This window comes from Nostoc sp. (assembly GCF_036917435.1).
Classification (GTDB): Bacteria; Cyanobacteriota; Cyanobacteriia; order Cyanobacteriales; family Nostocaceae; genus Nostoc.
Genome location: NZ_JBALDM010000034.1, coordinates 1 through 115,343, shown reverse-complemented (window position 1 = coordinate 115,343; position 115,343 = coordinate 1). Strand labels below are relative to the sequence as shown.

103 protein-coding genes and 3 pseudogenes are annotated in these 115,343 nt (G+C 40.5%); 68 read left to right on the top strand and 38 right to left on the bottom strand.

The genetic code is table 11. The annotated features are described in order from the left end of the window. Positions 1-175: 175 nt before the first annotated feature. Positions 176-1,558, bottom strand: coding sequence for a cytochrome P450 (locus tag V7K98_RS16565; RefSeq protein WP_335023676.1), 1,383 nt, complete (start codon positions 1,556-1,558; stop codon positions 176-178). Between the two features lie 253 nt (positions 1,559-1,811). Between V7K98_RS16565 and V7K98_RS16560 the strand changes: the two genes are divergently transcribed. Both V7K98_RS16560 and V7K98_RS16555 read left to right on the top strand, forming a co-directional pair. After that, positions 1,812-2,444, top strand: coding sequence for a ParA family protein (locus V7K98_RS16560; RefSeq protein WP_335023633.1), 633 nt, complete (start codon positions 1,812-1,814; stop codon positions 2,442-2,444). 2 nt (positions 2,445-2,446) lie between these two features. Beyond that, the gene (locus tag V7K98_RS16555; RefSeq protein WP_335023632.1) at positions 2,447-3,067 is read left to right on the top strand and encodes a hypothetical protein; all 621 of its coding nucleotides are present in this window, start codon (positions 2,447-2,449) and stop codon (positions 3,065-3,067) included. Positions 3,068-3,407: 340 nt separating this feature from the next. Here the strand turns inward: V7K98_RS16555 and V7K98_RS16550 are convergent, their stop codons facing one another. After that, entirely contained in the window at positions 3,408-4,301 is an 894-nt protein-coding gene (locus tag V7K98_RS16550; protein ID WP_335023630.1) for an alpha/beta fold hydrolase, read from the bottom strand. Positions 4,302-4,543: 242 nt separating this feature from the next. Further along, the gene (locus V7K98_RS16545; protein ID WP_335023628.1) at positions 4,544-4,708 is read right to left on the bottom strand and encodes a hypothetical protein; all 165 of its coding nucleotides are present in this window, start codon (positions 4,706-4,708) and stop codon (positions 4,544-4,546) included. On the opposite strand from V7K98_RS16545, the gene V7K98_RS16540 reads away from it, so the two are divergent. The 8 genes from V7K98_RS16540 (at position 4,707) to V7K98_RS16505 (ending at position 15,412) form a co-directional block, all read left to right on the top strand. Continuing rightward, positions 4,707-5,018 (top strand): BMC domain-containing protein, encoded by a 312-nt coding sequence (locus V7K98_RS16540; protein WP_334806564.1) that lies wholly within the window; start codon positions 4,707-4,709, stop codon positions 5,016-5,018. The genes V7K98_RS16545 and V7K98_RS16540 overlap by 2 nt on opposite strands. Positions 5,019-5,102: 84 nt before the next feature. After that, positions 5,103-5,453, top strand: a complete 351-nt coding sequence (locus tag V7K98_RS16535; protein ID WP_335023626.1) for a carbon dioxide-concentrating mechanism protein CcmK — start codon at positions 5,103-5,105, stop codon at positions 5,451-5,453. Between the two features lie 914 nt (positions 5,454-6,367). Further along, positions 6,368-7,555, top strand: a complete 1,188-nt coding sequence (locus V7K98_RS16530) for a HetZ-related protein 2 (RefSeq protein WP_335023624.1) — start codon at positions 6,368-6,370, stop codon at positions 7,553-7,555. Between the two features lie 273 nt (positions 7,556-7,828). Next, complete coding sequence (locus V7K98_RS16525) at positions 7,829-9,061, top strand: pilus assembly protein PilB (RefSeq protein ID WP_335023622.1); 1,233 nt, start codon at positions 7,829-7,831, stop codon at positions 9,059-9,061. 377 nt (positions 9,062-9,438) lie between these two features. After that, on the top strand, positions 9,439-10,122 hold the full coding sequence (locus tag V7K98_RS16520) for a Crp/Fnr family transcriptional regulator (RefSeq protein ID WP_335023620.1): 684 nt from the start codon (positions 9,439-9,441) through the stop codon (positions 10,120-10,122). Positions 10,123-10,232: 110 nt separating this feature from the next. Then, positions 10,233-11,450 (top strand): lipid-A-disaccharide synthase-related protein, encoded by a 1,218-nt coding sequence (locus tag V7K98_RS16515; protein WP_335023618.1) that lies wholly within the window; start codon positions 10,233-10,235, stop codon positions 11,448-11,450. A gap of 104 nt (positions 11,451-11,554) precedes the next feature. Beyond that, the gene (locus V7K98_RS16510) at positions 11,555-13,306 is read left to right on the top strand and encodes an ABC transporter ATP-binding protein (protein ID WP_335023616.1); all 1,752 of its coding nucleotides are present in this window, start codon (positions 11,555-11,557) and stop codon (positions 13,304-13,306) included. 324 nt (positions 13,307-13,630) lie between these two features. After that, positions 13,631-15,412 (top strand): M61 family metallopeptidase, encoded by a 1,782-nt coding sequence (locus V7K98_RS16505; RefSeq protein WP_335023614.1) that lies wholly within the window; start codon positions 13,631-13,633, stop codon positions 15,410-15,412. A 1-nt stretch (position 15,413) separates the two neighbouring features. Here the strand turns inward: V7K98_RS16505 and V7K98_RS16500 are convergent, their stop codons facing one another. Then, positions 15,414-15,536, bottom strand: coding sequence for a hypothetical protein (locus V7K98_RS16500; RefSeq protein WP_335023612.1), 123 nt, complete (start codon positions 15,534-15,536; stop codon positions 15,414-15,416). A 9-nt stretch (positions 15,537-15,545) separates the two neighbouring features. Beyond that, positions 15,546-17,315: a pyruvate kinase gene (gene pyk / locus V7K98_RS16495; RefSeq protein ID WP_335023610.1), complete on the bottom strand. Its 1,770-nt coding sequence runs from the start codon at positions 17,313-17,315 to the stop codon at positions 15,546-15,548. Positions 17,316-17,784: 469 nt separating this feature from the next. Between pyk and crtR the strand changes: the two genes are divergently transcribed. Next, positions 17,785-18,684, top strand: coding sequence for a beta-carotene hydroxylase (gene crtR, locus V7K98_RS16490; RefSeq protein ID WP_335023608.1), 900 nt, complete (start codon positions 17,785-17,787; stop codon positions 18,682-18,684). 82 nt (positions 18,685-18,766) lie between these two features. Here crtR and V7K98_RS16485 read toward each other — a convergent pair whose 3' ends face one another. After that, on the bottom strand, positions 18,767-19,744 hold the full coding sequence (locus V7K98_RS16485; protein ID WP_335023606.1) for a carbohydrate kinase family protein: 978 nt from the start codon (positions 19,742-19,744) through the stop codon (positions 18,767-18,769). 363 nt (positions 19,745-20,107) lie between these two features. Here V7K98_RS16485 and V7K98_RS16480 point away from each other — a divergent pair, with 363 nt between their 5' ends. From V7K98_RS16480 to rfbB, 4 genes are all read left to right on the top strand, one after another. Continuing rightward, positions 20,108-20,371: a helix-turn-helix domain-containing protein gene (locus V7K98_RS16480; protein WP_012410583.1), complete on the top strand. Its 264-nt coding sequence runs from the start codon at positions 20,108-20,110 to the stop codon at positions 20,369-20,371. 296 nt (positions 20,372-20,667) lie between these two features. Further along, entirely contained in the window at positions 20,668-21,354 is a 687-nt protein-coding gene (locus V7K98_RS16475; protein ID WP_335023604.1) for a DUF6391 domain-containing protein, read from the top strand. Positions 21,355-21,426: 72 nt separating this feature from the next. Further along, complete coding sequence (locus V7K98_RS16470) at positions 21,427-22,422, top strand: glycosyltransferase (RefSeq protein WP_335023674.1); 996 nt, start codon at positions 21,427-21,429, stop codon at positions 22,420-22,422. 56 nt (positions 22,423-22,478) lie between these two features. Further along, on the top strand, positions 22,479-23,540 hold the full coding sequence (rfbB, locus tag V7K98_RS16465; RefSeq protein ID WP_335023602.1) for a dTDP-glucose 4,6-dehydratase: 1,062 nt from the start codon (positions 22,479-22,481) through the stop codon (positions 23,538-23,540). Between the two features lie 54 nt (positions 23,541-23,594). Here the strand turns inward: rfbB and V7K98_RS16460 are convergent, their stop codons facing one another. Beyond that, on the bottom strand, positions 23,595-23,915 hold the full coding sequence (locus tag V7K98_RS16460; protein WP_334862657.1) for an addiction module antidote protein: 321 nt from the start codon (positions 23,913-23,915) through the stop codon (positions 23,595-23,597). Positions 23,916-24,143: 228 nt separating this feature from the next. Here V7K98_RS16460 and V7K98_RS16455 point away from each other — a divergent pair, with 228 nt between their 5' ends. Beyond that, complete coding sequence (locus V7K98_RS16455) at positions 24,144-25,337, top strand: serine/threonine protein kinase (RefSeq protein ID WP_335023600.1); 1,194 nt, start codon at positions 24,144-24,146, stop codon at positions 25,335-25,337. 64 nt (positions 25,338-25,401) lie between these two features. Continuing rightward, positions 25,402-26,028 carry a type I restriction endonuclease gene (locus V7K98_RS16450; protein WP_335023598.1) on the top strand — a complete coding sequence of 209 codons (627 nt, stop codon included), beginning with the start codon at positions 25,402-25,404 and terminating at the stop codon, positions 26,026-26,028. A gap of 330 nt (positions 26,029-26,358) precedes the next feature. On the opposite strand, the gene msrA is transcribed toward V7K98_RS16450, so the two are convergent. Next, on the bottom strand, positions 26,359-27,027 hold the full coding sequence (msrA, locus tag V7K98_RS16445; protein ID WP_335023596.1) for a peptide-methionine (S)-S-oxide reductase MsrA: 669 nt from the start codon (positions 27,025-27,027) through the stop codon (positions 26,359-26,361). Between the two features lie 159 nt (positions 27,028-27,186). Between msrA and V7K98_RS16440 the strand changes: the two genes are divergently transcribed. Next, positions 27,187-27,654 carry a YidH family protein gene (locus V7K98_RS16440; protein ID WP_335023594.1) on the top strand — a complete coding sequence of 156 codons (468 nt, stop codon included), beginning with the start codon at positions 27,187-27,189 and terminating at the stop codon, positions 27,652-27,654. Here V7K98_RS16440 and V7K98_RS16435 read toward each other — a convergent pair. After that, entirely contained in the window at positions 27,635-29,830 is a 2,196-nt protein-coding gene (locus tag V7K98_RS16435) for a recombinase family protein (RefSeq protein WP_335023592.1), read from the bottom strand. The two genes, V7K98_RS16440 and V7K98_RS16435, sit on opposite strands and share 20 nt — an antisense overlap. A 78-nt stretch (positions 29,831-29,908) precedes the next feature. Between V7K98_RS16435 and V7K98_RS16430 the strand changes: the two genes are divergently transcribed. Both V7K98_RS16430 and mltA read left to right on the top strand, forming a co-directional pair. Next, positions 29,909-31,264, top strand: coding sequence for a proton extrusion protein PcxA (locus tag V7K98_RS16430; RefSeq protein WP_335023590.1), 1,356 nt, complete (start codon positions 29,909-29,911; stop codon positions 31,262-31,264). Positions 31,265-31,365: 101 nt separating this feature from the next. After that, a complete protein-coding gene (mltA, locus tag V7K98_RS16425) occupies positions 31,366-32,658 on the top strand; it encodes a murein transglycosylase A (protein WP_335023588.1) in 1,293 nt (430 codons plus the stop codon). A gap of 190 nt (positions 32,659-32,848) precedes the next feature. Here mltA and V7K98_RS16420 read toward each other — a convergent pair whose 3' ends face one another. Next, positions 32,849-33,082 (bottom strand): DUF3134 domain-containing protein, encoded by a 234-nt coding sequence (locus V7K98_RS16420; RefSeq protein WP_335023586.1) that lies wholly within the window; start codon positions 33,080-33,082, stop codon positions 32,849-32,851. A gap of 203 nt (positions 33,083-33,285) precedes the next feature. Then, positions 33,286-33,714: a hypothetical protein gene (locus V7K98_RS16415; protein ID WP_323233319.1), complete on the bottom strand. Its 429-nt coding sequence runs from the start codon at positions 33,712-33,714 to the stop codon at positions 33,286-33,288. A 903-nt stretch (positions 33,715-34,617) separates the two neighbouring features. On the opposite strand from V7K98_RS16415, the gene V7K98_RS16410 reads away from it, so the two are divergent. The 11 genes from V7K98_RS16410 (at position 34,618) to V7K98_RS16360 (ending at position 45,518) form a co-directional block, all read left to right on the top strand. Beyond that, complete coding sequence (locus V7K98_RS16410; protein WP_335023583.1) at positions 34,618-35,235, top strand: hypothetical protein; 618 nt, start codon at positions 34,618-34,620, stop codon at positions 35,233-35,235. Positions 35,236-35,253: 18 nt separating this feature from the next. Beyond that, positions 35,254-35,631: a hypothetical protein gene (locus V7K98_RS16405; protein WP_335023581.1), complete on the top strand. Its 378-nt coding sequence runs from the start codon at positions 35,254-35,256 to the stop codon at positions 35,629-35,631. After that, a complete protein-coding gene (locus V7K98_RS16400; protein ID WP_335023579.1) occupies positions 35,579-38,326 on the top strand; it encodes a hypothetical protein in 2,748 nt (915 codons plus the stop codon). The genes V7K98_RS16405 and V7K98_RS16400 overlap by 53 nt, the downstream gene beginning before the upstream one ends. Positions 38,327-38,406: 80 nt before the next feature. After that, positions 38,407-39,204: a hypothetical protein gene (locus tag V7K98_RS16395; RefSeq protein WP_335023577.1), complete on the top strand. Its 798-nt coding sequence runs from the start codon at positions 38,407-38,409 to the stop codon at positions 39,202-39,204. Positions 39,205-39,596: 392 nt separating this feature from the next. Beyond that, the gene (locus V7K98_RS16390; RefSeq protein ID WP_335023575.1) at positions 39,597-40,646 is read left to right on the top strand and encodes a hypothetical protein; all 1,050 of its coding nucleotides are present in this window, start codon (positions 39,597-39,599) and stop codon (positions 40,644-40,646) included. Positions 40,647-40,901: 255 nt separating this feature from the next. Further along, positions 40,902-41,720, top strand: coding sequence for a hypothetical protein (locus tag V7K98_RS16385; RefSeq protein ID WP_335023573.1), 819 nt, complete (start codon positions 40,902-40,904; stop codon positions 41,718-41,720). Between the two features lie 56 nt (positions 41,721-41,776). Continuing rightward, positions 41,777-42,469: a hypothetical protein gene (locus V7K98_RS16380; protein ID WP_335023571.1), complete on the top strand. Its 693-nt coding sequence runs from the start codon at positions 41,777-41,779 to the stop codon at positions 42,467-42,469. Positions 42,470-42,477: 8 nt separating this feature from the next. Further along, positions 42,478-44,085, top strand: coding sequence for a hypothetical protein (locus V7K98_RS16375; RefSeq protein ID WP_335023569.1), 1,608 nt, complete (start codon positions 42,478-42,480; stop codon positions 44,083-44,085). Positions 44,086-44,202: 117 nt separating this feature from the next. Beyond that, positions 44,203-44,778: a hypothetical protein gene (locus tag V7K98_RS16370; RefSeq protein WP_335023567.1), complete on the top strand. Its 576-nt coding sequence runs from the start codon at positions 44,203-44,205 to the stop codon at positions 44,776-44,778. 183 nt (positions 44,779-44,961) lie between these two features. Next, positions 44,962-45,201 (top strand): hypothetical protein, encoded by a 240-nt coding sequence (locus V7K98_RS16365; protein WP_334862696.1) that lies wholly within the window; start codon positions 44,962-44,964, stop codon positions 45,199-45,201. A gap of 59 nt (positions 45,202-45,260) precedes the next feature. After that, positions 45,261-45,518, top strand: coding sequence for a hypothetical protein (locus tag V7K98_RS16360; RefSeq protein ID WP_335023565.1), 258 nt, complete (start codon positions 45,261-45,263; stop codon positions 45,516-45,518). Between the two features lie 52 nt (positions 45,519-45,570). On the opposite strand, the gene plsY is transcribed toward V7K98_RS16360, so the two are convergent. The 5 genes from plsY to V7K98_RS16335 form a co-directional block, all read right to left on the bottom strand. Further along, on the bottom strand, positions 45,571-46,251 hold the full coding sequence (gene plsY / locus V7K98_RS16355; RefSeq protein ID WP_335023563.1) for a glycerol-3-phosphate 1-O-acyltransferase PlsY: 681 nt from the start codon (positions 46,249-46,251) through the stop codon (positions 45,571-45,573). 23 nt (positions 46,252-46,274) lie between these two features. After that, positions 46,275-46,430 carry a hypothetical protein gene (locus tag V7K98_RS16350; RefSeq protein WP_335023561.1) on the bottom strand — a complete coding sequence of 52 codons (156 nt, stop codon included), beginning with the start codon at positions 46,428-46,430 and terminating at the stop codon, positions 46,275-46,277. Continuing rightward, complete coding sequence (locus tag V7K98_RS16345; protein ID WP_335023559.1) at positions 46,431-47,696, bottom strand: DUF3086 domain-containing protein; 1,266 nt, start codon at positions 47,694-47,696, stop codon at positions 46,431-46,433. It lies immediately after the preceding gene. Positions 47,697-47,913: 217 nt separating this feature from the next. Further along, a complete protein-coding gene (locus tag V7K98_RS16340; RefSeq protein WP_335023558.1) occupies positions 47,914-48,300 on the bottom strand; it encodes a DUF3119 family protein in 387 nt (128 codons plus the stop codon). 408 nt (positions 48,301-48,708) lie between these two features. Further along, entirely contained in the window at positions 48,709-49,503 is a 795-nt protein-coding gene (locus V7K98_RS16335) for an MlaE family lipid ABC transporter permease subunit (protein WP_335023557.1), read from the bottom strand. Positions 49,504-49,913: 410 nt separating this feature from the next. On the opposite strand from V7K98_RS16335, the gene V7K98_RS16330 reads away from it, so the two are divergent. The 3 genes from V7K98_RS16330 (at position 49,914) to aroH (ending at position 52,085) form a co-directional block, all read left to right on the top strand. Beyond that, a complete protein-coding gene (locus V7K98_RS16330) occupies positions 49,914-50,210 on the top strand; it encodes a hypothetical protein (protein ID WP_335023555.1) in 297 nt (98 codons plus the stop codon). Positions 50,211-50,745: 535 nt separating this feature from the next. Continuing rightward, on the top strand, positions 50,746-51,567 hold the full coding sequence (sppA, locus tag V7K98_RS16325) for a signal peptide peptidase SppA (RefSeq protein WP_335023553.1): 822 nt from the start codon (positions 50,746-50,748) through the stop codon (positions 51,565-51,567). Between the two features lie 104 nt (positions 51,568-51,671). Beyond that, a complete protein-coding gene (gene aroH, locus V7K98_RS16320) occupies positions 51,672-52,085 on the top strand; it encodes a chorismate mutase (RefSeq protein WP_335023551.1) in 414 nt (137 codons plus the stop codon). 277 nt (positions 52,086-52,362) lie between these two features. Here aroH and V7K98_RS16315 read toward each other — a convergent pair whose 3' ends face one another. Next, positions 52,363-53,040 carry a polysaccharide deacetylase family protein gene (locus V7K98_RS16315; RefSeq protein ID WP_335023549.1) on the bottom strand — a complete coding sequence of 226 codons (678 nt, stop codon included), beginning with the start codon at positions 53,038-53,040 and terminating at the stop codon, positions 52,363-52,365. 258 nt (positions 53,041-53,298) lie between these two features. On the opposite strand from V7K98_RS16315, the gene V7K98_RS16310 reads away from it, so the two are divergent. Both V7K98_RS16310 and V7K98_RS16305 read left to right on the top strand, forming a co-directional pair. After that, complete coding sequence (locus tag V7K98_RS16310) at positions 53,299-54,123, top strand: Rpn family recombination-promoting nuclease/putative transposase (protein WP_335023547.1); 825 nt, start codon at positions 53,299-53,301, stop codon at positions 54,121-54,123. A gap of 380 nt (positions 54,124-54,503) precedes the next feature. Then, positions 54,504-54,728: a hypothetical protein gene (locus V7K98_RS16305; RefSeq protein ID WP_335023545.1), complete on the top strand. Its 225-nt coding sequence runs from the start codon at positions 54,504-54,506 to the stop codon at positions 54,726-54,728. 205 nt (positions 54,729-54,933) lie between these two features. Here V7K98_RS16305 and V7K98_RS16300 read toward each other — a convergent pair whose 3' ends face one another. From V7K98_RS16300 to V7K98_RS16290, 3 genes are read right to left on the bottom strand one after another with little or no spacing between them, the layout of a single operon-like run. Beyond that, complete coding sequence (locus V7K98_RS16300; RefSeq protein ID WP_335023543.1) at positions 54,934-57,207, bottom strand: dynamin family protein; 2,274 nt, start codon at positions 57,205-57,207, stop codon at positions 54,934-54,936. Between the two features lie 11 nt (positions 57,208-57,218). Continuing rightward, on the bottom strand, positions 57,219-57,971 hold the full coding sequence (locus V7K98_RS16295; protein ID WP_335023541.1) for a hypothetical protein: 753 nt from the start codon (positions 57,969-57,971) through the stop codon (positions 57,219-57,221). 6 nt (positions 57,972-57,977) lie between these two features. Next, positions 57,978-60,386, bottom strand: a complete 2,409-nt coding sequence (locus V7K98_RS16290) for a dynamin family protein (RefSeq protein WP_335023539.1) — start codon at positions 60,384-60,386, stop codon at positions 57,978-57,980. 210 nt (positions 60,387-60,596) lie between these two features. Here V7K98_RS16290 and V7K98_RS16285 point away from each other — a divergent pair, with 210 nt between their 5' ends. After that, positions 60,597-61,544 carry an aldo/keto reductase gene (locus V7K98_RS16285; protein WP_335023537.1) on the top strand — a complete coding sequence of 316 codons (948 nt, stop codon included), beginning with the start codon at positions 60,597-60,599 and terminating at the stop codon, positions 61,542-61,544. Between the two features lie 10 nt (positions 61,545-61,554). Here V7K98_RS16285 and V7K98_RS16280 read toward each other — a convergent pair whose 3' ends face one another. The 3 genes from V7K98_RS16280 to rimO form a co-directional block, all read right to left on the bottom strand. Further along, positions 61,555-62,133, bottom strand: coding sequence for a Uma2 family endonuclease (locus V7K98_RS16280; RefSeq protein ID WP_335023535.1), 579 nt, complete (start codon positions 62,131-62,133; stop codon positions 61,555-61,557). A gap of 177 nt (positions 62,134-62,310) precedes the next feature. Further along, entirely contained in the window at positions 62,311-63,837 is a 1,527-nt protein-coding gene (locus V7K98_RS16275; RefSeq protein ID WP_335023533.1) for a DEAD/DEAH box helicase, read from the bottom strand. A gap of 267 nt (positions 63,838-64,104) precedes the next feature. Then, positions 64,105-65,424 (bottom strand): 30S ribosomal protein S12 methylthiotransferase RimO, encoded by a 1,320-nt coding sequence (gene rimO, locus V7K98_RS16270; protein WP_335023531.1) that lies wholly within the window; start codon positions 65,422-65,424, stop codon positions 64,105-64,107. Positions 65,425-66,100: 676 nt separating this feature from the next. On the opposite strand from rimO, the gene btpA reads away from it, so the two are divergent. From btpA to V7K98_RS16225, 9 genes are all read left to right on the top strand, one after another. Then, positions 66,101-66,949 (top strand): photosystem I biogenesis protein BtpA, encoded by an 849-nt coding sequence (gene btpA / locus V7K98_RS16265; protein WP_335023529.1) that lies wholly within the window; start codon positions 66,101-66,103, stop codon positions 66,947-66,949. 21 nt (positions 66,950-66,970) lie between these two features. Continuing rightward, positions 66,971-67,141 carry a hypothetical protein gene (locus tag V7K98_RS16260; protein WP_335023527.1) on the top strand — a complete coding sequence of 57 codons (171 nt, stop codon included), beginning with the start codon at positions 66,971-66,973 and terminating at the stop codon, positions 67,139-67,141. A 13-nt stretch (positions 67,142-67,154) separates the two neighbouring features. Continuing rightward, positions 67,155-68,138 (top strand): vitamin K epoxide reductase family protein, encoded by a 984-nt coding sequence (locus tag V7K98_RS16255; RefSeq protein ID WP_335023525.1) that lies wholly within the window; start codon positions 67,155-67,157, stop codon positions 68,136-68,138. 569 nt (positions 68,139-68,707) lie between these two features. Beyond that, entirely contained in the window at positions 68,708-70,099 is a 1,392-nt protein-coding gene (locus V7K98_RS16250) for a malic enzyme-like NAD(P)-binding protein (protein WP_335023523.1), read from the top strand. Positions 70,100-70,296: 197 nt separating this feature from the next. After that, the gene (locus V7K98_RS16245) at positions 70,297-72,591 is read left to right on the top strand and encodes a PhoD-like phosphatase (RefSeq protein WP_335023520.1); all 2,295 of its coding nucleotides are present in this window, start codon (positions 70,297-70,299) and stop codon (positions 72,589-72,591) included. 310 nt (positions 72,592-72,901) lie between these two features. Then, positions 72,902-74,335 carry a BCD family MFS transporter gene (locus tag V7K98_RS16240; protein WP_335023518.1) on the top strand — a complete coding sequence of 478 codons (1,434 nt, stop codon included), beginning with the start codon at positions 72,902-72,904 and terminating at the stop codon, positions 74,333-74,335. Between the two features lie 49 nt (positions 74,336-74,384). Next, positions 74,385-75,191, top strand: a complete 807-nt coding sequence (locus V7K98_RS16235) for an inositol monophosphatase family protein (RefSeq protein WP_335023516.1) — start codon at positions 74,385-74,387, stop codon at positions 75,189-75,191. 217 nt (positions 75,192-75,408) lie between these two features. Beyond that, positions 75,409-75,981: a hypothetical protein gene (locus V7K98_RS16230; protein ID WP_335023514.1), complete on the top strand. Its 573-nt coding sequence runs from the start codon at positions 75,409-75,411 to the stop codon at positions 75,979-75,981. Positions 75,982-76,081: 100 nt separating this feature from the next. After that, complete coding sequence (locus V7K98_RS16225) at positions 76,082-77,035, top strand: MDR/zinc-dependent alcohol dehydrogenase-like family protein (protein ID WP_335023512.1); 954 nt, start codon at positions 76,082-76,084, stop codon at positions 77,033-77,035. 130 nt (positions 77,036-77,165) lie between these two features. Here V7K98_RS16225 and V7K98_RS16220 read toward each other — a convergent pair whose 3' ends face one another. The 5 genes from V7K98_RS16220 to petP all read right to left on the bottom strand — a co-directional run bounded on the left by V7K98_RS16220 (position 77,166) and on the right by petP (position 80,257). Next, positions 77,166-77,453: a hypothetical protein gene (locus V7K98_RS16220; protein WP_335023510.1), complete on the bottom strand. Its 288-nt coding sequence runs from the start codon at positions 77,451-77,453 to the stop codon at positions 77,166-77,168. Positions 77,454-77,658: 205 nt separating this feature from the next. Continuing rightward, a complete protein-coding gene (gene chlG / locus V7K98_RS16215) occupies positions 77,659-78,705 on the bottom strand; it encodes a chlorophyll synthase ChlG (RefSeq protein ID WP_335023508.1) in 1,047 nt (348 codons plus the stop codon). Then, positions 78,662-78,814 (bottom strand): hypothetical protein, encoded by a 153-nt coding sequence (locus V7K98_RS16210; protein ID WP_335023506.1) that lies wholly within the window; start codon positions 78,812-78,814, stop codon positions 78,662-78,664. The genes chlG and V7K98_RS16210 overlap by 44 nt, the downstream gene beginning before the upstream one ends. 30 nt (positions 78,815-78,844) lie before the next feature. Next, positions 78,845-79,945 carry a Get3/ArsA fold putative tail anchor-mediating ATPase NosAFP gene (locus tag V7K98_RS16205; RefSeq protein ID WP_335023504.1) on the bottom strand — a complete coding sequence of 367 codons (1,101 nt, stop codon included), beginning with the start codon at positions 79,943-79,945 and terminating at the stop codon, positions 78,845-78,847. Positions 79,946-80,065: 120 nt separating this feature from the next. Continuing rightward, positions 80,066-80,257 (bottom strand): cytochrome b6f subunit PetP, encoded by a 192-nt coding sequence (gene petP / locus V7K98_RS16200; RefSeq protein ID WP_335023502.1) that lies wholly within the window; start codon positions 80,255-80,257, stop codon positions 80,066-80,068. A 171-nt stretch (positions 80,258-80,428) separates the two neighbouring features. On the opposite strand from petP, the gene V7K98_RS16195 reads away from it, so the two are divergent. The 14 genes and pseudogenes from V7K98_RS16195 to V7K98_RS16130 all read left to right on the top strand — a co-directional run bounded on the left by V7K98_RS16195 (position 80,429) and on the right by V7K98_RS16130 (position 98,221). Continuing rightward, positions 80,429-81,262: a Uma2 family endonuclease gene (locus V7K98_RS16195; RefSeq protein WP_335023672.1), complete on the top strand. Its 834-nt coding sequence runs from the start codon at positions 80,429-80,431 to the stop codon at positions 81,260-81,262. Positions 81,263-81,280: 18 nt separating this feature from the next. Further along, positions 81,281-82,036 (top strand): annotated as a pseudogene (locus V7K98_RS16190) (Uma2 family endonuclease). 426 nt (positions 82,037-82,462) lie between these two features. Further along, positions 82,463-83,269: an ABC transporter permease gene (locus tag V7K98_RS16185; protein WP_335023500.1), complete on the top strand. Its 807-nt coding sequence runs from the start codon at positions 82,463-82,465 to the stop codon at positions 83,267-83,269. Further along, positions 83,270-84,040 carry an ABC transporter ATP-binding protein gene (locus V7K98_RS16180; protein ID WP_335023498.1) on the top strand — a complete coding sequence of 257 codons (771 nt, stop codon included), beginning with the start codon at positions 83,270-83,272 and terminating at the stop codon, positions 84,038-84,040. 291 nt (positions 84,041-84,331) lie between these two features. Further along, positions 84,332-87,523, top strand: coding sequence for a glycosyltransferase (locus V7K98_RS16175; RefSeq protein WP_335023496.1), 3,192 nt, complete (start codon positions 84,332-84,334; stop codon positions 87,521-87,523). Between the two features lie 53 nt (positions 87,524-87,576). Next, positions 87,577-88,353, top strand: a complete 777-nt coding sequence (locus V7K98_RS16170) for a class I SAM-dependent methyltransferase (protein WP_335023494.1) — start codon at positions 87,577-87,579, stop codon at positions 88,351-88,353. 140 nt (positions 88,354-88,493) lie between these two features. Then, complete coding sequence (locus tag V7K98_RS16165; protein WP_335023492.1) at positions 88,494-90,245, top strand: hypothetical protein; 1,752 nt, start codon at positions 88,494-88,496, stop codon at positions 90,243-90,245. A 70-nt stretch (positions 90,246-90,315) separates the two neighbouring features. Continuing rightward, a complete protein-coding gene (locus tag V7K98_RS16160; protein ID WP_335023490.1) occupies positions 90,316-91,638 on the top strand; it encodes a glycosyltransferase in 1,323 nt (440 codons plus the stop codon). Then, positions 91,631-92,698: an NAD-dependent epimerase/dehydratase family protein gene (locus V7K98_RS16155; RefSeq protein ID WP_335023488.1), complete on the top strand. Its 1,068-nt coding sequence runs from the start codon at positions 91,631-91,633 to the stop codon at positions 92,696-92,698. Before V7K98_RS16160 ends, V7K98_RS16155 begins: the two co-directional genes overlap by 8 nt. A gap of 35 nt (positions 92,699-92,733) precedes the next feature. After that, the gene (locus V7K98_RS16150; protein ID WP_335023486.1) at positions 92,734-93,804 is read left to right on the top strand and encodes an NAD-dependent epimerase/dehydratase family protein; all 1,071 of its coding nucleotides are present in this window, start codon (positions 92,734-92,736) and stop codon (positions 93,802-93,804) included. Between the two features lie 124 nt (positions 93,805-93,928). Then, positions 93,929-94,849 (top strand): glycosyltransferase, encoded by a 921-nt coding sequence (locus tag V7K98_RS16145; protein WP_335023484.1) that lies wholly within the window; start codon positions 93,929-93,931, stop codon positions 94,847-94,849. Positions 94,850-94,986: 137 nt separating this feature from the next. Then, entirely contained in the window at positions 94,987-95,832 is an 846-nt protein-coding gene (locus V7K98_RS16140; RefSeq protein ID WP_335023482.1) for a glycosyltransferase, read from the top strand. 92 nt (positions 95,833-95,924) lie between these two features. Beyond that, positions 95,925-96,992, top strand: a complete 1,068-nt coding sequence (locus tag V7K98_RS16135; RefSeq protein WP_335023480.1) for a glycosyltransferase family 4 protein — start codon at positions 95,925-95,927, stop codon at positions 96,990-96,992. Positions 96,993-97,144: 152 nt separating this feature from the next. Further along, positions 97,145-98,221: a glucose-1-phosphate thymidylyltransferase gene (locus V7K98_RS16130; protein WP_335023478.1), complete on the top strand. Its 1,077-nt coding sequence runs from the start codon at positions 97,145-97,147 to the stop codon at positions 98,219-98,221. Here the strand turns inward: V7K98_RS16130 and V7K98_RS16125 are convergent. After that, positions 98,213-99,565 (bottom strand): RNA-guided endonuclease InsQ/TnpB family protein, encoded by a 1,353-nt coding sequence (locus V7K98_RS16125; protein ID WP_335023477.1) that lies wholly within the window; start codon positions 99,563-99,565, stop codon positions 98,213-98,215. The two genes, V7K98_RS16130 and V7K98_RS16125, sit on opposite strands and share 9 nt — an antisense overlap. A 309-nt stretch (positions 99,566-99,874) precedes the next feature. Between V7K98_RS16125 and rfbC the strand changes: the two genes are divergently transcribed. Then, complete coding sequence (rfbC, locus tag V7K98_RS16120; RefSeq protein WP_335023475.1) at positions 99,875-100,420, top strand: dTDP-4-dehydrorhamnose 3,5-epimerase; 546 nt, start codon at positions 99,875-99,877, stop codon at positions 100,418-100,420. A gap of 36 nt (positions 100,421-100,456) precedes the next feature. Next, positions 100,457-101,332 (top strand): dTDP-4-dehydrorhamnose reductase, encoded by an 876-nt coding sequence (gene rfbD / locus V7K98_RS16115; protein ID WP_335023473.1) that lies wholly within the window; start codon positions 100,457-100,459, stop codon positions 101,330-101,332. A 51-nt stretch (positions 101,333-101,383) separates the two neighbouring features. Here the strand turns inward: rfbD and V7K98_RS16110 are convergent, their stop codons facing one another. Further along, on the bottom strand, positions 101,384-102,124 hold the full coding sequence (locus V7K98_RS16110; RefSeq protein ID WP_335023471.1) for a 2-phosphosulfolactate phosphatase family protein: 741 nt from the start codon (positions 102,122-102,124) through the stop codon (positions 101,384-101,386). A gap of 111 nt (positions 102,125-102,235) precedes the next feature. Continuing rightward, positions 102,236-102,457, bottom strand: coding sequence for a hypothetical protein (locus V7K98_RS16105; protein WP_335023469.1), 222 nt, complete (start codon positions 102,455-102,457; stop codon positions 102,236-102,238). A gap of 16 nt (positions 102,458-102,473) precedes the next feature. Between V7K98_RS16105 and V7K98_RS16100 the strand changes: the two genes are divergently transcribed. From V7K98_RS16100 to V7K98_RS16090, 3 genes are all read left to right on the top strand, one after another. After that, positions 102,474-102,893, top strand: a complete 420-nt coding sequence (locus V7K98_RS16100; RefSeq protein ID WP_094329782.1) for a BlaI/MecI/CopY family transcriptional regulator — start codon at positions 102,474-102,476, stop codon at positions 102,891-102,893. After that, positions 102,893-103,732 (top strand): M56 family metallopeptidase, encoded by an 840-nt coding sequence (locus V7K98_RS16095; RefSeq protein WP_335023670.1) that lies wholly within the window; start codon positions 102,893-102,895, stop codon positions 103,730-103,732. The genes V7K98_RS16100 and V7K98_RS16095 overlap by 1 nt, the downstream gene beginning before the upstream one ends. A 1,229-nt stretch (positions 103,733-104,961) precedes the next feature. Continuing rightward, positions 104,962-108,228 (top strand): choice-of-anchor D domain-containing protein, encoded by a 3,267-nt coding sequence (locus tag V7K98_RS16090; protein ID WP_335023467.1) that lies wholly within the window; start codon positions 104,962-104,964, stop codon positions 108,226-108,228. A gap of 155 nt (positions 108,229-108,383) precedes the next feature. Here V7K98_RS16090 and V7K98_RS16085 read toward each other — a convergent pair whose 3' ends face one another. Beyond that, positions 108,384-108,818, bottom strand: a complete 435-nt coding sequence (locus V7K98_RS16085) for a hypothetical protein (protein WP_335023465.1) — start codon at positions 108,816-108,818, stop codon at positions 108,384-108,386. A 119-nt stretch (positions 108,819-108,937) separates the two neighbouring features. Between V7K98_RS16085 and V7K98_RS16080 the strand changes: the two genes are divergently transcribed. Both V7K98_RS16080 and V7K98_RS16075 read left to right on the top strand, forming a co-directional pair. Then, on the top strand, positions 108,938-110,791 hold the full coding sequence (locus tag V7K98_RS16080) for a S8 family peptidase (RefSeq protein WP_335023463.1): 1,854 nt from the start codon (positions 108,938-108,940) through the stop codon (positions 110,789-110,791). A gap of 130 nt (positions 110,792-110,921) precedes the next feature. After that, positions 110,922-111,146 carry a hypothetical protein gene (locus V7K98_RS16075; protein WP_335023461.1) on the top strand — a complete coding sequence of 75 codons (225 nt, stop codon included), beginning with the start codon at positions 110,922-110,924 and terminating at the stop codon, positions 111,144-111,146. On the opposite strand, the gene V7K98_RS16070 is transcribed toward V7K98_RS16075, so the two are convergent. Together V7K98_RS16070 and V7K98_RS16065 are read right to left on the bottom strand one after the other, a co-directional pair. After that, positions 111,143-111,466, bottom strand: coding sequence for a thioredoxin family protein (locus V7K98_RS16070; RefSeq protein ID WP_185580382.1), 324 nt, complete (start codon positions 111,464-111,466; stop codon positions 111,143-111,145). The two genes, V7K98_RS16075 and V7K98_RS16070, sit on opposite strands and share 4 nt — an antisense overlap. A 408-nt stretch (positions 111,467-111,874) precedes the next feature. Beyond that, positions 111,875-112,246, bottom strand: a complete 372-nt coding sequence (locus tag V7K98_RS16065) for a hypothetical protein (protein ID WP_335023459.1) — start codon at positions 112,244-112,246, stop codon at positions 111,875-111,877. Between the two features lie 638 nt (positions 112,247-112,884). On the opposite strand from V7K98_RS16065, the gene V7K98_RS16060 reads away from it, so the two are divergent. Beyond that, positions 112,885-113,169: a DUF427 domain-containing protein gene (locus V7K98_RS16060; RefSeq protein WP_094327278.1), complete on the top strand. Its 285-nt coding sequence runs from the start codon at positions 112,885-112,887 to the stop codon at positions 113,167-113,169. Positions 113,170-113,386: 217 nt separating this feature from the next. Here the strand turns inward: V7K98_RS16060 and V7K98_RS16055 are convergent, their stop codons facing one another. The 4 genes and pseudogenes from V7K98_RS16055 to V7K98_RS16045 all read right to left on the bottom strand — a co-directional run. Further along, the gene (locus V7K98_RS16055; protein ID WP_335023457.1) at positions 113,387-113,767 is read right to left on the bottom strand and encodes a PEP-CTERM sorting domain-containing protein; all 381 of its coding nucleotides are present in this window, start codon (positions 113,765-113,767) and stop codon (positions 113,387-113,389) included. A 120-nt stretch (positions 113,768-113,887) separates the two neighbouring features. Further along, positions 113,888-113,980: pseudogene (locus tag V7K98_RS28920) on the bottom strand (Uma2 family endonuclease); the annotation flags it as partial. Positions 113,981-113,994: 14 nt separating this feature from the next. After that, positions 113,995-114,213: pseudogene (locus V7K98_RS16050) on the bottom strand (type II toxin-antitoxin system RelN family antitoxin); the annotation flags it as partial. 440 nt (positions 114,214-114,653) lie between these two features. After that, positions 114,654-115,343, bottom strand: a 690-nt coding sequence (locus V7K98_RS16045; RefSeq protein WP_335023453.1) for a HEAT repeat domain-containing protein, incomplete at its 5' end; no start/stop codon positions are given.

The following is a 115,343-nucleotide window of genomic DNA, read 5'->3' as shown; positions in this document are numbered from 1 at the left end:
ACTTTGGCTATTAGCTCAGAATGAATTATGAGGCAATAGAGTTCAGATAAGCCCAAAATCCTGATGTAGAGACGCGATTTATCGCGTCTTCAAAGATCAATTTGCTACACCAATAACCCTTAACTGAACCGTATTGAATTATAAGGCGGTTGTTAACAATAGATTTAGATGCCAGTTAAAGTGTGGCTCGTGTATTGGCAGGCTTAACTTGAGGTTTTGCAATCATCCCCATTCCGGCTGGTGCAGCTAAAGTTAACCCACGGCGCACAGGACTTACAGGGCGCTTGTTCACCAACGACAATTGAAATTCAGACAGAACAGTTGCCAAGACGATTTTCATTTCATACTGGGCAAATGCCATCCCAATACAGCGACGATTACCGCCACCAAAGGGTAAATATTCGTAAGGAGAATATTGTCTTTCTAAAAAGCGTTCTGGCTTGAACTGTTTGGATTGTGGATAGACTTCTTCTCGATGATGCGCTAAATAAATACTAGGGACTATTGCTGTTCCCTGTGGCAGTTCGTAGTCCATAACTTTAAGTGGAGTTTTCAAAAGCCGCACGAAAGCAGTCATAGCAATTGGGTAAATTCGCAATGTCTCTTGGCAAACTGCTGTCAAATAGGGCAACTTAGCGAGACTACTCAAATCGGGGTTAACTCCAATGGTGTTGAGTTCCTGTTGTAACTTCTCACGCACCTCTGGTAAACGATCGATCCAGTACAAACCCCATGTCAATGCAGAAGCGGTAGTTTCGTGTCCCGCTACTAGCAGCGTCATTAACTCATCGTGTAATTCTTCATCTGACATCCCTTGACCATCATCGTAACGAGCAGCCATCATCAAACTCAGGATATCTTGACGATTTTGATCTGGTTCATCTCGACGTTCTCGGAGCAGAGTATAAATAAGTCGATCAACTTTTTGCCGTTGTTGCAGAATTCTACCCCAAGGACTCCACGCACCGAAATCTTTTTGGATAAACCGAAAAAAGAAGGCGCTAGACATTACTGGTGAAGTGATGAAGTCTAGTAAGTCACTTAGCGATCGCCTCAGTTCTTCAAAAAGCTTTCCTTCTTCCAAACCAAATACAACCCGTAGAATAACACGCAATGTAATTTCTTGCATCGACTCACGAATCTTGAAAGGCTTGCCAATTTGCCATTCATTACTCACCTGTCGGGTTATTTTACAAATATCCTCACCATAAGCCCGCATTCTTTCGCCATGAAAAGGCGGAGCTAATAGTTGTCGTTGACGCTGGTGGCGATCGCCATCCGCTAACATAAAGGAGCGATCGCCAAGCAAAAATTTTAGTCCTATGTTCCCCCTCCCAACCTCAAAATGGCTGGAATCAGCAGTAAAAATCTGCTCCAGTGCTTGGGGTTGACTAAAGTACACAATATGGTTATTACTACGACTACTCCTAATTGTGAAAGTATCACCATAGATTTTGGCAAAATCATCTACATATTTCACTGGCTGACTAATAAACTTGATCATCCTCAACCAGCGCGGCATTTGCGGCCCATCAGGCAGATTGTAAGTTGCTGTCATAGAATTTTGTGGATTTGATGGCTTCTGAATTTTATTGTTACGAGTTTTCATGTTACTTAGGGTTACATAAAGCGCTATATTCATCATTAGGGACTGGACACTGGGGACTGAGAACTGAAAAGAGAATAATAATAATTCTTGTACAGATGCGATTAATTGCGTCTTTACTCCTAACTCAGCACTCAACACTCCTAACTCAGCACGGGCTAAACGCCCCGCTAGCGCTAACAAGAGGCAGCATCGGAAGCAAGCAGTGCCAAAAATCATCGCTATTCTCAACGGTAAAGGAGGAGTCGGTAAAACGACTACCGCAGTCAATCTGGCTGCAAACTTTGCGAAGAAAAAAAAGGTGTTGCTGATTGATGCAGATATTCAAGGTTCTGCCAGTTGGTGGTTTGGGCGCAGTCAGCAGGGAATGGGATTTGATTTATCTCAAGAAACAGATCCCACACTTTTAGGTAATTTAGGAAAGATAACAGGTTACGATTTAGTAGTGGTGGATACGCCTCCCGCGCTGCGCTCTGAAGCATTAGTGGCGGTAGTTGCGATCGCAGATTATCTAGTTTTGCCTACACCCCCAGCCGCAATGGATTTAGCTATCCTCGTGGAAACAGTCAAGGAAGCCGTTATCCCTGTGGGAACTCCCCATCGGGTACTGCTTACCAAAGTCGATACGCGCAGTATTGGGGAAGCACTAGAAGCAAAAAACACTCTCACTAGATTAGGTATTCCTGCTTGTAATACCTTTATCCGTGCTTATAAGGCTCATGAACGAGCAGCACTTGAGGGTGTAGCGATCGCTCAATGGCGAGGAAGTAATGCACGAGAGGCGGAGTCAGACTACTGCCGTGCGGCTGATGAATTACAGCGTGATTGGAGAAAATAATAATGGCTAGGAAACAAAGTCTCTCTGATTTATTACAAGAAGAGGCACAAAAATTTACACCCCCAGAAGGCGAATCTGCGATCGAAGTCACAGCAGAAGCAATTGCCGAAGAACAGGCTTCATCTGATGAGGAATCCTCAGCAGAAATACTCGATCCAACTTCTACTAAGCGCACAAGTCCCACTAAAGCTGATTTAGAAGCAAATGTCAAAGAATTGACAACTAATCTAGAAAAAAGCCATAAAAAGGAAGCATCTTTAGGGCAAGAAATTGCTGATTTGCAATCAAAATTATCTAAACAACAAACATTGGCATCCGAACATAAATTATTAGCACAACAGGTATCAAAAGAACTTGAAGAAACCAAAAAAACAGCGCTGCAACTTGCAGAAGCGAATTCCCAACTTATAGAAGAAATTAATGCTTTAAAACAAACAGCAGAAGATAATTCTAAAAAACTTGTTGTCAAAGAAACTACTGCTATCAAACCAGTCAAAGACCATTACAATCCACTTAACTACAAAAAATCACATCGGTCATCGGAAACATTAGCTCAAAATCAACCACAAAATCAACCAAATGACTATCCTGATAGTTCTAATGAGATGTGGTTACTTGACTAGAGTCAGTTAATCTATGACGCTATAGGAATACTATTTAATTTTTGAAAAGATATGTAGGGGAGCCAGTTGTGTGGGCGGGTTTCCCGCGCCACTTGCCAACAAACTCCTCCACCCCCGCAAGGCAGTGGCTTGAATTGAGCGAACTGGCGTTGCGTTAGCGACAGCGTAACGACCAAACCCTTGATAATGGTGCGTTACGAACTTCGTTCTAACACACCCTACATACCTAATTTTGTTCAAAAATCAAATATAATTCCTATATATATGTTCGTAGTGAGCGATTCATCGCTCAAAACAAAGATTATCAGGACTAAAGTGCTGACAACAAACTTTAATTTATTTACGCTTCAGTACAAAAGTTTAAAATATGCTGCGCGGTGATTTGTGGTTGTTCCAAATGAGGGAGATGACCACAATCTTCAATCCAGGTGAGACGACTATGGGGAATTTCCCTTTTAAACTTTGTGGCATCTTTAGTACCTAAAATCTTATCACAATCACCCCACAAAATTAGTGTTGGTTGCACAATTTTTGATAATATATTTAATTTAAAAGCACTGTAACCACCACTTTTAGTAAAAGCAATCAAAGCTTGATTCCAACTCGGCATTTGTAGGTGTAATGCGCCACAACATAGAGCATCAACAGAAGCAAGACTTTGATTTTTATATCCAATACGAGAAACGCGATCGCGCACCTTCAAACTACTCAAAAATTGAGTTGCTAAATAATCTAAAGGGGGAAACATAAATTTACTTAACGGTGAACCACTCGCCAAGCCTGCACTGTCAATTAACACCAGTTTTTTTACTACTTCCGGGTAAGTTAGGGTAAAATCAATCGCCGTTGCACCCCCCATCGAAGCGCCAACTAAAATTACAGGTTGGTTAATCAGGCTTTTCCAGAAATAATAAAGATGAGTTTTAATAGCAGTTGGACTGTAAGCAATCCCTGAGAGTCTATCTGTAAATCCAAAACCCAACAAATCAACAGCCCAAGTTTCATTATCTCCAGAAAGTAGTGGCAAAAGCCGCCGAAATTCTAACACAGAACTGTCAAAGCCGTGAATTAATAATATAGGAGTTCCACCACTCCCTTGCTTGACATAAGTTGTGGTAACTGGTTGATTAATTAAAGGAGTAGCGATCGCAGCAGTTTGAATACTCTGAGCTAGTGCGATCGAGGTAGATTCAGTCAGTTGCCCCACTGCTTTAGGAAGAAAATTCGGAAACATAAATTTCAGTTTATCGTACTAGCTTGCTTTGACTTCTCGCTGATTTCGTTAAACAACAAAATTACACAAACGAATAATATGCTCAAGCATTATTTATTTGTAATACCTAAAAATAGTCTAAGTAGGTAGGCGTAATTAAATATAAAACCTCACCCTGCCTCCGGCTTCCCTCTCCGATACTTTGGAGAGGGATTGAGGGTGAGGTTTGATCTTATATTTAATTACGCCCACTTACTTACTGGCTAATCAAAACATTCTAACTCTTGTACAGACAAAGATTTTTCGCGTCTCTCACCACTCCCATAGAATTTGGTGGCATCAAAGAAAGTTTTGCCAAATGTCAAAATTGGGACTAAAGCCACGTACAATTGATATCGCCTATCCCTTAATCCAGGAGCTAATGCCATGCCAATGGCGGTTGGCGTAATTGAAACTTTAGGTTTTCCTAGTGTCTTAGCAGCAGCAGATGCAATGGTCAAAGCTGCCGCAGTCACAATTGTGTACTATGGCCAAGCTGAAAGCGCTCGTTTGTTAGTTGCCGTTCGGGGACACGTTGCTGAGGTAAAAAAAGCTGTTGAAGCCGGAATCGAAGCTGGAGAGCAAGTCAAGGTTGGTACAGTAATTACTCACTACATCGTTCCTAATCCCCCGGAAAATGTTGAAACCATATTACCAATCCATTTCACTGAAGAATCAGAACCTTTCCGTATGTTCTAAGCAATTTCGCAATCAATATATGTAGCGAAGCTTCGTACAATTAACTTGTAGCCCTCATATCGTTTTTCATACAGGAGATTAATAATGTCATTACAGGCAGTTGGAGCACTTGAAACGAAAGGTTTCCCTGCGGTGCTAGCAGCAGCAGATGCTATGGTAAAAGCTGGTCGAGTCACCCTCGTTGGATATATCAGAGTGGGTAGTGCCCGTTTTACAGTTAATATTCGTGGCGATGTTTCTGAGGTAAAAGCGGCTATGGCTGCTGGTATTGAAGCCGCAGAAAATGTTTTTGGCGGTACTCTAGAATCCTGGGTGATTATTGCTCGTCCCCATGAAAACGTTGAAGCTGTTCTACCAATTGCTTACACAGAAGAAGTGCAACAGTATCGAGAATCTCTAGAAAATCCCATTATTAGATCGTCGAACAATCGATAAATTCAATCCTTTATGGTAAAATTCTAAACTAAGAATCCCCATAAATGAATTTAAAGATAAGTCTCATTTAAGGCTTCTGAGCATTAAAGCTTTTGAGGGTTGCATTCTTTCTGTTTTTAGATTTTGCATAAGTTTAATTTTGAAGCAGAGGGAAAGCAAGAGTCAGAGTCAATAGTCAAAATCAATATTGACTGTTGACTGTTCATTTTTATAAGTGTAAAAGTTTTTTAGAATAAATTCCCAATGTTAAAAGCACAGTTTTAACAACTTCCCACCACTAGAAGTCTGATAGTTTTTAGGTAATTTTAGATATTAAGATTTTAGATAACGGCTTACCAAATATCCTCTTAAACGCCAAATTAAGTATATTTACTTAAATAAAATAAAAATAGATTGAGTTTAGGTTTAATTCTCCCTAACCCTCCTAAGAAGGGAGCGAATTAAGCCATTTTAAGAGAGCTTGGGGGAATATTCTGGCGCAAAATATCACTAACAGCAAGTGTATTGAGATTTCACTAAGTATTTTACTACGTAAGGTGTAGTAGAGTGTTAAAACTTATACGGGTGAAAGAACGTATGATATTAAGTTAAATTAGATTCGTTCCTCAGCTTGGTTACAAAATGTCAGATTTTTCCAACCCTGTCTTGGAAAGCTTTATTATTGCCACTCTAAGGAGATTTTTGTTCTCGGTTAAAAATATAACTTTACAAAAAGTTTAAAATAACAGAATTGCTCCAAACATCTTATATGTAAGGATTTGGGGGCATTTTAAAATTGAGAGCAAAACCCTAATGTGAAAGTTTTTGCATAATTCTCTTGAATTAAGACGTAATAAAAATGGAATCACTGAGATATTTTCGTGAAACTCATGAAATCTGGGACAGCTGCCAGTTAAACAATTAGGTAGGGACAAATGGGGGTTGTGATGCAAACTTCAAAATTAAGTTTCGAGGAACGCAATCTCGCTATGACAAAGGATATGGAAAAACTGGCTCTAGATTGGCAAAACCGTTTGGTTGCAGAATGTCCAGACCAAAATGAACCTACTAGACAAAGTATTATTCTCTGGCTTTTGGGATCTGACTCAAAACGTTTTGATCTGTTGAACCCGAAGGAACTAGATATCGCCAAACAAGCGATGGAATATCGTTGGAGGATTTTACGTCAACGCTATTTAGGGTTTGGACGGGAACGTGCTTATCGGAACTTGATAACGCGACTAGGAAGTTTAGTGACATTACGGAATAAGATTCAGACTTGGGTTTCCCTTAGTCGCGATCGCCAGCGCAGTGTTATGGATGTATTGCAAGAGGTACTCCAAGAATTACTGCAAACTGATGCCTATATGCAACAACAAATGGCTGATCTTGCCAAATATACAACCGATAGACGACTGGGAGATGCTCTACTATTTGCCAGTATAGAAGAATATTGTCTGCGACCAGTACGTAATCAACCCCTATTAGCTTATCGGTTTGTAAATTACTTGCGTCGTACTCAGCGCGGTGGTTTAACCCAAGTGCCAGGCCGTGACTTGATTAGACTAGTGTCAGAAGAAGTTCTCACAGACGACAGTGAGAATCGAATTAACTTAGTTGATAGTCAGGCGATCGCAGAATATCAAGAAGCACAACATCTAGAAGAACAACAAGTTTCACGGCAATCAGTACAAAAAGAACTGGAAAATTATTTACAAGAAAATCTGGGTACAGATGCAGTGGAATGGCTAAGACTGTATCTACAAGGTAAGTCCCAAGAAGAGATTGCCCACAAATTAAATAAGCAGGCTAGGGAAGTATACCGTTTGCGAGAAAAAATTAGTTACCATGCAGTACGTGTTTTTGCTCTCAAAGGTAAACCAGAACTCGTAGATAGTTGGCTCTCAATTTCCTTACAAGAACATAACTTGGGGTTAACGCAAAACCAATGGCAGCAACTTGATGAAAAATTGACTCCTCTGGGGCGGCAAATCCTAGACTTGCGAAAAGCAGGTAACTCGATAGAAGTAATAGCCCAACAGTTAAAACTCAAAACCCATCAAGTGCTGGGCGAATGGACAAAAGTTTATCTTGTTGCCCAAACTTTAAGAACCAACGAGTAGCCAATTTGGGTGGTAGCAGACAAGGCTGATGGGAAGTGGCGAGTTGAGGAGCAGGGGAAAAAGAACTATTAACATGACGATCTTTTATACCCCATGCTCAATGCCCCATGCCCTATCTTCAGTATTATCCCCAATATATTATCTAAAATTCATCTTCTACTTACATTTACTTAAGTAAATATAATTGAAATTTTAACAATCCAACAAAGTATCTTTATTAACTACCTAGTAAATTAGAGGCAAAATATAAATAAATACCACACAATCAAATCTATGTTGTCTTCAGAGGGTGAACTAAATAATATGGCAGCAAATGGACAACAAATGCTAACTGCTGCTCAAGCTAGATGGGAAGAAGGAGAGGAACGCAAGCAAATATTCCAACTGATAGATAGTCTTTTGTCCTTTGAAGCTTGCCTCTACCACCAGATTTTACCCTTTGAATTAGAAGACAAAAACCTCTGGCTAGGTATGGTTCATCCAGAAGATAGTGAGGCACTAGATTATGTTGGTGGTATTTTGTCTTATATCAATTGCACAATGGTGATTGAAGCGATCGCATCTGACGCTCACCGTAGAATCTTGTCAGCCTACCTCAACCATAAGAATACATCCCAACTAGATGCTCAACAAGCGCATCAGCCAACAGCTGACTCTCCCCAACAAAATAGCCCAGCTAGCATCGCTGATAAACCTATTGTTTCTCTAAATACTGACCCTGAATCAAATCAGCAACCAATATTGATGCTATTTGAGACATCAAAGCGTCAACATTCTGGGCAGCGTGTAGATTTGCCTCCTATCCCAGAGCTAGATCAATCATCTCAAACAACGAGAAGTCATGAACGTGAGACTTCCGAAATAGCTGCACCAAAAAATTTACCGATTTTGCCTACCCAAGTTCCCGAACTACTTACTCCCATCGAGTTGCTGCCAACACTACCACCAAAGAAATTATTAGAAGAATTACTAGGGCGAATTCTGGATGGGGGAATTGGTCGGCTGTATTTAGAAAGACAAGCTTACGAAGGTAGAATACTATGGAGTGACAATGGAATCTTGCAGTCTGTATTAGATAAACTGCCTCTGTCTGTTTTCCAAGGAGTACTGAATGAATTAAAGCGGTTTGCTTCCTTACCTCTCATCAGGGTTTCAGAACCAAAACAGGTAGAGAAGGAATACATGCATCAAAAAACTCGCTTATTATTACGCTTGCGAGTCATGCCAGGAATCTACGGTGAAGAGGCAACACTGCAAGTCTTGCGGGGAGCAGCATTAAAATTCTATCAAGAACAACAATTGATCCGTCTGGGACGCGATGCTTTAGGAATTTCTCAGCAACTAAGTTTCAAGTTACATGAACTACAAGAACGGCTTTTACTGAATCCCAGCCTTAATTCTCAGCAATCAGAGGCAATAGTAGCCCTGAATCAATTAGTAAAAAATTTAGACCAACAGATTAAAATACTGGCGCTACATAGCAATTCCCCAACGAATAGGGAATAGGGAATAGGAAAAACCCACGGCTTTTAAGGCTGGGATTGTAACAAGGACACCGAATTTAAGAGCGCTGTGCGTCTCGAAAAACATCTTTTTTTTAAATGGGCTTTTGACACATAACTAAAGTTTCTATCCTTCACTCTTCCCAATTCTCAATTCTCAATTCCCAATTCCCTACCCAAAGGGTTTTGTCAGTAAAACCTCTGATTTCGATCGCATACATAATTGTTATGTTGTAATAGAATTCTAGACCGATCAACCTTAGAGGTTAAGATCAAATAAATACGAATTTTGCGATCGCATTCTAAGTAAAATTACGGTTTAAAAACTTATAGTAACGAAGTTATTTTCACGCTCTTGAATCCATTCCTTGCATATATTTCATGCTAACTGAGGTTTTTAGTGAACTTTTCCCCTTAATGAGTACAGCCAACCCCCAGACCTTGGAATGGCTGCTCAACGTTGCAATTGAACATGAATACCCATCTGGGCGAGCCGTTGTCATGGAAGATGCCTGGGGTAACGCCGTTTACTTCGTGGTTTCTGGTTGGGTCAAAGTCCGGCGTACCGTCGGGGACGATTCAGTAGCTTTGGCAATTTTTGGTCGTGGCGATTTTTTTGGAGAAATGGCAATTTTGGATGAATCTCCACGCTCAACCGATGTCATTGCTCTTTCACCCGTAAACTTGCTTAGTATCTCCAGAGAGCGTTTTATTCAAATATTATTTAAAGACCCGCAGCTACATCACCGAATGTTGCAACTGATGGTGCGGCGATTGCGGCAAATTAACCAGCGTTTACAAATGCGGTCTTCACCACCAGCAGTCAAACTCGCCCATACCCTGGTGACTTTAGGTGAAAACTATGGTCAGGAATCAGACTTAGGAAGAGAAATTTTTAACGTTCCCTTTAAAGATTTAGCAGAGGTGACAGAAATCGGCGTTGATGAAACTACCAAAATCATGGAAAAACTCCATGAAAAAGGGTGGATCAAGATTGATAGCGCTAACAACATCAATTATCTTGTGAACTTGAAACAGTTGATGAACTTGGCTGGTAAGGTGTGATTGCTTTATTTATTCAGCGATACAAATTGTTTGACTATCTTGGACTAGTCACCCAATGTAGGTTTAAAATCTTCACCAAGCAAGCATTTTAGACCTATCCAAATCCCAAGATGCCTTTTAAGCGAATCTTGTTTATCAGTAACGGCCATGGAGAGGACAACCACACCTCTCATGTGATTCAGACCCTGCGCCAATTGTGTCCTTCTATTGAGATGGCAGCAATGCCGATTGTGGGCGAAGGAAAAGCTTACCGCAGCTTGGATATTCCCATTATTGGCCCGACCCAAATAATGCCCTCTGGAGGATTCTTTTACATGAAGCGCCTCTATTTGCTCAAAGATTTTCAATCAGGATTAATTGGGCTAACGTGGCGACAGTTACAAGCGGTGTTGCAGTATGCTCCCAAGTGCGATTTGATTATGGCTACTGGAGATTTTATCTCCCAGACATTCGCTTACTTAACAAAGCGCCCTTACATCTCCTTTATCTCTTGTCTCTCTGCCCTCTATGAAGGGCAATTGTATCTCAATCCCCTGCTGTGGAACGATTTAAATTCTTCTCGATGTCTGACAGTTTTCACCAGAGATTCCTATACGGCTTCTGACCTTCAACGCCAAGGTATAGCTAAAGCTCAGTTTGGTGGTATTCCAGCCTTAGATTACCTCGTTCCCACGGGCAAAGACTTGCATCTGAAACCCGACATTCCAACGATCGCTCTTTTGCCAGGATCGCGAATGCCGGAAGCCGCGCGAAACTTCTGTTTGCAGTTACAACTGGTGGTAGAAATTGCCAAGGTGATGCCTAAGTCAAGATTCCAGTTTCGGGCTGCCTTGGTACCAAATTTGATGGGACAGCTAGATGACATTGCTAAAAGTCAAGGTTGGCAACTGAATCAAGGCGTACTCACTTATTCCCCGCCAGGAAGTTCTGCTGAGGAATCACCCCTTGCAGAAGTCAGGTTTTACTCTGATGCCTTCAGCGATATCTTATGTAACTCTACCCTCATCATTGGTATGGCAGGGCTGGCAGTAGATTTAGCAGTGGCGATCGGCAAACCGATTATCCAAATTCCCGGAGAAGGCCCCCAATTTACCTATCAATTTGCAGAGGCGCAGACTCGGCTGTTGGGCATTTCTGCCCAAACTATTGGTACTAAGCCAGCAACCTCTGAGATTCTCCAGCAAGCGGCTCGACGAGTCGTCGAGACTTTACAAGATGTAGACTACCTCGCTAAGTGCCAAGAAAATGGCCCTCAGCGATTTGGCCCACCCGGCGCATCTGAAAGAATAGCCCGCTTTCTGCTAACCTCTCTAGGGGAAACTAAGTAGAAATTGTGTCAGAATCCTGAATTCTGAGTTCTGAATTCAGGAGTCAGAATTCACCTGAATTCTGACACAATTGTTGCTGCTGCTAAATTTCAATAGTGAAGGTTATGAAAGTCCGCTCTAGCTACTGGCAACTGTTACCTTATTTGTGGCCACAATGGCCGCTTTTAGTTCGAGGATTTGCTTGTATTTTAGGATTTGTGTTGCTCACCTTAGCAATACCTTACCTAGCAGGTCAGGTTGCTTTTTTTCTCGGTCAGGGAAATGTTAATCAGATTGCCCACTGGCTGGGAATAGGTACTTTGGTATTTTTATTTCGAGGGCTTTGTCAATACGGGCAGAATGTCTTTATGATTGCTGCTGCTCTCAACATGGTTTTAAACTTGCGTAAGCGGGTTTACGCTCATCTGCACAAACTTGGATTAGATTACTTTGAAACTACACAGACAGGCGATCTCACTTATCGGCTGACTGAAGATATCGATCGCGTCGGTGAGATTGTCGATAAGTTATCCCATCAGTTTCTTTCCAATCTCTTGCAGTTAATTGCAATTCCCATTTACATGCTCTACCTGAATTGGCAACTCACCCTTGCAGGTTTGCTTTTGGCTCCCCTGATGGCTTGGTTAATCGGGCAATTTGGTCAGCGATTACTTGTGCTATCTCGCCAGAGTCAAAATCAGGTTTCCAATTTGTCGGCGCTGCTAACTGAAGTATTTAGCGGGATTCGCGTCGTCCAAGCTTTTGCAGCACAAGGGTATGAAGTCAAGCGATTTAATCAGGAAGCAGAACGCAATCGCCAAGCTAAGTATCGCGCTCTACAACTCAAATCCATTCAGTTTCCCGTTGTTGGTTTTTTGGAAGCAGTTAGTATTATGCTGCTGTTTCTCTTGGGAGGATGGCAGATTTCTCAAAATCAGCTGACATCTCAAGGCTTTATCAGTTTCTTAGCTGCTGTGGCAATCCTAATTCAGCCAATCGACCTGTTAATTAGCAATTACAACGAGTACAAACAGACTGAGGCTTCTGTCGAACGCATCTTTGAATTGATGCTGAAGCAGCCTAGTTTAAGCGAACAATCCAATGCTAAGGAACTACCACGAGTTGCTGGCAAGGTAGAGTATCGTCATGTCAATTTCGCCTACAATTCCAGCCAGCCAGTCCTTAAGGATCTCTGTTTGCACACTTCTCCTGGCAATGTGATTGCCTTGGTTGGTTCTTCTGGGGCGGGCAAATCGACTTTAATTAACCTTTTACTTCGCTTTTATGACCCTCAAGAAGGCGAAATTCTCATTGATGATATTGATATCCGCGATGTCACACTCACCAGCCTCCGCCATCAAATTGGCATTGTTCCCCAAGACATTACCCTGTTTTCAGGAACGATCGCCGAAAATATTGGTTATGGTCAGGAAGAATTAGATTTAGCAGCAATTGAGGAAGCTGCAAAGATTGCCAACGCTCACTCTTTCATCACCCAATTTTCCCAAGGTTATCATAGCTGGGTTGGTGAGCGGGGAGTTAACCTGTCTGGTGGACAACGCCAAAGATTAGCGATCGCCAGAGCCATTGTTAACGATCCTCGAATTCTCATCCTGGATGAAGCTACTTCTGCCTTAGATTCGGAGTCAGAAGCATTAGTTCAAGAAGCGATCGAACGAGTAATGCAAAATCGTACCGTGTTTATAATCGCCCATCGCTTGAGCAGTGTTCGTAGGGCTGACTGCATTCTCGTACTAGAACAAGGAAAGTTAGTTGAAACTGGTACTCATTCTTCTCTCATGTCACAGGAAGGACGCTATGCCCGTTTTTATGCCCAACAGTTTTATTCTACAGGTGAGCAAGGGAATAGGGAGTAAGTAGAGATGCGATTAATCTCGTCTCTACGGGAGGGAAAGCAAATATCAGAAAATCTTGCGCTAGTGCAGATTTTGATGCGTTTGCGTAGCTCGTCGTAGACATTGCAAGCTGCTAAATATGGTTGAAACACCCAAATCGGCTGTAATAATTAGGTACAATGCATAAGTAATATATTAGTTATGCAAAAGAAATAAACTGTAATCTTTATTTGAGAGTAAGCGGATTTATCCGTGGGATCTTAACTACTAATTACTATTTTCTCTACAAGACGCTCTGCGATCGCCAAGGGGGATACCCCGTTAACAATTATCTCCAGCACCAAGATGACTGAAGCAACTGCAACTCGTCCCAATATCTACATCCAGGAAACCGGGCCAACGATTCATTACTTGGTGGCAATGTCCCAACCAGAAACCCATCTGTTTGAAGTAACTTTGCGCCTTGTAAATCATCCCTCACCGATTCTCGATTTAAAATTGCCAGTATGGACACCCGGTTCCTACTTAGTTCGGGAATATGCCAAGAATTTACAGGATTTTTTGGCTTTTGCAGAGCATAAGCCTTTACCTTGGCGAAAAATCAGTAAAAATCACTGGCAAGTAGACAAAACTGGTGTTTCAGAATTAACTGTACGTTACCGTATTTTTGCTAATGAGCTATCGGTGCGGACAAATCACTTGGATGCTACTCACGGTTATTTCAATGGGGCAGCACTATTTTTTAGAATACCAGGCTGGGATAAGCTACCCATTCGCGTCACCATCGTACCACCACACCAAGAATGGCGGGTCACTACTGCTTTAACTCCCGTTGCTGAAGAAAAAAATACTTTTTTAGCTAGTGATTTTGATACTCTAGTTGATACTCCCTTTGAGATTGGTTGCCACCAATTGTATAAATTTGAGGTCTTGGGAAAACCCCATGAACTCGCAATTTGGGGGCAAGGTAATTATCAAGTTCAGCAGTTGATTGCTGATATCCAAAAAATTGTTCAGGTAGAAGCGCAGATGTTCGGCGGTTTGCCTTATGAACGATATGTATTTTTGCTACATTTATTTAGTCAAGCTTTTGGCGGTTTGGAGCATAAAGACTGTTGCTCATTAATTTACCAACGTTTTGGGTTTCGCGTTCAGGAAAAATACGATCGCTTTATCCAATTGGTAGCGCACGAGTTCTTTCACTTGTGGAATGTCAAACGAATTCGCCCAAAAGCATTAGAGGTTTTTGATTACGACCAAGAAAACTACACACCATCATTGTGGTTTTGTGAGGGGACTACTAGTTATTACGACTTATTAATTCCTTTGCGGGCAGGAATTTATGATGTTAAGTCGTTTTTGAATAACTTGAGTAAAGAAATTAGCAGATATGAAACGACACCGGGGCGTAAGGTACAACCCGTTTCCGAGTCGAGTTTTGATACCTGGATTAAACTCTATCGCCCCGATGCCAATAGTGGTAACTCCCAAATTTCCTACTATTTAAAGGGAGAAATGGTATCGTTGTTGCTGGATTTACTGATTCGCTCCACTCACGACAATCAGCGTTCCCTCGATGACGTGATGCTGAAAATGTGGCAGCAATTTGGTAAAGATGAAATTGGCTATACCCCAGAACAGTTGCAGGATGTTATCGAATCTGTTGCTGGAATAGATTTGACTGATTTCTTTAAACGCTACATTGATAGTACTGATGATTTGCCTTTCAATCAGTATTTGGAACCCTTTGGCTTACAGTTGCTAGCTGAACAGCAAGAAGAATCTTACTTAGGCGTGAGAATAAGTACAGAGAATGGGCGGGAGATGATTAAGTTTGTGGAAACTGATTCACCGGCACAAATAGGGGGAATTGATGCAGGTGATGAGGTATTAGCAATTGATGGGATTAAGGTGACGGGGAATAGTTTCAGCGATCGCCTAAAAGATTACCAACCAAACGATACCATCCAAGTTACAGTTTTCCACCAAGACGAACTGCGTACTTATTCCATTACCCTCGCGTCACCACATCCCACTCGATATCAGGTAAAACCTGTTGAGTCTCCTAACTCCACACAGCAGAAAAACTTTGCTACATGGCTTGGAGTTGCGATCGCAACTGTTTAATTTAGGGCATTGGGAATTGGGCATTGGGCATTGGGCATTGTGGATTAAAAAGAGTCAGAGGGGCGGGGTGCTGATCTTGCTGAAGCGAAAACTCTTCTCCCATGCCCCATGCCCCATGCCCCATGCCCCAGTTCTAAGGCGTTCTCACCGCCCCAGAGTAAATCAAACCCCGTTGCAGATCCAGCGTTATAATCGCTCCATCTCGAATCACCTGCGTTGCCTGCTTCACACCAACAATCACTGGCACACCAAGACGTAAGCCAATCACCGCCGCGTGACTTGTGAGACTTTCCTCTTCCGTAATAATCCCGGCAGCTTTCCGAATAGCCTCAACAAAATCAGCACTCGTGCGCGGTGCAACTAATATGTCTCCCGGATTAAAGTTACTAACATCCATACCAGTATTAGCCACCCGTGCGCGACCACTCACTAAACCTTGTCCGAGTCCGATTCCGTTACCGAGTACCGCCGTCACCACTTCTACCTTAATCAAATCCGTAGAGCCGGAAATTCCCTGGAGTGTACCAGCAGTCATTACTACTAAATCTCCCTCAGACAGTAACTTCAACTCCTGAGCTACATTAATTGCAGCTTGAAATGTCTGACCAGTGGAAGGTAATCCTAGCACCAATAGCGGTTTTACTCCCCACACCATCTGTAACTGCCGCGCTACATTCACATGGGGAGTCACTGCCAAAATCGGTGTCTGAGGACGGAATTTAGAAACATTGCGAGCAGTTGCTCCAGTTTGCGTTAGGGTCATGATTGCTGCTGCGCCTAGTTGTTCGGCAATTTGACCTACCGCTTGACTAATGGCATTGGGAATGGAGCGTCGGGCATCTTTTACAGAACGCAAGTTTAAATGTTGGACTTCTTCCTGCTCCATTCGCTCGGCAATCCGCGCCATTGTCGCTACTGCTTCTACAGGGAAGCTACCCACTGCGGTTTCATTGGAGAGCATCACCGCATCCGTGCCATCCAAAATTGCATTTGCCACATCCGACACTTCGGCGCGAGTGGGACGGGGATTGCTCACCATGCTATCTAACATTTGGGTGGCGGTGATGATTGGAATCCCTAAGCGATTTGCTGTAGCAATTAGCCGCTTTTGAAGTACGGGAACATCTTCTGCTGGCAGTTCCACGCCTAAGTCGCCTCTGGCAACCATTACGCCATCACACAAAGCCAGAACTGCCTCCATTTGTTCAATGGCTTCATGCTTTTCAATTTTGGCAATCACCGGCACTTGCTTGCCTGTACTGGAAATTAGTTCTTTAATTTCGATCATGTCCTGTGGATTGCGGACAAAGGAAAGTGCCACCCAATCTACACCTTGATCTAGACCAAACATCAGATCCTCTCGGTCTTTGTCAGTCATTGCCTTAATTGACAGGTAAACACCGGGAAAGTTTACGCCTTTGTTGTTAGAAAGTTTACCAGGTACGGTGATGCGACAATGCAAATCACCTTTGTCTCGGTTAATCTCCTCTACAACCATTTCTACTCGTCCATCATCGAGGAGAATTTTTGCACCAAGTGGGACTTCTTCAGCTAAATAATCATAGGTGACGCAGCTAATTTCTTGTGTGCCTACTACTGGGCGATTTGTCAAGGTAAAGCGATCGCCTTTTGCCAAAACTATAGATCCGTTGTCAAACTTCCCCAAGCGAATTTTTGGGCCCTGCAAGTCTTGGAGAATAGCCACTGGTTGATTTAGTTCAAAGGCGGTTTGCCGAATTAAGCGAATACTACGCTGATGGTCGGCATGAGTTCCGTGGGAGAAGTTTAGCCGCAGCGTCGTGGCTCCCGCTTCAATAATCGCCTTAAGCATTTCAGGACTGCTAGTAGCGGGGCCAATAGTAGCGACAATTTTTGTCCGGCGCAGAGAATCTCTTAATTGCATAGGGGCTGAAGTGAGGGAGCTATCTGGGAAGTCATCGTAACTTAAGTTGTATCTCCTTTTCAGTCACTGCTATACCAATAAATGTAAGCAGCTAGAGAGAGTTTATGGGAGAGTAGGGGCTGTGGGATAGACTAGATATAGTACATTAATCTTGTATCCATCCTCCCAACGAAAGAGTTTATCCCATCAACTTTTTGCCAATTGTCATACCCCATTTATCAGTAAAGGTTAGTTCTTGTCTGGAATCATAGCGCTATTCATCTACTGATATGCAAAGCTGTGGATAAATATTGCTATACAAAAGGTTACAAAACTTTATTCTTCCCTAATATTTATCGTATATTCGTAATTAGGACTTACGCAAAACTTCAGATGAAACTTTTATTCTCAGGTAGGGGCAATTCGTGAATTGCCCCTATCGCGTGTGATTTTGCGTAAGTACTAGTAATGTTTGATTAAGAAAGAGTCAATGTTAGAAACGATCGCATCGGAGGCACAAAAGCCACTGACAATCCCGCCAAAGGAATTTTTAGCGCCTCCTGGTGATTTTAATCCCACCCTACTGCTGTTTTTAGTAGCTGTAGGAATGCTGGTGTTATCTAACTTTGGTTACTGGCTTTGGGAATGGCCGCACTGGCTCTGCTTTAGCGTTAACACTATTGCCTTGCATTGTGCTGGGACGGTTATTCATGACGCTTGTCACCAATCAGCCCATCGCAATCGGGTAATGAATTCGATGTTAGGGCATGGTAGTGCATTGATGCTAGCTTTTGCTTTTCCAGTGTTTACGCGAGTGCATTTACAGCATCATGGCCATGTCAACCATCCCAAAGACGATCCAGATCATTATGTCTCCACGGGTGGGCCGCTATGGCTAATTGCAGTGCGGTTTTTATACCACGAAGTATTTTTCTTTCAACGGCGGCTGTGGCGCAAATATGAGCTATTAGAATGGTTCATCAGCCGCTTAATTGTCGGTGTAATTGTTTATATTTCAGTGCAGTACAACTTTTTGGGTTACATTCTGAATTTTTGGTTTATACCCGCCTTTGTGGTGGGGATAGCGCTAGGATTATTTTTTGACTATTTGCCCCATCGTCCTTTTGCAGAGCGCGATCGCTGGAAAAATGCTCGTGTCTACCCAAATCCAGTTCTCAATATTCTAATTATGGGACAGAATTACCACTTAATTCATCATTTGTGGCCTTCTATTCCTTGGTATAATTACCAACCTGCATACTATGTGATGAAGCCACTCTTAGATGAAAAAGGATGTTATCAAACTTCAGGATTGTTGCAGAAAAAAGACTTTTTTGAATTTGTTTATGACATCTTTTTAGGAATTCGGTTACATCACCAAAAAGAGTAGATAATTTTGGATGAGGCCGTCAGCAGTTCTTCCAAGAATATCAGCCTTAAGTAGCTGATATTCTTATTCGTTTTGCTAGTTTTTAAAGTTTGTGTGTGGTTAAAAACGCTTCAACTTCCGCATCTGTGGGCTGGGAAGCGATCGCACCTGCTTTAATGGTAGTCAGTGCCCCAACAGCACTGGCGTAGGTAACAATGCGTTTTGCTGTTTCGGCATCCCGCAAGCTGTGGATGCCATTCTGACCCAGTTGGTGGATGAATCCTGCCAAAAAACTATCCCCTGCACCAGTAGTATCAACTACGGGGATGGAAAAGGAAGGTAATTTGCCTTCATTTTCACCCAGACAGTAGGCGCAACCGTTTTCTCCATCTGTTACCAATACTCCTTCAATACAAGCCAAACGGTAAGTGATGGCTCCAGGATCTGCGGTTTCAAATAGCCATTCCGCCTCTTCTTTGGAGAGTTTGAGAAAATCGACTCGCTTAAATAATTCTGGAATTTTTTGATGCGCGATATTTGGCTCATCCCAAAATACAGGCCGCCAGTTGACATCTAGCACAATCTTCAGATCGTAATGTTCTGCTAACTCTAGAGCGCGGTAAATTGCCTGTTCACTTTCAGGGTAGGCTAACTCTAAAGTACCCAAAACCAGAAAATCTGCCTCTTGAAACAGCGAATCTGGCAATTGTTTGGCTTGCAGGCGAGTATCGGCAAATTCTGCGGTGTCATACTGACCAAATCCGGCAAAAGTGCGATCGCCAGCGAGATCCCGTGTAACATAAACTTGCCGCGTTGGTGCTGTGGGATGTCGTTGTACCCCTGTTGTATCTACACCCACATCTTGTAATAGCTTAACCAGCGCATTTCCTGCTTCATCTTCACCAACGGCTCCAATAAATCCTGCTGTCGTCCCCAGCTTCACTAAAGCACAGGCTACGTTAGCTGGTGCCCCTCCTGGGTAGGGAGTCCAAGATTTAACTTTTTCCAGCTTTAACCCTAATTGATCGGCTAAACAATCAAACAAAATTTCACCGATGCACAAAACACGGGAATTGCTCATTTCATTTTAGATTTTAGATTTCGATTTTGAATTAAGAATTTACAGTATAAAATCTACAACAATTTTTGCTAATCTGTCGCCAGTTCTTCATAGAATTAAATAGCAATTTTTACTACTCCATAACATCTATCTGCTTCTAATAATTGCCTAAAATATCTAAACATTTATACTAGTTTTTATCCTAAAATAAGTGTTGTATAATACTTGTATATTGTCGTGATTTATATTTTTGCCAACTTTAAATCCAAAGAAAATATTGACAATAGTATTACTGCTAACACTTGAAACCCCTACTAACAAAAGAATCTTCTAGAATTAGAAAGAGCGATTAAGTACATATACCAAAGGAGCATAGAAATAGTCATGGCTGGTGGCAAGTCTGAGACCCCCGTTAGTCTGTCAGACAGAGAACTGCAAATTATCGACCTAGTAGCCGCTGGCTTAACTAACCAAGAGATTGCAGGAAAACTGGAGATTAGCAAACGTACAGTTGATAACCATATCAGTAATATTCTGACCAAGACCGAGACAGAGAATCGAGTAGCTCTTGTGCGCTGGGCTTTACAGTGGGGCAAGGTCTGCTTGAATGATGTCAATTGCTGTCTTCTACCGAACCAGATCGAATAAACAATTTACTAGTAGTAACGTAATTGCTCTGGTCTGGTATACTGACAAGTCAATTTGAGGTTTACCGATTGTTTCCCTCTTCACGCCTAAGTTTTCAGTGCGAACATTCTACCAAAAGTTCCGAGTCCTTCACTCAGCTGGAGTTTATGTTAGTGGAGCCAGCTGACCCTCGGACTCGGAAACTATAACTAATGACTAATGACAATAAACAAAAATTAGCAACAATTCAGTGGTGCAAGCGTTACATTTGAGAGAAATCTATATTGCTCCATCGGCTCTTGGAGGGCGGTGTTCCAATGAATACTTCTGCTTCTTTTGAGGGTGACTCGTCCCCTTTTAAATTTTTTAACTTTGATTTTACGACACCTGTATCTGAGAAAGTTCCAGCACCAGAATACCGCCCCTTAGACTTTCCGCAACCTACACAGGATACCGACTTACTCAAGCAGCTATCATTTATTCCAGGGTTGAAAGAAATTCTAACGATCCGGCAGGTTCATGCCTTAGAACATGCTACGGTTTGGGTTCTTAGCGAATCACAAAGTGGCCAACCTACTAACGTTCAACTAGATAACGAACTATTAGGTGGTTTGTCTACTGAGCATGGATTTTACCTTTATGGTGAGGTAAATATTAGTGATTTAAGGCGTGCGATCGCACTTGCTCGACATCGCCTCACTAGTGGAGAATGGGATTTAGCTATACATCCTCGTTGTGGCACAAATTTATCAGTAGCAATGCTCTTAACAGCTGGACTAGCTGTAGGTGTGCATTTGTTACTACCATTTCGACCAATTGAGCAACTTATCGGTTTGGGGTTAGCAGCAACGACAGCAGCTGAACTCGCACCTAATTTAGGTTCCATAGCACAGCGTTACCTAACAACAGCTATTCCTTTTAACCTAACAATCGAAAATATTACCCGCACACGCGATGTTTGGGGGCGTGATGCACATTTTGTTAAAGTGGGCTGGCAAGAATGAAGGAGGCAGGGGAAGAAGAACTATTAGATTGTTACCCCATTCCCAATGCCCAATGCCCAAATAAATAAAATTATGAGAAAACTTTACTTCTTACTTCCTGGTACAGATGGCAAATTTGCCTGTGGCGGTCTTTGGGCTGAGTTGAAAGCACTTAATTTGGCTCAGAATTTCTGTAGTGCTGATGTTGTAACTTACCGTCAGCGAGAAAAAGGTAAGCTTTTTATTGATGATTTACTAAAAGAGAAAAATTTAAGTGATGTAATTTTTGTCATCAGTTGGGGATTTGATGTAGCTCAACTCGTGGCTAAACTTAAGCAATACAATGTGATTTATCATGCACATAGTGCAGGTTATCCATTTAGACTACCTGCAAGTATTCCAATTGTTACTGTTAGCCGCTATACAATGGGATATTGGGGAGAAAAATCACCTAATTCTCTAATTTATTATTTGCCCAATCAAATTTCTGATGAGTTCCAAAATTTAGGTCTGGAACGGGACATTGATGTTTTAGTCCAGGCTCGAAAATCTTCTGAGTATTTAATTAAAGAATTGATTCCAGCGTTGCAAAAACGTTGTAAAGTATTGGTTGTTGATTCATACATAGAGGATTTACCGGGACTCTTTAACCGAGCGAAGGTTTACCTTTATGATTCGGCTGAGTACTGGGCACAACAGGGCGTTAGTGAAGGATTTGGCTTACAACCAATGGAAGCTCTTGCTTGTGGTTGTCAAGTATTTTCTAGTGTTAATGGAGGACTGGCAGATTACTTAGATCCTGGATTTAATTGCTATAAAATTGCTGGATATTCTCAAGAATATGATGTGCAACGGATTCTCAAGGTGATTGATTTTTCAGGAACTTTTAGTTTGTCTGAAGAGTTTTTTGCTGAATATCGAACTGAAAATATTATTAAGCGTTTCCAAGTAATTTTGGATGAGTTAAATGAATTTTTTGATCATAAGATTGAGCAGCCATCTAATATTAAGAGTTTGACGAGAGTACGTATGACAAAATTACTTGCTCAAAAGATATACGGGAAGCTGAGGAAGAAATATTTTAAGTAATAGAAACGCACCGCAGAGGCGCAGAGATCACAGAGAGAAATAAGAGAGGAAATTGAATGAGTCGGCGCTTATTAGTTACTGGGGGTGCGGGGTTTATTGGGGCGAATTTTGTCCATCACTGGTGTCAGGTTTATCCAGAGGATCGGGTGGTGGTGTTGGATGCGCTTACCTACGCGGGGAATCGTCTAAACTTGGCGATGGTTGAGGGAAGAGAGAATTTTCGGTTTGTGCAGGGGGATATTTGCGATCGCACCATCGTAGATCAATTATTATCAACAGAAAATATAGATACTATCGCCCATTTTGCTGCTGAATCTCATGTCGATCGTTCGATTCTTGGCCCGGCGGCTTTTGTGCAAACTAATGTAGTCGGAACTTTCACACTGCTAGAAGCTTTTCGCCAATATTGGGAGGCTAAAGCACAACCATCTGATTATCGTTTTCTACACGTTTCGACTGATGAAGTCTACGGTAGTTTAGGCGCAGATGATGCAGCTTTTTCTGAAACTACACCCTACGCTCCTAATAGTCCCTATTCAGCCTCAAAAGCTGGGAGTGACCATTTAGTGCGTGCTTATTATCATACTTATAAACTCCCAACTATTATTACAAATTGTTCTAATAATTACGGCCCTTATCAATTTCCCGAAAAGCTAATTCCCCTAATGTGCATCAACACTTTAATAGGTAAACCACTACCTGTTTATGGTGATGGTAAAAATGTGCGCGATTGGCTTTATGTAGGCGATCATTGTCGTGCTTTAGATGTGGTTATCAATCACGGTCAACCAGGGGAAATGTACAATATTGGCGGCAACAATGAGGTAGAAAATCTCAATCTTGTGCAACTTTTGTGTCAGATGATGGATGAATTAGCACCTGATTTACCAATCCGTCCAGCAAAAGAGTTGATTACTTTTGTCAAGGATAGACAGGGACACGATCGCAGATATGCAATTAACGCAAACAAGATTAAAACTCAGCTTGGTTGGACACCTTCAGTAACAATTGCTGAAGGTTTACGTTTAACTGTTGAATGGTATCTTAATCGTCGTGATTGGTGGGAACCTCTGCTGTCTGCGGAATATCAAGCTTACTATCGCAAAAATTATCTATAAGCCAAATTTCCCACGCAATAGTGTCACAAAGTGAGTGGTAATTACTATTGTGATTCACTCTGAGACTGGAGGGATAATTTTTTGGGGTGTGAGACAATATCCCAGTGCCTTCATGATGGAATTAACGTTTTCAAGGCGCGGGTTGCCATTGCTGGATAAGGCTTTTTGCAATCCCCGGCGTGTCATACCTATTTGGTCGGCTATCTCAGTAATTCCCCGTACACGAGCAACAACGCGCAACGAGGCCAATAAAGCGCCGGAATCGTTGTCTTTTGAATATTCCTGAAATATCTCAGTCAAATAATCGTCTATTTCTTCCGGGTGCTTACGGAAATACTCTTCTTCAAAATGATCGAGTGTTCTAAATTTTCTCACGGCTTAGATACTCATCTGTTTTGATTCTGCTTTTTTGGCCACCTTTAATCTTTACTGTTATTTGTAACATACGCGAACAATAATTTGCATTGTTTTTTTATAAGCAACCCCAAAGTCAAAATCTTCAACTACTTTCCATAAATTATCTGGCTCCCACAATTTCTCTAGATAATGACTATCCTTGAATATAAGGGAATCAGATCAGCGTAAACTGCCACCAGGTGTAAGATGCTGCAACCAGAACAGATATTACAAGATCGTTATCAAGTCCAACGTCAACTCGGTAATAATGGGATTCGTCAAACTTGGCTAGCCAAGGATTTACAAGCCTCTGATGGTGAAAATTCGACCGTTGTGGTCAAACTTTTAGCCTTTGGCGGTACTGTGCAGTGGGATGACTTGAAACTTTTTGAGAGGGAAGCACAAATTCTGAAGCAACTAAGTCATCCCCGCATTCCTCGATATATAGATTATTTTTGTATCGACGATCGCACTCTTTGGTTTGGCTTAATACAACAATATATTCCTGGAGAGTCGCTTAAGGAAAAACTTGCTCATAGCAAAAGGTTTACTGAAAAGCGAGCGAGAAAAATCGCCAGTGAGATTTTAAATATCCTCATGTATCTACATGAGTTAAATCCAGGGGTGTTACATAGAGATATTAAACCGAGTAATTTAATCTGGGGCGAAGATAATCGGATTTATTTGGTTGATTTTGGTGCAGTTCAGGATAAAGCGGCAAGAGAGGGCGTTACTTTCACCGTTGTGGGTACTTATGGTTATGCCCCAATGGAACAATTTGGTGGTCGAGCGGTTCCAGCTTCAGACCTTTATGCATTGGGTGCGACTCTGATTCATTTGCTCACTGGCATTTCCCCCTGTGATTTACCTCAGCAGGATTTGCGACTGCAATTTACAGACCGAGTTCATCTCAGTCCCAGTTTTGTAAGTTGGCTGCAAAAGTTAGTAGAACCCGCTCCCGAACAACGTTTTACTGATGCCCGCCAAGCGCTAAATGCTCTCAAATCTGGTCTGGCTATAAAATCTACAAACAGAAATCAGCTTTTACCGCAAAGAGAAATAATCAATAATTCTGGATGCGGGATAAATAATCAGAATGAAACAGTCCCAGAGGAAATTCTTGGTTGGAACTGGGGCGCATTTCTGATGCCTTGGTTGTGGATGTGGCCGAATCAAGTGTGGTGTGGAATATTCTGTTTTGTACCCCAAATTTCGGGGTTAATGTCGATCGCACTTGGTGCTAAAGGCAATGAATGGGCTTGGAAAAGTAGACGGTGGAGCAGTATTGAGCAATTCAAAGCCCATCAAAGAGGCTGGGCGATCGCTGGTGTTCTAATTGGAGGGCCTATTAGTATTATGTTGTGGGTTACTGCGATCGCTTTGCTGAAAGCGGCACTATAAGGCAGTCTTTTGGGTAAATATCAAGGGAAGGTTTTTTAGCCAGACAAGTATAAGGGTTCAATAAATGGTTCAAATTCTTCAAGGAAAAGATATCACCCTAGCCCAACTGATTGATGAATTTGGTCTACAACTTGCAGACGACGAAGATTTTTTTTCAGAATGGCGGCATGATTTAGCTGAGTTGAGTGACTTAGAAAAGCAATCTCTCAACGAAGTCAAAGCAGAATATTTGCATCTATCGAAGTATCCTATTTTAGAACCTGTAGTCAAAATGGTGGTGCTATCTCCACTATTGCGTCTAGCAGGTTTTTATCAACCGCCTTTCTACATTGCCTCAGAACAAGAGGTAAAAATCTCTTCTGAAGACGAAGGCACGATTATCAGAGGACGTATTGACATCTTGGTGTTGCATCCTCCATTTTGGGTTCTCGTTATTGAGGCAAAACGAGCAGAATATTCTTTAGTGCCAGCAATTCCCCAAGCATTGGCTTATATGTTAGCAGATGCAACTTCGGCTAAACCTGTTTTTGGGTTTATCACCAATGGTAATGAATTTCAATTTATTAAGTTGACGAAACATGGTACACCGAAATATGCATTATCTTACACACTGTCACTGAATCGTGGAGATGACCTACATACCGTTGTCAAAGTGTTAAAACGCCTAGCTCATTTAATTCGTAATTTGTAATCTTGTACGGTGCGTTATGCCCTCAGATCCCCGACTTCTTAGAGAAGTCGGGGATCTCGTTGTTCACAAATGATTTAGGATTGCTATATAATGCAATACGGTTCGGTTAAGCCCAAAAAAGAAAAATATATAGGTTGGGTTGAGGAACAAAACCCAACTTTTTACGGGGTTTGTTGGGTTGAGACTTTGGGAAACCCAACCTACAAATATTCTTAAGTACGCAAAGCCTGTTTCTCTCCGAGTCGGAGAGAAACAGGCTTTAAATTTAGTTCAAGGAAGGGAGAGATTCGTCAAACTAACCTTAAGTTGACTACCCTACCAACTCTATTTCTAACTACTAACTTGCGATTCAACTACACCTACGGGACAAGATACGTTTGTCCCGCCTAAACCACAATACCCATTAGGATTTTTAGCCAAGTATTGCTGATGGTAAGCTTCGGCGTAGTAGAATTCAGGTGCATCCAAGATTTCTGTGGTAATCTTGCCATAACCTGCACCGTTGAGGGCTTGCTGATAAGCTGACCGCGATGCTTCTGCTAGCTGCTTTTGACTTTCGGAATATACATAAATTCCCGAACGGTATTGAGTACCAGCATCATTACCTTGACGCATCCCTTGGGTAGGATTGTGGCTTTCCCAAAAGACTTTGAGCAGTTCGGCATAACTAATCACTTTGGGATCAAACACAACCAATACCACTTCATTGTGACCGGTTCGCCCACTACATACTTCTTCATAAGTGGGGTTAGGTGTGAATCCAGCAGCGTAACCGACTGCGGTGGTGTAAACTCCTTTGAGTTGCCAGAATTTGCGTTCTGCACCCCAAAAACAGCCCAAGCCAAAGATTACCTTCTCTAATCCATCGGGAAAAGGAGCTTTTAAAGGGTTCTTGTTGACATAATGAGCGGCGGGTACTGACATAGATTGCGCCCTTCCTGACAAAGCTTCTTCAGGTGTGGGTATAACTTGCTTTTTGCCGAATCCGAATAGTGCCATTGATTTTGACTCTGATATATATCTTTACCTTATTTACTATTGTAAAGATTCCGGCGATCGCTTGGGGTTTTCTCAGACTTCTCACTACACTGTGTTGAGCTTATGGCGCTAGTCCATGCTATTCATCAATTCAAGGATAAGTAGTCGTCAGAAGTACTCATGGATAAAATACCAAAAATTGACCGTCAAAGGGAGCATCAAGCGAATGAACGTACTTTTCTGGCTTGGCTACGCACTTCTATTGCATTGATTAGCTTTGGTTTTGCGATCGCGCGATTTGGGATATTTTTGCGCCAGTTGAATCTTGCTATTACTCAACAAGAACCTCCGGTAAATCCATTATCCAACTCGGAAAATTTGGGTCTTGCTTTAGTAATTTTTGGAATTTTAGCTGTTGTATTGGCCGCGTGGCGATACAACCAAGTTTTCTGGCAAATTGAACGAGCAGATTATAAACCAAATAGGTTAATGGTTTGGATAATGACTGGAGTCGTAATTATTTTGGGACTTCTGAGTATTCCTTTGCTCTTAAGGCGTGATAAAGTCCTTCCTCGCTCTCCTTCACCAATTCAACCACAGTCTCGAATCCATAAGATCCCCGACTTCTTTAAGAAGTCGGGGATCTGAGCTTATCGTTAGTCTCAGAAATAACCGTTACACAAGCATTTACTAAGGGTAACAGCGGCCCTAATTGTTCTTGTCCATTCACTGCTAAATCGCTGTGACACAAATAAACTCTCTCGGATACACGAGACAGTAAATCTGTCAATATTCTTTGCAGTCGTTGTTCTTCTGCTAATTTTTCATCTTCTGCTGTCCAAGGTTCCCCTAACCTGTCTCGCAGGAAAAACGGCGCACCGAATAACGTCGCCGCGCCACCTTTCGCCCAAAGTGGTGAACCAGCATCTAGCCAAAAATGCCAACGGTGCGATCGCCTACTAGACCGATATTGAAATATAGTTGCTAAGGTGACGGCTTTTCTCGCGCCACCAATGGGACGCACGGGGTAAGGGTTGGCGGTGATTGTACCACGTCGCAGTAATTGAATAAATTCAATAATAGTTGCGTTAGGCGTTGTCTCAACTGGGGCAATTTGTCGTAATCTGGTATCAATTTCCCAGTAGTGTTGAGCGGTTTCTAATAATTCCCGCAATGCTGCTAGTTGTTCGTAGGGGAGATTGCTACCATTCCACAAGAAGCGCTGAATTGCTCTATCTAAAAGGGAAATAGGACTGGGAATTAACCGCAATTCTTGTTGCGATCGCTGTTGTTCTAACCACTGCAATATCTCATTATAGGCTGTAGTAGCCGCATAGCCGATTCTATCCCAGCGCTCGAAGGTTGACACTGGTAGCAAGTTGGGGCGATCTGGATGGGGTACAAAGCAATAATCTGCAATCAAACCAGCACGTACCGGATCGATATTTGTAGAGACGCGATTCATCGCGTCTGTAGAGTTTTCTGGTAGTTGTTGCTTTCTACTCAATACAACTAACATTTCTGCGACGGCATCCCTGTCAACAAGGCGACCCAAGCCGGGATAAACTAGCGCCAGCATGGTGAGTAATGCGCGAATGACGGGTGAACTAATTAGGGCACGTTGATCATTGAGCGATTCTACTGGGATATTTTGTTTAACGAGGATTTCTACTAGAGTATAACGAGCGATCGCATCTAAACCTGGTGCAATAATCGCCACTTCTTCTGCTTGTACTTGCTGTGATTGGATCGCATTAGCAATTACCTCGGCTGTTTGGCGCAATAATTGAGCGCGGGAGGTGGTTTGAATGGAATGCACAATCTCAGGTAAACTCACCAGTACCATCGGTTCTGTGACTAATTCCACCATCTGTTTAGCTTGCTCTCCCAAGGACTCTGGAGGCGGCCCGGTTAAGATTTCTACCCGACAACGCTTTGCTAACCCTTCTAGATAATTGGGATCTGCTCCTAGTCCCAATCGCACTGCACCATCGGGATTGTAGCTAAATGCGCCGATCGCACCTCGATCTAATAGCAATTCAAACAAAAGACGCGCTACGCTAGGATAATCGTCAACATCATCCGCCAATACTGCTTGATAGCGTTTAGTTAGGTGCTGTTGGTAGTTGCGATCGCTCAACAAATATTGACTATACAGTTCGGTAATAATGCCATAAGTAAGTAACCCCCTCTCTAAACACCAGTTACGCCAATCAATGAGTAAAGATGCCAAAAATTCCGGCTCTAAAGTTGTAGTGTTTTCCCCCAGACCCTTTGCCAAAATCTGGGCAATATTTTCGCAATGTACACCACTGTAAGCAGCTAATTGCAACAAGTCTAAAATGCGACGTACCAAGCGAGACTCATTTACTCCCGCAATTCGTAAAATTTCTTCATCTAATTGGGAACGCCAGAGTTTGGTTGCTAATTCTTGTTCGGTTTCTGGTCGCAACCTTACCGGAAACTGCGCCTTCAGGTTCAATGATTCAATTAGCAACGGCCAAAATAAAATAACTTCATCCTGGAAAAAACCTAACGGTGTCTTAGCACGTACCGGATATTTACCCAAGGTTGATGTAATAATTACATCTCCCAATTCTCGGCGATTATCATCATTGGCAGCTAGGACTAAAACTCCTGGCTCTGTTTGTTTAAGATATAAAAATTCGGATATGCGATCGCCTTTATTACGTCCCTGTTTATTAGTATAAAATGATTCATTATACTGCTTCTCAGGTTGTACCCAACTACAAAATTGCTCTACCAAATGAGCCGTCTTCCCACTGCGACTAGTGCCAACAATCCAAACCGAATGAGAAACCACAAACTTTCTCCTTGTAGATTTGCTAGTCTACCTCATGCGTTAACTTAAGGTTAAGAATAACCAAATAATGCTGGATGATTGTTTCTAATGAAAAACTCTGTTTTTGTCCAAAAAATCTATTCTTTTTTACTTGATACTTATCGATGGTATTTACAGACTCCTGAACGTTCTTTAAATCAAGCTTACGATGCAGCATTAAAGATTAAGGAAATAGAAAATAAGCATTTCAATGGTAATAAAATAGACGTTGACTTAGCCATGTACAGTAACAGCGTCATGGATTATTTTGAGTCAGACCTAAATAAGCTATTAAAAACTGCCAAAATGCGGCTTACAGAGTTTAGATCAAGCCGTTGGTTTCTAAATGAAGAAGATCAGGAAGCTGCCCAGAAAACAGGTATAGAGTATCTTAGTCCTGCTTTAGTTTTAGAAAAGCTAAACTTTATCGATCAAGTTATATCCAAATACACAACAAGTCCCGATCAAATAACTTCTAAAGATTTAGTTGTCAAACCTCAAAGTTTACCAGTTAACTCTGTGATATCTGATGACAATTCGCTGGTCGTCAATACTCCAATATTACCACCCAAGATACCAACTCAAGACTCGTATATAAAACCAAAATCTAAGCTAAAAGCCGATACAACAGGCATTTTACCCCGCTCTATTTTGAGTACTATTACCCGTCTGCAAGTTGAATTAGACCCTAATGCTGAAAAAGAAGTAATTCAGAATTTTCGTCAAACTCAAAGAAGAACAATAATATCTATTAGGTTTATTTTACTATTAATTATCGTACCACTTTTGACGCATCAAATAGCGAAAGCTTTTTTAGTCGGCCCATTTGTTGAGCGGTTTAGAAATAATGAGGAAATGCAGATATTCCTCAACTCAGAAATGGAAGAGGAAGCCCTTGTAAACTTGCAAAGATATGAAGAAAAGCTCAAGTTTGAAAATTTCATAAAAAATGCCCCAGCGCTTTTGCCTGAGCGGATAGAAATTGAAATGAAAAATAAGGCTGTAGAGATTGCTGAAGAATTTCGTAAAGAAAGCTCTAATGCTATCAAAAATGTTTTTGCAGATATTTTCTCTGTATGTGCTTTTATCTGGCTTTTAGTTGTTAGCAAGTCTTCTATTGCTGTACTCAAAGATTTCTTCGATCATATTGTTTATGGACTTAGTGATAGTGCTAAGGCGTTTATCATAATTTTATTTACCGATATATTTGTAGGATTTCACTCTCCACATGGTTGGGAAGTGCTGCTAGAAGGTGTATCGCGCCATTGGGGATTACCAGCAAATCGAGATTTTATCTTTTTATTTATTGCTACATTTCCAGTAATTTTAGATACTATTTTTAAATATTGGATATTCCGATATTTGAATCGGATATCGCCTTCGGCTGTTGCCACTTATCGGAATATGAATGAATAATGAATTGGGGATTGGGCATTGGGGATTGGGCATGGGGCAGTAAGTTATTTTGGTTGTTGAATTTGAGCGAAGTGGGATAATCTGAAGAATTTTGAATTTTGATGAAAAAGACACTTGCTGAGTTAGGGAAGTTTAGCAAAGTTCTCGGCATAAGCTTATCTGTGGTTTTATCGGTTTTTCTGGTGCGGATGCAATCTTTGGCGCATCAGGAACTCAGTCCGACAGAATGCCGTTTGAAAAAGTGGGATATACCAGTTTCGTTGACTGGTGAAAATCAAAATGCACTTACAGAAAAGCAAAAAGTACCATTAATTCAGAGACTACCAGTTACTTGTTGTCAAGGTGATACCTCTTGTTTAGATGAAGTTCTCTATGGAAAAATACCAGACAAGAAGGCGCTCTTGAGTGCGATCGCTCACAGTCTCCAATACCTGCAAACGGCTAATGCTGCGGCTGCTTATCAAAACTATCCAGTGGGGGGGATTACGCGCGATCGCGTCTTCAAAAGTTTGACAAGATTCCGCGAACTTCTGCTAACAACTAATTCTGCAACAGAATTACATCAAGCCATTGAGCGGGAATTTGTTCTTTATCAGTCAGTCGGTAACAACACCAAAGGTTCCGTTTTATTCACTGCCTATTATGAACCACTTTATGCAGCCAGTCGCGTCCCCACACCAGAATATCGTTATCCTGTTTATCGATTACCTCCTGATTTAACCTCTTGGCCTAAACCTCATCCTACCCGCGAAGAATTGGAAGGAGTAGATGGTTTACAAGGCACAAAAGGAAAATTACGAGGATTAGAGTTGTTTTGGTTCCGCGATCGCCTTGAACCATATCTAGCTCAAATTGAAGGTTCAGCGCGACTTCAGTTTCCCGACGGGACTCAGACAGCCATCGGCTATGCTGGTAATAATGCTTATAACTACAAAAGTCTGGGGCGAGAACTAGCGAATGATGGCAAATTACCGCTACAAGGGATGACTCTGCCAATTATTCTCGACTATTTCCAAAAGCATCCCCAAGAATTAAATATTTATATTCCGCGCGATCGCAGTTTTGTTTTTTTTCAAGAAAACCACGGTGAACCAGCCCAAGGTTCGATCAACGTACCCCTAACAGCAGAGCGTTCTATCGCTACAGATAAATCTCTCATGCCTCCTGGTGCTTTAGCGTTGATTCGCGCTTCTATTCCCTTTGCTAATCCTACCGGAAAACTGGAGGAGCGCATCGTTAGCCGCTATGTTCTTGACCAAGATACTGGAGGTGCAATTAAAGGTGCAGGTAGGGTAGATTACTTTTTAGGTACTGGGAAATTAGCAGGCGATCGCGCTGGTGTCACAGTCAGCAATGGACAATTATTTTATTTATTACTCAAATCCAACAATTAAAATAAAAAAACCTCACCCACTCCTATCCTACATCCCTCTCCTTACTAAGGGAGAGGGACAGGTTTTGCACAGCAAAACCAGGGTGAGGTTTCTATAAGACTCAACCACAAACCCCCATACCAAAGACTTGCGTGTACACCGTAGCCTTTACAAGGAGAGGGACTGCTGTACAGTGATTACGAATTACGAATTACGCTTCTACATCCATATCATTATCATCATCGTCATGATCGTAAGGGATATCGTCAAGGTCGATCATTTCTGAAATTTCTTCTACTTCAGTTAGATACTCAGATTCTTGATGTTCACGCTCAATTAGACGACCAGTTGACTTTAGCCATTCTAAAAGAATAAACTCATTACTTGTACGAATTACAGGCGCTCGTTGGTTACGAGGTTCTTCACGTAAAGGACTTGTAGGCATAAAAAAAACTCACTGTGAATTATAGGGCACTGTACAAAAACAGAAAAATTGTACATTTAAGGTCAAAAGACTTGTTATCCAAGACTTTTCTGAACAGATGAAATATCAACTATTGAGTTTTTTATTCTCTTGTCCGTCTACTTAGATACCATTAAAATGTCTTTGCGTCAGTCTTAATCATAAATCTTCAAGTGGACGCAATCTTACAAAGCAGTTGGTAACTTGGCAATAGTTTCATACATATCAGAGGGTAACGCAGACAATCTGTTCGCTACAGCAACTGCATCAGCTAAATTGCTAAACTGACACCGGACAATCTCTTGTCCATTTCCTGAAGGGAATCGCTTTCTAGCTTTGTTAGCTACAGCACAAATAATCGCTAAAGCTTTGGCGAACCCGTCTTTTGTCAATATTGTTTCCTGAGCGAACCCTTCAACAGGGATAAGACAAACCTCAAACCGATAGCCCGGCCTCGGAGAAACAGCTATATCGATATACGGTTTATCTTCTTTTCTGATTCTCCGTAAATACTTGGCTGTAGAATTAGTATCATGCAAATCAGTCCCAAGGGCGTAAGTAAAGAAACAATCTTCTGTGAGCGACTCAGGACGGGTAATTATATCCGTTGGCATAAATTAAACTACTATCCGTATGTTGTCTGGGTTTGTGACACACTAAACTTGTCCGTTATTTCTAGCACATTTTTTGATTGAGAGGTATCAGTTTTATACAAGGTATTGCAATATAGTTCTGCTCACTAAAAATTTCAATTTTTGCAATACTAAAAACTCTCATCTCTAAAGGATAGATTTGCAATACAAACCGACACCAAAACACCTTCACAATCAAAGTTTGTAGAGATTTAGATTCGGAGAGGTGTCTACATAGTCAGTTATATGACCGAAAATATTTCTCAACTGATCAATTATAACATAGTTGACGCTTTAACTTTTTTCAACTATCCTGACCGATAGATGTTAGACCAGCAGCAATACTAAGGCTATATTAAATTTTGACTTTTCAATAACTAAATACTTGCTTTACTAGGTCTAATTTTTACCATAATCATTTAGTAGGAGAGAAAAAATACTTGCGAAGTAGGAGTGTTGATATAACTTTAAGTATAACAATATTAAATTATAGATTCTTAAATAAATACACGTATTAAATAGTACTATGCTTAACCAGATTTACTTGTATACTCCAGTCTTTGGAAAGTCAAATAACTGAAAGATAGTCTCAAGAATTATTTCCTATTTTCACTAAATTCCCTAAGCTGTGATTAAGACAAAATCTGTCTGATGGCTGTAATAGTTCTACTTTGAGGGTCAAAAAATGGTTTATCAAAGTACATACACAGGTTTTTAAAGAAATATTAATATTTTCTTAACTTAATCATAGTTGTATATAATGTAAGACTTTAACTTCAGGTTAAAAAATTTGATTAAAAATAAATGTTAAATCATGTTAAATTAGTTTGGATATTGTAAACTTTTAGACAACCAACACCCAAGTAACTATAGGAAAATTAGCAAATGTCTAGACAAAGTTCTCACAAGAGAAACTTTTTCAAAGGTTTAACTGGTAGCGCTGTCAAAGTATCTCATAAGTTAAGACTAGGGCTTAAATCCAGCTTACTTATTTTAGTTGAATCTGTACCTTTTTTGATTGCTTGTGCTGTACTTTTAAGCGTTATCAGCCTAAAAAGTCCTATACTGCTTTTTTGTTTACTAGTTGGTAGTTTAATTACAGTTACTACCCAGCAAATTGGGCAACAAGTAAATTTACCCAAGCGATCGCTAATATTATTACAAATATTAGCAGCAGCCGTAATTCTGAGTTTATATTGGTTAGACTGTTTTGCAGCCCCTGCACAAGCACAGTTTTTTGGAGAAGCTGAAAAGTTTTTTAAAAGAAACTTAGGTGGTGCAGCAACAACTGGTGGTGGTAGCGAGACAGCAATAAGTTTGATATTTAATGTGTTGCGGGCGATTTACTTACTCTATATTGCAATCTCCCTGGTTGGTGTGATTAACGCAGTGCGTAAAGATGAAGATTGGCAAAGCATTGCCAGAACTCCCTTATTAGTCGTTGTTGCTGTTACTATTGCTGATGTACTCACACGCTTTGTAATTGGCCCACAGCAGCAGTAAATAATTCAGATATTTCAAATGTCTCAAGAGCGGGAACAAGAATTTCGTCCAGTCAATCAAGTTCTAGGAAGCCAACCTTCTCTAGGGCCAATTCCTGCCGATCAAATTCTTCCTTGGACGGTAATTGCCTTAGCCTCCTACTTTATCATCAATGGAATTTTTGGTGGGATTTTCCAAGAAGAGTTTCAAAAATGGTTGTGGACGATATTAATGACTGGTTGGGGAATTGGAACTTGGTGGATTTTAACTGGTGGTAGGAGTTGGAGTTTTTTAAGTAAATTTATAGGCGTTCCCGCTTGGACAAGAGGCTTTGCTCGTTATCAAAGCTTATTGGAAGTTAACCATGAAGCAAAAAATCGGAAAACAAAGCGTCAGCATCGCCGGAAACGAAAGTAGATTAACACCATTTGAAGATGCCTTACATTTGGCGACAATGCTGCGTGTCGCTCTGAATGGACGCGATATTGGCGGGTATCTTTTGACAAAAGGCACTCAAAAAGATCGGTTTTGCTTTGTTTTTGGTTTTGACTGTAAGGGAATTCATACCACTTTAAGACCCGAACAAATCGATACACTTTTTAATAACATTGAAGCTGGATTAAAAGATATCCCTAGCGGTGAAAGGATGACACTGCATTTAGGATCTTTTAGTTGCGATAAAGAACGTCAAAAAGAATTAGCAGCGCTCATCAAAAATGCGCCATCACGAGATATCAAATATTTGCTGATGGCAGAAAGAGCCAGAGTTAAAGAACTGACTATTTCTGGTGTTCGCAAACCAAAATCTTTGCGGATTTACGTCACTTATACCGTTGAATCTAACTCGCAACATGCAGATGACTGGATAGAGAAGCTTTTAGTCAAAGCTGAATCATGGTGGTTGAAATTCAAAAATGAACTCTCAGAAGTAGAAAATCAGCGCCTTGAAACTCTAATCACAAATGCTTACAAGCAGGGTTTTCTGCGCTGGGAACAAATTTTATCTAACCAAATGGGGTTGGATGTCAAACCTTTGACAGCAGATGAACTCTGGGAAGGCATCTGGAAAAGGTTTAATGATACGCAGCCAATAGAGATTCCCCAGTTAATGACTTTAGATGAACAAGGACTACACGAGGAAGTTAATTCAGATTTAGCTAGTAGTAAATTGCTCATAGACAATATCCACGGCACAACTTTGCTGATGGAATCTAGCGTACCTTGTGCCGATCGCCGTTGGGTTAATGTTAACAATCGTTATATTGGCGTACTATCATTTCTGGAAAAACCCGGAGGTTGGCCAAATAAATCTACTCAACTACGCTATTTATGGGAACTATTAGCGAGAGAAAGAGTAGTAGATACAGAAATTTTTTGTGAATTGACTGCCGCAAATCCAGCATTAGTAAAAACTACTCTACAACGAGTGCTGAAACAGTCAAACATGACGACAATCATGGCTCAAGAAAAAAGTAAAACCATTGATGTCAACGCACAATTAAAGTTGAAGAAATCAGTAGCAGCACAAGAACAATTATTTGAAGGCGCTGTTCCGATTTATACGAGTATTGCTATTTTGGTACATCGTCCAACTGTTGATAAATTAGATGAGGCAACAAGATATATTGAAAACTGTTTTCAACGTCCAGCCAGGGTAATTAGAGAAACTGAGTATGCTTGGAAAATATGGCTGCAAACTCTACCAATAGTTTGGGAAGGTTTGTTAGCAACACCGTTTAACCGTCGCCAGCTATATTTAACAAGCGAAGTTCCCGGATTAATGCCTCTAGTTTTAACTAAACGCGGTGATAAACAAGGCTTTGAGTTGATTGCCGAAGAAGGCGGAACACCCGTACATTTAGATTTATTTAATCAACACAAAAATTTAGCTTTATTTGCGACAACTCGTGCTGGTAAATCGGTGTTGGTATCAGGGATTTTAACTCAGGCTTTGGCACATGGCATTCCTGTCGTGGCGCTAGATTTCCCTAAACCTGATGGGACATCAACTTTCACAGACTATACAGAGTTTATGGAGGGTAATGGAGCCTATTTTGATATTTCCAAACAGTCAAATAACTTGTTTGAACAGCCAGATTTACGATCGCTAGAACCAGAACAACAGCGCGATCGCTTCAACGATTATACCGCCTTCCTCGAATCAGCGTTAATGACAATGGTTTTAGGATCGTCCACTGAAAGTCAAATTTTATCGCAAACGGTGCGATCGCTACTCAACTTAGCTTTAGAAGCCTTCTTTAGAGATGAAGGCATCAAAGAGCGATATCGGCAAGCGATGGCGGGAGGATTTGGCACTCCGGCTTGGCAAAAAACCCCTACCTTAAAAGATTTCCTCTATTTCTGTTCACCAGAACACTTACAGCTAAGTTCCTTAACTGGCAGAGTAGAAGATGCTCTGAGTCAAATTCAGTTGCGCTTACGGTTTTGGCTTTCTAGCCGCGTCGGACAAGCTATTTCTGCACCATCTAGTTTTCCTACCGACGCACAACTTTTAGTGTTTGCTCTCAGGAACTTATCAGATAGTGAAGATGCAGCCGTACTATCTCTGAGTGCCTATTCAGCAGCACTAAGACGCGCATTAGGTAGTCCAGCTTCAATATTCTTCATTGATGAAGCACCAATCTTATTTGAATTCGAGCAAATCTCTGACTTAGTTGGTAGAATTTGTGCCAACGGCGCTAAAGCCGGTATCAGAGTCATCTTATCAGGACAAGATCCTGATACCATTGCCAAATCTAAAGCTGCATCTAAAATTTTGCAAAACTTGACAACACGATTAATTGGACGCATTCAGCCAGTTGCAGTAGATAGTTTTGCAGACATCTTAAAATATCCCCGCAACATTATTTCTCGTAATGCCTCAGAAAGCTTTTTTCCACGGAAAGAAGGCGTTTATAGCCAGTGGCTGTTAGATGATAACGGTATTTATACATTCTGCCGTTATTATCCAGGTTATGAACAATTGGCAGCAGTTGCGAATAACCCATCTGAACAAACTGCACGTAGCAAAATGATGCAACTTCACACCGATAAGTATGAAGCAATTTCTGCATTTGCTCGTCAATTAGTGGCTACTTTACGTAGTAGTTGATCTAAAAAGTTATAAATAATATTTCAAAGCAAATTTCTGATTCACTACTTAATTTCATCTACCTTTTTAGGCATATATATATGCAAAAAACTACCATTTTTACTCTTACATTGCTATCCTTGGCAATCATACCAGCGATCGCACAAGTTCAAACGGGTGGATTAGGTCAGGTTTGGACTGATTTTCAATCATATTCCACTGATTTGCAAAACTATCTTCAAAATAACCTGAGCGACACTGTAGAAGCACAGAGTCAAAATAATCTGACTAATACCAGGGGAGAATTGAATATACCTAACCCTGTTGCTGCGGGGAAACAAGTTCGTGACGATTCGACTCTCTACTCAAGATCAGATAAGTTTGAAAATAATGCCGCCGTGCGTGGGAATTTAATTGGTAATGAATTCAATCGTGTAGTTACCCGTGGATCAGCAGAAAGCGTTCTCGGTGAGAATGGACAGATTCGCTCAAAAGCAAAGTTAGAAAATATTCAAACAGCTATTGAGAGTGTTACAGATGTCAACAAGAATAATGATTTAGATAATGATATTACAAAATATATTAATCAATTAACCACACTTGCAAATACACCAAATCCAGCAGACAAAATACTTACTCAGGGTTTAGGTACATTACTAACTGCTAACCAAGAAACACTTAAAATCCAAAGAGAGCAGATAAAAATTGTCGCCGAATCCTACGCAAAATCTACACAATTAGAGCAGTCTTTGCAATATTCTAACTTAAATTTAGCAACTATTTCTCAACAAACAGAAGAAGCAAATCGCGCTCGGAGAGTAGATACATCTACAGAGGGGGCAAGACTTTTACGAGCTACTTCTCAAATAGATTTGTTTGGAAGAGAAGTTAATAAATAAGATTTCCTGATTCAAAAAATTCTCATTACGTTGGGATACAACATACAGTTAATCGGCGGTTATAAATCGAGTAAATTTCATTCTTTTCAATGAAAAATGTTGTAATACCATTTCTTTGTGAGGCTGTGCCAAACCCTTTTAACTTCTTCCTTTGTGTTCTTTGCTTCCTTTGCGGTTCGTTTTTATTTGTTGTACTTAGGAACTTGCAAATAAAAAAATATCCAACTTTTTATTGTGGGGTGGGCATCTTGCCCGCCCATGATTACAGGTGGGCAAGATGCCCACCCCACAAGATGGGATAATTTATTTCTTGGAAATCCCTTATGGTTTAGCGCATCTTCATACAGAATCGGTATAACTCTGCGAATACAAAAAATATTCAATAAATCAAAATGCAACTTGCTATTCAACTAATTTTTGCCCAAGTAGGCATCGATGACGTTCTCGATAATGGTGTCGCAACTTCCCAAAGCATTGCTCAAGGTTGGGATAAACAATGGCTAGATTTATTACAAAACAATACGAGTAATAACTTGTATGGAGCTATAACAAACCTGGGTATTTTTTTTGCAGTCGGAACGTTGTTATTTTTTATGATACAATTCCTGAGAGATTTAATATCCTACGAATATACCCGTCCAATATCAGCTTTGATTTGGCCTTTTATAGTGGTAATCCTATTAAGTAACTCAGGTAATGGAAGTATACTTTCTAATCTAACCCTGGGAGTACGGAATTTTTTAAATACTGTGAATCAGCAAGTAGTGGCATCCACAGATGCAGACAAAATATACCAGCAAGCACTGAATATGAGTATCGCTGAAGACATAGCTGGTTCTTTGCTGCGTCCTTGTGAATCACTAACTGGCCAACAACAAAGTCAATGCTTTGTCAAAGCTGCTGAAAAGGTTAATAATCTCTGGCAAAAATATAGAGATACTTATGGAAATAAAAGCTGGATAATTAGACTGCAAAATAAGGTAGATAATATTAGATATGGTACTGGGAGTGTATCAGAAGCGTCTTTTAATTCCTTATTAGGTTCTACAGTCCAAACGAGCATCAAGAACTTTTTAGTTTCCTTACAATATGCCTTTCAGAATTTGATAGAAGCTACTATGTTGCTAATAGCAGCTTTAGGGCCAATAGCTGTAGGTGGTTCTTTACTACCTGTAGCCGGGAAACCGATTTTTGCATGGCTGACTGGATTTTTATCTATTGGAATCGCCAAGATTTCATTCAATATTATTGCTGTGCTAACTGCCGCAGTTATTGTCAATGGGCCAGGACAAGATGCTAATGTTGATCCAGACTTAATGTGGTTTATAATTTTTCTGGGAATTTTAGCACCAGTTTTATCGTTACTTGTGGCTGCTGCCGGGGGTTTTGCTGTTTTCAGTGCTATCAGCAATACGGCTTCTCTAGTCAAGGAAAGGATTTAACAATTCAAAATTAAAGACATTTTCAGACTGGGATTTAAACCCCGACTGAAACCGGTGCTACGTGAAGAAGTAGGGGTCTTAAACCCTTTAAGTTATGATAAAATAATACAAATTATTATATATATAGGTATAAGAATTTGCGCGGTAGGAGCAATTCATGAATTGCCCCTAACTGGAAATAAGGGTTTCGGCTATTGTTTGGGTAAGTCCTAATATGTATAATAGCTGAAGTTTTTTGGAGGAGGAGATCAGTAAATGGTGCGTTTACTAGAAAAAAGACAAAGAACGGGAAGTGTTTTGACTGTTTTTGCGATCGCTACTTTTAGTTTACATATATTAGTTTTACTTTTCTTCATACTTCAAGGCATAAATATTCGCCAACTCAGTCTGAGGAAACCTCCCAACTTTGTGCAATTAATAGATGGTAAAGCAGTAGCTGATATTGATGATTTAGAAAGAGAACCGGAAGCAATTCGCAGATTCATCAGCAAAACGATGATATCAATGTTTAGCTGGTCTGGAAGCTTACCAGCACAAACTATCGAAGAAGTTGCCAACCCAAAAGCAGATTTAGGAATTCCGATTAGAACATTGCAAGGTGGCAGCCAAAAAATTACTACCAGCAGTTGGATAGCTAGTTTTGCCTTATCAGAAGACTTTCGTAAAGGGTTTTTAAGCACTGTTGCAGAGATGACACCGCCGGAAGTTTTTTCTGAAAATGCAACCCTTGTTATGACATCGCAATTAGTTATTAAGCGGATTTATCCACCAAAAAAAATTGCCCCAGGTAAATGGAGAGTGGGTATGGTAGCTGACTTAATTCAAAAGAAGCGAATTGGTGATGCAAAACTCATAACCCCTTTTAATAAAGATTTACTTGTCCGTGCTACAGATTATTTTGCTAACCCCCAAATCGACAATAGTACTATTTTGCAAAAAGCAATTTATAGTACCAGGGCTGATAAATTAGAAATTTATGAAATTCGTAATTTATGTTTGCTAGATAACTACAATAATCTGAATGAAGACAGCTTAAAAGAATGCGGAAGTAGAGGTGGTAGCTTTATAAAATAATCGGGTTTTAATTTTATTGATAATACTTAAATCTTAATATAAAAAATAAGTTATTAATGCAATTACTTAAACCAGAAAACAAGAAAAATAATCCCTTACCAGTCTTGGCAGTAGGAACATTTGGTTTACATCTGTTTACCTTGCTATTACTAATATTTAACGGGTCAATGTTACAACAGTTAGGTCAGAAACTTACACCCCGAAGTTTAGTACAACTAGTTGATGGTCGCGCTATCACAGTAGACCCCCAACAAAATTTAGAGCGACAATCAGAGACTATTCGGCGCTTTGTGGGTGAAGCTATGAGCTTAATGCTTACTTGGTCACAACAGCAGCCACCAACAGAGGTCTGGGAAGTTAGCTCCCAACTGGTAGCTGATAATTTCAAACAAAAACTTAAGTCAGAAATTACTAATTTAAATCCAGATAGCCAATTTGAAAATGTTACTAGAGGAACCGAGAATGTATTAGTAATACAAAAAGTTTCACAACCCACCAAAATAGGCGATGGAAAGTGGAAAGTTGAGATATTTGCCAATCAATTAATTTTTAGCGGTTATGATAAGTTGGGAAAATCAGTTACCTTTAATAAACAAATTCTAGTTAGAGCTATAGATGAACCAGCAACTTCACTGCCAAATGCAGCCCTACCATCGTATTTCGCAGCTTACCGCCTCGGTGAAGCCAGATTAGAAATTTATAATGTATGTGAAATCCAAGATAAAAATTGTTCTGGTAATCCAAACTAAGCTCTACCATGACTAGATATTCAATTCCCGCAGAAACTCCTCCACAAAATCTATTTACTCTAACCACCGACGACGATCGCCAACTGCAATCTGTAGAAGCTTTTGATTGGGAATCACGGATGGCCAAGTTGGTGGGCTTTGAAGAAGAATCTTCTTATCCCGAAACCCCACCATCAGAAGACTCTGCAACACCACAACCATCAGTTTCTGAACCACAATCTCAACCACAAGAAGTTCAGACTAAAGAACCCCTATCATCTAATCCCTTTGCAAAATTAGCTTTGGTGGGGGCTTCTACCTTAGCTGTCGTTTTGGTGGCTGGTGTGTTTTTGTCCCAACTGATGAACACTAGCAGTCAAAAACCAAGAACTATTGTTGCTCCACCAGTGCGGGAGCAGCCAACCGATCAATCTATATCTCAACAGCTAGCAAGCGAAGTAGATACTCTCAAAACGAAGTTGGCCCTAACTGAACAAGCAGAGTTAGTCAAAGCCGCTCAACAAAAGCTCAGAATGGCAAAATCAACGCCTACAGTAGCCGTACAACCAGAACCATTAGTTTCTTCTAGAGGTAAACCGAGAGTGATCCCAACACCTCCAGCAATAGCTTACGTGCCGCCTCGGACAGTCACGATCGAGCGCATCCCTGTTTCTCAACCTTTACCAGTAGCCCAGCTACCAGTTGTCAAGCCAGACATTCAACCAGTGGTTAATATAACTCCACCATCACCACCAAACCCACTTGAAGAATGGGCGAAGTTAGCAAAATTAGGTAGTTATGGTCAAGTAAATGTCACAGAGCAACCTAATAGCGTGGCAGCAGCGACTTATGCACCTCCAAAGGATACCCAGGTGCAACAACCGCAAAACACCCAACCAGTAACTACTGCTCCTATGGTTAGTCAAGTGCAGCAACAGGGGCAAAAATCTGTGGCAGTAGGGACTAGCGCCAAAGCTGTGTTGGCAACAGCAATATTTGGGGAAAGTACTAGAGCAGGAAAGAATACCGAAACAGACGAAGCGAAAAACGTATTTGTGATTCGGTTGAAAGAACCGCTAAAATCTACGGATGGTAAGATCGCTGTACCTGCCAACACCGAATTCTTAACTGAAGTTCGTTCCCTTTCCGAACAAGGTCTTTTGCAGATGAACGTGATCAAACTTATCTCGCAAAATAATGGCAACCTTACAGAACAAAGCTTACCCAAGAATGCAATTATTATTCGCGGTACCCAAGGGAAACCTTTAATAGCAAATAAATTTCCTAGTAAAAGTTCATCTATAGCGTCAATGGATGCAGGATTATTTGTTTTGGGAGGTATTAGTAAAGCAGCAGAGTTAATAAATCGGAGTGATACTGAACTCCAACCAATTACTACACAAAGTACCGACGCAAACGGTAATTCAAATGGCACCACTACAACTCTGACTACTGTAACTAAGAATAGACGTAACCTTGCGGCTGGTGTTGTGGAAGGTGGTTTGAACTCTGTAGTACCTCAGATTTCACAACGTAATCAACAGGCGATCGCCCAAATGTCTCAACAAACCAATGTTTGGTTTTTACCAGCAGGTACAAATATTGAAATATACGTTAATCAATTAATGCAGTTTTAGGAGGTAAAACTGATACCAATTTTAGATTTTTGATTGGGTAATGGTAATTGGCAATTAGTTTTATTTCCATGTTTCTTATATCTCCTTGTTTTCTCTACCAATACCACCATTCCAACCATGAAAAAGAATACTAAATTGTCAGGAAATACGCTAAGTAATTCTAATTTTCTACAAATAGCTTCCTTAATTTTCTCAGTTGCTATGTTATTGGTAGCAGGTCGTGCTGCAGCTCAAAATGCCGTTTTACGTTCCATGTTTTCCTGTCAAGCACAAGGTTTAGGAGGAGTAATACCTACTATTGATGTTTCGTATCAACAAGGAACAAACTTAAGTTTTATCCAAGCTGGAGAAGTAATTAAAAAAGTTTGGTTAAACGATCCATCACAGGTGATTATGGATTTTGATGGGCCAGTATGTATGCAGTTTGGTGCGGCATCTAATACTAATACAGGAGATTGTAAAAATTCAGCTGCTAATGTTATTCAACTAAGACGAATTAAAAAACTGAACATTCCTGGACTTCCTACCACTAGCAATACACTTTTAACAGTTGTTACCGAAGGGCAAGGTAAAAACAAGCTATATACTTTTCGAGTGATGTATGGAACAGGTAGCCCTGAATATCATACCTTAGCTATTTTTGCCGATCCTCCTGGCAAAGAAGCTCCCTGTATAATAAAACGCTCACAATAAACCCTAGCAAAAGCACTTGAAAGCGAAGGCAATGGAAGTTTCCCTCTTGAAAACGCCACAACTTAACCCTATTGCCTTACTCAGCCTTTTGTAGCCGCCATCTTTATAAATCTTCAGATAAAAACCAACCACAAATTCCAAATCTGTGTAAATATAAAGAAAAGCTTAAGAGGTTACAGACTCATGGTGACTGCCAAAATGATGCAACAGCTTTGGGCTGTAATCGAGTCTACCCAGGTCAACACCCTGTTGCATTTTGACGATGCTGCTTTAGTACACTTGCTCCTCCAGCAGTTAAAAGCGAAGCAGGTGATTGATCCTCAAGCAGATAGCAGCCTTAATACTTATATAAAATCTAAACTACCCCTAATTCGTGATACGGCTGAAGGTCGTCTATCCTTCGGGCAAGGTGGCAATCATTAGCACGAGAAATCGATTGCTCACAGCCAAGCATACGCTCAGAGTCCAAACAGTTGAATATTATGAATCACTGGCTAGTAATTGCCCTAGTAGCTTATCTCATTGGAGCAGCAATTGAAGGGGTGACTACAGCCAGTCAGCTATCTCATTCAGTGCCAGAACTAGCTAAAAGTACACAAGCTCAATCTTCAGAATCTGCTAGTGAAACTAGTTCGAGTTGGCGAGTGTTGGCTGCTATCGCTTCAGTAAGTATTTGTGGGGCTTTTTTCTGGCCTTGCCGCCTAATCCACCGTTTAATGAAAGGTAACGTTAATTCGTAATTTTAGACCCGACTTAAATGCGGGTGCAAAAGATACATTTGCGGTTGTTCTATCATGCAGTTTGTTCCGGTTCGGTCGCTACATTTTGTCCAATTTTTGGCTCAGTACCAGCAAGCAGTCGTTCAATATTAGTGCGATGGCGCAAAATCACATATAAGCCACCAGTAATCCCAAACAGAATATAGGGTAAAGGTTGATGCAAGATTACCATGAAAATGGAAACTGCGATCGCACCTACAATTGAACTCAAAGAGACAATCCGCGATATCGCCACAACAATGGCAAACACACCAGCTGTTGCTAAACCTATTTGCCAACTTAGGGCCAATAAAATTCCCAAGCTGATAGCAACAGATTTACCACCACTAAAGCCCAAAAAAATCGATTTACTATGTCCCAAAATGGCAGCTAACCCAGTTAAAATTACTATCCACGGTTCCCACAATTGTGCATCTACTGTAGGGGGGATAAAATTTTGACTAGAAGTGAAATCGAATAACCAGTAAACTAGAGCGATCGCTAATACTCCCTTTAAAGTATCAAGTACTAAAACGAATGCTCCTGGCCCTTTCCCCAAGGTTCTTAGCACATTAGTTGCGCCAGTAGAACCTGAACCAACTTCCCGAATATCAATACCCTTTAACTGCTTCACAGCAATATACCCAGTGGGAAAAGAACCCAGCAGGTAGGCTATCACCACGATTGCCGCACATCCGCTTAACCAAATAGCCATATTAAAATTTAAAATTTACTCATTCAAAATTCAAAAAAGTCAAGAGATATTACTCTTGACCAATGCCCCTCAGTGATAAGTGCTGTCAGGGGTAGCGAGGCGTTTAGCCCCTGATGAATGGGAAAGGATAAAGCAATGCCCAATGCCCAATGCCCAATGCCCAATGCCCAATAACTCATTTAAAAATCATCATCATAGTTTCTCACGGTTTTGGGGTCAGGAGCAAAGGCTAACCAAAGAGGAAATTGCAGCAGTGATAAACTGATTTGCTCCTCTGAATCGTCAATGATAATTAAGGGCAGTTGATTGGCTTTTGTCAATCGGTCTGCTTTTTGAGCCAGAGCATCAGATGCTTCAAATAATACCACGCCCCGATCTGGGCCGAAATCTGGGCGACCGATTCCCAGACAGTCTTGCAAGCCGCGCCGCCATTCACCTAATCGCTCTGGTGTATTAGCTAAAACTAAAGTACGAATGCGATCGCCATACAGCTTGTGTAATATCGAAATTGCAGATGAGGCAATTAAAATATTCTGTAAGCGACTACCCATTGTCCGTAAACCACCCCGTCCCCCTTGGGTAAAAAACCAATTCGAGACACGTTCTGCATGGATTGGTTCAAAGGTACGACGTAGTTGCCACGCTGGCCCGTAGTAATCTGGTTTATTGCGGTATTGGTCAATTAGGCGGCGAATTTGTTTTGTAGTGTCTTGAAACTGCTGCTGGGCAAATTGTGGGATTCCAGATTGGGGTTCAACAGGTTTAACCTCTTTCACAGATGGTTTTTCGCGTGCCACTACAGTTGGTGTTAGTTGCAACTGTTCAGCCGCAATAGCCAAATCCTGTAAGCTACCCGTGAGATAGTCTTTAAAACCCTGCACCCGAATTGCCAAGTCTTGGGATGTACCAGCAAAAGTGGTTCGCATCTCGTTGCGAATACGTTCTTGGCGGCGTTCTAGTTGTTCTACAGAAATTTGCAGAGTTTGTTTGCGTTGTTCTAACTGCACCAGCGACTCTTGCACAAGTCGTCCCAGTGAAGTTTGAGTTTCACTCACAAGTGATTGAAGGTTTTTGTAAGAAGCTTGTAGTTTGGCTATTTCTTCCTTGAGAGCCGCTTCAGTGCTTTGCAACTCTACCACTCGCTGCTCTGCTTCTGCATATAATGACAATCCGATTTCTAACCCCAGTGCAGTATTTTCCGGTTCGGGTTGCGCTACAAACTCGCCATTTGAATTTTCTGTTAGCTCTACTGTAGTATCTACCACTTCTGCATTGGAGATGAGTGGCTCAAAAGTTGCATAGTCTTCTGATGAGCTAACGCCTCCTGTTTCTTCCACTGAATCAACAGATGGATTTACAGGATGTTTAACCGCATTGTTCTCTTCTTGTTTTTCTGCCAACCGCTCATCAATTGGTTCTGGAGTTTGAGATGCCTCTGGGTTCATAAACAATAGTGTAATTCCTATGACGAGAATAAATAGCTTTCAGAAATATTACAATTGACCTGCTATAAAAGTCGTGAGTAATGGGTGCTGAGTTATGAGTTTAGATCAAAACGACTCAGCACAGATGGCACTCATATCAATTATTTGTAAAGCTGCATAAAATCAAGCTTGGTAAGACTTGGGGCAAAATCCCCAAGTTCTGTAATCGGTATCAGGACTAAATACGCGGACAACGTTGTTCTAAGCAAGTTCTCAAGGCGTTGGGATCAAATAAAATTGGCAAAAAGTGAATACTTTTAATTTCTTTAAAGTAAAACAAGATGGGGACTCTATTCCAGAAGATTCTCCAGTTTTGCCATTCCTGGTAGGGAAAGCGCCGAATCAACTTTTCGCTTCTGTAAATATCTAAGTCAGTGACGGTAAATTGCAACCGCAGCGTTAACGCCTGAAACATCAGAAACAAACCAAACAGTGTGAAAACAGAGCCTATCCACGGTTGTACTAACAGTAGCGGAATAGCGGCAATCACCAACACTATAGGTATATTGTAACTAGGCTTGAGTTCCACAGTGGATGTGGAGTTAGGAGCAAATGAACTTGTCATAGTCTTAAACCCTGCTTTATTTTTTAGCTAAAACAGTAATAAGCCCCACGTCTCACGTTTACGGAGCGTGGGATGAATTACGAGTGAGTTGACGACAGTTTCCCGAACGCACAGCGATAGCGCGGGAGGGAAGGATGGAGGAAGCGAACAAATTTCATGGTAGTATTTGAACGTAGGTGTAACTCAATTAAATGCAGAAATGCAGCCTGCAAAAAAACAAAACTTTCATAAAACCAAAGATCCTGGGGCGCAAGGCTTTAAAGCTCAGTTAATGTCTTCATAGAAGAGTCACTGAGAAGCCCACATTTACCCGCGATTGGGGAGTGTGTGGAGTACGTCACTAGGCATATCTCCTATTTTAGGAGTCAGGAACTCGGAATTTTAACAGACGCGATTAATCGCGTCTCTCTAGCCTTTCAAAAATGCACTGCCAAGCCCCTGAAACATTAACCAAGAAAGAAAGAAGTTGCTCACAAATATAATTAGTAAGGCAGTCACAACAGCAGTTGTGGTTGACTGTCCTACACCTTTGGCTCCTCCTGTTGTTGTTAGCCCCCAACTGCAACCAATTACGGCGATTAAAATGCCAAAGCAACACGCCTTAATCATGGCGCTAAAAATATCCCAGATACCAAGAAAGTTACGGGCTGAGTCTAGAAATACCGTATCAGAAAGGTTGTAGATATTTGTCGCAATTATGAATCCTCCGAACATCCCTGTTACCAAAGATAGGAGGGTTAAAATCGGTAACATTAAACAGCAAGCAAGAACGCGGGGAATAACTAAGTAATCGATTGGATCTGTTTTTAACATCAACATGGCATCGATTTGTTCTGTGACTCGCATGGTACCGATTTCGGCTGCAAAGGCAGAACCGACTCGCCCCGCCAAAACCACTGCTGTCAAGACGGGAGATAGTTCTCGTGTCAACGCTATAGAAAGCACTCCACCGATAATGTTTCCTGCGCCAAAGTTAATAAATTCCCGCGTTACCTGAATGGTAAACACTGCACCGACAAAAATAGCCGTCAAGAGTGAAATAAATAGGGAATCAGGCCCAACTGCTGCCATTTGTTCCAAGGTGTTGCGCCGATGGATTTTGCCTCTCAATAGGTGAACTAGGACTTGCCCACCCAGAAAAATCGCCGCCAGCAATCGCTGGCTCCATTCTCCTAAACTGGATTTGGATGTAGTCTGGTTCAATGTTCTGTAGCTAACTCGGTAACTGCCTTAAGAATAGCGGAAGTCGTTGGAATTGGGAATTGGGAATTGGGAATGATTATTTCTATCTCGTTTTCGTCATGCCTCTGGCTAATAAGGGGACTGAATATTAACTTAGATTAAACATGCTCTCAGAAAAGAAAGCTATGATTAAACGTGCTGCAAACTAATGAATAGGTGCTAATCTTGACCACAAGCCTTATTCTGCAAGGGTTTGATTGATTCAATTAATTTTGGAAAGCCCCAGCACGTGCTGTAACTGGTAGCCGTTTCTTTTAATGAAAACTTAAGATTTTTGACATATCGTCTACTTGGGAGCGATCGCACGTATTGTAGAAAATGACAAACCGCTATCTAGCTAGCATCATCTCTACTCACGGAGTTTGTCCTAAATGACTATTTTAATTAACTTTCTCCGCTCTTTACTACTTACAATCATTTTTAGCTTTGTCGCTCCCATCTTTTTTGTGGGCGGATTACTGCTTCTTTTATCTCTTATCGGTTCCTTTCCCAGCTTACAAGAGTTTACTGAAGCGATCGCTACTCAGATTATGGATTTTCTTGCCATCTTTGGCAGTGGAACTCCCCTGCATGGATTATTTGTCATTAGCTTAACCTGTAGTTTTGTCGGGGCGCTGTTTGATACTTATGTTTGCTATCGGTATCAAATTTTACGGATAGATTCCTAGATAATATCAATAGCTTTTTTAAGGGTTCATGAGTTCTACAACAGAGAAAAAATTGAGATTTCCCAAAGTTAAAGTACTACTTGTATTAACCTAAATAGGGATTAGTGTGGCTGAATGGATTTTTATTAATTAAATTTATTATCGAAATTATTCATTAAATACTTATTGGTTATTAGTTATCATTTACTGATAATTAGTGCAGTTGCGCGACCATAGTAAAGCAATCTTAAAACAGCCAAAAATCCATAATAGTAAGGGCTTTGAAACTTATAATTATCCAAAACAGCTAAAATAGTCTATGTTAAACTACCGCGTTGGACGCTAGACTAAAGTTTAGTATTGTGTGTTAGCTGCAATTTTTAAGGGATTTAATAGTATTCACCGAGAATATCAAAGAAACTCACTGCGAAATATAAAAACTTCCTTAAAATTTTGATAAACACAATGCCTGCTCATGTTTCTTAACAGAGCAAAAAAGGTCTTATGACCTCTGGGGATCTTATATTGAGTTTATTACGAGGTATGTTTACAGCTCATGGTTTGGCCGTTTAAGCCCAAGTTTAGAAAACAAATCGCGCGGATTGAAATTACTGGTGCGATCGCCAGTGCTACTCGCAAACGCGTCCTAGAAGCACTGAAAACTGTAGAAGAAAAAAAATTTCCGGCATTATTACTCCGTATCGATAGCCCTGGCGGTACAGTCGGAGATTCTCAAGAAATCTACAGCGCCCTGAAGCGTTTGCGCGAAAAAATTAAAATCGTCGCAAGCTTTGGCAATATTTCGGCTTCTGGAGGTGTCTACATCGGCGTAGGAGCCGAATACATCGTTGCTAACCCAGGCACAATTACGGGTAGTATTGGTGTGATTTTGCGCGGAAATAACTTGGAACGCTTGCTAGAAAAAATCGGTGTTTCCTTCCAGGTAATTAAGTCTGGCCCTTATAAAGACATTTTGGCTTTTGACCGGCAGCTGACTCAACCAGAAGAAAACATCCTGCAAGAGTTGATTGACACAAGTTATCAGCAGTTTGTCCAAACAGTAGCTGATGGCCGTTCTTTAACAGTAGAAGCTGTGAAAAGTTTCGCTGATGGTCGGATTTTTACTGGACAGCAAGCCCTAGAGTTGGGCGTTGTAGACCGCTTGGGCACAGAAGAAGATGCCCGTCGCTGGACAGCAGAATTGGTTGGACTCGATCCAGAAAAAACTCTCTGCTATACCCTAGAAGAACGTAAACCCTTATTGAGTCGCCTTGTACCAGGGAGTCGTCAGTTTTCATCAGGAATTCGATCTGGAATTGATTGGCTCGAATTTGAAGTGTCTACTAGTGGTTTACCGTTGTGGTTATATAGACCATAAATGGTTGTTTGTCATTGGTCATTTGTCCTTTGTTCAGAGTCAAATGACCAATGACCAATGACTAATGACTAATGACTAATGACTAAATTAAGGAGGATTTTGGCGTGGAGTGGCAAATGCGGGCTATTCGTGGAGCAACAACCGTTTCCGAAAATACTGTTGAGGCAATCAGAGACGTAGTGACAGAACTACTGGATGAACTAGAAAATCGGAATGAATTTCAGCCGACTGACATGATTAGTGTGACTTTCTCAGTGACACGCGACTTGGATGTGATTTTTCCAGCTGCGATCGCCAGAGCGCGACCAGGTTGGGATAATGTGGCTATGTTAGATGTGCAACAAATGCACGTTGAAGGTAGCTTACAGCGCTGTATTAGGTTCTTAATTCACGCTTATCTGCCAGCCTCCGCCTCAATTCATCATATCTATTTACGCAACGCCGCTACCTTGCGTCCCGACTGGAGTTTACCTCAGCCTTTACAGACATCACAGCCAGCAGTTAAGTCAAAAGTGTAAATTATTTCAGAAAATTTATATAAAAGGGAACAGGGAAAACTAGGTCGCCCACAAGGAGCGATAGTTCGAGCTACCCTGCAATACAAAATTTTTCGACTATAGCGGTTCTCAATTGCATGAAATACAGACCTAACCCCCAGCCCCTTCCCTTGTAGGGAAGGGGAGCAAGATTCAAAGCCTCTCTCCGTCTCGGGGAGAGGTTTGTAGAGGGGTCTTTAGTATACTTTGCGACTTTTCAAACAACCTCTGAGACTAAGAGCCTAAAAATCTCAACACTTTAATTAGTCTTAGCTTGATGCCACAGAGTATCAACATTTACAAACTCATATCCTTGTTGTAACAGTTGTGGAATGAGAATTTGAATTATGGCAGCAACATCTTGTCCACCGCAAACACCATCATGCAAGACAATCAGGGAACCATTTTTTACCTGCTGCATAACTCGCTCTACTACAGTGTTGACACCTGGTCGCACCCAGTCTTCTGGTACAACGCTCCACATAACTGGGCGATAATTCCACTGCAAAAACAATTTTAAAGTAGCAGGTGTAAAAAAACCATTGGGAGGACGGACATCTCGCACTTGTTCGGGTTGGAGATTGCAAGCATTGTAGATAGCAGCTTGGGTTTTTTCTAAACTATCCTTCAGGTCATTTGGGGAAAGTAGGGGAAAAGAGCGATGATCGTAGCCATGCAATCCGATCCAGTGTCCGCGATCGCTAACAGCTTTGGCGATCGCTGGTGAACGGTTAACGCAAACACCCAACCAAAAAAAACTGGCTGTAATCTGATAATGGTCTAACACTGCCAAAACTTCGGGTGTGTATTGAGGATGTGGCCCATCATCAAAGGTCAGTGCGATCGCTTTAGTATGAGGATTTCCACGCCAAAGGCAATTGGGAAAACTCGGTTGAAGAATACGATAAACAATTGGGAACAGGGGAGCTAGTTGCATTTGCGTTTATCTACTGCTAAGAAATTTTTGTAGGTGTTGCTTGCGAATTCGTTTTGAGATTGTTAATTCTGATAAACGTGCTATTTTTAACAATGCTCCAAAGTGCCAATGCTCAAACCTTCTTTTGCTGGAACTGGCTCAATAACCAAGCTCCAACTTCAGATTGATTTCACGACTACGGCGTAAGGCTTCCTCTAAAATTGCGATGTCTACGACGGGCTACGCCTACACATCACAAGAGAATTTTAGGATGAAATAGTGAAACGAGATTCCATTTACTATCAAATTTTTAAGCGCTTTCCTGCTTTACTCTTTGAACTGGTTGATAATCCTCCCCTTCAGGGGCAAAACTATCGATTTGAATCAGTTGAAGTCAAAGAAACCGCTTTTCGGATGGATGGTGTGTTTTTACCTCCAGAGAATGCAACATCCAGAGCAATCTTTTTTGCTGAAGTTCAATTTCAAAGAGATGAAGCCCTGTATCATCGGTTCTTTACCGAGTCGCTGATGTACCTGAACCGGAATCGTTCTCAGTACGATGACTGGTTCTGTGTGGTAATTTTTTCATCACGCTCTCTGGAACCAAGCGATCAAAAAACTCATCGAATATTTCTCCGCAGCGACCAAGTGCAGCGAATCTATTTAGATGAGTTAGGCGCGACTAATCAGCAGCCAATAGGTATCAACTTGATGCAGTTGACTCTAGCATCGGGTGAAGTAATGGCGGAGCAAGCAAAGCAATTGATTGAGCGAGTAAAATTAGAAGAAACGGACACACTGGCGAAAAACGAAATATTAGACATCATAACCACGATCGCCGTTTATAAGTTTTCGACCTTGAGTAGAGAGGAAGTTGAAGCTATGCTGGGATTGACTTTAGAGCAAACAAGGGTTTATCAGGAAGCGAAAGCCGAGGGTCGAGAAGAAGGTCGAGAAGAAGGTCGGGAAGAAGGTCGAGAAGAACAGAAAGCTGAAATGTTAAAACTTACTGTGCCTCTGTTACTAAGAACAGGGATGAGTGTGGAGCAGATTGCTCAACACCTCAATGTTGATATACAAGCTGTCCAGATCGCCGCCCAGTAAAACACATAGAATGGTCATTTCATGTCTGTTGTCATATTTTTGCAAAATGAGGAGAGCTTGATTAAAATCCTCAATTGCCTTTTTATGGTTTTTAGAGCGATCGCGCCAAAGCGTCTCGTTTTGGATGCAGTCCCCCTGATTGCCTTCTAACCTCATAGAGGCAAAAACAGCACTAAAAAAGATTTTATAGTAAACCTAATAGTAATATTTACTGAAGTTATCGTACTACGTTGTAACTTTATCGGACGGAATCAAGCCACATAAAAATATAAATATTTGTGGTTTTAACTACGCTATTACATTGAATTAGTAAGATAAACTTGCCGTATGTATGTCATCAAACTACTTACGTTCATCTAGTAACAAAAAAGGCATAAGCAATGACTAAAGAACCAGTCAAAGTAATATTATGGGAAGAAAATCAAAAAGATTTTCTAAAAAAGTTTTATGATCTCCAATTTACTCCCAGAGTAGGAGAGGAAGTTTACCTAAAAAAAGAGAAATGGAAAGTAACCAGAGTTGAGCATGATGTAGAAATTAGTGAGATTAATATCTACATGGAATTAATCAAAAAAGCCAAGCAGGATAAATCATCTAATTCATAAATCAAATTAAATACACTCAATCACAAAGGGGAGGTAAATAACCTCCCTTAATTTTTAAAATAGCAATATACTTTGCGATTAGAAACCACGGTTCATGTTGCACAAAAAGAAAGTTCGCGTAGGCTGACTCCACGAATTTGAAACCTACAGATGTGGGTTTTGTCTATATATCTGTGAATGACCTTCGCCAGGGCTTTTTTACTTTTTACAAACGAGTTCTTTTTAATGCAATAGATAACTGGCGTAATCGTTCGCTAACTTCTAGATTTGACTCTTGTGACTTTAAACTATAGGGTATTTCAGCCAATAAAAGTGGATTTTCTTGCAACCATTCATTAAAAGCTACTCCTGTCCAAGTACCTACTTTATCTCTAAAACTATCAACTAAACCCTTGAGTTCCTGAATACAGAATGATTCAAATCCAGCAGCATCAAAAATTGCATAACGCAAATATTCTTCAAATGCGTTAATATCATTTTCAACTTCAAAAATCACAGCTTCTTTGGGAGGTCTGAGGTCATTATCAACATCTATTGATATTTGTGTTGTTACTCTTGTTATTCCTAGTATTTGTTGACGAATTGCAGGGTTAAAAATTAAATCTGAACCATATCTTACATATCTTTTCAGAACTCTAAAAGCGGGTTCGTCACCACTATAGTAGTTATCAATAATTTCAATATCTACTCCCAGGCTTTTGATTATTTTATTACGAGTATCACTGTTAACCGGCCCACGAATTAGTGCTTCTGCCACTGGGCGTGCAAATCGTAAAAATAATACGCTTAAACTATTTTCTAGTTTAGATAAAAAATAATCCTCTGAATTTTCAATTAGTCTGGCTTTTACTTGATTACTTCCCCATAATAAACTTGTCATATATTCAACTAAGTTTAATGCTTCACCCTTTAGCTCTAAAGCAAGTTGATGGGCTATTGAAGATAAAAGTTTACTAATATCAGCATACAAGTCATCACGCCAAGCAAAGTTAGCTTTCATGCGGTCAAACTCTGGATTTGAGTTAGCAAGAAAAATAGTATCTTTCTTTCTAAATGTTTCCTCCCTTAGTTGATTTATTTCGTTGTCAACGATTTGTAGATATCGTTCTCGAAATTTTTCTATTTGGGTTAAGGAGTTAGCCGCTAAACTATCTAATGGTTTATTGACAACAGAGAATTCATAGTATTTTTGTAAGTCCGCTTTAATGTTTTCCCATTTTCGATTCCACCATTCTGTAAATAAAACTCGCCTATTGTTTTCTTCAAATAGCTTTGCTTCTTCAGGATTTTCTGGATATTTTTTACTTACTATGCTATAAATATTTTCAGAATTACTTATAATTTTACTTATAGAAGTCTCACACCTTTTCTTTAAGACAGATACACGTTCAGTATTAATATAGTTAAATATTTTATCTTTTATTTCTGGAATGCCAGTGCCATTTTTATTTAGACTTTCTTCATCAGAGATTCTAGTTAATCTCTTCAACTGAGCTTGGATGTTACCTGCATCCCCAATCTCTGATTTAGTCTGTTCTCCAGCTAAACCATTCAAAATGAGATATGCTCCTGCTGAACCATGTACAATGCGATCGCGTGGAAGTTTTGCACGTCTTTCCCAGTCTTGAGATGCTTCTTCAATATGTGTTGTAAGCGCCTCTGCACTACCTATGGAATCAATTCGGCTTAAAAACACAAAAAGCTTGTCAGCAACCGTGACGTTTTTATCGCCAAGTTCTGTAAATTTTATTATTTCCAGTTCTTTCTCTCTAAGGCTAGTAAAACGCTGTACCAATATCACAGCATCACAGTCTGACAGCATTTCTTGTGCTTCGTCAACGTGCTTTGCTAAACCTGAATCCAAACCCGGAACATCATAAAAAACGATACCTTCAGCTTGAGCTAGTTTGTTAGTATAAAGCCTAGCTTCTAAAACAGCATGAGCATATCTTTCGTCTGCTACATACTTTTTTAGTGGTTCTCTAATATCTTCCAGTCTAGTAAATGGAAAAGTAAGATTACCTTCTCTTCTCACCTGTTGTAAAGTTCTTTCGTTTGCTCGGATAGTTTTGAAATCTTCCGCTTCTTTTTCAAGTTCTTTTAGTAAGTTGATAAACTCATCTTCGGTTCTCGCTTGTACTTCAAGTCTTTGTTCAGATTCATTATCAACTGAATAAATTTGTGTTGTTGTAAATGTACATCTTCCTCCTTTCGCTGGGAGTAAATCACATTCTAACCAAGCATTAATAAAAGTGCTTTTTCCTGCTTTCTCTAAACCCACAACAGCAATACGAAACTCTCGTTTTTTCAGTCTTTCAAGTTGACGACGAGTTGGTTCTGCTTCTTGCAAAAGTACCTCTTTTAATTGATGAGGAACTTCAGCTTGAGGTAGCATAGCCAAATTAACCGCGTGTCGTTGCACATTTAGAGCATCGCTAAGACGAGTCTCATAGTAAGAAGAAGCTGTTTGCCAATCCATTTGTAGATTCCTTAAACGCGATTAAATTTTTCTAACCCAGATAGATTCTTGAGACAAGCTAATTGTTTAACAGCGTACTGCTTATTATTTTGTAAATTAGTCTTTAAATAATAAGGCATCTTTTTATCAATCAGATTTCGTCCATCATCAATATTTATTCTGATATAAACTTCTCGTTTACTATCAGGTGGAATATACTCATCTGTAATTTCTAAAAGCTGCTCATTTGAGTCAGCAGCTTTGATATGAGTGCATAAGAAATACGATGCACTATCTATGAGATTTGTTAGATCATTAACACTTAAATTTGAAGCATTTTTAAAGTTGCTGGCTATTGATGCTGGAATTATAAGACATAATGCGGCAGGAATTGGAGGTGGAGGAGCAGATTGTGGCTTCGTTGCTTCAACGCTTTCTGTCTGGCCTTTTTGGCGCTGCTTGAGATATTGGACAGATAAGTATAATCCAATTAATGTAAAAGCTGTTACTAAAATCCATTTCATTTTTTCTTTTTCCTTTTCTTCGTTGTCCTTATTCTTAAGATAATTTTCAGGTGGATTATTTATTAATCTCTGTAGAATTTTCTGGTCTTCATCTAGATGACCATTTTCTTTAATATCGTAATCATTAGATATTTCTTTTGCTAGCTCTTCTCCTCGCACCATAAGTATTACTGTATATAAAACACCTCGCTTTTGATATTTTATTTTCTCATATACCTGTTCAAAAATTTGATCGTATTGCTTGAACTTCTCATTTCCCACGATATTTTAAGACTCCTCTTTTAAGAATATTCCCAATCTAGAAAATTCTTCTCCAAGATCGTGAGCTTTTTGTTGCATTGGTTGCCAAACGTTTCTTTGCTTTTCATAATCTAAGATAATTTCTTGATTAGCTTTATCAAGCCTAGCTTGATAACGGTCAATAATCTCATTCTGAATTTTGTCTACATTTTTTTTTAGACAATCAATTTGTTCTATTAACCAACGCGCAATTTGATTGACTATTTTTAATTCTTCCTCTTTTGACTGAAGTAGCCAACCTGTGAGTAAATCTTCTACACTGGGAATTTTAGCGTTATCGCTAGAACGTGTTTGATATTCAGTTTCATAAATGGTCTTTTTAAATAGAAACAATGTATACCAAGTTCTTTTATCTCTTGCAACCTGTATTGCTTCCTTCCAAGTGCCTTGGTTAATAGGAAAACCTGCTTGAAAACGAAAGTTAAATGTGGGTTGACTCTCAACTTTACTGAGTTGGGATTCAGGAAATTTGATTGCTATATTAGGTGCAATATCATTTGCTCCCTTTTCGATATGAGATAAATGGCAATTAAAAAGTTCTAGCACTGCCTGATACATTCTACTTAATTCTTGATTAGAAATTTGCTTTAATACATCCTCCATCACAATATTCAAATGAATAGCTAATTCATTTAACTCTTCATTTATTTGTTTAAGTTTATTTTTATCTGCCTCTGTTCGTGCTTCCATTGTTTTACCTTCTTTAGCAATGGAAGCTGTGTAGCCTAAATTCACTAGTCGGTTTAAATTTCTTGCTAGCAAATTGACATTTAAAGTATTTGCTTTTTTCAAATTCGGACTGTCTAAGTCTACCCTTCCACTTTCTAAGGATTTTGCAACTGATTCCAGTACTTGGTTTATCCCCTGGCCTAATTCCCGTCGCCATCCATAAAGTGGAAATAATTTTTCTCCTAATAAGTTATAAGGTTCTACATTCTTGAGTTCCACAATTGTTGATTCGAGATATAGCACAGGATCATCTTCTGATTCTTCTGCTATAACTTGTTTAATTTTTTTATCTATTCTTTCAAAAGGTTCTCTTAAATTTTTATCACTAATTTCAAGGAAACGCTCAATTGCTGACCTAATGTATAAAATTTTCTCGCATTCTTGTTGATAGCATTCTTTAGAACTATTAAGAATAGCTGTCGTTGTTTGTGTTGCCCATTCTGTTATGGCATTTCCTGCGGTAACATTAAAACTTTCTATAATTTGCGGTATTACTAATTGTGGAAAGTTCTTAGTAATATGCTCTTTTAAATTATGCTGGAATTCTTCAGCATAAGATTTTTGCCATAATGCCTCAGCAACCCTGTTTCTGTCATGCCTAGACCATTTTTGTGTGTTTCGTGGCAAGTCTTCTAATATATTTTCGATTAATCCATTAAAATTGTTATCTGCTTTTTTACACGCATCAACACTATAGATATCATCATTATTTTGTATCTGAAGAGATAAGAGAGCAGGCCATGTACTAAGTTTTACTACTTGTAAATTCTCAATAGCTTCTGTATATTCTTTTAATTGTTCAGTTAATTCGTTTTTAATATCACGTCTAGCTTTTTCAACAAAACGATTTTCTGTTTCTGGCCAGTTTCTATCTGCTCGAAAAACGTCAATCCGATTAAGGACAAAAAGCATCCGCGCAGGAGAACCACCTAAATCTTTTACCTGCTGTACAACTTCTTGCAACAAACTTTTTACTTTCTGTGAATCAGTTTCGGCACTATTATATGTCACTATACATAAAGCTTCACGACACTGTTTAATGACATTGGCGTTACCTTCATCACCCACATACGCTAAACCAGGTAAATCCAAAATTCTTACCCTTGTGCTGTGTGGTAGTTCCAACTGAGATTCTTTTAAAAGCCTGAAGGGGTAAAAGATTGTAGATTGTGGACAAGCTAAATTCGGTTGTTTTTCTCTGTTTTCGATATAACTTATCATCGCTTGGTACAGACGCTGATAAATCTTCTCTTCAGTAATGTCTCTCCATTCCCCACATTCCCACAATGCTCCTGGTGTTTCATGGATAATGAGAGACTTTTCATTACTGTACTCAATAGTGACTGCCCCAGCACTCATCTCGCTGACTGCGACGGGGACAATTTCGGCTCCGCATAGTAAATTCACGAGAGTGCTTTTGCCACTACTAGTAGTTCCTGTAGTTGCAAGGGTGAGAGTAGGATTGCGAAGTTCATCAACCAGTTTGGTTAAAGCTTCGTCTAATTTACTGGAGAGTTCTTGCATCTCCGGCTGATATGTATCTGGTAAATGCTCAGAAATTTCTGTGTAAAAGTTATTCCAGTATTTACCAAGGAGTTTCGCTTTTACTTCTACATCTTCAAATACTTTGTATACTTTGTTGCTCATGCTTATGTGTTTGTGCTGTGTTCGTCCCATTATAAGCAATCAAAATAATTAATGTGCTTTTATACATTAATTTTTCTAGAATATTACGTAAGAAGAAGACTAACCGCGATCGCACCCTAAATAGACTACATCAACTTCCCCACACCTAATTTTGTCTGTAACGATACACTATAAAAGTAAAGAAATGTAAATAAATTAAATTTTGCAACCGTGGAAAACATCACATTGGGGCAAAATGGCCCAGTTGTTACACCTTTGTGCATAGGCACTTGGGCTTGGGGTGATAAACTATTTTGGAGTTATGGCGATCGCTACGGCGCAGAACAGTTACAAGAAGCCTTTACAGCAGCCTTAGAAGCTGGTATTACCTTCTTTGATACTGCCGAAGTCTACGGAATGGGACTATCAGAGAAATTTTTGGGGCAATTTATCCAACAGACACAACAACCTGTACAAATCGCTACAAAATTTGGCCCCGTACCGTGGCGATTTACAGCCCAATCCGTCTCTGATGCTCTAATTGCAAGCCTTAAACGCTTGCAATTAGAGCGAATTGCCCTGTATCAAGTGCATTGGCCTTTTGCCTTCTTTTTAAGCCAAGAAACTTTGATGAATGCCCTAGCCGATGAAGTGAAGCTCGGCAGAATTGCTACAGTCGGTGTAAGTAATTACTCGGCAGAGCAAATGCGAGACGCGCATCAAATATTGGCGGCTCGTGGAGTGCCTTTGGCTGTGAACCAAGTCCGTTACTCTTTACTCAGTCGCCAAGTTGAAAGCCAAGGTATTATTACAACTGCGCGTGAGTTGGGTGTAACTATTTTGGCATATAGTCCCTTAGCTCAGGGATTACTCACAGGTAAATACAGTATTGATAATGCTGAAACCCCCACTGGTGCGAGAAAAATAGACCCGCGATTTAAGAAAGAAGGTCTGCAAAAAATTGCCCCAGTCATATCTTTGCTACGCAAATTCGGGGAAAAATACGATCGCACCCCCGCCCAAGTTGCTCTCAATTGGTTAATTGCTCAGGGGAACGTTATTCCCATTGCTGGGGTGAAGACAGCCGAACAAGTGCGCCAGAATGCTGGTGCTTTGGGCTGGAAATTGAGCGACGATGAAGTTGGAGAGTTAGAACTAGTTAGTCGTCTTTGGCTATAGTATTTCTGAACTACTCAAACACAGGAGGCCAAATTTCTGACACTACTAGCTCCCAACCTGGTAATAAGTCTGGTAGTGTCAGTTTATCGTTATCCTGCAAAATTATTGGTTCTTGGTTGAGTCGATAAACTGTGAGTGTTAATTTGTCAGGATCAATCAAGATACCAACAGTAGATCCGAGTTGTAAAAATAGCTGAATCTTTTCTACAAGTGGTTTAATTCGGTCTGACTTAGATTTTATCTCTACCATCAAGTCAGGTACGAGTTCCACAAAGTCGCGCTTGCTTATTTTAAGTCTATCAGCACGAACAAAAGACACATCGGGAGCGCGGAGATTTCGTTTTTCGTTATCAGCTTCTTTCCCGTTTTCAGTTTCTAATGTAGGCAAAATGAAACCAGCGCTAGAACCTGTTACCCGTCCTAGTCTTTGTGGGCGCACCCAGTTGCCGAGTAATCTAACTAACTCAGCACCAATTTCCTCTGACTCATAATCTGATGGCCCCATAACAACTATATTTCCGTCTACCAGCTCCATTTGCAATTCTGGATGCTCTGCTTGTAGTTGCTCTAAGTCTGGGATAGTGAACATAAGACCACGAAGAATGCATCTTTAATTTATTTTCCTACAAATGGGTAGAAAAAGTTACCCAAAAAGCCAAAAAGTCAAGAGCCAAAGTCAAAATTCTGACTCTTAACTCTCAACTCTCCAATTTTACATTTGGATTTTGGATTGAAGAAAAATCTAAAATCCAAAATTCATTTTTGACTAAGAAGCTGATTCTCTAGCTGTAGGTGAACCTATCTTTTTACTAGGGGATGCAGAAGACTCTTGCCCACTTGTCCGCAGTTTTGGCTTGGGAGAAGAATGTCTTTCTTCGTTGCTATCTGATTTCCACGCAGAACGGGGGCGATCGCTAGAAGATGATTCACGACGCTTGCCCAATCTTGGTTTGGGAGAAGAAGATTCTTCTTGAGGAATTTCTACGTCTGAGTTCAACCAAGCAGGACGAGTTTGATCGTAAGCAATTTGCAATGCTGCTGCGGCGATCGCTTGAGCATCGTATTCTTCAATCAATTCGCTGACAATTGGCAAGAATGAAGCCAAACGCTCACCTGTCAAAGCTTCCCGCACTAGTTCTTGCAATTTCAGAATGTGTTTTGCTTCAATTTGGGCGCGTGTAGGAATGGTCAGCACTTGCCAGCTTTGGCGGTTATGACGTTCAAATGTTTGCTGTTTGCGCCGCTCAAATGGTTGTACTAAAGAAATTGCTGTTCCTTCTTTACCAGCACGACCAGTCCGACCAATACGATGAACGTAGGTTTCTACGCTATCGGGTAAGTCGAAGTTGATTACGTGGGAGAGTTGATCGACATCTAACCCTCGTGCTGCAATATCAGTTGCTACCACCCAACGAACTTGACGGTTACGGAATCTGATCAATAACCGTTCCCGCGCTTGTTGTGACAAGTCACCGTGGTATTCATCAACACTGTGACCAGCGCCTTGTAATTGACTGGTAAGTTCTGCGGCGGTGCGTCTGGTGCGAACAAAGATTAAAGCTGTTTCTGGATCTTCCATTTCCAGAATCGGCTGTAATGCTTTGGCTTTTGTCCAGTGGCGGGGAATCAAGTAAGCTACTTGATTAATCTTGTTGGGAGCAGCTTTTGGTTGCTCAACGGTGACAGTTGCAGGCGATCGCAAGAACTTGTTCACCAACATCCGAATTGATGGGGGCATTGTTGCCGAGAATAAAGCTGTTTGGCGGTCTACGGGCGCTTGCGAAAGGATTTTCACCACATCGTCAATAAAGCCCATGCTCAACATTTCATCAGCTTCATCCAACACAAACCACTTCACTTGATCGAGCTTTAAACAGCCGCGATCGAGTAAATCGATCACCCGTCCGGGAGTACCCACCACCATGTGAACGCCACGTCTGAGTTGTAACATTTGGCGGTCAATTGATTGACCACCATAGATTGCTAACACCCGCAATCCTTCATCGCCGATGAATTGGGCGATCGCATCGTGAACCTGCATTGCTAATTCACGAGTTGGTGTTAAAACTATGGCTTGTACGGCTTTTTGATTAATATCTAGCCGCTCTAAAATAGGCAGTGAAAATGCTGCTGTTTTGCCTGTTCCAGTTTGAGACTGACCGACTACATCACGACCACCTAGCAATTGGGGAATCGCTTGGATTTGAATGTTAGTTGGTTCAGTAAAACCGATTTTTTCTAGTTTTTCGACACGTTGTTGAGAAATACCTAATTCTTGGAATGAAAGAGTCATTAATTCGTCCTAAATTTTATCTAAGGATTTTGGATTAGTCATTTAGTCATTAGTTATTAGTCATTAGTCATTAGTCGTTAGTCATTAGTGAGCCAAGAGTGACGGCGTAGCCTCAACTCTTAAAGAGGCTATGGCAAGTCCGCCAGCGTTTCAGGTAAACCCTCATGAAAACTGCTATTAATGCAGCATTGACCTTAGTATAAGGATGAATCTGTAAGGGTCATTTAACAAAGGACAAAAGACAAAGGACAAAGGACAAATGACAATTTAGTTATTGACTACTTGACCATAGAGGTCGTATGTATCAGCGTGGTGAATCGCTACTGGTACGATGGTTCCTAATTTTGCCTGGCCTTTGACATATACCAGACCATCAACCTCTGGGGAAAATCTACCTGAACGACCTATTAGTTCACCACTTTCAGGATTTTCTTGCTCAATCAGGACATCGACTATTTTGCCTACTTCCTGTTGATTTTTCTTTTGAGAAATCGGTTGCTGGAGTTCCATCAGTTGGTATCGGCGATCGTCCATCACTTCTTGGGCCAACTGATTTGGCAGCTTGTAAGCTGGGGTTCCTTCCTCAGAGGAAAAGGTGAACACACCAACATGATCGAATTCATGCCGTTGAACGAACTCTAGTAGATGCTCAAAATGCTCTTCTGTTTCTCCTGGGAAACCAACAATAAATGTTGTCCGCAATACGGCTGTTGGTAGCGCCGTTTTGATGCGATCTATAATCCCATCATTGACGCGCCCTTGCCAAGGACGGTTCATAGCGCGGAGAATATCTGGATCAGAATGCTGCAAAGGCAAATCCAGATAAGGCAAGACGTTTGGTGTTTCTTGAATCGCCGCGATCACATCTGGGGTCAGTCCCGTGGGATAAGCGTAATGCATTCTGATCCACGGTATATCTACTTTCCCCAAAGCGCGAAGTAATTCGGCTAATTTTGGCTTACCGTAAATATCTAAACCGTAATTAGTGGTGATTTGGGAAATTAAAATAATTTCCTTTACCCCTTGACTAACTAACTGCTCCGCTTCGGCGACTATAGATTCAATAGTACGCGATCGCTGGTTCCCTCGAAGATGAGGAATGATACAAAATGCACAACGATAATCACATCCTTCGGCAACCCTAAGGTAAGCTACGCCTTCAGTTGTAGTGCGATAGCGCGGTGTAGTTTCATCGGCAATGTAGGTTGGTTCAATACTAACCTGTTTGACCCGTTCGCCAAGTTCAACCCGCTCAATTACATTAACAATTTTGTGATAATCGCCTGTACCCACCACAGCTACTGCTTCGGGCAACTCCTCCAAAAGTTGTTCTTGGAAGTGTTGCGCCATACAGCCAGTGATTACGATCTTTTTATTTGCCTCTGCCAGTTCTACTAAAGTTCTGACAGATTCTTGCCGGGCTGCTTCAATAAAACTACAAGTATTAACAATAACGTAATCTGCTAACTCTTCATTTGTATCTACACCGTAGCCCGCTTCTACAAGCAGTCCTAGCATGTGTTCTGTATCAATTCGATTTTTCTCGCAGCCCAGGTGAGAAATGGCAATTGTTGGCTTGTCACCCATATTTTGAAAATATCTTCATTTTTTTCTTCTTGATAATCAAACATTCCGGCGCTAACTTCGCTTTTTTGCTATCAGCATCCTCACGAAAATACTACAGTGGCAAATTCCCACTGTTATTAACTGTCCGTGGACTCATAACCCTATCAATAAATAAAAATAGAGGCCATGTTATGATATTCCTATCAATCTGTTCCCCAGGGTAAATTGAAGTGTCTTTGGGTACATTTGACACTTGTAATCTTTTTTAACAATTCGCCTATTGGTATTTTACATTACCTTGGCGTGTGCGTTGTTAATCTACCCATCGGGAAGCCGCCCAAAGGGCTTGTTGTTGAGAAGTCGCTACCCTCCGGGAAATCGACGAAAGCGACTACGCTTGATAAAGCAGTAATGCTACCCTGGCGATTGGCAAGTCCTGCGACTGAGCGCGGACAAGATGCCTAAACCACGGAAACCTGCCTTGCGTCTAGTGAGTGGCAAACTCCTCTTGTAGCCAGGTTTTATCTTAACATATCTTATGGGAGGTTTCACGCCAATTTCCATCTGAGGAAGGAGGCAATAAACCGACTATCATAAAACACATTTGACTAGCTTAATGAAAAGTCAAGAGTCAAGGGTCATACAGTCAATAGTCAAAACATTCTAGACTCTGGACTCCGCGAGGCGGATTAAAGACGTGGACTTATATCAATTATTTAAAACTCGCTCACCGATTATTGGCGTGGTTCACCTGCTACCACTACCTACTTCGCCCCGTTGGGGAGGTAGCCTAAAAGCGGTGATTGACCGAGCCGAGCAAGAAGCCGCAGCCCTTGCAAGCGGAGGGGTTGACGGGCTGATTGTGGAGAATTTTTTCGATGCGCCCTTTACCAAAAACCAAGTAGATCCCGTGGTTGTGAGTGCCATGACAATTGTGGTGCAACGGATACAAAACTTGGTGACTTTGCCTATAGGCTTAAACGTTTTGCGAAACGACGGCAAAAGTGCAATGGCGATCGCTAGCTGTGTACAGGCCCAATTTATCCGCGTCAACGTTCTCACAGGGGTAATGGCAACCGATCAGGGGTTAATTGAGGGAGAAGCCTATCAACTGCTCCGTTATCGACGGGAGTTAGGTAGCGATGTTAAAATCCTGGCCGATGTGTTGGTAAAGCACGCCCGTCCTTTGAGTTCTCCAAATCTCACAGTAGCTGTAAAAGACACCATTGAAAGGGGTTTAGCAGACGGAGTAATTTTGTCTGGTTGGGCTACTGGTAGTCCACCTAACTTAGAAGATTTGGAACTAGCTTGTGATGCAGCATCTGGCACGCCAGTATTCATCGGTAGTGGGGCAAATTGGGAAAATATTGATACATTAATGCAGGCAGCAGATGGTGTAATAGTTTCCAGTTCCCTGAAACGTCACGGACGAATAGAGCAACCAATTGACCCCATTCGCGTCAGTCAATTTGTCGAAGCCGCGCGTCGCAGTTGGAACTCTAAAGTTGAAAGTAAATCAGTAGAACAAGTGAAGTTACATTCTTAAATTGGGAATGGGGCATGGGGCATGGGGCATGGGGCATGGGCAGAAATTAGTAGTACCCAATTCCCAATACTTCTCTGCGAGAGGCTGCGCCAACGAGAACGCTCAGTACAAGTTCCCAATGCCCAATGCCCAATGCCCAATGCCCAATGCCCAATGCCCAATGCCCAATGCCCAATGCCCAATGCCCATTAACTAATAACAATTTATGATTCGCCGTCGTTCTACTCCTTGGATTCATAAATGGTCACGTCCATTGATTGCCGCGATCGCTGGATGTGGTGCGCTGATTACAGGTTATCTCACCATAGAAAAGTTAACAGGAGGCAGTGCAGCTTGTGTGGCAGAGGCTGGTGCTAAGGGCTGTAATGATGTGCTTTCCAGTCCTTGGGCAACGGTTCTTGGTCAGCCATTAGCTTTGTTTGGGTTGTTAGCATACATTAGTATGGTGATATTTGCTTTGGCTCCCTTGGTATTTAACTCAGGGGAAAACAATAGCCGCAAACAATTGGAAAATGGGACGTGGTGGTTGCTGCTGGTGGGTGCGATCGCTATGTCTGTCTTTAGCGGCTACTTAATGTATGTCTTGGCATCTCAAATCAAAGCTATTTGTCCTTACTGTATCGGTTCAGCTTTGTTTTCTGTAAGTCTTTTGGTACTCACAATTATGGGTCGTACTTGGGAGGATATTGGACAAATCTTTTTTACTGCCCTGATTGTGGGGATGGTAACGCTGATTGGGACTTTAGGGGTTTATGCTGGCGTGAATAAATCAGATGTTACATCTGGAACTCCTGGAAAACCCGTGCAAATTACCTTTACTCCCAAGGAAAAACCTAACCCAGCGTTCGGTTGGGAAGTTACCACTACTTCTGGTAATGCCGAAATAGCCTTAGCAAGCCATCTCGCAAAGGTAGGCGCGAAGGAATACAGTGCTTACTGGTGTCCTCACTGCCATGAACAAAAGATGCTTTTTGGTAAAGAAGCCGAGGAAATAATCAACAAAGATGTTAAGATAGAGTGCGCTCCAGATGGACTCAAAGCTCAAACTGAACTTTGTAAATCCGCAAAAATTGAAGGCTTCCCCACTTGGATTATTAGTGGTAAAAGCTATAGCGGAGTCCAAAATTTAGATGAACTAGCAAAAGTTTCTGGTTACACAGGGCCTCGCAACTTCAAGTATTTGAGGTAATTGTTTTCAGGAAGTCTCAGCTAGCTGTGGTTTAGGGGCAATTCATGAATTACCCCTACCTAAATAAACTGCAACTTCACATAGAATTGCTATCAGGAATGAGTACAGTCAACTCAATGAATATAGCAAAGTCTGTTTCCAGTTCGCTTTTTTGTTTTTGGTAATAGATAATAGTTCTTGTCTAATATCCAATAACCAATTTTCCTGCGGCTTCTATCCGCAAGCACCTGAAGCTGAAGGAAATTAATCAAGATTTATAGTTGCTAATAATATAGACAAATGTCCAGATTACTAGTTTGGAAGTTTAACCTTCACGCTTGGAAACTATAATCCCCTCTATATTTACAAAAATTTTAAAAAATATCTGCTGTATTTGGGTACAATTACTAAGTTCTGACTCATTGATTTTAGTAATACGTTGGTATAAATAAAAATAATCATTGAAACTGTGAGTAGTCGGTAAACTAACTATTGACGACATTGATTGAGTTTCCACTGACTACGAATATCAGACTTTAGTTTTCGTCTCAATTCAATATAAAATCTCAAACTTAAAATCCTAAATCAACATGGCAGACTTAACTCCTAATTCTAGTTTTAGTTTGACACTGCGCTTACAGATTCCCAATCGTGTAGGAATGTTAGCGTCAGTGACCCAGGCGATCGCAACTACTGGTGGCAATCTCGGTCAAATTGATCTAATCGAGCAAACCCGCAAAGAATCTACCCGCGATATTACCGTTGATGCTGCTAGTACCGAACATGCTGAAACCATTGTGCAAGCAGTTAAAGCATTACAAGACATCAAGCTACTCAGTGTCTACGATCGCACCTTTAATTTGCATCGCGGTGGCAAAATCAGTATTACTAGTAGAATTCCCCTGAAGAGTGTGTCCGATCTAGCAATGGCTTACACACCGGGAGTCGGCCGAATTTGTACTGCGATCGCTCAAGATCCAGAGGAAGTTTACAAGTTAACCATCAAACAAAACACTGTTGCCATTGTTACCGATGGTAGTGCCGTTTTGGGATTAGGAAATCTCGGCCCAGATGCTGCTCTGCCAGTCATGGAAGGCAAAGCAATGCTATTTAAGGAATTTGCAGGGTTAGATGCTTTTCCCATCTGTCTAGCCACCCAAGATACAGAAGAGATTATCCAGACAGTTAAAAATATCGCTCCAGTTTTTGGGGGTGTAAATTTAGAGGATATCGCCGCACCTCGCTGCTTTGAAATTGAAAAGAGATTGCGCGAAGAGTTAGATATCCCCGTTTTTCATGACGATCAGCACGGTACAGCCATTGTCACCTTAGCAGCATTGTTTAATTCTCTAAAACTGGTACATAAGACAATGGCCGAAATCCGCATTGTGATTAACGGTGCTGGGGCGGCGGGAATAGCGATCGCCCGCTTACTCCGAAAAGCTGGGGCAGAAAAAATCTGGATGTGCGACTCTAAAGGGATTATCTCTAATAGTCGTACCGATTTGACAGAAGAAAAACTCGAATTTGCCGTGAAAGCTCAAGGTACGTTAGCGGGTGCAATGCAAGGAGCAGACGTATTTATTGGTGTCAGCGCACCGGGAGTTTTGACAGCAGAAATGGTGCATTCGATGGCGAAAGACCCAATTGTGTTTGCAATGGCAAATCCCATTCCAGAGATTCAGCCAGAATTAATTAGTAACGATGTTGCTATCATCGCTACCGGTCGCAGTGATTACCCGAATCAAATCAATAACGTCCTAGCTTTTCCTGGGGTATTCCGTGGGGCTTTAGATTGTCGGGCAAAGACGATTACTACCACAATGTACTTAGAAGCTGCAAATGCGATCGCTTCTTTAGTCAAGCCTTCAGATTTAAATCGGGAGCATATTATTCCTTCAGTCTTTGATGAGCGAGTAGCCAAAGCTGTTGCATCTGCTGTGCAACAAGCAGCGCGTCAAGAAGGTATCGCTCGGAATTAATTGAAGAGTGCTGAGTCTTGAGTCGGTAAAATACATCTCTGAAATTTGCAGTTGATTAGCATATTTTAGAGTTTAGCGATCGCTCATCATGGATATGTCAGATCGAGGACTGGCGAAATACTCGTCCCCATTTGGTGATTGGATTATATAAATAAAGAAATATCATCTAAAACCCACCATTTTGTCAACTCTTTGCAATGAAGTATCAAGCTGGGGACGAGTTTTTACAAGAACTGCCGCTAATTTTGGCGGGGCCAATCTTAAAACATACTGAATCAGAGTCAGTGACGGTATGGGTAGCTCTGAAACAGTCTTGTCAGGTAGAACTCAAGGTTTATGAAACAACAAATGATGGTGAAGCGCTAGGAAATTGTTTATTAGAGGGAGAAGGCTCTACCTTTGCTCTGGGTAAAAATCTTCATGTAGTTGCAATAACGGCTCGATCTCCGGTTGGATCTCGTCTAACTAGCGATCGCCTTTATGCTTATGACCTCCAGCTTACCATTGCTGACCAAACCCAGCAAATGCAGCAAGCATTATGCTTAAACTCTTCTCCTACAGTCAGCATCAGCTACTTTGATCATCAAAAACCAACCTTTGTTTTACCGCCAAACCGTCTGCAAGATTTGCAAATTGTCCATGCTTCCTGCCGTAAACCTCATGGTCATGGGTTTGATGCATTGCCGATTCTTGACAGTTTAATTGAGGCTTCAGCCAATCAACCCCAACATCGCCCTCACCAACTATTCATGACTGGAGATCAAATTTATGGCGACGATGTAGCAGATCCGTCTTTGTGGGTTGCCACTACTCTTGGTGATGCCCTTTTGGGTTGGGAAGAACAACTTCCTGTTGATGGAGTTTACTGCACTCCCCAGCAACTACCCCCTGGAGAGCGGGCTAATGTGGCGACAAATCAAGCTGGTTTGACCGCAGGATTACATAATAAATCGGAGAAAGTTAACAGTCATCTTTTCAGTCTGGGTGAATATTACGCTACTTATTTATTAGCTTGGTCGCCAGTGTGCTGGCCGACTACATTTCCCCAAGGACACCAAGTCACGCGCGATCGCCATGCTATCAAAGATTGGAACCAAGCGGTCTGGCATTTACGCCAATTTATCTACACCCTTTGGAAAGTGCGTCGCGCCCTTGCCAATATTCCCACGTACACTATCTTTGATGACCATGATGTTAGTGATGACTGGAACTTAAACCAAGCTTGGTGTTTGCGAGTGCTGGGTCGTCCTTTGGGGCGAAGAATAGTCCAAAATGCTTTGTTAGCTTACACGGTGTTTCAAGGGTGGGGCAATACACCAGGGCAATTTACAAAAGGTAAAGCCGGTGAAAAGCTTTTGGCGGCTGCACAAGCTTGGTCAGCTTCCCAGGGTATGGATGCAAAAGCTAATGAAGCGATCGCTCGTTATGTCGGTATGCCAGCCAACGATCCCGCTACAGGCTTACCTATTTTAGTCCGAGACGGTTCAGTATTTATACTTGAGCGAGATCCTGAAGCACTGACTTGGAATTATACAGTCAGAAGCGATTGCCATGAAGTAATTGTCCTTGATACACGTACTTGGCGGGGTTATCCAGCCGATCAAAAACCAATTGCACCACCAATGTTGCTGTGTCCGCAAGCCTTTGAGCAACAACTAGTTTTACCTTTACAACAACTAGCTGAAGAAACTCAGATTCAAGCTACATTTGTGATTGCACCCACGAATGTATTTGGAATGCAAGTCGTTGATTGGATTCACCGTTGGAACTTAAAACAAGAGAAAGTTTTTTCAACTGATGTTGGAGATGCTTGGAACATTAATATGGGGGCACTGGCGAAATTTCTAACCACCTTGTTTGAAGAACGTCAACAAATAGTTATTCTCTCTGGAGATATCCACTACAGTTCTGTTGCTCACTTGTCTTATACACCCACCCATTCCAAATTACAGTCTGTCTTAGTGCAGTTAACCGCTAGTGCATTGAAGAATGAAGAAACTTTGACGCGGCTCATTCATACACGATTGAAAGATTGGCTGCTACCAGAAAAGGTGCGACATTGGATCGGGTGGAGTGAGCCACCCAATATGGTAGAAATTTCAGCAAAACAATTATTTGGTGGGCTACGCCCATACCAGATGGTGACTAACTATGACTGGCATTGTGTACTGGAGTGGATACCTCGAAACACTGTCCAGACTTCTGCCTACACAGCAGATATATTATCTTTAATAGCTCCCTGGAAACTAGCCAAAAATGCGAAATTGAAATGGTTACAACCCCTGATGTTTTGGAAATTTCGTTGGCTTCAGGACGGGCGAGAAGTCGTTGGATTAAATAATTTAGGTCTGGTTCACTTTGAGTTAGCAGATAAGAGTAGTTCTAACAAAGTTATTCAAGATTTGTACTGGTTTTCTTCTTGGTATCCAACCCAAGTTGTTTACAGTCGTTTTGAGAGTCAGTTAACACCTAATCAATCATTGTTACGATAACCAAAGAAGGGGACAAGGTGATTGGGCATTGAGCATGAAACAGAGGGGAAAGCTAATCTCCCTGCTCCCTGCCGCCTTGCTTCTTCGTCGATGGGCTTTGCTCTATGAATGAAAATTTATGTTGTATATGTGGGCACTCTAGATTTAAGAAACGTACTAGAGAGTGATTCCTATAATCCTATAATCCTACACTTGGCTGAAGTAGACGGATCGCAACTTCCACTTTTCGTTCGCTGATTTCGGGCGGGTAGGGTTTATCTTTATTTAAATAAGACAGATTAAATCCTATAAACCATCCAAAAAAGTAGCTATGGCAAGCGGTGAAGTATTTGATACCAAAACAAAATCCCTATCTGTGCCAAGGGTAAACCTACTGACCATGTTCCGGCTGGGTTTATTTCAAATGGGGTTGAGCATGATGTCCATTTTGACTCTGGGCGTACTCAACAGAGTCATGATTCAAGAAATAGCAATTCCGGCGACGCTGGTATCAGTAGTTCTAGCACTGCCTTTATTTGTTGCTCCTTCCCGTATCTGGTTCGGCCAGATTTCTGATGCCAAACCGTTATGGGGATACCACCGCACGGCTTATGTTTGGGTAGGCGCGGCAATATTTGCGATCGCAGCATTTTTAGCTATACAAGTAATGTGGCAACTAAATCTTGCCGCTACTAGTGCAGGTGGTTGGACATGGACAACTCAAACAATCGGCTGGACAGCAGTTTTAGCTTTAGTTTTTGCTATCTACGGTCTAGGAATTTCTGCTAGCGGTACTGCCTTTGCTGCTTTGTTGGTGGATATATCTGAAGAAGATAACCGTTCCAAAGTAGTTGGTGTGGTTTGGTCGATGCTAATGGTGGGGATTATTGTTGGGGCCATTATTAGTGCCAGTTTGCTGAAACAGTTAACGCCAGAAGCAAGCTTAGAAACCTTACAGGCATCTATCACTAGGCTATTTACTATTGTCCCAGCAATTGTATTTGGTTTAGCGATCGCAGCGACATTGGGCGTAGAAAAAAAGTACTCTCAATACTCAACCCGTTCTACACTGGTAAACCGAGAAGACAGCATTACTTTAGGCAATGCTTGGAAAATATTGACAGCTAGCCCCCAAACAGGTATATTTTTTACCTTTTTATTGGTGATGACTATCAGTTTGTTTATGCAAGACCCGATCTTGGAACCTTATGCGGGTCAAGTGTTTAAGATGCCCCTCGCGGAAAGTACCAAATTAAATGTTTTTTATGGAACTGGTTTACTGATTGCCTACGGAATTACTGGCTTTTATATTGTCCCGCGTTTGGGTAAGCGCAGAACTGCACGTCTAGGCTGTATGTTAGTAGCATTCTGTGCAATATTGCTAGGTATATCAGGATTCACAGCTAATGCAGCAGTTCTCAAACTAGCTTTAGTCTTATTTGGTTTAGCTACGGGTTTTTTAACAACGGCAGCAATTAGCTTAATGTTGGATCTCACCGCCGCAGAAGCCGCAGGTACGTTTATTGGGGCATGGGGATTAGCGCAGTCCCTTTCTAGAGGAATAGCGGTGGTAATCGGAGGTACAGTCTTAGATATTGGACGCAAGTTTCTACCAAGCCTAGAACTAGCTTATGGACTGGTATTTGTTCTAGAAGCCGTGGGAATGGTGCTGTCGATTTGGTTTCTGAATCGGGTGAACATTACAGAATTTCAAACAAGTACAAAGCTTGCGATCGCTTCGGTTTTAGAAAGCGATTTAGATTAAACTGTATTGTACATGGGGCATGGGGGATGGGGCATGGGGAAAATGACAAATGAATGATTTTTGGATAACAATTGTTGATTTTGCCCAAACTACTACTACTAGAGTGGGCAAACAGCTAATACAAGATTTTGGGAAAGTACAGGCTTCTCAAAAAGCCGATGGTAGTTTGGTGACGCAAGCAGATAAATGGGCAGATCAGGAAATTCGGGATGCAATCGCTTCTACTTTCTCTGGTTACGGTATTTTGAGCGAAGAAAGCGATCAATCATTTCCCGGCACTGAGTGGTGCTGGGTAATTGATCCTCTCGATGGTACAACCAACTTCACGCGCGGCATTCCCATTTGGACAATATCTCTGGGTTTACTGTATCGAGGCACGCCCATTTTCGGGTATGTTTACGCACCAACCTTAAATCAAGCTTTTCATGGTTTCTGGCCAGGTTCATCTGGGTTAGCAACGCCAACAGGAGCATTTCTCAATCACCACCCCATCCATACCAGTGGTGATAATCCCAGCAATAATCACTTTTTTAACCTCTGTTCTCGCAGCACCGCAGCTATAAAAAATGGCTTTCCCTGTAAAATTAGGATGTTGGGTGTGGCTAGTTATAACTTTTTGACCGTAGCGACTGGGGCTACTCTGGGTGGTATTGAAGCGACACCAAAAGTTTGGGACATAGCCGGGGCTTGGGTGATTGTCCAGGCTGCTGGTGGAGTATGGTTATCGCTGAAGTCAGAACCCTTTCCGTTGTCATCGGGAGAAGATTATAGCGATCGCTCTTTTCCCACACTTGTTGTCAGTCGTCCCGAATTAGTTCCGGTATTTCAACCTTTTCTAGATGGCGTAAAAATCTAATCCGCCGCTCGACAGATGAGAACAGTGATTTTGTCAACTAGCCTAGTGTAAGCAGTGACATCCCCGACATGAAAGTTAATAAAGCCCAAGTCAGACACAGAATTGAGTATAAATAAAACTGGTAATAATCCTGATTTAAGTGTAAAACCAGCGTAGTTACTAATTTAAGTACCGTTGTGGCTTCCATCACACTGCTTAACTTAGTATAAATAATTTTATGTTATCTAATCTAGATTTGATTCGAGAGTTTGTGCAAAATTCTATGCAGAAAAAAGAAGTTTTGTTGTCAAATCCTGCTTTGACAGCGCAAACAGTATATGGAACAAACCAACTGACTGCTAAATCTGAAGGTGTGATTGCCACCGTCCAACTATCTAACACACCATCTGAATTCTCGATTTCTCCAAAATCATCCCAGTGGGAATTAATAAATCAGGTATTAGCAGAATCGAGTTATCTCCTTAAAGGAGAAGTGGATAGTCGGGGTTTCTATGAATATCAATACTACCAAGTTCCCAAAGGCTATGAGATGCACTGTACTAAATCTGTACTTCTATGGCGAGCTTGGTGGAAACATCGCAAGTTTACTTCAAGGCTAGGAATTCCATTAGAACTTCTAATTAGAAGACGAAATTCATGGTATCCAATCCGAGATTTAATCATTAGCGATGGACTTCTTTATATCAAAACTTTAGGAAGTGAGATAGCACTTGATTCACAAGACTTGGTTACTTGGTTAAGCAAAATTGATGTAACAAAAACTAAAGAAATACTTAGTACAGAGACATAGGCACGGATATAAGCGTATATCTTTAACGCCCACACAGTCGATTGATTATTTTATAAAGAGTTTTAAAAATAGTATGACAACATAAAGGACGTGAACAGAAATGAAAGGACTCTGGCTCGAAAATAAGCAGTTGCAGCTACGTACAGATATTCCCATTCCTGAACCACCAGTAGGAGAAGCCTTAGTACGTGTCTTGCGTGCGGGTATCTGTAACACTGACTTGGAACTACTTAGAGGCTACTATCCATATATTGGAATTTTGGGGCATGAATTTGTCGGTGTGGTTGAAAAAGGGCCAGAACACTTAGTTAACCAACGTGTAGTTGGAGAAATCAACGCTGTGTGTGGGCATTGTCGGTTTTGTCTCAGTGGACAACAAACTCACTGTGAAAATCGCACAGTTCTGGGTATTGTCAATCGTAATGGAGCCTTTAGTGAATATCTCTGTTTGCCAGTAGATAACTTACATTTAGTACCCGATAATGTGCCGACAGAAGTAGCAACATTTACCGAACCGATCGCAGCAGCTTTGGAAATTCAGCAGCAAGTGCCATTGTGTCCAAACGATCGCGTGTTAGTGGTTGGAGATGGCAAATTAGGGCAGTTAGTAGCCCAGACACTAGCGCTAACTGGCTGTGAACTCTTAGCTGTAGGGCGGCATCAAGAGAAACTTGCCAACTTAGAGGCACGGGGGATTAAAACTGGTTTAGCTGATGCTGTCAAAGATGGATATTTCGATATCTCAGTAGAATGTACTGGCAACCCAGAAGGATTTGCGATCGCCCGCCGCGCCCTCCGTCCTCGTGGTACGCTTGTCCTTAAAAGTACTTATGCTGGCAACCTCAGCTTAGATGTTTCCTCATTAGTAGTAGATGAAATCACCCTTATAGGCTCCCGTTGTGGCCCCTTTGCCCCAGCCCTCCAGCTACTAGCCACAGGACAAGTTGACGTACAACCCCTGATTCATGCCACCTACCCCCTCATTGAAGGGCTTGCAGCTTTTGAACACGCTCAGAGTCGCGGTGTTTTAAAAATATTATTAGAGATTAGTTAATGGGCATTGGGCATTGGGCATTGGGCATTGGGCAATAGTTAGTAATTAATCTACCTCATCCCCCTGATCTCCCTGATCTCCCTCATCGCTAGTCCCTAGTCTCCAGTCCCTAGTCCCCAATCCCCAGTCCCTAATACAGATAAGGATTCGTCTTTGGTTGATAGTCAAGACAATCGATCGCTTCTTCTGTATTGGCAATAGATGGGCGCACAGTACATTTAAGACGGTAATTGTCCGTAAAATATTGGCAACCAGTACAGGGGATTTGATGCATAAGCTTGGCTGTAGTCACACTATCTCGCGCCACCGTCCAGAGACTCAAAACGGCGAGAATAGTTACAGTCCAAGCAACGACAAAACAAATTGGGACTAATAAAGGTTGAATCCCATGAAGGAGAAAAAATATCAGTTCTAACACAGTATGTCCTGATACAAATTAGGAATTAGAAGTATATTAACTCCTAACTCCTTCTTCTTAACTTCTCACTACAGAAGTATAAGTTTATTGGTTGACTGCTTAAGTAGTGGGAATACTGGGAAATCGGAAGAAGGGAAAATGGGGAGAATAATATACTCCTCACTCAGCACTCATTACTCAGCACTCATTACTCAGCACTCATTTATCAAATGCCAGCATGACCAAGCGCCAAACCAGTAACGAGCATTCCCAAAACAAGGAACGGTTGGGCGCTGGCTTGGTACTTAACATCATTCTTCACAGGATCGCGCAAGAAATACATATCTTGCAAGGTGATTTGCGGAATGATTAAGAGTACTAGTATTGCTGCATACAGATTCTCATGGATACCGACGAGATAAGCAGCGATAAATCCTTGAAATACATCAATTGTCACTACACAAATCCATGCCGCAGTTGTGATGCCAAACATTACTGGTAGTGACTGTAATCCTAGCTGGCGATCGCCTTCTACACTCTTAAAATCATTGACAATGGCAATGCCCAATCCAGCCAAGCTGTAGAACATTGTCAAAACCACAATTGTAGAATTTAGTTCACCAAACAAAGCGTGTCCTGTAGACCAAGGTAGGGTGATATAACTTGCACCCAAGGCGTAGCTACCTAGCCAGCCGTTTTGTTTGAGTTTTAGGGGAGGTGCAGAATAAATATAGGCGATGAAAGAACCGATAATTGCGATCGCTGTAATTGTCGGAAATTCATGACCAGACCACACATCTAGCACAAATGCCAAACCATTGCCAGCAATCAGTAATACCCAAATCTGAATAATTACCTGGGGTAGGGGAATTGCCCCAGAGGGAATCGGGCGATAGGGTTCATTGATGGCATCGATTTCGCGATCGTAGTAATCATTGAGGATTTGGGTGTAACCTGTCATCAATGGCCCAGCTAGCAGCATACAGGTTAATACTTTCAACACATTTTCCAGTGTCCAAGTATAGTTACCCGAAGAAGCCGCACCACAGACTACGCCCCAAATTAGGGGAATCCAGGTAATCGGCTTCATTAGCTGCAAACGAATTTTCCAAATTGAAGTTTCCCCAGCAGCTGCACCTTTCATCCCCAGCAACTGCCTAGCTTTCGCATTGCGATCGCTCGTTGCTATTATTTTCTCACTGGGATTATTTGCTACTGAGTCTATAGTCTCACTTGGATTCGGATCTGGGGTAATGGGAGTTGATTCTGACATAATTTTTACTGATTAATTGGGAATTAGGAATTGGGCATTGGGCATTGGGCATTGGGTATTTCTTATTCCCCTCATCTCCCTCATCTCCCTCATTTCTCCCATGCCCCATGCCCTATGCCCCATGCCCATACCTAATAACTTAAAACGAAATTATCAAATAATTATTCTGAAACTTTGCTCCAGCAACGGATCTGCCGCTCAAAGCCGAGGGGAGGGGAATATTCCGGCGTTGGTCTCCTGCTTCTACCGTGACTTCTGGCCCGTATTGGGTAAGTTTGACTTGCTTTTTGTCAAAACCCGGCAAGAATAAGCGGACTTGACGATTGTGGATGTCTATTTCAATTGGTTTAGGAGCCTGTAAAGCTTGTGCTTCAAAGTTGGGTAGTGCGTCTATCAGTGGTTGCCAATCACCTGTTGACGAGTCGGGAACGACACTCACAGGTAGGGGAATAAATTCCTCTGACAGATTGATATTTGTCTCAGGAGACACAAGTAGAACACCACCGACTGTTAAACCAATTTGTTGAGCGCTACCCCACAAATAACGAGCATTTGCTACCTCAATGGGATCTCCTGTGGTCACTAAGAAAGCAGCGAGACGTTTAGGATCGGCAAGTGCGGCTCTGCCTTTTTCCAAGAAATTATTGACTTGGTTAGTGGGCGCTGCAAAGCTATCTGCTGTCCAGTTGATATTGAAAAAGCTGCTAATTAGCGGTTGAATTAAGGGCGATTCAGTAATTGTCTTCCCCAAATCGGAGTTGACAAACAATTGCCGAAATCGCCTGACATACCAACTGAGAGATTCTGGCAAACCTAACATTCGCAACATTAAAGAGTCGCCCGTGCCATCGTAGACGATCGCATCATATTTGCCACTGGCATCATATTCGCGGATAGCATTGAGGGCTAGGGCGTTGTCCATTCCTGGTAGTACTACCAGTTCTTGACCAAAAACGTCTTTGAAAATGGGCGTGCGGAGGTATTGCGCTTCAAGTTTTTTTACTTCGTCCCAGTTGCGCTCAAGCAGTACAGATGCTTTAAACTCTACCGCCTGTAACTTGGGAGCGATCTCTTGAGGATCGGCAGCAATGGGAGTACCCAACAGGATTGATAATGTTGGTTCTGCTTGTCCTGCTAGAAGTACGCGCTTGCCTTGACTTGCCAATAATTTGGCGGCGGCGATCGCAATTTTGGTACGAGCGATGCCGCCTTTGCCCAAAAATGTCAATATTAGAGCCATTACTTGATTCCTATTTTCACCGCCGATCTTTTCAACTCCAACTTAGCACTCAATAAAGATTCTCAGCCTGTGCTTGAGATTTCAGATACCAAGAAAAACCCGGTTCTGAGTTCTTTCCAACTACACAGGTTTGATCTCATCTTCAAAAAACCAAGTGGAACTATTGTCTTCAAACAGCACAACAACACCGATTCCAGCACCATCAGTAACTTTGTAGCCTTGGATGATACCCACTTGCCCTAGTTTTTTTACAATAGGGGCAGAAACGCGATCGCGCAAACGAAATACTTTAACCTTTTGTCCGATTTCCATGCCTAATTACAATGCAACAAACCTTCGTCTCAGTGTAGCGGAATCCGTGACTCAGCTTTCACAAATTCAGAGAATGGGGACTGGGGACTAGGAAATAAATTTTTCCCAATCCCTAATGACAAATGACAAAAAGCTTAAAATTAAATCAACAATCAAACAGGTACAACGATGGTGTTGGTCACAGCGCAACAGCTAGAACAGCAGATGCCCGATGCAACTCAGTTGTTAAGTGATGAGCCGGAAATGGAAACTTCATTGCACTATATGCAGCTACTGCTGCTGGTAACTTCCCTTGAGTGGCTATGGCGTGACTGTAATGATTTCTTTATAGGTGCGGACCTGACAATTTATTTTAGCCGTCAGCAGTTGCGAAATCGAGATTTTCGAGGCCCAGACTTTTTTTTGGTCAAAGATACCGAAAAGCGATCGCGTAATTCCTGGGTGGTCTGGGAAGAAGATGGTCGTTATCCAGATTTGATTATTGAATTACTTTCTGAAAGTACGGCTGATATTGACCGGAATTTGAAGAAAAATCTCTATGAAAATCGATTTCACACGCCAGAATATTTTTGGTTCTCGCCGGAAAATTTGGAATTTGCCGGTTTTGAATTGGTAGGCAACAAGTATCAGGAAATTACCCCAAATGTACGGGGATGGTATTGGAGTGATGTGCTTAGGCTGTATTTAGGCGTAGAAGGAGGTAAATTACGCTACTTCACACCCGATGGTGATTTAGTTCCAACACCAGAGGAAGCTGCTCTTGTGGCGCAACAGGTGGCTATTACAGCCCAGCGACAGGCATCAGAAGCCCAGCAACAGGTATCAGAAGCCCAGCAACAGGTATCAGAAGCCCAGCAACAGGCATCAGAAGCCCAGCAACAGGCATCAGAAGCCCAGCAACAGGCAGGTGAGACACAATTGCAGTTAGAACAAGAACGGCTGCGATCGCAACGCTTGGCTGAATATTTGCGATCGTTAGGAGTTAATCCAGATAGCTTGAGTTAAGCAACCAAGGTAGTAGTCATGTATCAAACAGATCCACCCCGTCCGCCACAAGAAACAATGCCTACGATGTATGATTTACCTAGTGAATTAATAGGGGAATCAGGTTTGCCAGATGAATTTCACTGCATTCAGGCGGATTTGCTCAGTGAGAGTTGTCAGCCTCTGACTTATCCATCTGAGGAAATTTTACTTGCTAGCGACTTAAACCTTTACTAGGATCCCCGCCATCCCTTGTGGTACAAGCGTCCTGATTGGTATATGGTTTTAGGAGTACCTACTGTTAGCCAGCAGCAAGACCTACGCTTAAGTTACGTCATTTGGCAAGAGGGTATCGATCCATTTTTAGTAATTGAATTACTTTCACCAGGCACAGAACAAGAAGACTTAGGAAAAACACTCCATGAGGTAAATCGACCCCCAACCAAGTGGGAAGTATATGAACGCATTTTGCGGGTTCCCTACTACGTTGTCTACGATCGCTATGAAAATCGCTTGCGTGTCTTTAAACTCATTGGCACTCGCTACGAGGCAATATCTTTACCAGAGAACCGCTTCTGGTTGGAAGAGTTAGAACTAGGATTGGGTCTTTGGCAAGGTTCTTATCAGCAGACAACAGGTTTGTGGTTACGTTGGTATAATGCAGCAAGTTGGGTGTCGACGCAAAGAGAACAAGCTGAACAAGAACGCCAACGGGCTGAACAAGAGCATCAACGGGCAGAGCGATTGGCAGAATATTTGCGATCGCAGGGAGTTGATCCAGATAGCTTGAGTTAGGTAATTAAAGTAGCGCCTAAATCATCAAATAATGTAAACATCCTCAGAAAAATGATATTTGACTTTGAAAGATTTTTATGATATAAAAAGCCTGCTGATTTGTAGCAGAGAGTTTTAGGAACCAATTAATAAATTAGCTGGTCTTCCAAGAGGAAGATGAAGTTCAGAGTGAAAAAATGGTAACTGGTAATGTGCTTAACAATGCTTTTTAAAGTAAAGCTCTTCATAGTAGGCTGATGCAGTAAAGTAAGCTCTTATAAGTAAGTGGGTCAAATTAAATATCAAACCTCACCCTGCCTCCGGCTTACCTCTCCGATACTTTGGAGAGGCATTGAGGGTGAGGTTTGATCTTATATTTAATTACGCCTATCTATTTAGTATAAAATTCGCAAATAAGTCGCCTCTGGTGTGTGGTAGTTTTTAACAATGAGAATTTCGCTTAAAGACAATTCAACTTGGTTGCAAATGCAGCGCTACTGGGAATTGCTGCACGTTTTGGTAGCGCGAAATCTCAAAGTGCGTTATCGAGGTTCGATTCTGGGGGTTTATTGGTCGCTATTCAACCCGTTGATGATGACCGGGCTGTACACAGCAATTTTCGGCGCTACTTTTGCTTCCTATTACGGTAACTCGATACTAAACTACGTATTGGCAGCCTTTACAGGACTGGTAGTGATCAATTTTTTCTCAGCTTCTACCTCTCAGGCGTTGACTAGTGTAGTCGGTAATGGTTCACTATTAAATAAAATTAGTCTGCCAGTCAGCGTTTTTCCTTTATCAATGATTTGTGCAAACATATTTCAGTTTTCAGTAGGGACATTTCCCTTACTGGCATTAATGACTTTCATTAATTCAAAGAGTTTAGTCAATGTATTGGCACTCCTATTTCCTTTTCTGTCTTTAATTTTAGTTTCCACAGGAATAGGTTTTTTAGTCAGTTCTTTATACGTATTTTTTAGAGACTTGCCTTATTTTTATGAGTTAGTTGTATTTGTAATTTGGCTAAGTAGTCCGATATTTTATCCAGCAGCTATTGTTCCACCGCAGGTAAGGCAGTTTTTAGGTCTTAATCCGTTATCACCAATTATTGAAAGTCTCCGTCAGATTACATTATCAGGTTCTCTGCCAGATTTAGGTTTAATTTGGGGTTCTTTGCTCAGTGGGGTAATTATTTTAGCCTTGGGATGGACTTGTTTTCACTTTTGGCGACATCAATTCATGGATTTGCTGTAAATGGAAGTAATTCGCCTAGATAACGTTTCGCTATTGCGACGGACACAAGAGGAATTTTCTTATGACCTTAAGAAAACCATGCTATCTGTTTTAGAAGGGAAATATCGTCAACCAGTAAAAAAGTTAGTGCTGGATAAAATTGATTTCGTCGTTAAAAAAGGCGAAAAGATTGGTATTATTGGTGCGAATGGCTCCGGTAAATCCACTCTTCTAAAAGTAATTTCTGGAATCTTGCAACCTACTAGTGGAACAGTACGGGTACGAGGTAAAATTGCGCCTTTGATTGAATTAGGAGCAGGTTTTGATTTGGAAATTTCCGTAATGGATAATATTATCCTGTATGGTGTACTTCTGGGGTATTCTAGATCGGAAATGAAAAATAGAGCAGCTTCAATTTTGGAGTTTGCCGAATTACAAGATTATGCTTTTGTCCCAGTCAAGGGATTATCTTCAGGTATGGTGGCAAGGTTAGGTTTTGCTATTGCAACAGACGTGCAGCCTGATATCCTAATTCTAGATGAGGTGTTATCTGTAGGAGATGAGAGTTTTAAGAACAAGTGTAAGCAGCGAATTGAGAAATTATGGGATGAAAATGTGACGATTCTTGTAGTCTCTCATGATTTAAGGTTTATCGAACGAACTTGTCAAAAATCTATATGGCTAGATAAAGGAAAAATTAAATTCACTGAGAGTTCAAAGGAGGTTGTAAATAAATACCTAAACTTTGTAGTTAAGAAAGAGGAAAATGCAAACAATGAATTGTTATCATAAAAGTCTATATAAACCTTAATATATTGTCTTTTAGATGAATGCATCAGAAAAGATGTAAAAGGAAGATTTATGTCATAGAGGTTCTGATAGAATATCACAATTGAGAGAGATTACTGCACCATCTAATCCCCTATGTGTCCTGATATCATCCTCAGTCAAAACTTATGAGAAAGATGTCAATCAGGAAAAATATTTAATTTAAATACTTGTATAACCTGCTACTTATTTACATTAATTAGATATTATTTATTGATAACTAAATAAGAAAGGCAAAAGGAAGGCGAAGTTGTGATGAGCCAAGATAACAAATCTTCGATTTTCATAATTACTGGAATGCATCGTTCAGGCACTTCTCTCTCCGCATCGTTGATGGAAAGTGCGGGAGTAAATATAGGTGAAAGATTAATGGGTGCATTTCCTAGTAACCCAAAAGGTCATTTTGAAAATTTAGACTTTGTAGGTTTTCACCAACATGCTCTACGTTGTCAAGGTATTAGTCAGGAAGGATGGACAGTACAGAAGGATATCGAAATACCACAGCAATTGTTTGATAAAGCAAGACTAATTATCGATGAAAATGCAACAGATAATTACTGGGGATGGAAAGATCCACGCACGACTCTTTTCTTAGATTTTTGGAAAAAGTTACTACCACAAGCATATTTTATATTTATATATAGATCGCCTTGGGAAGTTATTGATTCTTTATATCGTCGCGGAGATGAAATATTTTATAGCAATCCTAAATACGCTTTACAAATCTGGATGCACTATAACAAAATCATCCTAGATTTTCATCATCAGTTTCCAGATAAATGCATTTTATTAAATACTGATACTGTAATTGCAGATCATACTGTCATCTCAAAATTATGTGTCAATAAATTTGGTATTAAAATTAAAGATCCTAGTGAAGGTATTGCAGATAAATCATTAATGAGTAATTTAGCATCGAAATCTCACAGACAGATGTTAATTAAAAGGTTTTTTCCAGAAGCAGTAGAACTATATAATAATTTAAACGATCAAGCTGATTTAAAATGCCAGTCAGTTCATCTAGAACCATTAGAAGTTGATATTTATTTTAGAGACTGGGTTCTTCAAGATTGGCTTGATATTTACAAAATTAAAAAAGATTCAAAAACAGAATTAGAGCGATCGCAGTCTACTCTACAAAACACTCAGACAGAATTAGAGCGATCGCAGTCTACTCTACAAAACACTCAGGCAGAATTAGAGCGATCGCAGTCTACTCTACAACACACTCAAACAGAATTGGAGCGATCGCAGTCCACTCTACAACAAACTCAAACAGAATTGGAGCGATCGCAGTCCACTCTACAACAAACTCAAACAGAATTGGAGCGATCGCAGTCCACTCTACAACACACTCAAACAGAATTGGAGCGATCGCAGTCTACTCTACAACACACTCAGGCAGAATTAAATCATTCGCACTGCACTATTACAGCCATGAATACTAGTAAATTTTGGCAGATGCGAAAAATATGGTTTAAATTGAGACATGCTTTAGGTTTACTAGACGATGATAATCCGTTTCATATAAGTTTATGGTTTAAATTCAGAGGTGCTACAACTATAAATTTAGTATCCAATTCTGGTTCATCTAACATAAGTATTTTGTCACAATTAAAAAACTTGTGGAGTGTTTTCCGAACAAAAGGGCTTGGGTACTGCTTAAAAAAATTACTGAAAAAAACTTCTTCAAGCTTAAAATTTGATGATGCATTACTACCTACTATAGCCCTACCAGATATTCCTCAAACTAATGATGTTAATTACCAGAAGTGGCTGAACCAAAACTACCCTAATCAAGCAGCCTTACAAAAGATGGGTGAAACGGCAAAAATATTAGATTATAAGCCTACTATTAGTCTGATTATGCCTGTTTTCAATACTCCAACGCATTTTCTGCAAGAAGCCATTCAGTCTGTATTGAATCAGGTATATCCCTATTGGGAGTTATGTATTGCTGACGATTCCTCTACAGATAATTATGTTAAAGAAATGTTAGAGGAGTACTCATCAAAAGATTCCCGAATAAAAGTTGTTTTTAGAACTGAAAATGGACATATTTCTAGATGCTCTAACTCAGCAATAGAAATTGCAACGGGTGAGTTTATTGCCTTACTCGATCATGATGATTTGCTAACTCCAGATGCTTTGTATGAAATTGCTCTACTGCTCAATAAGCATCGAGAAGCAGATATGATTTATTCTGATGAAGATAAAATTGATGAAACTGGTAAACTACGAGATCCTTTCTTTAAACCAGATTGGTGTCCAGACTCATTTTTATCTCGGATGTATACCTGTCATTTAGGAACCTATCGACGAGCGCTAGTAAACGCCATTGGAGGTTTTAGAACAGGTTATGAAGGAAGCCAAGACTATGATTTAGTTTTAAGAATAACCGAAAAAACCACACAGATATTTCATATACCAAAAATATTATACCACTGGAGAATTCATCCCCAATCTGCCGCAAGTAAACCCGATCAAAAACCTTATGCTGTTATAGCAGCAGAGAAGGCATTAGTAGATGCCCTTGCTAGACGAGGTGAAGATGGACGGGTTACACAAGCTGGAAGCCTTGTGGGGCATCATATAATTCGATATACAATCAAAGATTATAAGCTTGTTAGTATTATCATCCCTACAAGAGATTTGGGTAATACCTTAGACAAATGCCTAACATCTATTTTTGAGAAGACAACTTACCCAAATTATGAAGTAATTCTCATAGACAACGGTAGTCAAGAAGAAAATACAGCTAATGTGATTTCTAAATGGCAACAAAAGGAATCTAGTAGGTTTAAATGTTACCGTCTTGATATACCTTTTAACTATTCCAAGATTAATAATTATGCAGTTACTCACGCTAAAGGTGATTATCTACTGTTTTTGAATAATGATATTGAGGTAATCACTCCTGACTGGATAGATGGAATGGTTGAACAAGCTCAAAGACCTAGTATTGGGAGTGTCGGAGCCTTGCTTTTATATCCAGATAACACAATTCAACATGCTGGTGTAATCATGGGTGTTGGTGGAGTTGCTAATCATAGTCATAAACATTATCCGGTCAATTCCCCAGGATACTTTGGTCAAATCTTAACAGTCAATAATTATTCGGCTGTGACAGCCGCTTGTTTAATGTGTAGACGAGAAATTTTTGAAGTAATCGGAGGTTTTGAAGAGGAACTTGCAGTTGCATTTAATGATGTTGACTTGTGTTTAAAGATTGTTGAGAAAGGTTACAATAATATCTATTTACCACACGTTATGTTGTATCACTATGAATCTAAAAGCCGAGGTTGTGAAGATACACCTGCAAAATTAGCAAGATTTATTAAAGAAACAGCGTACATGCAAAACAAGTGGAAAAACTTTATAGAATACGATCCTTGCTATAGTATCAATTTAACCTTTAAGCGTGAAGATTACAGCATCAATACTTGATGTCAACCTCCAACCTGCTAATTTATAAACATTAACAAAATTCATCAAAAAATATGAACATTTTAGATCAATATATCAAATCTGCACCTAGCCCGCAAAATGCACTCGATATTTTTAAAAGTGAGTGGTCATCAAAATTACCTGCACCACTAGCAGATTTTAAAGCAGGTTCAATTCCATTGTTTGAAGATGCAAGAATTGATTGGGTATCTACGAAACTAGGCGGGATTAAAGGTAAAACTGTGCTGGAATTGGGGCCATTGGAAGCAGGGCATACTTATATGTTGGAATGCTTAGAGGCAGCATCAATTTTATCAATAGAAGCTAATACCCGTGCTTATTTAAAGTGTTTAATTATCAAAGAGATTTTAGAACTGAAAAATACACGTTTTTTATGTGGGGACTTTGTAGAATACTTACGAAATACTCAAACTAAATTTGATGTATGTATAGCTAGCGGTGTACTCTATCACATGAACAATCCAGCAGAATTGATTGGGCTAATAGCTAAGTGTACAGATAAAATATTTATTTGGACACATTATTATGATAAAAACGTAATTTCAAGTAATCCGAACCTTAGACATAAATTTGTAGGTAGTTCTAAAAGTAATTATGATGGCTTTAAGCATACTCTTTATCGTCAGGAATATGAAAAAGCGCTGGAATGGTCAGGTTTTTGTGGTGGTAATGCAACTACTAGTTATTGGATGAGCCACGATGATATACTAGCTTGCCTCAAATACTTTGGTTTGAAAGACATTGAAGTAAGTTTTGATGCTCCAGACCATCCCAATGGGCCAAGCTTTGCCTTAATGGCTGTTCGTTAGTGGAAGCTGAATATCGATATATTCAATGAACATTTTCCTTACTTCCATTCCAAACATGCTCATCATCGAACCGCAAGTATTCGGTGAAGTTAGTGTAACTATATATGTAAAGTTTTGTATAAGGATTCAACATTTCTGATATGTACAATAAACCTCTGTCATTCCAAAAAGCAAAGTTACTCTTCGCAGTTGCCTATTCTCTGCCAGTTATTTTACTTTTCTGGTTTGTAACTACCTTCAGTGTAAATGTACCTTTTGGGGACGATTGGGCATTAGTAAATTTTTTTGATAAAATTCATAGCGGTACTGCAAATTTCGGAGATTTTTTTTCTCAACACAACGAGCATCGAATACTTTTTCCAAGGATAATATTCGCAGTACTTGCATTTTCTTCTAAGTGGAACATTAAGCTAGAAATTTACTTTATTTTCTTATTGGCTTTAGTAAATTTTGTAATCTTATATAAGATTGCAGCTTCTAATTGGAATCAAGATAATAAAGTATTATTTAATTTATTTAATATTATAGTTTGTATTGTGCATTTTTCTTTAAACCAGTATGAAAATTGGCTATGGGGGTTTCAAATAGCTTGGTTATTTATAAATACCTGCTTAATATTAGCAATTTTTATTCTTACTGTGCCTAAAAACTTACTTCCAAATATCAGATTATTACTTGCATCTCTATGTTGTTTTATTGCTAGCTTCTCGTCGGCTCATGGATTACTATCTTGGGTTGCAATCCTACCATCAGTATACTTCCTGGAAGGGATAAATAAACAAAAAAAAATTAGGATTTTGGTATGGATGGGGCTTTTTGCTTTTTGTGTTGCTATCTATTCTATTGGTTATGAAAAACCTTCTCATCATCCTACTACATTTTTTATTTTACAGAAGCCATTAATTGCATCACAATATTTCTTCACTTTGATAGGTTTCTCATTATTAAAAAATACTTTTCCTCCTGTACTTACTGGTTTAATAATATTATTAGTTTTTTCCTTTTTCAATCTATTCTCTTTTACCAATCAGCAATCAAACTTTGCCAATAAAGCCGCACCTTGGTTATCACTGAGTTGGTTTGCCATTTTGTTTGCATCAATGACTACTGTTGGTAGAGCTGGTTTTGGTGTTGAGCAAGCTACTTCATCTAGGTACGTAACTGTTTCGATCTTATTAGTTATATCCTGCTTACAATTGTGTGGATTATGGATTTTATACAAATACCAAGAACAAGGCAAAAAAATAAATATATTCTCAGTATTCTGCCTAAGCTTTCTAATAAGTATTTCTATTTATATCTCAACTGATAGCATTGCAACAGGTCAAAGTATATGGATACAAAGGAAAGCTGGTAAAAATTGTTTAGAAATTATAAATTATATAGATAAATCTATAACTAATTCACCTAACAACTGTTTAAATTTTCTTTTCCCAGATCAATTTCGAATACGAGAACTAAGTACAGTTCTTCAAAAATTAGAGTTTAGGAATTTTCCTCAAAATATCAATTTTATAACTAAAGCCGAGAAAAATAACGGTTACATTGATGTACCTCAAACAACAAAACAACCATTAAATATACGCAGTAGTGATGCTTTAAAATTGTCGGGCTGGGCTATTCTCCCTGAAGGTCAAGAACAGCCACCCATAGTTTTACTATCCTATGGGAATAGTCAATCATTTTTTGCCACTGGGCTTGTAAATTTAAACAGACCTGATGTAGTTAAAGCCTTAAATTCAAATCTGTACAATACATCAGGTTGGGAAGCGAATGTTTCTCTAAAATCTATACCACGAGGTGAAACTGTTATTAAGGCTTGGGTTTATGACCGAACTGGTCAACAGTTTATAAAGTTGAATGGTGAACCAAAGATAAAAGTAGTGGAATAAAAAATAATCAAGTTTAGTTTAAAAGCTGTATTGTTTATGGTTATCAACGTAAAAGGAAGTATAGAGTAAAATGATAAAAAAAATATTTAAGCCAAAAATACTAAAGTTTCTGCTAGGTGGTGGTTTAGCAGCAGCACTAAACCTTGCACTAATTTATTTAATCATTGAAAAATTAGAATTTAATACCCCTTTATTGCGTAATATAGCCAATCTAATATCAATTGAAATTTCCCTAGGATTTAGTTTTTTTATATACCGAAGTTGGGTTTGGACTGGCGGCATTTGGAACCTGAGAGAAGTATTTTTGAGACAACTTCCTCTTTACCATGTTTCTGCGGGCGCAGCAGTTATTGTTCGCGTTTTCTTGATTTTTCCGATTTTAGATTGGTTGAAAGTCAACTATGGCATTAATACTATAATAGGCGCACTTGTGAGTGCATCAATTAATTATTTGATTAGCGATCGCTTTGTATTTAAAATCCCAAAAGAGAATCATAACAATTCACAGACGCAAAAAATATCAGCTACATATTATCCAGAATCATTGGCTCCTGCTATATCAGTAAATTCTAGCTTAAGGATAGATGATCCAATAACGATAGATAGTTCAAAATCTGTCAATTCTTTATCAATAGTGATTCCAGCCTACAACGAAGAAGACTGTATACTTCCAACTATTCGGACTATTAGCCGAGTTTTGGAACAAGAAAAAATAGATTACGAAATTTTAGTAGTTAACGATAACAGTAAAGATAACACAGAACAATTATTACAGCAGATAAATTCCGAAAATAGTAAGCTGCGTTACGTCAATAATTATTATCCTAACGGCTTTGGCTTTGCAGTTCGCTGTGGATTAGAAAATTTTACAGGAGATGCTGTAGCGGTAGTTATGGCAGATAGTTCAGATGCACCAGAAGACATAGTATCTTACTACCATAAATTGCAAGAAGGATACGATTGTGTTTTTGGTTCCCGCTTCATTAAAGGAGGTAAAGTTATTGACTATGCCACCCACAAATTAATTGTTAATCGTTTAGCTAACTTATTTATTAAAATTTTATTTGGGTTAAAATTTAACGACACGACTAATGCATTTAAAATTTATCGTAAAGAAGTTATTGAAGGTATCTTTCCATTAGTATCTCATCATTTCAATTTAACTGTAGAAATGCCACTCAAAGCTATAGTAAGAGGGTATTCTTATACAACTCTTCCCATTACTTGGAGAAATAGAACCACAGGAGTTTCTAAGTTAAAGCTCAAAGAAATGGGTAGTCGATATTTGTTTATAGTCCTCTACATCTGGCTAGAAAAACATTTATCGCGTGGAGATTATCATCTAAGCAAAAATAGACAGCTAGTTAATCAAAGGTTTAAATCCAATGGCTGAGAAGATTCTGATTTTAGGAGGCGCTGGTTTTGTTGGCAGTTCCTTAGCAATTAATCTAAAAAAGCATCATTCTCAGTGGAAAATTACATGTTTTGATAATCTCAGAAGGCGTGGTTCAGAATTAAATCTTCCTAGACTAAAAAATTTAGGGATTGGATTTATACATGGTGATATTCGTTGTTCTAGCGATTTAGATCCTGGAACATTTAATGTCGATACAATCATTGATTGTTCTGCTGAACCTTCTGTACTTGCAGGATTTACTTCTCCACAATACGTCCTGCAAACAAATTTAATAGGAACTATCAATGTTCTGGAATTAGCTAGACAAATTCAAGCTCGTTTGCTCTTTCTATCTACTAGTCGTGTTTATCCGATTGAAACACTTAAATCAGTTAATTTAGTAGAATTACCAACCAGTTTTAGTATCGCTGTTGAACAGACAATACCTGGAGTCTCTCATTTTGGTATAGCCGAAGAATTCCCACTTCAAAGCTACCGTTCTCTATATGGTACTACTAAACTTGCTTCGGAAATGTTGATCGAAGAGTATCGACAAGCTTATAATATTCAGGCAATAGTCAACCGTTGTGGCGTAATTACAGGGCCTTGGCAAATGGGTAAAGTTGACCAAGGTGTTTTTGTTTTGTGGTTAGCTGCACACCATTTTGAAAAATCTCTAAGTTACATAGGTTATGGGGGTACAGGTAAACAGGTTAGAGATTTATTGCATATTGAAGATTTGTTAAGCCTAATTAATTATCAGTTAGAACATTTTTTAGAACTAGATGGCGATGTTTTAAATGTTGGTGGAGGTGCTGATAATAGTCTATCGCTATTAGAGACTACTAGATTATGTGAGGCAATTACTGGTAAATCTATTGCGATCAAATCAGAAGAAACAGCCAGACAAGGTGATATCCCCATCTATATTACGGATTCTTCCAAAATAATTTCTAAGACTGGATGGAAGCCAATGATGAATCCTGAACAAACTCTTAAAGATATTTATGACTGGATTCTTGAGTATGAAACAATTCTAAAGCCTATTTTATCCTAAACTGGTGATTATACTATGACGTGATTAAAAATATTATGCCCATCGTTTTAATTACTGGTTCAGCTGGTCTAATAGGTTCAGAATCGGTTCATTTTTTTGCCCAGAACGGTTTTCATGTTGTGGGTATAGATAATAATATGCGGGCGGTATTTTTCGGTGAATCTGCATCAACAGAGTGGAATCGTCGCATCCTAGAAGATAAGTACGGTGAGAGCTATCGTCATTATGATATTGATATTCGCGATCGCTCCGCAATAGAAAACCTATTTAAAGAATATTCCTCTGACATTTGTCTGATTATTCATACAGCAGCACAACCATCTCATGACTGGGCAGCAAAAGACCCTCATACAGATTTTACAGTTAATGCTAACGGTACTTTAGTCTTATTAGAAGCCACTCGACAATATTGCCCGGATGCAACTTTTATATTTACCTCAACGAACAAAGTCTATGGCGATGCTCCCAACTATTTACCCTTAGAGGAGTTACAAACACGTTGGGAAATTGAACCAAACCATCAATACAGAGAGGGTATTGATGAGTCAATGACAATTGACAATTCCAAACATTCTTTATTTGGTGCTTCTAAAGTTGCCGCAGATATTCTAGTTCAAGAATATGGTAGATACTTCGGCATGAAGACTGTTACCTTTAGAGGAGGTTGCTTGACTGGCCCTAACCATTCTGGCGCTCAGTTGCATGGTTTTCTAGCTTATTTAATGAAATGTACTATTACTAGTGAAATTTACACAATATTTGGCTACCAAGGTAAGCAAGTTAGAGATAATATACACAGTTACGATTTGGTTAATGCTTTTTATCATTTTTATCAAAATCCCAGATGTGGAGAAGTTTATAATATGGGAGGCTCTCGGCATAGTAATTGCTCTATGTTAGAAGCAATTTCAATTTGCGAAAATATAGTAGGTAAAAATCTACAATATTCTTATACAGAACAGAATCGGTCTGGCGATCATATCTGGTACATTTCAGATGTTAGAAAATTCCGTTCTCATTATCCAACATGGGAATACAAGTATAATCTTCAACAAATATTAGAAGAAATTTATAATGCTCAAACATCTAGGGATATTTCTTCTTAATAAAGTCTATTTTACAAGTATCTGAATATTGATTTATCTTAGTTAATCTTGATACATGAGCCTGGAGATTAGAGTATTAAGATATAAAATACATAAATAGAGTTCTTACATAACACCTAAATCAATGACCGTAAAAGTGGCAGCTTATATAACCCTCTATAAAGATAAACAAGCTGCCAGCAATTGTTTGCAAGCTATTAAATCTCAATCTCTACCAATAGATATTGTTTTTGTAGTGGATAATTCCGAGCAAAAATTATTAGAAATTGATCATAATGAATCGATTTTAATACATCATTATCCAGAAAATATTGGCATTGGTCAAGGTTTGCTACTTGGGTTGGAATGGGCAATAAAGGAAGGTTATGATTTTTTATGGGCTTTTGACCAAGACAGTTTACCGACTAAAGATTGTTTGGAGATTTTGTTGAAAACTTACAACTATTTGTCCCTGGAGGATAGTAACAAAATTGGGATTATTGCTCCTACTGCGATTGATTGCAAAACTGAGGAAGTTGTACAGGGAGCAGTCTTTGTAAAAGACCAATTTAGAGGTTGTAAACATAATAATGATGTTGATTTTTATGAGTGCGATTCCCCTATAACTTCTGGTTCATTGATTTCCATTGCTGCGGCTAAAACTATTGCTCCTCCTCGGTCAGAACTATTTATAGATGGAATTGACCTCGATTATGGATTGAGATTACGACAACAGGGATTCCGTAATTTAATAGTTACTAAAGCTATCATGTATCATAATTTTGGTAATCCAGTTAAAGTAAAATTTTTTCAACGAGAAATTATCGTTCACAAATACTCTGGTCTACGTAATTACTACATTAGTCGGAACCACACTTATTTAGAAACTCGCTACGCCGAAGGCTTCTATCGACTACACAGCTGTGGTCAGCGCATAAAATATTTACTCCGCAGGATAGTTACAATTTTACTATATGACCCTGAAGAAAAAACCCTAAAAATATGGGCTTGTTTACTGGGAACATTTCACGGCTTTCAAGGAAAGCTTGGTAAAACTTGGTTTTGAGTTGATAAATGGGGGTAGAGATTGGAGATTTACAAGCCAAAAATTGTGTCTGGCTCTTGAATAGAAAACATTTATAGCAATCCTATATAATTGATTATTAGCAAGATTAACTAATATTACAAGTTGATATAAGTATAGTGATTTATTTTTTAACCGTTAATTATTATTCTGCAAATTTAATTTCAAAATTAATTAATTCGATACATAAAACAAGCAATATTGACTACAAAGTAATTATTATTAATAACTCACTTGATGATTGCGATATTGATAATCTCAAAACGGAATCTGTATTGATTTTTAATGCTGAAACTAATTTAGGTTTTGGTTGTGCTTGTAATTTAGGCTTAAAATGGATTTACATTCAAGACCCCCAAGCATATATTTGGATTATCAATCCAGATGCTTACTTAATAGACAATACTTTAGATAAAGTTCAGCCTTTTTTTGAGTTGCATCCAGAAATTTCAATTCTTGGTACACTTATCTATACACCGACAGGTGAAGTTTGGTTCGCTGGTGGTAGATTTATTGCTAAAAGTGGTGCAATCATTACCGAGAAAAAATTAACAAATATAGATGTAAACTATGTTAATTGTGATTGGATTTCAGGTTGTAGTCTAATTGTGAATTTAAATAATTTTATTGAATGTCCTCATTTTGACTCTGCTTATTTTCTTTATTACGAAGATGTAGATTTCTGCCTACGCTATGCTAGTCAAGGACATATAGTTGCCATAAATAATTTTTTAGTGCTGCATGAACCATCATCTATTACTAATAGAAATATTTTTCAAAAAATTAGATTTAGTACTTATAGTTATTTGTTAACCATCGATAAATATACAACTAAATTTATTTTCAACATCAGATTATTTTTTCAAATATTAAAAGCAATATTAGGGATTATGCTAAAACCACAAGCTGCATTAGGAAAAATTTGTGGGATATGGGATTATGTCATAAAAAATTGTAGAAACTAATTTATTAAATTTAATTAATAAAATGGAAAAATAAAGTATTGGAATATTCATTTTAGAATAATCAATTTTTAAATGTTTTATGTTTAATCATAATGAAGTTATTAATTAATCTCTCATTTCTGCTAACTAAACCCACAGGTATCAGTACCTACGCTCTCAATTTGCTGCCTCACTTACAACAACTTTATCCTACACTTTTAGTTTCACAAGAAATTCCTGGTTACAATTGCTATTCAATTCCCGCTAACCAATCCGCAGCAGAAGGGGTAAAAGGTCATTTAAAACGCCTTGTTTGGACGCAATTTCAATTACCGCAAATCTATAGAAAGCTAAAATCCCAGATTTTATTTTCCTTACTTCCAGAAGCACCTCTTCATACCAACTGTCGTTTTGTCGTGATGGTTCACGATTTTATCCCGTTGCGTTTTCCTAAAGGATTTTCACCACTGACATTGTATCACCGCTATTACATTCCCCAAGTCATCAAGCAAGCACAACACATTGTCTGTAACTCTCAGGCTACAGCTAAAGACATCACGGATTTTTTTCATATTCCTGCTAGCAAAATTACCTCTATCCCACTTGCTCACGATCGCAGTCACTTCCGTTTTTTCAATCTCCCCACCCGTAACTATTTTCTCTACATTGGACGACAAAATACCTATAAAAACTTACATGGGCTGATTGCTGCCTTCGCCGCGCTACCTAATAACAGCGACTATGAACTTTGGTTAGCAGGGCCAAGCGATCGCCGTTACACCCCAACTTTAACAGCGCAAGTTGCCCAACTCGGCATCACTAATCAAGTGAAATTCCTAGACTATGTTCCTTACAGCGAATTGCCAAAAATCATCAATGAAGCGATCGCCCTTGTTTTCCCCAGTCTCTGGGAAGGCTTTGGTTTACCAGTCTTGGAAGCAATGGCTTGTGGTACCCCTGTCATTACCTCCAATCTCTCCTCTCTACCAGAAGTAGCTGGGGATGCGGCGATTCTGATCGATCCCTACAACACCAAAGAAATTACAGAGGCGATGGAGGCGATCGCAACTGATTCGGCATTGCGATCGCGCCTTTCTAGTCAAGGTATCATTCACTCCCAACAATTCAGTTGGGAAAAAACCGGACAAGCAACCGCCGAAGTCTTATCCCGCTACGTGTAGAATAATACCGTTAAGCAGAGGACGCGAGAATTAGGGGGAGGGGAAGACACGGAGAAAATTAATAACATAATGCCCCATGCCCCATGCCCCATGCCCAATGCCCCATGCCCAATGCCCAATGCCCCATGCCCCATGCCCAATAATAAATCCCTATGAAAGCATTAATTCTGTCTGGTGGTAAAGGCACACGCCTACGTCCCCTCACCTATAGCGGAGCCAAACAACTCGTACCAGTTGCTAATAAACCAGTTTTGTGGTACGGCATTGAAGAAATGGTCGCTACTGGGATTACTGATATTGGCATCATCATCAGCCCAGAAACTGGGGCAGAAGTCCAAGGGAAAACCGGAAATGGAGAATCCTTTGGAGCAAACATCACCTATATCGTCCAAGAGCAGCCACTCGGACTTGCTCACGCCGTCCAAATTGCCCGCCCATTTTTAGGAGATTCTCCCTTTGTCATGTATTTGGGCGATAACCTGATTCAACTAGGTGAATTACGTTATTTTCTGCAAGAATTTAGCCAACAACAGCCAGATGCTTTGATTCTCTTGCGTTCAGTTGCCAATCCTAGCGCTTTTGGTGTGGCTCAGGTAGATGAAACAGGACGGGTATTACAGCTAATTGAAAAACCCAAAGTTCCGCCTTCAAATCTGGCATTGGTAGGGGTTTATTTTTTTTCCTACCTCATTTTTGATGCGATCGCAAATATCCAACCTTCTGCCAGAGGCGAACTAGAAATCACTGATGCTATTCAATACCTAATTAATCAAGAAAAGCAAGTTTTAGCATACAATCTCAAAGGTTGGTGGTTAGATACTGGTAAGAAAGATGACTTGTTAGAAGCTAACCGATTGATTCTCGACACCTATCTGACAGCATCAGTTCTTGGCGAAGTTGATGCTCAAAGTCAGATTATTGGGCGAGTCCAAATCGGTGCAAAATCTCAAGTAATTAACTGCACAATTCGGGGGCCAGTAGTCATTGGTAACAATTGTCATTTAGAAAACTGCTTTATTGGCCCTTATAGTAGTATTGCTAACAATGCAACACTCATTGATACTGATTTAGAACACAGTGTGATTTTAGAAGGTGCTAAAATTGTCGGAATTCATCAGCGTATTATTGATAGTGTGATTGGTCAACGGGCACAATTGACTCTTGCACCTCGCCGCCCCAAAGCCTTGCGATTTCTAATTGGCGATGATTGTCAAATTGAACTAACGTGAACTACCCTCACTGACTTGGAGCTTGCCTTGTACAGTTTGGGCTTCTGTAATCACAGGGGAATGCCCAAACTTAGACTTTCGCCCAAGTTTAGGACTTACCTCCCCTCCTACAGCAGAGACGGCTGATAGCTTGCGTGGCGAAGCCATACCTTCCGCCTTTATCATTCTGATACCCTCTGCTCTAATGTTTATTGCGGCATTACCGTCACGATCATGATGAGTATTGCAATGAGGACAAGTCCACTGGCGGACATCCAACGGCAACTCACCGATTTGATAAAAACAATTAGAACAGAGTTTAGAACTGGGGAACCACCTATCAATCTCAACTAACTTTCCACCTCTGCGTTCTAGCTTATAGGCTAAAAAGTTGGTGAATGTTCCCCACCCTGCATCAGATATTGATTTTGCCAATTTGTGATTACAAACCATGCCTTTGACATTAAGGTTTTCTACTATGACAGCTTGGCTATCGCTGACCAACTTATAACTAAGTTTATGTAGAAAATCTTGCCTTGAGTTAGTAACTCGTTCATACACCTTGGCAACAACTTGTCTATATCTATTTCTGGAATTACTCCCTTTTGCTTTACGTGCTAATTTTTTCTGTTTACGTTTGAGATTTTCTTCATGTTTGGCAAGATGTTTAGGATTATCATATTTGGAAATCTTTTTACCGTCACTGACGACAGCAAAGTGTTTTAACCCTAAGTCAATGCCGTAAATTTTACCTTCTGAAATAATTGGATTTTCACCCTCAGTCGCTCCACTTGAAGAGCAGCGCCTTGCGGGGGTTCCCCCCGTTGTGGCGACTGCGGGGCAAAGCCCAAGACCGCGCTGCTCCTCAGTTTCAGTTAAGATAGAGGCAAGGTATTTACCAGAAGGCGTTTTGCTCACAGTAACAGTTTTGATTTTCCCCTCAATCAGTCTATGTATTTTGGCTTTGACTATCCCGATATTCCCAGGAAGTTTGACATTGCCATCTACAATTTTGACGTTTTGAGGGTACTGGACAGACTGTTTATCATGCCTGGATTTGAACTTAGGAAAACCAGCACGTGTCTCAAAAAAGTTTTTGTACGCCGTGGTTAGATTGAGTGTTGTCGCTTGTAAAACTTGGCTATAACAATCAGCTAACCAAATCGTATCAACAGATTTTTTGAGTGCTGGAAGAAGTGCGTTGAGCGCTGCACGGCTAAGTCCTTTCCCTGTTTCTTTGTAAGTCTCAATTGACTTGTTTAGGGCATAATTCCACCACCAACGAGCGCAACCAAAAGCTTGAGCTAATTGTATCTCTTGCTCTTTTGTTGGATATAAACGAACTTGTACAACCTTGTGCAACACTTAACATCACCTCCTTTGTCTGCACATCTTAGCATGATATCTATTTTCTGCTAAAAATAAAATACTTGTTGATTCGTCATACATCTAAATATTTGTCTTTGCTGTGTAAAAAGTTAATATTAGATGTAATCGTTATCAACCCCCTTATATCCCGCCACTGATTCCGAGTACAGAATTCAGTGGGGGACTTACGGCGAAATAGTTAAAAATAGTAAAAGCCACGGTCGAAGTGTTACCTCATAGCTGTAAAATACAAACATTAAATTACTCTCACAATTAACACTGTGGCAATTACTTGAAATAATATTAATGAGCATTGTACATACTAAAATACCCGAAGTTATACAACTAGAACCCCAAGTATTTGCGGACGATCGCGGGTTCTTTTTTGAAGCCTACAATGACCGAAAATTTGTTCAAGAGACTGGTATCATTGCCAACTTCGTCCAAGATAACCACTCTTGCTCTAAACAAAACGTTCTGCGAGGATTGCACTACCAAATCCACCAACCCCAAGGTAAACTTATTCGGGCTGTTGTTGGCACTATCTTTGACGTAGCCGTAGATATTAGAAAAAGTTCGCCCACGTTTGGGAAGTGGGTAGGTTATGAACTCAGTGCTGAAAATAAACGCCTATTATGGATACCACCAGGCTTTGCTCACGGCTTTCTCGTGCTTTCAGAAATAGCTGAAGTTCTCTACAAAGCTACAGATTACTACGCACCCCAAGGCGATCGCACAATTTTATGGAACGATCCAGATTTAGCCATAGATTGGCCCGTGACTCCTACACCAATTTTATCAGCTAAAGACCAAGCCGGTAAATCTTTGAGAACTGCTGAAGTATTTGATTAAACTTGATGATTCCGTGAGGTTCGAGAAATAATTAGGATGAGTAAATCAATTTTGCTGATTGGTAGCAACGGTCAAGTTGGTAAAGAACTGCAACAAATACTTCCATCTTATGGCAATATTATCTCGGTAGCACGGCCAACAGTAGACCTTGCCCAACCCGATACTCTCCGCAACTTTATCAGATTAAAGCAGCCGCAAATCATCATTAACGCTGCTGCTTATACTGCTGTAGACAAAGCAGAAAGCGAACCCGAACTTGCTAACGCTATCAATGCTACTGCACCCCTAATTATTGCTCAAGAAAGCCAAAAATTAGGGGCTTTTCTAATTCATATTTCCACTGATTACGTTTTTGATGGCAATGGGTATCGCCCTTACCAGGAAACCGATGCAACTAATCCCTTGAGTGTTTATGGTAAAACCAAACTTGCTGGAGAAGAAGCAATTCGGGAAACTTGCGCCCATCACCTCATCCTTCGGACTGCTTGGGTTTATGGAACCTTTGGAAAAAGTAATTTTGTCAAAACCATGCTGCGACTAGGCGTAGAACGCCAAGAAATCCGTGTCGTCGCCGATCAAATTGGTAGCCCAACTTGGGCGCAAGATATAGCCGCAGTCATCGCCCAGATGATTCCCCAGTTAATCCCAGAAATTAGCGGCACTTATCACTACACTAATAGCGGCGTTGCTAGCTGGTATGACTTTGCTGTTGCGATTTTTGAAGAAGCCCAACAGCTAGGTTTCCCTTTAAAAGTTGAACGTATTGCCCCCATTACAACTGCCGAATATCCTACACCAGCCCGTCGCCCAGCCTATTCTGTACTTGCTTCTGGAAAAATTTCGACAATCGTAGGGACTTATCCCCCCCATTGGCGACAAAGACTCCGACAAATGCTTAAAGATTGGGCATAGGGAATTGGGAATGGATTTTCTCCTTATCCCCTACTCCCTACTCCTTACTCCCTATTTCCTTTGACTTTTTAAAACTCCCGTCTCATGTTGTATCGGCAAGACATCTAAAATATCCGTTTGGGAACAGTATTTTAAATCTTCTTGACAGTCAAGACGCAACAATCGTTGGCCATGACTAGCTTGGTGGAATAATCCTAATAAGTTATCTTGCCATTGAGAATAAAGAGCGATCGCACCAACGACTTCATCATTACCAGCTAGTTCTTCTGGTGACAACTTAGTTTGTTGTAAAACACTATGAGCGATCGCACCTGCACAAACTGTATCCTCTAAAGAAAAACTACCTTCCCAACCGGAACCGACAATCCACACTGTCTCTGGTTTCTTTTCTAGAAGAAATTGCACCACAGCCGCCCGGTTAATTAAGGCTGCTGCTAATAGATTTGGCGAGTCTTGTACCCGTTGTAAGGCACGAGTGCCATTGGTGGTACTGATAAATAAACGCCGCCCATGCACTAATTCTGGTGTGCAGTCGAGGGGAGAGTTCCCCAACTCAAAGCCAGGTACTTTTGCACCGCCGCGTTCTCCAGCCCGCAGCCGTTTTTCAGAAGGCCATTTTTCGCTAACTTCAATTAACTGATCTAAATCGCTGAATACTTGTACAGCTTCGCCTCCAGCTGCCAAAACTGTCGCTATTGTGCTAGTGGCTCGCAATACATCGACTGCGATCGCACATTCTGGCGCTTTCCCTGTTGGAGTCAATTCAGGAGTGTGGTATACGAATAGCTTCACGCGCTGGATACACCTGCTTTAATACAACTGCTGCAAATAATATTCTACCTAGTTGGTGTCACTAACTATAGTTACAATTACTCCCAAAGATTTTTATAGCATCAGAATGCACTATGTAACCCATTCAATACATAAATACTCAAAAAGTCCATTGTTATGCTTATGGACTTTCAGACTTGCTGCATTATCCTGTAATGTAAAACAATAAAGGGAATGGGGCATTGGGCATTGGGAATGGGGCATTGGGTATTGGGCATTTATTCTTTCTCCCCCTGCTCCCTCATCTCCCCCTGCTCCCCCTGCTCCCTCATCTCCCTTGTCACCATGCCCCATTCCCATCAAAATCGCTATGGCACCTTTACCCGACTACCGCCCTAAACAACTATCTTTAGGCCCGTTGGAAGCGGAAATTTTAAATATTATCTGGGAACTTGGTTCAGCCACAGTCAAGGATGTACACGATCGCATTCTGACCGATCCGAACCGCGAATTAGCCTATACTTCTGTCACCACCGTCTTACGTCGCCTCACTGATAAAGGTTGGCTAGCCTGCGACAAAAAAGAGCGGGCATTCTATTGGCGGCCAATGCTGAGTAAGCAGCAATCAGATGTCATCAAAGCTCACGAACAGTTACAGCGATTTCTGGCAGTGGGGAACCCCGATGTTGTTGCTGCCTTTGCTGATAGCTTAGATGAAGCAGCTAGTGAGCAAATAGCAGCGATCGCAAAACGCATTCAATCAGCACGCCAAGCCAGGGAGGAAAAATGATGCATCTGATGATGATTTTGATTACTTTGGCAGTTTCCTGGCGGTTAAGATCCTCTTGGAATCAACCCCAAGGCAATTGGAATCTGCGGTGGGGGCGATCGCTATTTTTGTTCCTCTTCCCGCCCTTGCTAATTTTCATGACTGCGATCGCTCTGCTGTTCATGGGGCCTCAAGGACAAATGAGCGGGATGTATACAGGCTCCATCAGCTATTTACTAGCATTAGTTTATTTGGCATTTTTTGCCATTTCATGCATTAAACTTGCCTTTCAGGGTTGGCAGTCTGTAGAATCTGCTCGTAACTGTCCTCTAGTAAATTTGGGGGATAAACGAGCTAGGTTACTGCAAACCGGGGCGTTGTTTGCGGGTCAAATTGGTTTTTGGCAACCCGAATTAGTAATTAGCCAAGGATTACTGCAAACTCTATCACAAAATCATTTAGAAAGCGTCTTAGCCCATGAGCAAGGGCATCATCATTACAGGGATACGTTCTGGTTTTTTTGGCTCGGTTGGGTGCGTTCCTGCACCGCTTGGTTGCCAAATACAGAGCCTTTATGGGAAGAACTGTTAGCTTTGCGCGAACTCCGTGCCGACGGTTATGCAGCCTTGCGGGTAGATCCTCTAGTGTTAGCAGAATCACTTTTATTAGTGGTTAGTACCAGCCCAGTATTATCGGAAATTTGCTGTGCAGCATTAGGTTCCTCTGGTGTAGATCGTTTAGAGCAAAGAGTAGAAGCTTTATTAGCACCACCAGAACCAACCCCAGAAGCTCAATTGCATTCCTGGCATGGATTTATGTTAGCTTTCTTACCTTTAGTGACTGTAGTATTTCATAGTTAAGTTGAATTAATACCAGTTTTGTGTAAAGTTGCACAGAATAATTCTTAACTTAATTTCTTCCTTTGCGCCCTACCCTGCGGGTACTGTGTTGGAGAACTCGTAGAGTACTCCCCATCCATGTCTCCTTTGCGGTACGCATTATAAAGAAAAGACCAAATTATAGATAGATGATATAAAAAACCACATTTGTTGTAAGGGCAATTCATGAATTACCCCTACAGTGTCGATCTATTTACCATTAAAAAATAATTAATAAAAAACGACATCAGACTTCTACTTTGACACTCTCAGCGTCAAGGAAACTGTAACGGCAGTCCTCTTGCTCCATTTAGATAGATTTATAACACCCTACTTACTAGCGAAATGGTTATTGCTTGCTGTAGGCCAAGTCCGCAGAATATTTAGAGAAACTTCATCAGAACCTTGCACAAAGCGCTCTTCATTCTCATATCACTTTGAAAACTAACAGTATTTTATCACGGCGCTCCATATATTTTTTGCTTTTGTTGTAAAAAAACTTACAATATTCAGAATATTCACTGATATCAAGTACTATTTGTAAAGGTTAGTTTTAATTAAGTTAACAAGACTCAGTTACACCGTTTACAACAGGTTCAACTAAGTTGTTACATTAGTTCCCTTAACTTAAGGGGTCAACCTACTAAAGTTTCAACCAATTTAACTTTAACCACTGTAATTTTAAGTCCCCAGTTATCAGTTCGGAGGTGCATTTTACCATGCAGATTTGGCAACTTCCTGACTTAAAACAATGGGCAAAGTTCAGAGGAATTACTATGCCAATTTATGAGTATCGTATCGAAATATAGCAACTAGTATAGCTGGCTCACAAAGAGCAGCGATTGCTTCTGCTACAGATAAAAATACGGTTCAATTAGACTTCATCACAGGATGTCTGACAAAAAGCCCATACAAGACAAGAAATGTCTCCGGCTTTGCGCTGCACATCAAGATGTTAATCGTCCAAACACCCTCAATAAAAAGTACTGAGTGTATCGATATTCCTGATTTAACCATTAACGGTTTACAGGAGAAAAAGTTTTCAGTTTGACAACAGCGTTTCTAAAACCGATGCGATTTCAAGTCGTGATTGGACAACTTTTACTGTCTGAAAATTCCAGACAGATTATCCATTCAAATAACTACTCAGCAACTTTCTAGGTTGCTGAGGTGTACTTCCAATTTCCCTTACACACATTCGGAGTAAAAAGATGACTACATACTACGTTTCTGGAACAGGCGATGATAACAATAATGGCTTAAAGGAAGGCGGTGCATTCCGCTCTTTAGGTAGAGCAGTATATGAAATGAAAACAGGCGATACGCTTTACGTTATGAATGGGGATTATAACGGTAACATATTCCTTTTTAACAAAAATGGCTCGCCAGACAACTGGACAACAATAAAAGCGTATCCAGGGGCTACACCCAAAATCAACACAACGGGAACTGGCGTTCTTGTATTTAGTTCATCTTATGTGCGAATTGAAGGACTTGATATAGAAGGCAATCGAGAAAGTGTAAGTTTAGACTATGCATTACAACAAAAGGACAACCTCAACAACACTTTAACTAATGCTACTGGAATTGAAGTCAAAGCTTGGAAAGATAATACAGGTGCTGGCGGTACTAACCCCCATCATATTGTTATTTCTGGCAATACAGTCAGTAATTTCCCAAGTACAGGAATCGCATTGACCGATGCAGACTACATTACTGTTGAGAACAATACTGTGTCTGGAAATGCTTGGTATTCGCCTTGGGGTGCTCAAGGAATTAGCGTTCTCAATGCCTCTAATTACGATAATAATACTACTGACTACAAAATGATTATTCGAGACAACATTGTTTACGATAATCAAAGTTTAGTTCCGTGGTACGCAGTTGGCAAAATCACTGAAGGTAACGGGATTATACTTGACACTACTAATCAAAGTCTTGATGGTACTCCTTACACTGGTAAGAGCTTAATTATCAATAACACCGTCTACCAGAATGGTGCCTCTGGTATCACCGCTTTCGCATCGGCGAATGTAGATATTGTCAACAACACGACTTATCAGAATGGTCGTGTTCTTACAGATTCAGCAGAGATTTCTACAACTTTCTCAGAAAATGTACGTGTCTCCAACAACATTATGTATGCAAGGGATAATCAAAAGGCCAACCTTATATACGATGCTAAAAATATAACTTACGATCACAACCTTGTTTATAACTCTTCTCAATTCCAAGCCTCAGATAATCTAAATGCTACATTACAGAATATTTTGGGTAAAGATCCCCAATTTGTTGATGCCGCCAAAGGGAATTTTGCACTCAAAACTGGAAGTGCTGCAATCGATGCAGGTTCCAATCTTTTTAATAGCAGTAATACGAATATTCCCAAGGATGGTGATGGCAATGGCAGTGCATTGATTGATATTGGTGCCTACGAAGCACCTCCCATTACCTCCCCCGAAATTCAAGTTCTCAATGGCACAGTTGACATTGCAGATGGCAGCACTACAGCCATTAACTTTGGCGATGTCATTACCGGTAACTCATTGACCAAAGCTTTTACTATCAATAACACTGGTACAGCTGCGCTTAACCTCACTAATCTGAAGCTTCCTGACGGATTTAGTTTGGTCGGAACTCTTCCCACGAGTGTGGCTGCAAATGCTTCTACCACCATCACGGTGGCACTCAATACCACTACACCTGGAACTTATAGTGGCGCTCTGACTTTAGGCAACAACGATAGTAACGAAAGCCCCTTTGACTTTGCTATTAGTGGTACAGTTAAACCCGTTCCGTCCCCCGAAATTCAAGTTCTCAATGGCACAGTTGACATTGCAGATGGCAGCACTACAGCCATTAACTTTGGCGATGTCATTACCGGTAACTCATTGACCAAAGCTTTTACTATCAATAACACTGGTACAGCTGCGCTTAACCTCACTAATCTGAAGCTTCCTGACGGATTTAGTTTGGTCGGAACTCTTCCCACGAGTGTGGCTGCAAATGCTTCTACCACCATCACGGTGGCACTCAATACCACTACACCTGGAACTTATAGTGGCGCTCTGACTTTAGGCAACAACGATAGTAACGAAAGCCCCTTTGACTTTGCTATTAGTGGTACAGTTAAACCCGTTCCGTCCCCCGAAATTCAAGTTCTCAATGGCACAGTTGACATTGCAGATGGCAGCACTACAGCCATTAACTTTGGCGATGTCATTACCGGTAACTCATTGACCAAAGCTTTTACTATCAATAACACTGGTACAGCTGCGCTTAACCTCACTAATCTGAAGCTTCCTGACGGATTTAGTTTGGTCGGAACTCTTCCCACGAGTGTGGCTGCAAATGCTTCTACCACCATCACGGTGGCACTCAATACCACTACACCTGGAACTTATAGTGGCGCTCTGACTTTAGGCAACAACGATAGTAACGAAAGCCCCTTTGACTTTGCTATTAGTGGTACAGTTAAACCCAAAACTCAAGTTATCAATGGTACCCCTGGCAAGGACACCTTTGTTATCAAGCTAAACAATGTCAATGACACCATCACAGACTTTGGTGGTGTAGGTATTAACTCAAACCCTTCGGCTGAGGTGATTGCCAAAGTAGATACCTTGCAATTTCTTGGGGCTGGCTTAACAGCAAATAATCTGCAATTAACTCAAAATGGCAACAATTTAGAAGTCACTTTTGAAAATGTAGCTAATACCAAAGTCACTCTGCAAAATTTTCAGTTAGAAAACCTGGAAAACTTGGGCGCATCTACAACAAGACCCGCCGTCGGTAATATCATATTTGATGGGCAAACCAGTGTTACTGACAGCTTTGATGTGATTAATGCTGATTCTACTCAAACTAGTATTTTCACTCCAAACAGCGTCACCTTTCTCAATGACTTGAACAATAACATATCGGGTTTTGACTACTCCAACGATGTGATTAATGGACAAGGAGGTGATGACACCATCAATGGCAACGGTGGTGACGATCTACTGCGAGGTGGTACTGGCAATGACCTTCTGATTGGTGGTACAGGTAATGATACTCTTATCGGTGGGGAAGGCAATGATACTCTTATCGGTGGGCAAGGCAATGATCTTCTCATCGGTGGCCTGGGTGCTGATGCTTTCGTCTTCAACAGCAATGCTGCTTTTACGAGCGATGGTGTGGGTATTGATACCATTGCTGACTTCAATCGCTCTCAAGGTGATAAGATTCTTCTAAGTAAGGCTACCTTTAATGCCATTAATTCCGTTGTGGGAACTGGTTTTAGTAAGGGTAGAGATTTTAAAATCACCAGCAGCAGTTTAGGCGCAACTAGTAATGCTGCAATTGTCTATGACCCTATGACTGGGCAGTTACTATACAATCAAAATGGTAGTGCTGCTGGTTTCGGCACTGGTGGTCAATTTGCACAACTTACTGGTGCGCCTACTCTTACTGCCTCGGACTTCATCATTCAAGCATAGTTGCGTCGGGTCAACTGAGTCGAACTGCGATCCAAATATGAATCGACTTTCAAGGCGGTTTTCAATTAAATAGATCGTATGTAAGGGGCGCAATATATTTGTGCCCCTTATAATTTTGCAATTTAATGGCAATGGAACTTGTCGTTTTAGGGTAACTACTGCTGTGGTTCTGAGCGCAAGTTTTGTAATAATTTCTGCAAAAACTTGCCCCATTGCGCCGCTAAAGGAATTTCTGTAAATGGAATACGTACTGAGTTATTAGATTCGGAAAATAGAAATTCTAATTCTATAGAACGACCTTTATCGGGTATATTTTCTATATCTACTGATTTATCATCTACTAAAAGATGGATTTGTTTGACATCAAGCAAAGAGAATGTTTCTAGTCTAATAGGCCCTTTAGTTGTGGGTTTTCCCCAAGTTATATCGTTGCTTTTTTGACCTAATACTGAATAAATATCGTACTTAGCCCGTTCAAATTGCTCTGCCCAAGCGCGATAGGCTTCAACTTTCTGATACTCTTTCGAGCCTTGCCAAGCCAACCAGAAAAACATTACTAACAAGGGCAACCACAAAAGACCACGTTCCATTGTTTAAAAAATCCTGAGTCGTGAGTGAAACTTGTAACTAAAAGTGCAAAATCCACCAACAAGGGATGCAGATAAGTTATGGTAGTGAGCAAACTGGCAAAAAGCGGTGATGAGTTAATATGAGAAAACTTATATTATTGTGCTTGTTTGTCATTGGGCTGGGATCTGCCATATTTGGTTTCCTGAATTTCCAGGGATTGGCAGCCAGAGGAGAGTTTGAGACGATTTTGCTTGATTTTCGGGAAGATATTCCATCAGCTGTGGTGGAACAGGATTTGCAAGCGATCGCCAAACAATATAAGGTTACACCCCAATTAGACAACAAGTTTTCCAAAAAAGATAATGTGTATATAGTCAAAGGCGATCGCCAGCGACTCCAAGAACTGAAAAAATCTCAATTTGCCCAAGCTACAGAATTCATTGAACCAAATTATATCTACAGGAATATTCCACAACCCAGCAAACCTGCAAGGCTTGGAGAATTTTTGAGACCCCAAGAAGATGATGATGAAGCAAATCCTTCATTAACTGGCCCCAATGACCAATATTACAGCAAGCAGTGGAACTTGCACAAAATCGGTATTGAAGGCGCATGGAGTCAAACCAAAGGCAGTGGCATCACAGTCGCGGTAATTGACACCGGGATTACTAAGGTGCGGGACTTATATGAGACAAAATTCGTCAAAGGCTATGATTTTGTTAACGACCGAGAAGAAGCCACAGACGATAATGGTCATGGTACTCATGTTGCCGGAACTATTGCCCAAGCTACAAATAATAAATATGGTGTAGCTGGAATTGCTTATGAAGCCAGTCTGATGCCGTTAAAGGTACTCAGTTCTTATGGCGGCGGTACAGTTGCCGATATTGCCGAAGCGATTAAATTTGCTGCTGATAAAGGCGCAGATGTAATTAATATGAGCTTGGGCGGTACTGGTGAAAGCAAGTTGATGAAAGAAGCGATCGAGTATGCCCATAGAAAAGGTGTAGTTATTATTGCCGCAGCCGGGAATGAAAACACCAATGGGGCAAGCTATCCAGCCCGCTATCCTTATGTAATCGGCGTTTCGGCAATTGGCCCAGATGGCGAAAGAGCGTCCTATTCTAACTTTGGTGCTGGGGTCGATATCTCCGCTCCTGGTGGTAGTGAAGCTGGTAAGATTCTCCAAGAAACTATTGATGAAAAAGGCGAAGGGGTCTTTCTAGGCTTCCAGGGTACAAGCATGGCTTCTCCCCACGTTGCTGGTGTTGCAGCATTAATTAAAGCTGCTGGCATCAAAGAACCAGATGAAGTTTTAAAAGTCCTTAAGCAGTCAGCACGAGTGATTCAGGATGATGGTTTGAACTATTATGGCGCTGGACAACTCAATGCAGAAGCAGCAGTCAAACTAGCCTTCCAGGGGCAAATTAGTTTCCCAGATTTCTTCCGGTGGTTACGGGATAGCGGCTATATTAACCCCGGCTTTTGGATTGATGGTGGTGCGATCGCACTATTACCCAAGATTTTAATGGTAGTTGGTTCCTATCTGCTGGCTTGGTTTTTACGGGTTTACTTCCCCTTCGCTTGGAGTTGGTCTTTATCCAGTGGACTAATTGCCGGCAGTTCTGGGTTATTCTTCCTCAAGGGAATCTATATTTTTGATCTTCCCCAATGGCCTTTCCGAGTTTTAGGCAGTTCAATTCCCGAACTAGGTAATACCCTCCAAGGAACCGATGCGTTAAATCCTCTATTTGCTAGCGTACTGATTCCCATTGTGTTAATGGCATTGTTGCTAGGACATCCTAGTTGGAAATGGTTTGCTGTTGGTTCAACATTAGGTGTAGCAGCGTGCTTGACAGTAAGTGCGTTTTTCAATCCAGCCGTTTGGGGTTTGGGAAGTGGTCACTTAGCAAGCCTATTCCTCATCACAAATGCGCTAATTTGTTATGGACTTGTTCGTTTAGCATTGAAAAACGACGAAAAAGTTGCATAAATTGGGAATTGGGTATTGGGCATTGGGTATTAATCACAGACGCGATTAATCGCGTCTCCTAACTTTCTACTCAGGACTCGGCACTCTGCACTCTGCACTCGGAACTCTGCACTCAGGACTCTGCACTCTTATGAGCATTACACTTACAGGTACAATCGAACGTCGTGATATTGGCACAGGCGCATGGGCGTTAGTCACAGAAGAGGGTGTTACTTACGAAATCCTAAAAGGTGCTGATAAAGGCTTACTCAAAACTGGACAAAAAGCAAAAGTTAAAGGACAGGTGCGTGAAGATATCATGACTATTGCCATGATTGGCCCTGTCCTAGAAGTTAAATCTTTTGAGGTAATTTAGTTCTGATTAGCTGTGGAATCCAGAACCTCTTGAAGACGGCTTCTAAATTCTCCTTTGGGATGGCCTCCTTTTACTTCACCCACAATCTGAAATTCCCCTTCTGGAGAATTGCAGATGATGTAAGTAGGCCATCCCATTTCTGATTTGTCGGGATACTGAGTTAATAAAATCTTGCGATACTTGCGGTAAGCAGTCGTATCCTGCATTTTCACATCAATAAATTCTAAACCCAGTTCTTCAGCCACTTTTTTGTCATAAAAGGACATTTTGTGGCAGATGCCGCACTCTTCTGAAGAGAACTTAATTACAGCTAAACTCATGGGTTGGTAACTCTTTGGTTTCAGGCAAAGTTTTTTAGCATAATGCCATGAAATAATATCATATAGCTGGCCCTCAGTGTCAACTTCAGGCTCAAACCCTGATTTAACATCTTTTTCTCTAAGATTTTCTAGCAGAGATCCATTTTGAGAGGCAGCAGCCTTTAGAACCGCAGCAAAAGTTAGGAAATTTTTTAATAGGTGCAGCTAATGTTCAGTTACCCTCCGCCAGATGTTTGAGGAAAACTGGTGTTGCTTCTGCGGTAGTACTCACCACCACAAAAAAGAGTGTAGGCTGCGATCGCTTGTTTTGCTATATAAAGAAGCAAGACGGTAGGCGCATCCCGTGCTAGACATTGCTTTTTATCGCGTATTTACGAAGTTTGAACAATCTGCACTTAGTTACCTAAATTACTGACTAATTCCATTGATCATTGATGTGAACTGCGACTCGACTGCATTGACATAACCTCGATCGTTTAAAACTTGTGCTGGTAACTTTTTAGCCTTGATAGCAGCCTGAACCACATCTTTCGCAGTCACATTTCCTATTTGGAATTCAGATATCAAACTACCCGCACTGGGAATACCCTGCTCTTTAAAAGCACCTTGATAAGCTAAAAAGGCAGTATTGAAAGGTTGAAGATAGCTGACATTTGACGAATCTCTGTTGATTTGTTCAGCACTATTGTTAGTATTAACTGTCTGAGCGTCAACAATTGCAGGTAGAAAAGCAATACACGCAACGATCAGTGCAGAATTTATCAAGTTTGTAATCTTCATAATTTTCTCCTAATTTTGACTAAATTAATTAGCGTTATCTAGTAATAAAACCCTATTTTTAGTAGTTTTCTGTTTTTGGTATTAAGTCACTATCTTCTAAATTATTCTTTAATAAAAATTACTCAGACCCATCATCTGATAAGCAATAAAAGCAGTGTCAAATGATTTGAGAGAATTTATATTCGTCGAATAGCTGGATAAACTGTCAGAGTTGACGGCTGTGTTTATTGATGCGCCATTGTTATTATTAGCTGTATGAACGCTAGTGATTTTAGACATAGAATTCATCCAAGCAACAATATGTGCATAGCTTATAAAGCTTGTAAGTTTCATAGTAATGAGGATCTCGTCTTCTAAATTTTTTTCTTTCGGCTAGAAACATAAATTAAACTTTTTACTAACTACGTTTCTATACCAATATGCTAGGAAATATTCATGAGGGAAGCAAATACTTTTAATTTTTAATTTGATAAACAAAAGTGATGCCAGTATTAATTGGCATTGCAAAGTTTTCGATAAACCTTATTGATTATTGATTTGAGCTTGAATGGACTCTGATGTAAGTTAGCTGTTCAGGAGGATAAAGTAAGCCGATCGTGTCAAAATGTTAAGTGTATATTTTATTTGCAAACTCACTTATGCCGAAAGCAATTTGGAATGGCGCAGTTTTAGCCGAAAGCGATCGCACTGTAGTTGTGGAAAACAACCATTATTTCCCTGCTGACACCATTAACAAGGAGTATTTCACAGACAGCAACACTCACAGTACTTGTCCTTGGAAAGGTGTCGCTAGCTACTACAGTATTGAAGTTGATGGACAAATCAACAAAGATGCTGCTTGGTACTATCCCAGCACTAAAGAGAAGGCTAAGAATATTGAGGGTTATGTAGCCTTCTGGAAGGGTGTAAAAGTAGAGGCTTAAAAAAGGTTCCTGGAAGTATTTTATTTCCGGGAAATTGATTCAGAATTTACAGCAATTATCTAACTAAATTTTGTGGAGGTTGGCTTGTGTCAACCTCCACAGTCTTTAACTATTTACTAAGTATCAGCAAGAATTTTGAGATGTGACTTACTGAAGCGATCGCAGTTTTTCAATTACAGACTCAGAGGTACACCCTCATAGTCATCTATGAGAAATCTCATTCAGAGTCTTTGCTAATAAATACTTGCTTTCTCTTCACTAGCCAAGCCAGACTACCAGCAAGTATAATACCAGCGATCGCGCTCGGTTCGGGTACTCTTGTCAGTGTAAGGTTCCCGGTACTAAGAATTATGTTGCCTCCATTATTGCTAGCAACGTTGATTTGCCCAGAATTATCGCTGCTGGTGCTATTGGGAATCGTTATTAAACCTGGAGAGTTAATAGTGATACTGGGAGTCGTTATGTTACTACCATCATTAAGATTGTTAAGCATCAGGGTAGCAGCTTGTGCTGATTCCACTTGCATTATCAGCCAGCCCAGAGTAGCTGCTGTGAAAATGGCTTGAGCAACAGCCTTGTTTCTATTGTTTTTTGTCACTTAAAACTCCTTTTATTTTTTAACTTACGGGTTGTAAACCCCTTTTTGCAGGGAAAAGCATGAATATATGAAGCATAGCGACTTTGCATCTCTTTGCGCTTACCTCTGCGTTTAAAAAAGCCCATTAGCATCAAAGGGTATCCGTTCCCAAGGGAATACACTCACATCTGGGACAATCGAACGTCCGCCAAAAGTACAGCGTAATTCTGGAAAGCATCAATACCTTCCCACAGTTGAGAGATAGGTACAGTATTTCCGATCATTGCATCGTACCAACCTTGACGAAAATTTTCACTGGCAGACTCGACTAGTTCATCATCCTCTTCATTCTCTTCTGTGATTAGGACAATGACTCGGACACGGCTGTGTTTTGCTATAGTCAAGGGCTTGTCTAAAGAAATTTGACCCAATTCGTTCACGGTTCCCTTAGCTTCAATTGCTTTCATTGTCGTGAATCTGAGTTGTGCTGTTAATAGTATAAGACTTGTATGTTTTGTTTAAGCGTTAGTAAGAATTGCACAAGCATTAAGTACAAAGACTCAAGCTATTGTGACTAACGTTCAAGCATTTATAATAAATGCTTAATTTGTTTGATTAAATTTTAAGCATTAGTTATGAATGAGTATGCAATTGCTACAAATGAGTACCCATTTATAATAAATGCTTAATTTGTTTGATTAAATTTTAAGCATTAGTTATGAATGAGTATGCAATTGCTACAAATGAGTACCCGATCGCAGCAAATGAGTATCCATTTATAATAAATGCTTAAGCTGTTGTTGCTAACAGACAAACATTCGTAACGTCCGCGTCTGTCTTGGTAATGAATGGACAAGCTACCGTTACCATGAGAACTTCATTTGTAAGCTCACTGCTGCAAAAGTACTTAAATTATTCTTGTGAAAAGGATTTTCTTTAAGGTTCGCATCGCACGAGTAGCGACATTATGCTGATGCCAAGCTTGATAGAAATCGTGGTAAAGCATATTCTGGGCGCATTTCCAGGCTAAATCGTAGTATTTATCATCTAATTGCCAATAAGCACTTAAATTTTTGACTACTTCAAAGCGATGCTTATTATTTTGTAGAATTTTGCTTAAATTTGATGCTGCCAGCGAACGGGCTAAGTCATCCACAGTAGTTGATTGTAGCAGTTGCACCAAGGCGGCGATCGCAGTTTCATTGCCAGGGTCAATTTGCCCTAAGCTATCTGCTGTCTGCCAACGGGTGAAGTCATCCACAGTAGTTGATTGCAGCAGTTGCACCAAGGCGGCGATCGCAATTTCATTGCCTGGGTCGATTTTCCCTAAGCTATCTGCTGCCAGCCAACGGGTGAAGTCATCCACAGTTGTTGATTGCAGCAGTTGCACCAAGGTAGCGATCGCAAATTCATTGCCTGTGCCGATTTTCCCTAAGCTATCTGCTACCGAACTACGGGTGTCGTCATCCAGATGATTTGATTGCAGCAGTTGTACCAAGGCGGCGATCGCAAATTCATTGCCTGTGCCGATTTTCCCTAAGCTATCTGCTACCGAACTACGGGTGTCGTCATCCAGATGATTTGATTGCAGCAGTTG

What these genes read in the sequence shown, in the direction of transcription:
- V7K98_RS16060 (WP_094327278.1), top strand. Translation starts at nt 112,885, where the DNA reads ATGCCGAAAGCAATTTGGAATGGCGCAGTTTTAGCCGAAAGCGATCGC.
- V7K98_RS16170 (WP_335023494.1), top strand. Translation starts at nt 87,577, where the DNA reads ATGAACATTTTAGATCAATATATCAAATCTGCACCTAGCCCGCAAAAT.
- V7K98_RS16550 (WP_335023630.1), bottom strand. Translation starts at nt 4,301, where the DNA reads ATGTTTCCGAATTTTCTTCCTAAAGCAGTGGGGCAACTGACTGAATCT.
- V7K98_RS16205 (WP_335023504.1), bottom strand. Translation starts at nt 79,945, where the DNA reads ATGGCTCTAATATTGACATTTTTGGGCAAAGGCGGCATCGCTCGTACC.
- V7K98_RS16470 (WP_335023674.1), top strand. Translation starts at nt 21,427, where the DNA reads ATGAGAAAACTTTACTTCTTACTTCCTGGTACAGATGGCAAATTTGCC.
- V7K98_RS16245 (WP_335023520.1), top strand. Translation starts at nt 70,297, where the DNA reads ATGAAGTATCAAGCTGGGGACGAGTTTTTACAAGAACTGCCGCTAATT.
- V7K98_RS16305 (WP_335023545.1), top strand. Translation starts at nt 54,504, where the DNA reads ATGACTAAAGAACCAGTCAAAGTAATATTATGGGAAGAAAATCAAAAA.
- V7K98_RS16175 (WP_335023496.1), top strand. Translation starts at nt 84,332, where the DNA reads ATGAGCCAAGATAACAAATCTTCGATTTTCATAATTACTGGAATGCAT.
- mltA (WP_335023588.1), top strand. Translation starts at nt 31,366, where the DNA reads ATGAAAAAGACACTTGCTGAGTTAGGGAAGTTTAGCAAAGTTCTCGGC.
- V7K98_RS16345 (WP_335023559.1), bottom strand. Translation starts at nt 47,696, where the DNA reads ATGAACCCAGAGGCATCTCAAACTCCAGAACCAATTGATGAGCGGTTG.
- V7K98_RS16515 (WP_335023618.1), top strand. Translation starts at nt 10,233, where the DNA reads ATGCCTTTTAAGCGAATCTTGTTTATCAGTAACGGCCATGGAGAGGAC.
- V7K98_RS16350 (WP_335023561.1), bottom strand. Translation starts at nt 46,430, where the DNA reads ATGAGTTATTGGGCATTGGGCATTGGGCATTGGGCATTGGGCATTGCT.
- rfbD (WP_335023473.1), top strand. Translation starts at nt 100,457, where the DNA reads ATGAGTAAATCAATTTTGCTGATTGGTAGCAACGGTCAAGTTGGTAAA.
- V7K98_RS16075 (WP_335023461.1), top strand. Translation starts at nt 110,922, where the DNA reads ATGAGCATTACACTTACAGGTACAATCGAACGTCGTGATATTGGCACA.
- V7K98_RS16135 (WP_335023480.1), top strand. Translation starts at nt 95,925, where the DNA reads ATGAAGTTATTAATTAATCTCTCATTTCTGCTAACTAAACCCACAGGT.
- V7K98_RS16415 (WP_323233319.1), bottom strand. Translation starts at nt 33,714, where the DNA reads ATGCCAACGGATATAATTACCCGTCCTGAGTCGCTCACAGAAGATTGT.
- V7K98_RS16370 (WP_335023567.1), top strand. Translation starts at nt 44,203, where the DNA reads ATGAAAAAGAATACTAAATTGTCAGGAAATACGCTAAGTAATTCTAAT.
- V7K98_RS16210 (WP_335023506.1), bottom strand. Translation starts at nt 78,814, where the DNA reads ATGGGGCATGGGAGAAATGAGGGAGATGAGGGAGATGAGGGGAATAAG.
- V7K98_RS16395 (WP_335023577.1), top strand. Translation starts at nt 38,407, where the DNA reads ATGCAAAAAACTACCATTTTTACTCTTACATTGCTATCCTTGGCAATC.
- sppA (WP_335023553.1), top strand. Translation starts at nt 50,746, where the DNA reads ATGGTTTGGCCGTTTAAGCCCAAGTTTAGAAAACAAATCGCGCGGATT.
- pyk (WP_335023610.1), bottom strand. Translation starts at nt 17,315, where the DNA reads ATGCAATTAAGAGATTCTCTGCGCCGGACAAAAATTGTCGCTACTATT.
- V7K98_RS16315 (WP_335023549.1), bottom strand. Translation starts at nt 53,040, where the DNA reads ATGCAACTAGCTCCCCTGTTCCCAATTGTTTATCGTATTCTTCAACCG.
- V7K98_RS16365 (WP_334862696.1), top strand. Translation starts at nt 44,962, where the DNA reads ATGGTGACTGCCAAAATGATGCAACAGCTTTGGGCTGTAATCGAGTCT.
- V7K98_RS16360 (WP_335023565.1), top strand. Translation starts at nt 45,261, where the DNA reads ATGAATCACTGGCTAGTAATTGCCCTAGTAGCTTATCTCATTGGAGCA.
- chlG (WP_335023508.1), bottom strand. Translation starts at nt 78,705, where the DNA reads ATGTCAGAATCAACTCCCATTACCCCAGATCCGAATCCAAGTGAGACT.
- V7K98_RS16565 (WP_335023676.1), bottom strand. Translation starts at nt 1,558, where the DNA reads ATGACAGCAACTTACAATCTGCCTGATGGGCCGCAAATGCCGCGCTGG.
- V7K98_RS16540 (WP_334806564.1), top strand. Translation starts at nt 4,707, where the DNA reads ATGCCAATGGCGGTTGGCGTAATTGAAACTTTAGGTTTTCCTAGTGTC.
- V7K98_RS16085 (WP_335023465.1), bottom strand. Translation starts at nt 108,818, where the DNA reads ATGGAACGTGGTCTTTTGTGGTTGCCCTTGTTAGTAATGTTTTTCTGG.
- V7K98_RS16080 (WP_335023463.1), top strand. Translation starts at nt 108,938, where the DNA reads ATGAGAAAACTTATATTATTGTGCTTGTTTGTCATTGGGCTGGGATCT.
- V7K98_RS16400 (WP_335023579.1), top strand. Translation starts at nt 35,579, where the DNA reads ATGAAGCAAAAAATCGGAAAACAAAGCGTCAGCATCGCCGGAAACGAA.
- plsY (WP_335023563.1), bottom strand. Translation starts at nt 46,251, where the DNA reads ATGGCTATTTGGTTAAGCGGATGTGCGGCAATCGTGGTGATAGCCTAC.
- V7K98_RS16165 (WP_335023492.1), top strand. Translation starts at nt 88,494, where the DNA reads ATGTACAATAAACCTCTGTCATTCCAAAAAGCAAAGTTACTCTTCGCA.
- V7K98_RS16155 (WP_335023488.1), top strand. Translation starts at nt 91,631, where the DNA reads ATGGCTGAGAAGATTCTGATTTTAGGAGGCGCTGGTTTTGTTGGCAGT.
- petP (WP_335023502.1), bottom strand. Translation starts at nt 80,257, where the DNA reads ATGGAAATCGGACAAAAGGTTAAAGTATTTCGTTTGCGCGATCGCGTT.
- V7K98_RS16255 (WP_335023525.1), top strand. Translation starts at nt 67,155, where the DNA reads ATGATTCGCCGTCGTTCTACTCCTTGGATTCATAAATGGTCACGTCCA.
- V7K98_RS16530 (WP_335023624.1), top strand. Translation starts at nt 6,368, where the DNA reads ATGGGGGTTGTGATGCAAACTTCAAAATTAAGTTTCGAGGAACGCAAT.
- V7K98_RS16535 (WP_335023626.1), top strand. Translation starts at nt 5,103, where the DNA reads ATGTCATTACAGGCAGTTGGAGCACTTGAAACGAAAGGTTTCCCTGCG.
- V7K98_RS16095 (WP_335023670.1), top strand. Translation starts at nt 102,893, where the DNA reads ATGCATCTGATGATGATTTTGATTACTTTGGCAGTTTCCTGGCGGTTA.
- V7K98_RS16300 (WP_335023543.1), bottom strand. Translation starts at nt 57,207, where the DNA reads ATGGATTGGCAAACAGCTTCTTCTTACTATGAGACTCGTCTTAGCGAT.
- V7K98_RS16500 (WP_335023612.1), bottom strand. Translation starts at nt 15,536, where the DNA reads ATGGGGCATGGGGCATGGGGCATGGGAGAAGAGTTTTCGCTTCAGCAA.
- V7K98_RS16130 (WP_335023478.1), top strand. Translation starts at nt 97,145, where the DNA reads ATGAAAGCATTAATTCTGTCTGGTGGTAAAGGCACACGCCTACGTCCC.
- V7K98_RS16180 (WP_335023498.1), top strand. Translation starts at nt 83,270, where the DNA reads ATGGAAGTAATTCGCCTAGATAACGTTTCGCTATTGCGACGGACACAA.
- V7K98_RS16420 (WP_335023586.1), bottom strand. Translation starts at nt 33,082, where the DNA reads ATGCCTACAAGTCCTTTACGTGAAGAACCTCGTAACCAACGAGCGCCT.
- V7K98_RS16390 (WP_335023575.1), top strand. Translation starts at nt 39,597, where the DNA reads ATGCAACTTGCTATTCAACTAATTTTTGCCCAAGTAGGCATCGATGAC.
- V7K98_RS16275 (WP_335023533.1), bottom strand. Translation starts at nt 63,837, where the DNA reads ATGACTCTTTCATTCCAAGAATTAGGTATTTCTCAACAACGTGTCGAA.
- V7K98_RS16555 (WP_335023632.1), top strand. Translation starts at nt 2,447, where the DNA reads ATGGCTAGGAAACAAAGTCTCTCTGATTTATTACAAGAAGAGGCACAA.
- V7K98_RS16450 (WP_335023598.1), top strand. Translation starts at nt 25,402, where the DNA reads ATGGTTCAAATTCTTCAAGGAAAAGATATCACCCTAGCCCAACTGATT.
- V7K98_RS16475 (WP_335023604.1), top strand. Translation starts at nt 20,668, where the DNA reads ATGAATACTTCTGCTTCTTTTGAGGGTGACTCGTCCCCTTTTAAATTT.
- V7K98_RS16160 (WP_335023490.1), top strand. Translation starts at nt 90,316, where the DNA reads ATGATAAAAAAAATATTTAAGCCAAAAATACTAAAGTTTCTGCTAGGT.
- V7K98_RS16455 (WP_335023600.1), top strand. Translation starts at nt 24,144, where the DNA reads ATGCTGCAACCAGAACAGATATTACAAGATCGTTATCAAGTCCAACGT.
- V7K98_RS16230 (WP_335023514.1), top strand. Translation starts at nt 75,409, where the DNA reads ATGTTATCTAATCTAGATTTGATTCGAGAGTTTGTGCAAAATTCTATG.
- V7K98_RS16480 (WP_012410583.1), top strand. Translation starts at nt 20,108, where the DNA reads ATGGCTGGTGGCAAGTCTGAGACCCCCGTTAGTCTGTCAGACAGAGAA.
- V7K98_RS16505 (WP_335023614.1), top strand. Translation starts at nt 13,631, where the DNA reads ATGACTGAAGCAACTGCAACTCGTCCCAATATCTACATCCAGGAAACC.
- V7K98_RS16380 (WP_335023571.1), top strand. Translation starts at nt 41,777, where the DNA reads ATGCAATTACTTAAACCAGAAAACAAGAAAAATAATCCCTTACCAGTC.
- rimO (WP_335023531.1), bottom strand. Translation starts at nt 65,424, where the DNA reads ATGGGTGACAAGCCAACAATTGCCATTTCTCACCTGGGCTGCGAGAAA.
- V7K98_RS16145 (WP_335023484.1), top strand. Translation starts at nt 93,929, where the DNA reads ATGACCGTAAAAGTGGCAGCTTATATAACCCTCTATAAAGATAAACAA.
- V7K98_RS16070 (WP_185580382.1), bottom strand. Translation starts at nt 111,466, where the DNA reads ATGAGTTTAGCTGTAATTAAGTTCTCTTCAGAAGAGTGCGGCATCTGC.
- V7K98_RS16100 (WP_094329782.1), top strand. Translation starts at nt 102,474, where the DNA reads ATGGCACCTTTACCCGACTACCGCCCTAAACAACTATCTTTAGGCCCG.
- V7K98_RS16240 (WP_335023518.1), top strand. Translation starts at nt 72,902, where the DNA reads ATGGCAAGCGGTGAAGTATTTGATACCAAAACAAAATCCCTATCTGTG.
- V7K98_RS16440 (WP_335023594.1), top strand. Translation starts at nt 27,187, where the DNA reads ATGGATAAAATACCAAAAATTGACCGTCAAAGGGAGCATCAAGCGAAT.
- V7K98_RS16105 (WP_335023469.1), bottom strand. Translation starts at nt 102,457, where the DNA reads ATGGGGCATGGTGACAAGGGAGATGAGGGAGCAGGGGGAGCAGGGGGA.
- V7K98_RS16260 (WP_335023527.1), top strand. Translation starts at nt 66,971, where the DNA reads ATGGGGCATGGGGCATGGGCAGAAATTAGTAGTACCCAATTCCCAATA.
- V7K98_RS16340 (WP_335023558.1), bottom strand. Translation starts at nt 48,300, where the DNA reads ATGACAAGTTCATTTGCTCCTAACTCCACATCCACTGTGGAACTCAAG.
- rfbB (WP_335023602.1), top strand. Translation starts at nt 22,479, where the DNA reads ATGAGTCGGCGCTTATTAGTTACTGGGGGTGCGGGGTTTATTGGGGCG.
- V7K98_RS16090 (WP_335023467.1), top strand. Translation starts at nt 104,962, where the DNA reads ATGACTACATACTACGTTTCTGGAACAGGCGATGATAACAATAATGGC.
- V7K98_RS16385 (WP_335023573.1), top strand. Translation starts at nt 40,902, where the DNA reads ATGGTGCGTTTACTAGAAAAAAGACAAAGAACGGGAAGTGTTTTGACT.
- V7K98_RS16375 (WP_335023569.1), top strand. Translation starts at nt 42,478, where the DNA reads ATGACTAGATATTCAATTCCCGCAGAAACTCCTCCACAAAATCTATTT.
- V7K98_RS16330 (WP_335023555.1), top strand. Translation starts at nt 49,914, where the DNA reads ATGACTATTTTAATTAACTTTCTCCGCTCTTTACTACTTACAATCATT.
- V7K98_RS16065 (WP_335023459.1), bottom strand. Translation starts at nt 112,246, where the DNA reads ATGAAGATTACAAACTTGATAAATTCTGCACTGATCGTTGCGTGTATT.
- V7K98_RS16150 (WP_335023486.1), top strand. Translation starts at nt 92,734, where the DNA reads ATGCCCATCGTTTTAATTACTGGTTCAGCTGGTCTAATAGGTTCAGAA.
- V7K98_RS16235 (WP_335023516.1), top strand. Translation starts at nt 74,385, where the DNA reads ATGAATGATTTTTGGATAACAATTGTTGATTTTGCCCAAACTACTACT.
- V7K98_RS16290 (WP_335023539.1), bottom strand. Translation starts at nt 60,386, where the DNA reads ATGAGCAACAAAGTATACAAAGTATTTGAAGATGTAGAAGTAAAAGCG.
- V7K98_RS16510 (WP_335023616.1), top strand. Translation starts at nt 11,555, where the DNA reads ATGAAAGTCCGCTCTAGCTACTGGCAACTGTTACCTTATTTGTGGCCA.
- V7K98_RS16280 (WP_335023535.1), bottom strand. Translation starts at nt 62,133, where the DNA reads ATGTTCACTATCCCAGACTTAGAGCAACTACAAGCAGAGCATCCAGAA.
- V7K98_RS16185 (WP_335023500.1), top strand. Translation starts at nt 82,463, where the DNA reads ATGAGAATTTCGCTTAAAGACAATTCAACTTGGTTGCAAATGCAGCGC.
- msrA (WP_335023596.1), bottom strand. Translation starts at nt 27,027, where the DNA reads ATGGCACTATTCGGATTCGGCAAAAAGCAAGTTATACCCACACCTGAA.
- crtR (WP_335023608.1), top strand. Translation starts at nt 17,785, where the DNA reads ATGTTAGAAACGATCGCATCGGAGGCACAAAAGCCACTGACAATCCCG.
- V7K98_RS16520 (WP_335023620.1), top strand. Translation starts at nt 9,439, where the DNA reads ATGCTAACTGAGGTTTTTAGTGAACTTTTCCCCTTAATGAGTACAGCC.
- V7K98_RS16485 (WP_335023606.1), bottom strand. Translation starts at nt 19,744, where the DNA reads ATGAGCAATTCCCGTGTTTTGTGCATCGGTGAAATTTTGTTTGATTGT.
- rfbC (WP_335023475.1), top strand. Translation starts at nt 99,875, where the DNA reads ATGAGCATTGTACATACTAAAATACCCGAAGTTATACAACTAGAACCC.
- V7K98_RS16225 (WP_335023512.1), top strand. Translation starts at nt 76,082, where the DNA reads ATGAAAGGACTCTGGCTCGAAAATAAGCAGTTGCAGCTACGTACAGAT.
- V7K98_RS16545 (WP_335023628.1), bottom strand. Translation starts at nt 4,708, where the DNA reads ATGGCATTAGCTCCTGGATTAAGGGATAGGCGATATCAATTGTACGTG.
- V7K98_RS16250 (WP_335023523.1), top strand. Translation starts at nt 68,708, where the DNA reads ATGGCAGACTTAACTCCTAATTCTAGTTTTAGTTTGACACTGCGCTTA.
- V7K98_RS16410 (WP_335023583.1), top strand. Translation starts at nt 34,618, where the DNA reads ATGTCTAGACAAAGTTCTCACAAGAGAAACTTTTTCAAAGGTTTAACT.
- V7K98_RS16405 (WP_335023581.1), top strand. Translation starts at nt 35,254, where the DNA reads ATGTCTCAAGAGCGGGAACAAGAATTTCGTCCAGTCAATCAAGTTCTA.
- V7K98_RS16525 (WP_335023622.1), top strand. Translation starts at nt 7,829, where the DNA reads ATGTTGTCTTCAGAGGGTGAACTAAATAATATGGCAGCAAATGGACAA.